Consider the following 114,513-nt stretch of genomic DNA (forward strand, 5'->3'; position numbering starts at 1 on the left):
ACGGCTCGCCGCGACCCACGGCTATCACGGCGTCGAACTGCGCGCCCATCCCGAGGAGCCGGTGCATCCGGGCATCGGGGCCGACGAACGGGCCGAGGTGGCGGCCGAGTTCAAGGCGGCGGGCGTGGAGATCCTCGGTCTCGCCGGGTACGCGCGGGTCGCCGCGCCGGGCGAGGACGGTCCCGTGCTGGACGAGATCCGCGCCCTGCTCGACCTGGCCCGGGACCTGGGCGCCCCCTTCGTCCGGGTCTTCCCGGGCGCCGACCCGGCCGGCGGCCAGAGCGCGGAGGAGGCCGACGTGATCGCCGCCCGGCGCCTCGGCACGGCGGCGGAGGACGCGGCCGACCGGGGCGTGCGCGTCCTGCTGGAGACGCACGACTCGCACCGCACCGGCGCCGACGCGATCCGGGTGCTCGGTCCTGTCGGCCACGGCAGCGTCGGCTCGCTCTGGGACGTGATGCACACCTGGCTCGGGGGCGAGCAGCCCGCCGAGTCCTACGCCGCCCTCTCCCCCTTCCTCGGCTACGTCCAGGTCAAGGACATCGCCTCCGCCGAGGACACCACCCCGGTGGCGCTCGGCGCGGGGGTCCTCCCGCTCGGCGAGTGCGTCGAGCTCCTCTCCCGCAAGGACTGGGACGGGTGGCTGTGCTGGGAGTACGAGAAGCGGTGGTACGAGGGTGCCGCGCCGCTGCCGGAGCTGCTGGCGGCGGGTCGGGAGCACCTCGGACGGCTCCTCAACGACGCGGCGTGACGCCGGCGGCTTCGCACACGTCTTCGGCACCCCCGTAAAAACTGCCCGTAATGCACTGGCCTGAGCTTGAAAACTCAAGCTCAGGCCCTGTGTGCCACGGATTTTGACCACGAATCAGTATCGAGTCACCCAAAGCCGATCACCCGTCGAACAGATACCGACAGTAACTCTCGGAAAACGGAGCGCTGCGGTACGCGCTTGCACCAGACTTGCCTCCCTCGCCAGCCCATGCGCAACTGGCCATGTATCGGGGGGATTTGGCATATGCAAGGCACGGTCGACGGTTTCAGCTACGGTGCGGTCACTCCGGTGGCCGCCTATGTCATGGCCTGCCTGGGCGCCGCGCTCGGACTGCGCTGTGTGGTCAGGTCGGTCTACAACGAGCGCTCCTGGAAGCCCGGTTGGCTGGCCCTGGGGGCCGCGAGCATCGGCTGCGGCATCTGGACGATGCACTTCATCGCGATGGTCGGCTTCCGGGTGGAGGAGAGCCCCATCCACTACGACGTCGGGCTGACGGTGCTCAGCCTCGTCGTCGCCGTCACCGTCGTCGGCATCGGGGTCTTCGCCGTGGGCTACCGCGGTGTCAGCACGGCCACCCTCTGCGCGGCGGGATCCGTGACGGGCCTCGGGGTGGCCGCCATGCACTATCTGGGCATGGCCGCCATCCAGTTGAACGGCTACATCCAGTACGACATCGCCGTCGTCGCCCTCTCCGTCGTCATCGCCATCGTCGCCGCGACCGCCGCGCTCTGGGCGGCCGTGTCGATCCGGGGGTTCGTCACCAGTCTCGGGGCCAGCCTGGTGATGGGGGTCGCCGTGTCCGGCATGCACTACACCGGCATGGCCGCCGTGGGGGTGCATCTGCACGGCACGACCGGCGGGACGTTCACCGGCGAGTCACCCACGACGATCCTGCTGCCCATGCTCATCGGCCCGGTCATCTTCCTGCTCCTCGCGGGCGTGGTCGTGATGTTCGACCCGATGCTCGTGCTGGGCGAGGGCGACTGGGACCGCACGGCCGGCCGGAAGCCGGAGGGGCAGCGGCCGGAACCCCGGCGGCCCTGGCAGGCCGACCGCCCCGACGTCCCGCTCCAGCACCCCGACGGCTCCTCCCCGGGATCCCTCTTCGAACCCCAGCCCCGCACCCCCGGCCGACAGCAGGGCGCGGGGCGGCGCGTCCAGGAATGGTGAGGTGACCGTCGGCCGGAAGGGTCCTAACTCCCGGGCGCGGTACGGGTGGTGCCGGTGCGGGTGGTAGCGGTACGGGTGGTGGCGGCACGGGTGGTGGCGGTACGGGTGGTGAGGTCCTCGTCCGTGATGGCGCGGACCACCCGGCACGGGGTGCCGAGCGCGACGGACATCGGGGGGATGTCGCGGCTGACGACGCTGCCGGCGCCGATGACCGAGCCGTAGCCGATCCGGACACCGGGCAGGACGACCGCGTTGCTGCCGATCCACACCTTGTCCTCGATCACGATCGGCTCGGAGAACCGCCCGAAGTCCGCGCGGCGCGAGGGGTGCACGGGATGGCCCGTCGTCGTCAGCGTCACACTGGGAGCGATCATGACGCCGTCTCCTATGCGGATGTCCACGTCGTCGACGAACGTCAGGTTCACGTTGCCGAAGAAGTCGTCACCGATGTGGACGTTGCTGCCGAAGCCCGCGTGGAACGGCGGCAGCAGCACCGTGCGTTCACCGATCGACCCGAAGATCTCGACGAGCAGCGCGCGACGCCGCTCCGCCTGGCCCGGTGGGGTCATGTTGTACTCGAAGATCTGATCCGTGCGCCGCCGGGGCGCCTGGAAGGCCGCCTCGGACTCGGTGTAGACGAGCCCCTCGGCGATCCGGGCCAGCACCTCTTCCTCACGAGAACCCGACACCACGGGACACCCCTTCCTCGTACAACTCGTAGGACCGCCACCGGTGTGGCGCCGCTACCGGCGCGGCTCGGGCAGGAGGCGAGGGGATATCCGTTCCTCCACCGCCGTGGCGCCCTCGCGCCGGACCAAGTACGCCCCCTTGTCCGGGACTTCGGCGACCGCCTCCACCAGGCGCGTGCCCCGGTAGACGAGCCCGACCCCGTCGTCGGTGCAGTGGGTCTCCGGGAGCGTGCCGTCGGCGACGAGGCGGTGGACGAGGGGGCGGCGGCCCTCGTCGCTGTCGTAGTGGACGCCGTTGCCGTACGGGAGGTACGCCAGCGCGTCCGTCACCGGGCGGAGCGCCGGGCCGAAGGAGTCCGTCGTCCCGCCCCGGAACCAGCAGATGGAGCCCGCGCTGACGCCGCTCAGCACGACACCGGCCCGCCAGGCGCGGCGCAGTACGCGGTCGAGGCCGTGGACGCGCCAGACGGCGAGCAGGTTGGCGACCGAGCCGCCCATGACCCACACGACGTCCTGGGCGAGGACGGCCGACTCGATGTCCTCGATGTTGGGCATCGGGAAGAGCGCGAGAGGGGTCAGATCGAAGCCCGCGACGCGCGCGGCCTCGCTCATGCGCGCCGTCATGTGCTCGGAGTCGCCGACGGCCGTACCGATGTACATGACCTTCGGCCGCCGCCCGTGCACCCCCGACAGGTCCACGGCGTGGTGCACGAGCGAATGGAAGGTCACCCGGGTGCGGTCACCGATGCGGTGGCCTCCCGAGGTCGCGACGATGGTGGGCTCCGGAGCGGTCATGCACCGGAGGGTAGCGGGAGCGCCTCGAACGCCTCGTGGAAGGCCGGGAACGTCTTGCGCACGCATTCCGGGTCGTCGAAGGTGATGCCGGGGGTGCGCAGCCCGGTCACGGCGAAGGACATGACGATGCGGTGGTCGCCGTGGGTCCTGATCTCCGCGGCTCGCGGGGTGCCGGGGTGGATCTCGATCCAGTCGGCGCCGGTCGTCACGTCCACGCCCAGGCGGCGGAGGTTCTCCGCGCAGGCCTCCAGGCGGTCGCACTCCTTCACCCGGGTGTTGGCGACGTCCTCGATCCGCACCGGCCCCGAGGCGAAGGGGGCGATCGCGGCGAGGGTCGGCATGGTGTCGGAGATGTCCCGCATGTTGACGGTGACACCGTCGAGCCGGCCGGTGCCGGTCACCGTCGTGCGGTCGTCGCCCACCTCCACCCGCGCGCCCATCCGCCGCAGCACCTCCACGAAGCCGAGGTCGCCCTGGAGCGCGCCCGCGCCGAGGCCCGGCACGGTCACCTCGCCGCCGGTGAGGGCGGCGGCCGCGAAGAAGTAGCTCGCGGTGGAGGCGTCGGGTTCGATCGGGTAGGTGGTGGCCCGGTAGCCGCCGGGCGGGACGACGTACGTGTCACCCTCGCGGCCGACCTCCACGCCGAACGCGCGCATCATCGCGATCGTGATCTCCACGTACGGCACGGAGACCAGGTCGGTGACGGTGACGCGCAGGCCGGTGCGGGTGAGCGGGCCGAGCAGGAGCAGGGCGGTCAGGTACTGGGAGGACTGGCCGGCGTCCAGCACGACCTCGCCGCCGTCGACGCCGGCGGCGGTGACCGTGAGGGGGTGGTGGCCCTCCGCCTCCTCGTGCCGCAGGTCCACGCCGAGGTCGCGCAGGGCGCGGGTGAGGGGCAGGAGGGGGCGGCGGCGCATCTGGGGGGAGGCGTCGAAGCGGTAGGTGCCGTGGCCGGCGGCGGCGAGGGTCGGCAGGAAGCGGGCGGTGGTGGCGCCGTCCCGGCAGTACACGTCGGCCTCCGGGACGGCGGGGCCCTGGGGGCGGCCGTCGACCTGCCAGGTGTCCGGGGTGCGGCCGACGCGGTAACCGAGGCGGGCGAGGCCCTCCGCGAAGCCTTCCGTGTCGTCGGACCTGAGGGGGCGCACGAGGGTGGTGACTCCGTCGGCGGCCGCGGCGAGGAAGAGGGCGCGGGCGGTGAGGGACTTGGAACCGGGGATGTCGACGGTCGGCATGCGGGTCATGGTGAACCGTGGGGTGGGGTGGGTGCGGATGTGTCCGGGGAGTGGACGGCGCCCAGTGGCTCGGGGCCGCGTGCTTCGTGGGCGGGTGGGGGACGCCTACTAGCTCGGGGGGCTCGGGTTCCTCGGCGGGTGCGGGCCCGGTGGGGCTTCTCGCGCAGTTCCCCGCGCCCCTAAAAGCATCAGGCCCCTGCGCGCCTGAAAGGCCGACGGAGTGCGGTGGGGGGCGCCTACTAGCTCGGGGGGCTCGGGTTCCTCGGCGGGCACGGGTCCGGTGGGGCTTCTCGCGCAGTTCCCCGCGCCCCTGAAAAGCAGGGGCTGCGCCCCGTGCTTTTCAGGCCCGCAGCCCCGCTGCTTTCCAGGCCCGCCGGCTCGTGGTCTCCAGGCACGCAGGGCCTGGTCCGTTAGGCCCGCAGGGGCCTGGGCTTTTAGGGGCGCGGGGAACTGCGCGAGCAACCCCCCACTCACCCGCACCCCGGACGAAACCGGCACCCCCCGTGCTCCCAGGCGCCACGCCCATCTCACCCGTACCGGATTTCAGAAACCCGTCCCTTCCCGGGAACCCGAATCCACCCCACCCCGTCCAACCCCCATGCCGCCGGATGAGTCTCCGCAGTGCGGTGTCGGCCTCGCTGCTGGCTGCGAACGCTGACCAACCCTCTCCGCCGCCTGCGGCCGGCCGCACGCCGTCACCGGCGCGCCCCCCTCCACAGCGCCGGTGACGGCCCCTCAGCACCCGTCAGCACGCGCCGCGTTCCCTTGACCGGAAGAAACTTCCCGGATAATCGTGACACCTTGGAAGTTTCCTTCAGTCCTCCGGAAGGAGCGACGCACGTGCCCACCAGACGTACCGTTCTCGCCGCCACCGCAGGCGTCACCTCGGCCCTGGCCCTCGGCACCGACGCCCAGGCCGGCCCCCACCCCCACGACGACGAGAGGCTCCGCGCCCTCGTCACGCGCATGAGCCTCGAGGAGAAGGTCGGCCAGCTCTTCGTGATGCGGGTCTACGGGCACTCGGCGACCGCCCCGGACCAGGCCGACATCGACGCCAACCTCCAGGAGCTGGGCGTGCGCACGGCCGCCGAGCTGCTGGAGAAGTACCGCGTCGGCGGGATCATCTACTTCTCCTGGGCGCACAACACCCGCGACCCGCACCAGATCGCCGCCCTGTCCAACGGCATCCAGCGCGCCTCCCTCGCTCTCCCCCGGGGCCTGCCCGTCCTCGTCTCCACCGACCAGGAACACGGCATCGTGGCCCGCGTCGGCAAGCCCGCCACGCTGCTGCCGGGCGCGATGGCCCTCGGCGCCGGCGGCTCCCGCGCGGACGCCCGCGAGGCCGGACGCGTCGGCGGGGCCGAGCTGCGGGCGATGGGCATCCGGCAGGACTACGCCCCCGTCGCCGACGTGAACGTCAACCCGGCCAACCCGGTCATCGGCGTACGCTCCTTCGGCGCCGACCCGGACGCGGTCGCCGGGCTGGTCGCCGCGCAGGTGAAGGGCTATCAGCAAGCGGGGGTCGCGGCGACCGCCAAGCACTTCCCGGGCCACGGGGACACGGCCGTCGACAGCCACTACGGCTTCCCGGTCATCGAGCACACCCGGGAGCAGTGGACGGCCCTGGACGCCCCGCCGTTCCGCGCCGCGATCCGGGCCGGCATCGACTCGATCATGACCGCGCACCTCATGGTCCCGGCCCTGGACCCCTCCGGCGACCCGGCCACCCTCTCCCGCCCGATCCTCACCGGGATCCTGCGCGAACAGCTCGGCTACGACGGGGTCGTGGTCACCGACTCGCTCGGCATGCAGGGCGTACGGGAGAAGTACGGGGACGACCAGGTGCCGGTGCTGGCGCTGAAGGCGGGCGTGGACCAGCTCCTCAACCCGCCGTCGATCGACGTGGCGTGGCGCGCGGTCCTCGCCGCCGTACGCGCCGGCGACCTGACCGAGGCGCGGCTCGACGAGTCGGTCCTGCGGATCCTGCGGCTCAAGGCGAAGCTCGGGCTGTTCGAGCGCCCGTACGTGAGCGACGCCGGTGTCGACCGGGTCGTGGGGATCCGGCGGCACTTGGCGACCGCCGACCGGATCGCCGAACGGACCACCACCCTCCTGGTCAACGAGGGTGCGCTGCTGCCGCTGTCCCGGCGTACGCACCGCAACGTGCTGGTGGTCGGCGCCGACCCGGCCTCCCCGTCGGGCACCACGGGACCCCCGACGGCCGTCCTCGCCGCCGAACTCACCGCCCTGGGCTTCACGGCGACCAGCCTGTCGACCGGTACGGCCCCCACCGAGGCCCTCGTCGACCGGGCCGTGGCGGCGGCCGGGGGCAAGGACGCCGTGGTGGTGGCGACGTACAACGTGACGGCGGACAGCACCCAGCGGACCCTGGTCGCGCGGCTGCTGGCCACCGGGGTGCCGGTGGTGGCCGTCGCCATCCGCAACCCGTACGACGTGGCCCGGCTGCCGGGGGTGAAGGGCTGCCTGGCGACGTACTCCTGGACGGACGTCGAGGTGCGGGCGGCGGCGCGGGTGCTGGCCGGGCGGGTGGCGCCGCGCGGGACGCTGCCGGTGCCGGTGCAGCGGGCCGACGACCCGGCGAAGGTGCTGTTCCCCGTCGGGCACGGCCTGACGTACGGGCCCTGACGCACGCCACCCGTGTACGGCACTGGTGTACGGCCCTGACCTGCGGACCTCGGTGTAAGGCCGCTGGCGTACGGGGTCTACGCCGCACTCCTCGCCCACCACCCCCAACAGGCGCAAAGCACACGGTATGTCTGGCGTGGCCCCCGGCGCGGGGTCACGCTGGACGGGGGTTCGTCGGGGGGTTGCCATGCGAGGGGTGTGTCTCGTTCGACAGATGTGCACAGGGGTGCTCGCGGCCGCCGTCCTGCTCGCCCTCGCGGCGCTCTGCGGATGTCAGGTCTGGCCGGGCGGGGTCGGCGAGGAGCCGGAGGAGCGGGCGGCCGCGACCACGACCGGCACCCCGACCCGGCCGGCCGGGTACGGGACCGTGTTCCTCGGGGTCGACGAGTGCAGTTCGTTCGGGACGACGAGTTTCACCGAGGTGCCCTGTGCGAGCGAGCGGGCCGCCGCCCGGGTCGTGGCGCGGCACGACGGCCGGGCCGGCCAGGGTCCGCTGTGTCCGCCGACCACCGACTTCGTCCTCCACATCAGCGAGTCCCGGCCCGCCACCGGCGGTTCCGGCGCCTCCGACGGGCTCGCCGAGGACGAGGACGGCGACGGTTCCGTGCCGCAGGGCTACGCCTGTATGCGGGGGCTCCAGCCGCCGCACCCGGGCGACCCCGGTGGCGGTGGCGGCCCCCGCACCATCGTCGGCGACTGCGTCTACGGCGCGGGCCGGGGCGAGGTCCGAGAGACCGCCTGCGACGGCGGCGGCAGGCACGCCCCGGAGTACGAGGTGACGACGGCCGTCGCCAGCGAGGCGCAGTGCCCGGCCACGACCGACCTGTATGTGCGGCTGGGCGGCAGCCGGCCGGTGGGGTGCGCGGTACCGGTTTGACGGACGCCGAGCCCCGGTGCCGTCGTCGACGGCACCGGGGCTCGGCTCTGTGACGCCCGGCTGTTCTACGGCCGCAGCGCGGGCTCCCGCTCGACGTCACGCTTGTCGAGCTTGGAGTCGAACTTCGCCAGCGGCTTGGCCTTGCTCGGGTCCTGCTGGACGGCGGCCGGGGCGACCCCCGCCCACTTCAGGATCCGGGCGGTGGCCAGGTCCTTCTGCGCCTCGACGAGACCGGCGACGTTGGCACCGTGGTTGGCGCCGGGGGCCGTGAACACGTACGAGTCGCGGGCCTTCTTGCCCAGGTGGAACGGCTCGGCGCCCCACGGGTCGTTCTGCCCGTAGACGAAGAGCATCTGCTGGGCGTTGTTCCGCACCCAGGTGTCGACGTCGCGCATGGCGTACGGCTGGAACTTCATCTTGATGTCCCGGGGCACGAAGTTCCGGGGCGGCTGGTAGCCGTAGCGGATGTACTTCTTCTCGATGTGCGGGAACTTGATCGTGGGCGCGCCCAGCTGCGTACCGGCCTGGTAGAAGTACGGCGTGTACGGCGCGAGGCCCTGGTCGGTGTAGAAGGAGAAGCCGGAGATCGTGTCGATGGACGTCCAGATCTCGTCGTCCGTGGCCTTCTTGGCGTCCTTCGGGATGACGTCGCTGTCGCAGTCGGCGAGCAGGCTGTACTGCCAGAAGCCCCACACGTAGTCGAGGACGACGGCCTCGTACGCCTTGTCGAGGCTGCCGATCGTGTCGAACGTGAAGCCCTCGGCGGCGGCGACCTCCGCGTACTTCTTCTCCAGCGGCGCACGGCGGACGAGCGCCTCGCGCTGCACCGCGTTCAGCCGGTCGCGGCACTCCTTGGTGCCGACCTTGGCGAAGAACCGGTCGTACGCCGAGTCCTCCTTGTTGACGACGTCGTTGGGGGCGACGTACGCGACGACGCCGTCCATGTCCTTCGGGTAGAAGCGCTCGTAGTAGGTGGCCGTCATGCCGCCCTTGGAGCCGCCGGTGGAGATCCACTTCTTGCCGTAGATCTTCTTCAGCGCCTTGAAGATCCGGTGCTGGTCGCTGGCCGCCTGCCAGATGTCGAGCTTGGACCAGTCGGCCGGGTCGGGCCGGGACGGGCTGAAGAAGCGGTACTCCATGGAGACCTGGTTGCCGTCCACGATCTGCGTGGGCTCACGGCGGCCGGGGTTGGTGGAGACGTTGTAGCCGCCGGTGTAGAAGACCGTCGGACGGGCCGTGTCCTTGTGCAGCACGGTGATCCGCTGCTGGAACGTGCCCTTCTTCGGGTTCCTGTGGTCCACCGGCTGGGTGAAGTTGAGGACGAAGAAGCGGTACCCCGGGTACGGCTTCTCCTCGATCAGGCTCACCCCCGGGATCGCGAGCAGTCGGTCCTTGATGTCACCGGCGTCCGACCCCGCGGCGTGGGCCGTCCCCGCCGTGCTCAACGTGCCTATGAGCACCACGAGCGACAGCACCCATCCGAGTGCTTTGCGCATGCGTTCTCTCCCCTGTGCTGCAACGACTGTGCGCCGGAAGCTATCGGAGCGGCCGCCGGGGCACCAGGGAAGAAAGGGGCCAACTGGACTGCTTTCGGCCGCAGATGGGAGCGATAGGGAAAACCCTGTGCGGCGCGGGGAGGTTCAGCGCAGGATCCAGCCCGAGTCGAAGGTCTCGCCGCCGGCGCGGGCCTTGATCCGTACGGCGCGGCGGCCGGCGTGGACCGTCACCGGACCGGTGGGGCTCGCCTCGTTGCGGACCCAACGCCCGCCCCTGGCCCGGATGCGGATCGCGCCCTTGCGGGCCTGCTTGCCGGGTACGAGGACGACGCACACGTAGCGGCCGCCCTTGCGGTAGACCCGTACGGTCCCGGTGTCGAAGGTCAGTGTGCGCACCTTGCGGCCGGGACAGGACGTGGCGGCTGCCTCCGCGCTCGCCACCGGCCCCGCCAGGGTCAGCAGACCGGCGACCGCCAGTACGGCCAGTACGAGCGCCGTCGGCCGACGCGTTCCCCGCCTGATCACCCGCTGCCCCTCCCGTCCCACGACCGTACTGATGTACGGACGCACGACCCCCGCCGGAAGGTTGCACGCGCGGGGCGGAACGCGTCGAAGGTCCCTTATGGGCGCAGCGCCGGCTCGCCCACGAAGGTGCGCCAGAGGGCGGCGTACCGGCCGTCGAGGGCGAGGAGTTCGTCGTGGGTGCCGTCCTCGGCGACCCGGCCGTGGTCCATCACGACGACACGGTCCGCGCGGGCGGCCGTGGTGAGGCGGTGGGCCACCACCAGGGTGGTGCGGCGGCCGGCGAGCCGGTCGGTGGCGTGGTTGACCTGGGCCTCGGTGGCCAGGTCCAGGGCCGCCGTCGCCTCGTCGAGGAGCAGGATGTCCGGGTCGACCAGCTCCGCGCGGGCCAGCGCGATCAGCTGGCGCTGTCCGGCGGAGAGGTTGCGGCCGCGTTCGGCGACCTCGTGGAGGTAGCCGCCGTCGAGCGTGGCGATCATGTCGTGGGCGCCGACGGCCCGGGCGGCGGCCTCCACCTCGGCGTCGGTGGCCTCGGGGCGGCCGTAGGCGATGGCGTCCCGGATCGTGCCCTGGAACAGGTACGCCTCCTGCGGGACGACACCGAGCCGGTGCCGGTACGAGGTGAGGTCGAGGTCGCGCAGGTCGGTGCCGTCGACGGTGACCCGGCCGCCCGTGGGGTCGTAGAACCGGGCGACCAGCTTGACCAGTGTCGACTTGCCGGCGCCGGTCTCACCGACGAAGGCGACGGTCTGCCCGGCGGGGATGGTCAGCGCGATGCCGCTGAGGGCCTCCTCGGCCTCCTTGTCCCCGTCGGCGGAGGAGTAGGCGAAGGCCACGTCCTCGAAGGCGATGTCGCCGCGCAGGGAGCCCACCTCCCGCGGCTCGGCGGCGGACTTCGTCGACGTCGGCTCCTGGAGGAGTTCCTGGATGCGGCCGAGGGAGACGGTGGCCTGCTGGTAGCCGTCGAAGACCTGGGAGAGCTGCTGGACGGGGGCGAAGAAGAGGTCGATGTAGAGGAGGTAGGCGACCAGGGCGCCGGTGGTGAGGGTGCCCGCGTCGACGCGCTGGGCGCCGACGATCAGGACGGCCGCCGCCGCGGCCGAGGACAGGAACTGCACGAACGGGAAGTAGATCGAGATCAGCCACTGGCCGTGCACACGGGCCCGGCGGTAGCTGTCGCTGCCGGCCGCGAAGCGCTCGCCGCCCGTGCGCTCGCCCCGGAAGGCCTGCACGATCCGCAGCCCGGCCACCGACTCCTGGAGGTCGGCGTTGACCACGGACACCCGCTCACGGGCCAGCTCGTACGCCTTCACGCTCGCCCGGCGGAAGAAGACCGTACAGACGATCAGCGGCGGGAGCGTGGCGAAGACGACGAGGGCGAGCTCCACGTCGAGCACCAGCAGGGCGACCATGATGCCGAAGAAGGTGACGACGGAGACGAACGCGGTGACCAGTCCGGTCTGCAGGAAGGTCGAGAGCGCGTCGACGTCGGTCGTCATCCGCGTCATGATCCGTCCGGTCAACTCCCGCTCGTAGTAGTCGAGTCCGAGGCGCTGGAGCTGGGCGAAGATCTTCAGGCGCAGGGAGTAGAGGACGCGTTCGCCGGTACGGCCGGTCATCCGCATCTCGCCGATCTGCGCCGCCCACTGCGCGAGGACCACGAGCAGCCCGAGCAGGGACGCGGCCCAGACCGCGCCGAGGGCCGCCTGGGAGACCCCCTCGTCGATGCCGTGCCGGATCAGCACCGGCAGCAGCAGGCCCATGCCCGCGTCGACGGCGACCAGGGCCAGGCTGATCAGCAGGGGCGGGCCGAAGCCGCGCAGCAACCGCTTCAGACCGTACGACTCCTCCGGCGCGACCGCGCGGGCCTCGTCGACGCCGGGGGTGTCGGTCGCCGGGGGCAGCGCCTCGACCTGGGCGAGGAGTTCGGGGGTGGCGGGGGTGCCGTCGAAGGCGGTGTCGCGGGGCTCCCGGTCGCCGGTCCACAGCCGGGGCGTGATGCCGCGCTCGGCGTCGAACTCGGCGTCCAGCTCGTCCCGTATCGAGTCGCGGGCGGAGGTGTCCTCGGCCTTGGCGAGCGAGGTCGGCGGGAGGTGGCCGGGCGAGACACCGCCCAGCTCGTCCGGGTCGGTGAGCAGCCGGCGGTAGAGGGCGGAGCGGCGCTCCAGCTCCTCGTGGGTGCCGAGGTCGGCGAGGCGGCCCTCGTCGAGGACGGCGATGCGGTCGGCGAGGCCCAGGGTGGAGCGGCGGTGGGCGATGAGGAGGGTGGTGCGGCCCTCCATGACATGGGACAGCGCCTCGTGGATCTCGTGCTCCACGCGGGCGTCCACCGCCGAGGTCGCGTCGTCGAGGACGAGCAGGCGGGGGTCGGTGAGGAGGGCGCGGGCGAGGGCGATCCGCTGGCGCTGGCCGCCGGAGAGGGTGAGACCGTGCTCGCCGACCTTGGTGGCGTAGCCGTCGGGCAGCTCGGCGATGAAACGGTCCGCCTGGGCGGCGCGGGCGGCGGTCTCGATCTGTTCGTCGGTCGCGTCCGGGCGGCCGTAGGCGATGTTGGCGCGGACCGTGTCGGAGAAGAGGAAGGAGTCCTCGGGGACCAGGCCGATCGCGGCGCGCAGCGAGTCGAGGGTGAGTTCGCGGACGTCGTGGCCGCCGATGAGGACGGCGCCGCGCGTCACGTCGTAGAAGCGGGGCAGCAGCAGCGAGACGGTCGACTTGCCGGAGCCGGAGGAGCCGACGACGGCGAGGGTCTCGCCGGGCCGGATCTCGAAGCTGAGGCCGTCGAGGACGGGGCGCCCCGCCTCGTACCCGAAGGACACGTCGTCGAACTCGACGGTCGCGGGCGCGTCGGCGGGGAGGGTCTTCGTGCCGTCGGCGAGCGTGGGCTCGGTGTCGATCAGTTCCAGGACGCGTTCGGTGCCGGCGCGGGCCTGCTGCCCGACGGTGAGCACCATCGCGAGCATGCGGACCGGGCCGACCAGCTGGGCGAGGTAGGTGGAGAACGCGACGAACGTGCCGAGCGTGATGTGGCCCCGGACGGCCAGCCAGCCGCCGAGCGCCAGCATGGCGACCTGGCCGAGGGCGGGGACGGCCTGGAGGGCGGGGGTGTAGCGGGAGTTGAACCGGATGGTCCGCAGCCGCCCCGCGAAGAGCCGCCGCCCGACCTCCCGGAGCTTGCCGGTCTCCTGCTCCTCCTGCCCGAACCCCTTCACCACGCGTACGCCGCTGACGGCGCCGTCGACCACGCCCGCGACGGCGGCGGCCTGGGCCTGGGCGTACCAGGTGGCGGGGTGCAGCTTGGTCCGGCTGCGCTGGGCGATCCACCACAGGGCGGGGGCGACGGCGATCGCGACCAGGGTGAGCGGGAGGGACAGCCACGCCATGATCACGAGGGAGATCAGGAACAGCAGGACGTTGCCGATGGTCATCGGCAACATGAAGAGCAGGCCCTGGATCAGCTGGAGGTCGCTGGTGGCGCGGCCGACGACCTGGCCGGTGGACAGCTCGTCCTGGCGGCGGCCGTCGAGGCGGGTGATCGTGCCGTACATCTCCGTCCGCAGGTCGTGCTGGACGTCGAGGGCGAGGCGGCCGCCGTAGTAGCGGCGGACGTAGGTGGACACGTACACGAGGAGGGCGGCGCCGATCAGGGCCGCCGCCCAGGGGGCCATGTCCCGGGTGTTGTCCCCGATCACGTCATCGATGATCACCTTGGTGATCAGGGGGACCAGCGCCATCACGGCCATGCCGGCCAGGGACGCGCCGAGGGCGAGGATCACGTCCTTGGGGTACCGCCAGGCGTATCCGGCCAGTCTGCGCGCCCACCCTCGGTCGCCCCCCTGCTGCGCTACCACGCCGGTGCCCTCCGTTCGTCCTGGTCTCCGCAGGGACCAACACGGCGGGAGAGGGATTTCATCCCGCCGCAACAATTGGGGGCGCCTGACAGCTCGGGGGTGCCTGTTTCGTCGGCGGGTGCGGGTGGTTCGTGGTTGCTCGCGCAGTTCCCCGCGCCCCTGAAAAGCAGGGGCTGCGCCCCGTGCTTTTCAGGCCCGCGGCCCCGTCGCTTTCCAGGCCCGCGGCCCCGTGGTCTTCCAGGCCCGCAGGGGCCTGGGCCTTCAGGGGCGCGGGGAAGTGCGCGAGAAGCCCCACGCACCCGCACCCGCCGACGAAACAGGCACCCCCCGAGCTATGAGGCGGCCCCTACGCCGGTGCCTCCGCCCGCTCCTCCTCCGCCGTCTCCGGGGCGGCGGCCGCCGCCCCGTCGTCCCCGCTGAACAGGCACACCGCGGCGCACCCGGCGGCGATCAGCGCGGCGATGTACCAGTTCGCGCCGGGGACGTCCCAGCTCAGGGCCAGGTCGAAGAGGAGGCCGGCCAGCAGGGAGCCGATCATGTTGCCGGCGCTGCGGAAGAAGTGCATCGCCCCCATCGCCTTGGCGAGGCGGTCCGCCGGGACCTTGCGAGCGACCCAGATGTCGAAGGACGGGACGAAGAGGATCTCGCCCAGCACCACGGTGAGGCAGCCCACGACCACCCAGGGCGCGGTGCGGCCCGCGCCGAACGCCGTGAACGCCACCGTCATACCCGTGAGCCCCAGCGCCATCACCGCCCCGGGACGCAGGTGCTTGATCAGGAACTTGAACAGGGGGTACTGGAGGACGAGCACCGTCAGACCGGTGATCCAGAAGGGGGCCGACGGGGCCCATCCGGACGCGTACTCCTCCATGTGCAGCGGGATGCCGACCATGAAGCCGATGGAGAGGAACCAGAAGACGGCAGAGAGCAGGAAGTAGCGGGTGGCCCCGCGGACCTCGATGCCCTTGAAGACCGCCGTGCTCACCAGGGGCACCCGGTCCACCGGCTTGTCCACGGTCCCGAAGCCGTCCCTCGGGATGAACGCCGAGGACGCCAGGCAGAAGCCGATGAAGATGGCGAAGACGACGGAGAACAGGGTGCGCAGGTCGACGTCCGCGAGCAGTCCGCCGGCCAGCGCGCCGCCGAAGAGGCCCACCTGCGCCGACATCTGGAAGGTCGAGAAGGCCTTCGGGCGCTCGTCGTCGGGGTACGAGACCAGGATGTTCTTCAGGCCGGGGAAGGCCGTGCCGGAGCCGAGGCCGATGAAGAAGGCCAGGACGGAGTAGACGAGGACGCCGTCGCCGAAGCCCATCAGGAACAGGGCCACCGCCTCCGTCGCGGTGCCCGCGAACACCGCGCCCCGGATGCCGATCCGGGCCGCGACCCCCTCGTAGAAGAAGGTCGCGCCGAGGCGGCCCACGTAGGTCATGCACATCACGACCCCGGCCCAGAAGCCGCTGTCGGTGCCGCCGAGGGAGGCGACGAGTACGGGGAACCAGATGAAGTTCCCGATGTGGGCGAGGAAGATGCCGGCGTTCACGCCGATCAGCGCCCGCCTGCGTTCGATGGTCACGCGGCCGTTCCCTTCAGGTCGGTGGTGGCGATGCGGGCGCGGAGATCCGCGATCTCGCGGGCCAGCGCCGGGCGGTCGATCTCCGTGCCCCGGACGACCGTGCGGACGGGCAGGGCCGACAGCGGGCGGTCGGGGGCGGTGGGGTGGAGGAGGTTGTACGTGGCGGGGGCGCCGGCCCGCAGGGGGTGCGCGCCCGACGGGTCGCCGCTGAGTTCCTCGAAGTAGCGGCGGCCGCCGACCGTGGCCTGGTGGCGCAGCATCCCGTCCAGCGCGGTGTCGTCGCCGCGCAGCAGGTCCAGCTCGCTGAGCAGGGAGTAGCCGTGGTACGCGCCGGTGTTGCCGGAGTCGGTGCCGACCAGCAGGTCGCCCCGGCCGAGCGCCGCGAGGGCGTTGCGGCGCATGTCGGCGAGGGCGGCGGTGCGGGTCTCCTGGACGCCGTACTCGATGCCGTACGGCTTCTCGATGCCCTTGACGAAGTCGAGGTTGCGGATGTCCTGGGTCTCGGCGAAGCCCTCGCGGGAGTACTCGGCCAGGAACTCCTCACCGGTCATGATCATGGGGCGGAGGCCGGCGAGGGTGGAGACGAAGCGCGCCCCCTCGAACTCCTTGAAGTCGGCCGCGTCGAGGGTGCGGTCGCGCACGGTGTGGGCGAAGAGGCGGAAGCCGCACTCGTACGCCCAGCGGGTCTCCTGGAGGGTGTTGCAGTCGATGACCGCGGTGACACCGCGCTCCCGCGCCATGCGGGCGGTGAAACGCAGGACCCGCTCGGACAGGCGGGAGAAGCGGACCGGGCTGCCGGGCTGTTCGGTGCCGTCGGTGAACATCACCTTCAGGAAGGTGCCGCCGCGCTCGGCGTTGGCGCGCAGGGCGTGGTCGAGGTCGGACTCGACGGCCAGCATGTGGACCGGGGCCGGGAACTCGACGCCGTGGCCGGTGCGGCCCGCCGCGTCGGTCGTCGCCGTCACCGCGTAGCCGCAGTGGACGATCTCCGGGTAGGGCCACGGGGAGGCCTCGCGGCCGGCCGCCCAGGCGTCGGCGACCAGCGGGAAGCCGAACATGTCCACGACGTGGGTGACCCCGTGGTACAGGTACTGGAGGGCCACGATCCGGGGGTCCTCGACCGTGTCGTCCCAGTTCGCGGGGAGCGAGACATGGGCGTGGGTCTCGGTGTAGCCGGGCCACAGCTCGGGCTCGTCGCCCCGGCGGGGGCCGGTGGGGGTGAAGGCGGTGAAGAGGCCGTCCCTCGTCGTGACGTCGTAGCGCGCCTCGGGGTCGAGGGCCGGGACGGCCACCCCGTGCAGGGTGGCCACCCCCGTGCGGCCGTCCGCGGCCTCGCTCATCGGGCCACCTCGACCTTGAGGCGCAGTTCGATGGCGTCCAGGGCCTCCTCGTTGCGCTTGTTGACCTCGTCGCGGTCGGCGCCGGTGAAGATGATGTGGCCGATCCAGTCGAAGTTGCTCTTGGAGAGGCGGCTGACCTCGACGCCGGGCTTCTTGTAGGCGAGGGCACTGTGGAAGCCGGGCAGGTCCGTCAGGCCGTCGAAGCCGATGGACTCGACCGTGCCGGCGACCGGGGAGCCGAACCAGTGGCCGCCCGCGACGGTCTCGCCGGGGAAGGGCAGTTCGGGGCGCTCGCCGAGGGCCTGGCGGATGACCTCCAGATAGGCGTCGACGCCGGAGCTGATCTGCATCAGGCTCGGCACGATGCCGCCGATGAGCCGGCCGTTGACCTCGCAGAGCACCGGGCCGTCGGGGCCGAGCAGGAACTCGGTGTGGATGAAGCCGAAGTCGACGCCCAGTTCGTTCAGGACCTTGGTGGTCATCTCGAACAGCTCGTCCTGGAGCGGGTGTCCGGTGAAGTAGGTGGCGCCCATCTCGATGAAGTGCGGGAAGCCGCTCAGCGGGCGGTCGGTCAGGCCGAGGTTGACGATCTCGCCCTTGCCGAGCACGCACGACTCCACCGAGATCAGCTCACCGGTGACGAACTCCTCGATCAGGATGTCCGGGATGCGGACGACGCCGCGCCCGTAGTCGACGACCTCGGCCAGTTCGGCCAGATAGGCGGTCAGGTCGTCCTCGTCCTTCAGGTGCAGGACGTGCAGGCTGGCGGTGCCGTCGGACGGCTTCACCACGCAGGGGAAGCCGATCTCGCGGACGGCCGCCTCGACCTTCGCCGGGTCCGAGACGTGCGCGAAGCGCGGCTGCCGGATGCCCGTGCCGTCGAGGGTGAGGCGGGTGAGGTGCTTGTGGCGGGCGTTGCGGGCGCCGTCGACGCTCATGCCGGGCAGGCCGAGCGCCTCGGCGACGGCGGCGGTGTGGACGGTGTGGTACTCGCTGTACGTGGTGACGCCGTGCACCGGGCGCTCGGCGTGGACCTCGCGCGCCAGGGCGGTCAGCTCCTCGATGGAGAAGGCCTTCTCGCTCTTGACGACGTGGCAGTTGGGGTGCGCGTAGGCGGCCTCGGTGAGCGGGGAGACGGCGAGGTAGAAGTCGGGGTCGACCGAGACGAGGGTGACGTCGTGGCCGAGGTCGAGAGCGTTGGCGATACCGGCCATGCCGTTCGGGTTGCACTCGATCATGAGAATGTGCATGTCAGGACTCCTTGAAGAGGCTTGTGGGGGCGATCAGTTCGGGGGCGCGGTCAGCGGGCGGCGCGGTCCAGTGCGTCCAGTACGGCGGGCAGGTCCAGGCCCAGCGCGGCCATGACCTCCTCGTGGTCGCCGCCCTGGGAGGGCCAGCTCCGGTCCGCGCTCACGGACGTGACCTGGCAGGTCGGCAGCAGCAGCGCGAGCGCCTCCGCGACGCCGCCCTGGCCCCGGTGCTCCTCGACGACCACGAACCGGGAGTGGTGGCGGGCGAGTTCGACGGCGGCGGACGTCAGGTGCTCGTGGTCCAGATAGGTGAGGTGCGCGTGCGAGGTGCCGGGCGCGGCCCGCCGGGCGGCGAGGGCGAGGCGGGTGCCCTCCTCACCGACCGAGACGAGGCAGCCGGCACCGGGGTCCCCCGCGCTGAACTCCCAGTTCACGAGCGGGAGTTCGGCGCCGCTCACCGGAAGGGACGCGTACTTCGCGTTGCGTCCCGTACGGATGTAGTGCGGGCGTCCGGAGCGGACCGCCTCCCGGACCACCGCGCGCATCTCGGCGTCGCCGTACGGCGCCGCGATGGTCACGCCCGGCACGCTGCGCAGGATCGCCAGGTCCTCCAGGCAGTGGTGGGTGGTCCCGAACCAGGCGCCGGAGACACCGGCGTAGGGCGCGACGACCGTGACACCTGCGGCCAGATAGCCGAGCGTCAGCTTCAGGCTCTCGGCGGCGCGCAGGGCGGCGAACGGGGCGAAGGTGCTGACGAACGGCTTGTGGCCGCCGGCCGCGAGCCCCGCCGCCATGTCGACCATCGCGCCCTCGGCGATCCCGAGGTTGAAGAAGCGCTCCGGGTGGGCGGCCTGGAAGGGGTGTCCCTTGCCGCCCAGGTCCGCCTCCAGGCAGACGATCGTGTCGTCGGAGGCGGCGAGCCGGGTCAGCTCGTCCCGGTAGGCGTCGCGGCCGGAGAGGGTCACCGGGCGCGGGTCGGTGTCGGGCGTCGGCCGCTCGGGCGCGGCGGTTGCCGTCGGGCTCATCGGATCGCTCGCTTCCACTTGGCGGCGCGCGCCTGGTCGATGGTCACGTAGTGGCAGGCGGCCTTGCCCTCGACGGCCCGGACGCCCTTGCCCTTGACGGTGTCGGCGACGACGGCGAGGGGGCGGCGGGCGGCCGTGCGGTCCTCGGCCAGCAGGGCGGTGAGGGCGCCCAGGTCGTGGCCGTCCACCTCGGTGACGTCGAACCCGAAGGCGGTGAACCGGTCGGCGAGCCGGGGCAGCGGGGAGATGTCGGTGACCATGCCGTCGTTCTGGCCGCCGTTGCGGTCGACGACGAGGACGAAGTTGCCGAGTTCCTGGGCCGCGGCGACCTGGCAGGTCTCCCAGACCAGGCCCTCCTGCAGCTCGCCGTCGCCGGCGACCGCGATGCCGAGCCCGTGCCGCCCCCGCAGCCGCTCCGAGAGCGCCCAGCCGGCGGCGTACGGGACGCCGTGGCCGAGGCTGCCGGTGGGGAAGCGGACGCCGGGCACCTTGGGGCCGGGGTGGCCGGTGTAGGGGTGGCCGGCGAGACCGTACAGCGGGGCCGGGTTCTCCGGCAGGGCCCCGCTGACGTGCAGGGCCGCGTAGAGCCCGGCGGCCGCGTGGCCCTTGCTGAGGACGACCTCGGTGCCGTCGCCGGCGGAGGCCCGGTGCAGGGCGGCGATCAGGATGTCGAGGACGGAGAGGCTGCCGCCGAGGTGGCAGCCACGCGGGCTCGCCGCCATGTCGACCACCAGCCGCCGGGCCTGGACGGCCCGTTCGGCGAGGGTGGCCACGAGGTCGGCCGGGTCCGTCTCGTCCGTCGGGGCGGCCGGGGCCGTCTCGTCCGTCGGGGCGGCCGGAGCCGTCTCGTCCGTCGGGGCGGCCGGGGCCGGACGGGTCACCGGCTCGGCCGGGTCGTCGTCCCCGGCCCGGAGCGCGTCGAGTACGGCCGTGGTCATCGCGGGCTCCCCTCGGGCAGGTCGGGCCGGGCGGGTGGGGCGGACAGGGCGAACCACCGCTGGACGGCGTCGGCCAGCAGGCTGCGGGCCGTGCGGTACTCCATGGGGTCGATGCGTTCCTCGTCGGTGTGGTCCAGGGAGGAGTCGCCGGGCCCGTACGCCACCATCGGGACGTCGTGCCAGGTGGTGGCCAGCGTGTTCATGTCGGACGTGCCCTTCTTCACCACGAAGCGGGGCCTGATCCCGGCCTGCGCGAAGGCCCGGGTGAAGACCTTCACCAGTGCGCCGGCGCGGCCCTGGGCGTGCCCCGGCGTGGCCCGCAGCACGTCGACCCGCACGTCGTCGGCGGCGTGGCCCAGCGCGGCGGCCGTGAGCGCCGCCACGTCCACCTTGGGCGGCACCCGGAAGTTGAGGATCCCGATGGCGGTGGAGCGCTCGCGCCCGCTCTCCACGCGGACGTCGATGACCGCGCTGAGCGCGTCCGGCGCCTCCGCGAGCACCGACTCCCGGATCCGGCCGAGGACGCCGATCAGGTGGTCCGGCGCGGACACGGCGTCCATCCCGGCGGAGTGGCCGCTGGCCACGGACGCCGTGATCCGGAGCTTGAACAGCCCGAAGTAGCCGAGGGTCAGGGTCCCCGAGCCGCTGGGTTCGCCGATGACGACGGCGTCGGCCGGGTACCGGTCGCGGACGTGGAAGGCGCCCTTGGAGGAGGAGATCTCCTCCTCGACCGCGCCGACCACGCGCAGCTGCGCGTCCTCGGGGATGTCCGCGTGGGCGAGCACCTCCAGGAAGTTCGCCAGGCTGCCCTTGGCGTCGACGCTGCCGCGCGCCCACAGTTCGCCGTCGCGCCACTCGGCCGGCCAGTGGTGCGGGACCGTGTCGAGGTGGCCGAGGAGCAGCAGCCGCCGGGGGCCGTCGCCGCGGGTGGCGACGAGGTTGCCGACCTCGTCCACGTGCGCGTCGATACCGCGCTCCCGGCACCACTCGGCCAGGTAGGCGGCGAGTTCGGCCTCGTCCCGCGACACCGACGGCACACAGGCGACCCGGGTGAGCAGCGCGAGGTCGGCCGCCGGTTCCTTGGTACGCCAGAACCGGGTCCAGCCGGACGGCACGGCCATCGTGTGCGGGCCGGTGATGGCGATGTCGGCGCCGCTGTCCCGCATGGCGATCTCGGCGGCCCGCACCTTCTGCCGCATCCTGCCGCCCGCGTACTTCGCTCCCTCGCCCGGATAGGCGTCGTACAGCGTGGAGTCGGGGACGGCCGGGTCGGTCAGCAGTCCGGCGGTGCCGGTGACCAGCCGCAGATGGTCGGCGCCGAGCGCGCCGGTCAGCACGGCGGCGAGCACGTCGGCGTCCACGTTCAGCGGGGCGCCGCCCGCCGGGTCGGCGACCGGCGGCGACAGACAGACGACGTCGTACGCCTCCAGCAGCGCGGTCAGGCCGTCGACGTCGACGTCCGTCGGCACACCGGCCCGGTGGTCGCGCACGACCAGGGTCCGGCCCTCGCCGGAGACCGCCTTCAGCGGCCGGTTGGCCCTGCCGCTCACCAGCCCGCCGCGCGCGGCGACGGAGGTGAACACGGTGAGCCCGAGCGCGCGCAGCTCCCGCTCCACAGCGGGCAGTGTCACCCGCTCGTAGGCGTCGACCAGGTGCGTCATCTCCTCCGGCGGGCAGTACCGCACCAGGTCCCCGTTGGCCAGCCGCAGGTGCGGCATCGGCCGGCCGATCGCCGCGTAGTGCCGCTCGATCCCGGTGGCCCCGCCGGCCACGAGCAGCACCCGGGCGCCCCGGGCCACCAGGTCGGCCAGCTCCTTGTGGAGGGTGCCGCGATCGAGGGTGGCGCTGCCGGCCTTGACGACATGGAGGGGGCGGGTGGACCGGAGGGCGGCGGGGGACGCGGCCCGCGCGTCGGGGGCGGTGGTCGGGACCGGGGCGGTTCGTGCTGTCGTCGTCACCGGTCGTTCCAGCTGGGTCGTCATGGGGACACCGCCGTGGTCGGCAGACCGGAGGTCTCGTCGAAACCGTGGATCAGGTTCATCGCCTGGACGGCCTGGCCCGCCGCGCCCTTGATCAGGTTGTCCAGGGCGGCGACGGCGACGACCTGGCCCCCCTGGACGGCGATGGCGACCTCGGCGACGTTGGAGCCGACGACCGCCTTCAGCATCGGGAAGTCCTGCGGGGCCTTCGGCGCGGGGCGGACCCGCACGAACGGCTTGCCGACGTACGCCTTGGCGTAGGCCCGCTTGACGTCCAACGAGGTGACGCCGTCGCGGAGTTCGGCGTACGCGGTGACGAGGATGCCCCGGGCCACGTCCAGGCTGTGGGTGGAGAACCGCAGGTCCACGGCCGCGCCGGTGAAGTCGGCGATGGCCTGCCGGACCTCGGGCGCGTGCCGGTGCCCGTACAGCTTGTGCACCCGGAAGTTGCCGGTGCGCTCGGCGGGGGGCTCGTTGCCGCCCCGGCCGCCGCCGGTCGAGCCGGTCTTGGCGTCGACGACGACCCGGTCGGTGGCGAGCGGCTCGGCGCCGGCGAAGAGCGGGTACAGCGCGTAGATCGTGGTGACGGCCATGCAGCCGGGCAGGTTCACGAACCGCCCCTCCGGCACGTCGCCGCTCAACTCCGGTACGTAGTAGGCGAAGTCCTCCAGCGGCGGGTGCTCGGCCGTCTTCGGGTAGTGCGCCCGCACCTCGTCCTCGGCCCGCAGCCGGAAGTCGCCGCCCAGGTTCAGCACCCGCTTGGCGTGCGCCGCGATCAGCGGCAGCCGCTCGGGCAGCGCCCCGGTGGGCAGACAGCCGAAGGCCACGTCGACGGGGTCGGTGTCCGCCAGCTCGGCCAGCGGCCGGAACTTCAGTCCGCCCGCCTTCGGATGGTTGCGCAGCCACGGGTGCACGCTGCCGATGGCGGCTCCGGCGGCCCGCTCGGCGGACAGGAAGGCCAGCTCGACGTGCGGGTGTTCGAGGAGCAGCCGGATGACCTCGCCCCCGGTGTAGCCGCTGGCCCCGACGACGGCGACACGGATCTTCTGGTTCGGGTTCCCGATGTCAGCCAAGGCGGGCCGCCTTCTCGTACGGCCGCACGTAGTCGCGCTCCTGGACCAGCTTGCGGATGGCGTCGGGGCGGCGGGCGACCTTGCGGAAGGCGTCGGCGTAGCGCAGGATCCGCTCGTACTCGACCGGGGAGCGCAGCTCCCGGCACAGGACGAGGGTGGAGTCGAGCATGCCGAGGGTGACGGGGAAGTCCTCGGGGCGGTGGTCGCGCACGGCGCCCGGGTTGAGGCTGAAGGGGTAGCCGTTGCCGAACCCGTCCCGGTGCTGGAAGGGCAGGTGGCACGGGATCGGCGTGTTCTGCCACTCCCGCGCCGGCACCCCCTCGGCGACCAGCAGCTCGTGCACGGCCTCCTTGACGGCGTGCACCGGCAGGTCGTCGAGGCCGACGGCCTCGGGGTGCAGGGTGAGCCGGTACATGTTGTACGCGTGGACGTGCCCGTCCGGCACGTGCGGCGGCGTGAACAGTCCCGTCTCGCGCAGGGCGTCCCCGAGCAGCGCCGCGTTGCGGGCGCGGATCTCGTCGTAGTACGGCAGCCGCTTGAGCTGGCTGCTGCCGAAGGCGGCGGCGACCCAGGACATGCCGTAGTCGATGCCGTGCTCGGCGAGATAGGAGACGGCCCGCTCGTACGCCTCCTCGGTCGCGAAGAAGGCGATACCGCCCTCCCCGCCCAGCGGGAAGTTCTTGTCGGCCATCAGGCTCTGCCCGGCCGCGTCCCCGAGCGATCCCGCGACCCGGTCGCCGATCTTCGCGGAGTGGGCATGGGAGGCGTCCTCGACGAGGGCGATGCCGTGCCGGTCGGCGAGGGCGCGCAGCGCGGGCACGTCGGCGGGCAGGCCGTGGACGTGTACGGGCATCAGGGCCCGGGTCCGCTCGGTGATCGCGGCAGCGGCGGCGGCCGGGTCCATGCAGTAGGTGACCGGGTCGATGTCGACGAAGACGGGGACGGCGTGGGCCGCGACGACCGCCTGCGCGGTGGCGATGAAGGTGAACGCCGGGACGATGACCTCGTCACCGGGCCGCACCCCGGCGCCGACCAGCGCCATGTGCAGGCTGGAGGTGCCACTGGCGGTGGGCAGCGCGAACCCGGCGCCCACGTACGCCCGGTAGGCCTCCGCGAAGTCGGCGACGACCTTCTCGGGCGCCTGCCGCTGGGCGAGCATCAGGTTGAACACGTCCTCCTTGGTGATGACCGGGAAGAGCGTGCGGCGGAGCGCCTTGGGGATGATCTCGGCGCCGCCCAGGGCGGCGAGTTCGGCGTCGAGGTCCGCGGGGTTCGGCAGCGGCAGCGGAGAGTTGGGAAAATCGGTGATCATGACTGGTTCGCTCCGGAGGTCGCGACGGGGCGGGTCTGGGCGCTCTGGGTCTGCGCGCTCTGGGTCTGGGCCGCTTGGGTCAGGGCCATCCGCACACAGGCGGCGACCAGCGGACTGAGCCGGTAGTTGAACTGCACGCCGGGGACGAGGTCGGCGTCGGCCTCCTCCTGCGTCCACATCGTGCGCAGGTCGTAGGCGCCGAAGATCTTCAGCCGCTCAGCGCGGGCCCAGAGCTTCGGGTCGTCCGTGAGCACGGCGGCGGCCGGGCCGAAGCCGAGGCCGGTCAGGTCGACGACCAGGGCCGGCGCGGTGGCCCCCGCGGCCAGCTCGCCGAGCCGGTCGGCGCCTGCCGGGTCCAGCGCGAGGTAGTCGTACGCGGCGGGCTCGTCGTACGAGGTCACGCGTACGCCGAGCCAGGCCAGGAACGCGGCGGTCTCGGCGTCCGGCTCCGCGAGGGCGACGCTGTCCCCGTGACCGATCCCCTGACCGGCCAGCGCGGCGTGTATCGCCCCCGTCCGGCTGTTGAGCAGCACGGCTTTGCTCCGCCGCGTCTTCTTCGTCAACAGCCGTTCCAGACCGGGCAGTTCCCGGTCGCTCTTCTCGATACTCATCACCACGCCCGAGGTCAGAACCCGGGTGAGCACGGTGGCGGTGTCGAACAGCTCCATAAGAGATGAACCTCTCTGATCCGATTGCGCGAAGTGCGCCTGGTGGCTCGGGGGGTGCGGTGCGTAGGCGAGTGCGGGTGGTTCGTGGTTGCTCGCGCAGTTCCCCGCGCCCCTGAAAAGCCGGGGCTGCGCCCCTGGCTTCTCAGGCCCGCAGGGGCCTGATGCTTTTAGGGGCGCGGGGAACTGCGCGAGAACTCCCACCGGACCCGCGGCCGACCACCGACCGCGGGGGTCGAAGGGGCGCAGCCCCTGGGATGGGACGGGTAGGGGCGGAGGGGGCGAGAAAAGGCGCCCTAGACGGCCGCGACGGCCCCGGCCGGCTCAGCCACCCGCTCAGCCACGTACGCCGCGTACAACCCCGCCACGTCCACCCCATGCTCCACGGACGACTTGGCGAACTCCGGATTCGCGTTGACCTCCAGAACCAGCAACTCCCCCGCCGCCCGGTCCTCCACCAGATCCACCCCGTAGAACCCGGGCCCCAGCACATCCACCACCTGCCGGCACAACGCGTCGATCTCGGCGGTCACCTCGACCCGCCGCACCCGCGCCCCCAGATGCGTGTTCGTCCGCCAGTCGTCCGACACCCGCTGGATCGCCACCACGGGCGTCCGCCCCACCACCACGACCCGCAGATCGTGGCCCGGCTTGTCGACGTACTCCTGGACGACCACGGGAAACAGCTTCCCGCCCGCGTCCGCGGACTCCCGCCCCCCGGCCCACGCCTCGACACACTCGGCATTGGCCATCCGGGTGACGCCCCGCCCCCACGAGCCGCTCACCGGCTTCACGACGGCCGGCATCCCCAACTCGTCGACGGCGGCCCGCACCTGGTCGTAGCTGAAGGCATGCCGGGTGACCGGATGCGGAATGCCGTGGCGGGCGAACAGCAGCGACTGCAGCCCCTTGTCGTTGCAGGCCTCGATGACGGAGGACCGGTTGAGGGTGGTCACCCCGGCGTACTCCAGCCGCCGGGAGACGCTGATCGCGTCCCGGTGGGACAGGTTGCGGATCACGGCGAGAGCGGGCGGGCCGCCGGTGCGGCCCGCCACCACCTCCGCCAGATCCTCCATCAGCAACGGCCGGGCCGTCAGTCCCTCGGCCCGCAACGCCCCGAGAAGCAGCTTCTCCTCGGGCCGCAGCATCGTCACCGAGAGCAGGACCTGATCGGCGGTGGTCGTCACTCGCCCCAGTCCTCTTCCACCTCGGGGGCGAGGTCGAGCCGTACGCCTGCGGCGGCGGACTTCTCGACCACCTCGTGCTCCTGGCCGCAGGCCGTGCACTCGGTGATCTCCCCCTTTTCCCAGTCCTCCTGGACCTCGAAATCGGTGTCGCACACCAAGCACTTCGGTGCGGCAATGGCGGTGGTCATTTCCTTGATACTCCCTCGTTCGTTCAATGTGAAACCGCATGCCGGAACCCGTGAACCGGCAGCCGGAATTCACCGGACATCGAATGGACCGCGAAGGGGACCTCGACCCGGTCGGACGGTTCTCCCGCCAACCGCTTTCTTTGCTGACTCACACAGCCACCGGCGCGCTTGACGATCCGTCAACAGCGCACCGGGGCCCCGACGCCGCGCGAACGCTGCGTGAGCGAAGGATGAGCACTGTGCGATCGCCACGCACGCTTTACGCGCGATTTGCGTGCGCTTTACGCGCGTTGACCGGGGCCGGTGACGTCGGCTCAGGGCCAGCCGGGGTCGCCGGGCGAGTTGGACGCCTGGGCGCTCGCGACCGTGGTGCGTTCAGCCGTGTCGGCGGCGACGGAAAGGGTCAGTACCGCGGCGGCGACAAACGCGAGCGCCCCGGCCATTCTGCGCATGTACTTCATTTCTCGTACCCCCCTGAAGAATTTCCGGACTCTCGGCTGTTCGCCGGTGTCCACACGAAGAGCATGCCGTGGCCGGCCGGTTGCCGGAAGCGATTGAAGGGGTCATGATCGTGCACTGCAGGATTCTGAAGGGGGATGGCATGTGCGGTGAGTCGGACATACCCGGGGGCGACGGCTCCCCCGCGGAGGTCTGCGGTGCGGGCATCGAGTTCTATCGCACGGCGCTGCTGGCGGGAAGGGCCCCGCGCGCGGACGCGCCGGGCTGTGTGAGCACGTTCGGGCTCGTGGCCCCGGCGGTGGACGACCCGGAGGCTCTGGTGCCGATACCGCCCTCGGTGGCGACGGCGGCGCTGACGCACCCGATGGAGCGGCTGATCCTGGAACAGCAGCAGGCCCTGGCCGCCGTACGGGCGTCGATGTCGCAGGCGCAGAGCGTCTACCGCACCGCCCGCCGCAAGGAGAGCGAGTCCTCCCAGCGTCTCACGCCCGCGCCGGCGATCACCGCCGCGCTGGACGAGGCGATCCGGGGCACACGCATCGAGTTGCTGACCGCGCACCCGGGCGGCAGGCGCCCCGAGGAGGTCCTGGTCAAGGCCCTGCCGCGGACCCTGGAGGCACACCGCAAGGGCGTCAAGCAGCGCACGCTCTACCAGCACACCGTCCGCGCCCACGGCCCCACCCTCGACTACATCAAGCAGGTCACCGACCTGGGCGTCGAAGTGCGCACGGTGGACGAGGTGTTCGACCGGATGATCATCTGCGACCGGTCCGTCGCGTTCATCCCCGACATGGGCAAGGACCACGGCACCCACGCCCTCAAGGTGACCGACCCGGGCGTCGTGCACTTCCTGGTCTCCGCCTTCGAGTACGCCTGGGAGCGGGCGAGGCCGGTCGTCTACGAGCACGACCAGCAACGCCCCCCGCTGCTGACCGACGAGACCCGGCTGCATGTGCTGCGCCTCATGGTCGACGGCTACACCGACGCCGCCATCGCCAGCCGGCTGGGCATCAGCCCCCGTACCGTCGCCAGCCACCTCAAGAAGGTCGGCGACCTGCTCGGCAGCAACAGCCGTGCGCAGCTCGCCTATCTCACGGCCAAGAGCGGACTGCTGGCGGACGGGGCGACGGCCGACTGCGGCTGCGACAGGCAGAGTTGACGGGCGGCGCCGGCCGGGTGTGGTTCAGGCGACCCGGACCCGCAGGGAGTAGAGGGCTTGGGGGCCGCAGGCCCCCGAAGGGCCCGCGGCCCTTTCGAGGCGAAAAGCACGGGGCGCAGCCCCTGCTTTTTCAGGGGCGCGGGGAACCGCGCGAGAAGCCCCACGCACCCGCACGCGCCGACGAACCCGACGCACCCGCACCCGCCGACGAACCCGCACCCCCGAGCTACTGGGCGCCCCCCGCCTCCGGAACCGGCACGGTCGCCTCCTGCGGCCGGTCGGTGGGCTCGTACCGCTGCACGCCCGCCGTGCCCGAGGAGGCCTTCGGGACGGGCACGAGGTCCTTGTGGATGGCCTTGGCGACGGCCTGGATGGTGTTCACGCCGTACTGCATGTCGGGGTTGCCGTGGGTGAGGACGGTGATCGTGTAGTCCCGTCCGCCGCCGTTGAACGTGCCGACGCTGTGCACCCGCCAGCCGTGCGTGGCACGCGACAGCCACCCGTTCTTGACGTGCACCTTCACGGTGGAGGGCGCTCCGGCCGGGGTGCCCCAGCGCTGCCCGGAGACGACCTTGTTCATCAGCTTCAGGACGTACGCGCGCGCGTTGTCGCTCAGGACGGTGTTCTTCGCGGTGAGCAGCGCGAGCAACCGCTGCTCGTCCCGGACGGTGATCTGGGTGAGGCCCCAGTAGTTGTTCGCGCCCGGCTTGGTCTGCGTCATCTTGGCGGCCGTGAGGAACGCCTGGATCTTCTTGACGCCGAGCTGCTTCCAGAGGGTGCTGGTGGAGGCGTTGTCCGACTTGGTGATCATGGCGGTGGCGAGCTTGGTCTCACGGTCCGTGAGATACCGGTTCGTCTTCTTGGCGTCGAACAGCAGCGCGGCGAGCACGGTCACCTTCACGACGCTGGCCGAGTCGAAGGCGGTGTCCCCGCGCAGCGTGCAGGTGGTGCCGGTGGCGCGCTCGTACAGGCCGACCGCCACCGTCCCCTTCCGCTTCGCCAACGCCGTCGTGATGTCCTTCTGCAGCTTCTCGGCCAGTCCGGCCTGCTTCGACGTACAGCTGACCTGCGGTGCGGCGACCGCGGCCGGCGCGAAGGCCGCGGCCGCCGACGTGAGGACCATCCCGGCCCCGATCCCCGCAGCGACCACACGCGTCCGTCTGGACGCCGGCGACACCCGGGATACCCCCGATATCCGGTGAGTCATCAAACCTGTCCCATCCCTCGAACGACTGGAACCCGCCTCTGACGGATTCACCACAGTCGACTCGTAGAGACGATCGATAGTTGTACATGAGTTCCCTTCGGCCGGCCCCCTTCGCCAGTTCCCTGCGCCAGTTCCCTTCGTCCCGGGAGGGGGTAGGGAGGACGCAGAAGCCCTCCGGGCCGACGGAGAAGGAGTCCGGGACTTGACCAACACACGGCCTTCCCCCGCGCATCTGTGCGGTCAGCTCTACGCGACGCTGCACACCCTGCGGGCCATCGGAAAACGCGACCGGCAGCTGGCGAACGACAGCTTCCTGGACCGAGCCAAGCGGCATCCCGGCCCGCAGTTGCGTGAGCACCTCAAGAAGGCGGGCGAGCACCTGCTCGCCGCGCGCACCCGGGGCCCCAAGCACGGGCAGGCAGCCGGCGAAGTGTTCCGCGCGATAGCGGACTTCGTCCCGCCGAGCGGCAGGTTCCCCGACTATCTGGACACGAAGTCACAAGCCGATTTCGCCTCCGGCTTCCACTCCCAGTTCGCCAAGTACGCGCTCACCCACGACGCCCTGTTCAGGTGACCGGCGGTCGGTAACCTCGCTCCATGACCACCACCCTGCAGACGATCCATGACGTGCCCGTGCTGGTGTGTGACGCCGACGGTGGGGTGATCGGGGGTGAGCGCGACGCCCTGGACCTCATCGGGGACGCCGGGTACCAGGGCGCCGCGTGGGTCGCCGTTCCCGTCGAGCGGTTCGACGAGCGGTTCTTCCAGCTGAGCACCCGCATCGCGGGCGACATCATCCAGAAGTTCGTGCAGTACCGCGTCGGCCTCGCCGTCGTCGGTGACATCTCCCGGCACACGGCGTCCAGTTCGTCGCTGCGCGACTTCGTCCGGGAGTGCAACCGCAACCGGCAGACGTGGTTCCTGAACGATGCCGACGAGCTGCGGGAGCGGCTCAGGGGCTGAGCCGACGCACTGCGGGAGCGGCCCAAGGACTGAGCCGCTCCCGCACCCGCCTCACACCAGCTCGGGGTGGCGTTCCGCCCGTCGCTCCGGCTGCGGCGGCGACGCGGCCCCCGGTGTCCAGCGTCGGTCGACGCGGACGTAGCCGTACACGACCGAGCCCATCATCAGCAGGAGAAGCGGCCCGTACACCCAGGGGTGCCGGGCCATTTCCATCGGAAGAAAGCGGTAGGTCAGCAGCAGCCCGGCGAACACCGTCGCGCCATGGAGGACCAGCGCGATCCCCGCCCGGTCCCAGCCCCGGTCGAACGTCCGCAACGCCGCCTCGATCGTGACCGTGAAGACGACACCGGCGATGAGATCCACGCCGTAGTGATAGCCGAATCCCAGCGTCGCGGTGAGTGTGGCGATCAGCCAGAACGTTCCCGCGAACCGCAGAGCGCGCGGGCCGCGACGGGAATGGATGAATATCGCCGTCGCCCATGCCGTGTGGAGGCTCGGCATGCAATTGCGGGGAGTGATCGCGTCGTACACCATCGGGTGCGGAGTGGTGAGCGACGGTGGCGTGTCGGGCCAGATATTGGCCAGCGCCCAGTGCTCGCCGCCCGTGCCGAACGCGCCCGTGCCGTAGGCGAAGACCGGACCGACGACGGGGAAGATCATGTAGATGCTCGGCCCGAGGAGGCCGATCATCAGGAACGTGCGCACCAGGTGGTGGCGCGGGAAGCGGCGTTCGGCCGCCACGTGCCGCAGTTGGTAGAGCGTCACGACGACCGCCGCCACCGCGAGCTGGATGTAGACCCAGTCGAGCAGATGCGTGCCGACGGGCCCGGTGGCCCTGACCATCCGGCCCACCAGCCACGAGGGGTTGCCCAGGGCGTGGTCGGCGGTCGCGAGGTAGGGGTCGAGCACCGTGGGCCGGGTCTTGGAGGTGATCAGCAGCCAGGCGTCGCCCGTCTTGCGGCCGGCCACCAGCAGCAGGCCGAGCCCGACGCCCTTCAGCAGGAGCACCCGTTCACGGCCGGTGCGCCGGGTGACGGCGATGACCGCGCAGCCCAGGATGACCCACAGCGCGCCGTTGCCGAACATCATTCTGGCGTCGACGAGCCATCGGACGAGAAAGAAGACGAGGTCGATCCCGACGGCGACGGCGGCCGCGACGGCCCGTTCCCGCCAGGTGAGCACCACCATCGTCAAGGCCATGCTGGCATAGAGCAAAGGCCCTGATTTGGGGGCGAATATCACCTCGCTCGCCTGGTTGGTGATCGGCCCCGGCAGCCCGTATCCGCGTGAGACGATCTCCAGCGCGAGAATGAATCCGACGGCCGCGACACTCACGCCGGCCCACAGAATCACCCTCGGTCGGCGCCACGTGGCGGACGCGAACGCGCTTCGTATTCGCGGGAGCGCCCGCGAGAGTATGGATATCAATTATCCGGCCGTCGTCTTCTTCGATCGGCCGGATCTCTTCTTGGTGAGCAACATGGCTTTCCGGTGTGGGTACGGACGGGCGGCCCAGCGGGCGCGGACGGACAGGCGGACGGACGGACGGCAGGGCGGACAGACGGACGGACGGGCCGCCGGTCCGGATCGCGCCGGGCGCGATCGCTGTAAGGAAGACGGCTCATCCCCCGTCGAGGTTGCTCTGCACCCGACAACTACGCAAGACCACCCACCGCCCCAGCACGCCCGAATCCCCACGTCAATGAGGGTCTCCCCTTGAATCGCGGCAGGCGAAGGGGAGTTGAAGCGCGAGGGTTGCGCCGTTGCCCGAATCGTCATCAGATCGCCTCCCAGCCGTAACACCTGGACTGACCCGTCCATGCCAATCTCTCGGTTACCCACACAGTCAACCCGCGTAGAACGAGACTCCCCGAAGCAACTCCTCGTCCTGCGCGGCCCTCTGGGAAGGGACACCCCTCATGCCCGCTGCGCGGATACGCAGTTGGAAGTCGGTCGCTCTCGCGACGTCGGCCGTGCTCGTCGGTATCGTCCTCCCGGCGGCCACCGCCACCCCCGCCTCGGCGACGACCACCGCCTACGACGCGACGTACTACAAGAACGCGGTCGGCAAGACCGGTACGGCCCTGAAGTCCTCCCTGCACACGATCATCAGCGCCAACGTCTCGAAGATCTCGTACTCCGCGGTCTGGGACGCGCTCAAGGTCACCGACCAGGACCCGAACAACAGCAGCAACGTGCTCCTGCTGTACAGCGGTGCCTCCCGCAGCAAGTCCCTCAACGGCGGTGACGTCGGCGACTGGAACCGGGAGCACACCTGGGCCAAGTCGCACGGCGACTTCGGCGAGGCGATCGGCCCCGGCACCGACCTGCACCACCTGCGTGCCTGCGACGTGACGATCAACAGCACCCGGGGCAACCTGGACTTCGACAACGGCGGCAGCACCGTCGCCAACGGCGGCGGCAGCACCGTCGACTCCGACTCCTTCGCGCCGCGCGCCGCGGACCGGGGTGACGTGGCCCGCATCATCCTCTACATGGCCGTGCGCTACGAGGGCGACGACGGCTGGCCCAACCTGGAGCCCAACGAGAAGGTCGGCAACGGCTCCAACCCCTACATGGGCAAGCTCTCCGTCCTGAAGGCCTGGAACGAGGCGGACCCGCCGAGCGCCTTCGAGGAGCGCCGCAACCAGGTCATCTACGACACCTACCAGCACAACCGCAACCCGTTCATCGACCACCCGGAGTGGGTCGAGGCGATCTGGTAGCCGCCCGCCGAGCACGGTGAACCCCCGGCCCCGTACAACCCCCACGTACGGGCCGGGGGTTCACCATTTGTCCCGCCGCAGCCGCCCGCCCTGACAGAGATCACCCAGTTACCGACCCATGACATTCGCACGTACAACCGATGAAGGCCCCGTCGAGTCGGACTACACGGACGCGGCTCCTCCGCCACGCCGGACCACACCGACCCGAAAGGCACGTGCATGTCACGAGCACGACACAGCATCCGCGCGACACGGCTGAGCGCCCCCCTGGCCGCGGTGGTCCTGCTGACCGGAGGGCTGACCGCCCTCTCGCTCGGCCCGGCCGCGGCCGCCCCCGCGAAGGTGGGCGTGGCGGACGACTTCAACGGCGACGGGTACGCCGACCTGGTCGTGGGCGCCCCGAACGCCACGATCTCGGGGAAGGCCAAGGCGGGCTACGTGACCGTCCTGTACGGCTCGAAGAGCGGCGTCTCGCCCACGAAGAAGAAGCTGATCAGCCGCTCGACGACCGGGGTCCCCGGCTCCGCCACCGCGAACCAGCGCTTCGGCTCGACGTTCACCAAGGGCGACCTGGACCGCGACGGCTACGGTGACCTGGTGATCGCGGGCGGTACGGCGGGCTCGGTGATCGTCTGGGGCTCGGCGTCCGGGCTGACCGGCGGCACGAGCATCGCCCCGTACGGGGCGGCCCCGCAGGCGGGCGACTTCGACGGCGACGGCAAGACCGACCTCGCGCTGTTCTCCGCGCAGTCTGTCAGCGGCGACGACCCCGAGGGCGCGCCGGCGGCCCTGTGGAAGGGCCCGATCTCCCGCGCGGGCAAGCCCGCCGCCGTCCTCCCCCTCCTCGACAAGTCGCTGTGGTGGGGCTGGTACGAGGACGACGCGTCCTGCGCGACCGGCGGCGGCTGCGAGAACGGTCCGTCCTCCATCACCGGCCCGGTGGTCTCCGGCCAGGTCGGCGACGTCAACGGCGACGGCCGGGACGACCTCGTCCAGTGGCACTACACGGGCGACGGCACCTGGGGCAACCGCCTTCTCCTGGGCGGCGCTTCGGGCTTCACCCGCGGCTTCGCACCCGGGGACGACACGAGCCGCGACCCGGCCGGCACCGGCATCGGCGACGTGAACGGTGACGGCTACGACGACGTGGTCGTGGGCGCGGAGGGCTGGTCCGACCAGGTCCGCGTGGCCTACGGCTCGCCCACCGGCACGTCCGAGGAGAACGTCCAGACCTTCGACCAGAACCTGCCCGGCTTCCCCGGCGCGCAGGAGGAGGGCGACCTCGTCGGCTCGGCGGTCTCGGTCGCCGACGTCACCGGCGACGGTTACGCCGACATCGCCCTCGGCATCGCCTACGAGGACGTCGACGGCATCGTGAACACCGGCTCGGTCGCCCTCGTCCCCGGCACCGCATCCGGTGTCACGGGCGCCGGCACCAAGGTCTTCCACCAGAACACCGCCGGGGTCCCCGGCGTCGCCGAGGCGGAGGACAAGTTCGGCACCACCACGGCCCTGCTGGACCTCGACGGCAACGGTCACGCCGACCTCGCCGTGGGCGCGCCCGCCGAGAACAGCGACAACGGCGCCGTCTGGGTCCTGCCCGGCACCGCCACCGGCCCGACCACCACCTCGGCCCTGGCCTTCGGCCCCGGGGACGTGGCGGGACCGGCCACGGACGCGATGTTCGGCGCGGCCCTGCGCTGACACCGGTCGCGGCGCGCGTGCCCGGCGGTACGGGGACGCGCGCCGCATCACCGCTGCGTCGGCGAGCGGCCGGTCAGGCCGTGTGCCGAAGGATCTCCTCCGCCAGGCGGGCGTCCAGCGCGGACGGCAGGGTGTGTCCCAGCCCCTCGATCATGACCAGTTCGGCCCCCGGAACGGCGGCGGCGGTCGCCTCCGCGTGGGCCGGGGGGAACATCGGGTCCTCGGTGCCGTGCAGGACGAGCGTCGGCGCGGTGACGGAGGCCAGGGCCGCCGTGTCGTCCCCGCCGGCCGCCCCGGCGAGGGTGTGGTGGAACCCGGCCGCCAGATCACGCGCCCGCTCGAACACCCGGCGCTCCATGGCCCGGTACTCCTCCTCGTCGAACGGCAGCACCTGGCCGTGCAGCACCCGCCACAGCGGCAGCCGCAGGGCGAGGTGCGCTTCGGGGCCCGCCTCCGGATCGGGAAGGGAGGCAGCGAGCGCGGCCAGCAACTCGGGTCTGGGCGGCGGCAGTTCACCGGGCGCCGGAGGTTCCCCCGCCATGGCCCGGGTCACCGCCGCCGCCATGTCCGTACCGAGCGGCTGGGACGACAGGCTCGTCAGGGTCAGCACCCGTTCCGGATCGGTGACGGCGATCCGCTGGGCGATGATCCCGCCCAGCGAGGCCCCCACGAGATGCGCCTTCCGCACGCCGAACGCGTCCAGCACGGCGAGCGCGTCCGAGGCCAGGTCGGCGACGGTGTACGGCCGCACGGCGAAGTCGACGACGGAGGACCGGCCGGTGTCGCGGTGGTCGTACCGGATCACCCGCCGCCCTCCGTCCACGAGCCGCCGCACGATCCCGTCGTTCCACTGCACGCCCTGCGCCTGCGCGCCCATGACCAGCAGCACGACCGGATGCTCCGGCTCCCCGAACTCCTCGGCCCACAGCTCGATGCCGTCCACGGGGACGATCCGCTCGCGGCCGACCAGGACGTCGTGCGTCTCTTTATTTTCCTGCATGGTCGTTCAAGATAATGACAAGGGACGGATCGCGCACGCTCTTTTCGAAGTGGACGCCCCGCCCCCGGGCCCGGCACCCTGATCACATGGCCGGAGTCAAGGGGCAGGTGCAGAAGCGGGGCGTGGAACGCCGTCGCGCGATGGTGGACGCGGCGATCACGCTCTTCTCCCGGCAGGGCGTACGGGGCACGGGCGTCGCCGCGATCGCCGAACAGGCCGGCGTCACCCCGTCCGCGCTCATCCACCACTTCGGCAGCAAGGACGGCCTGGTCCAGGCGGTCCTGGAGGAGGCCGACCGCCGCGCCCTGGCCCGCCTGTCGGCCACCCCGGCCGCGGAGCCGACCCTCGCCGAGGCCTTCGACTGGTTCGTCCGGGACGCCGAGCACACGGCCGCCGCCGAACGCGAACTGACCGCCCTGCACACGACCTTGACGGCCGAGAACCTGATGCCCGGCACCGCCCTGCACACCTGGTTCCGCGACCGGGGCCGCGCCCTCCGCGCCCACCTGACGGCCCTCTTCACCCGCGCGACCTCGGACGGCTCGGCCCACCCGGACGTACCCCCGGAGACACTGGCCACCGAGGTGGCCGCCTTCCTGGAAGGGGCCCACCTCCTCTGGCTCCTGGACCCCGACGAGGTGGACCTATCGGCCGTACACCGCGGCTACTTCGAGGGGTTGACGGCCCGCCTGCGCCCCTGACCCGATCCCCGAAACCGCCGCTCGCGCGATGTGCGTCAGACGTGCGTCGGCGCGAACATCCGTAGCACCGCCGGGAGGACGACCACCGAAGGGCCGGGTGCGGCAAGGGACTTGGTGAGGTCGACCGTGAGGGTCTCGGGGGTCGTGCGGGTGGCCGGGACGCCGAAGGACTCGGCCAGGGCCACGTAGTCCGGTCGGGTCAGTTCCGTGCCGGTCGTCTCGCCGAACGCGTCCGTCATGTACTCGCGCAGGACGCCGTACCCGCCGTCGTCGACGATCAGCCAGGTGACGTTCAGGTCGTACTGCCGGGCCGTGGCCAGTTCCGCGATCGAGTACAGCGCGCCGCCGTCGCCGGAGACGGCCACCACCGGCTGGGTCGGGTCGGCCGCCGCCGCGCCGAGGGCCGCCGGGAACGCGTAGCCGAGGCCGCCGGAACCCTGCGCGGAGTGCATGGTGTTGGGGCCCTTGGGGTCGAACGCCGACCAGGCCCAGTAGGACAGGATCGTCATGTCCCAGAAGGAGGGGGCGCGGGACGGCAGGGCCTGCCGGATGGACGTCAACAGGCCCTGTTCCAGGGTGAGTTCCTGGGAGTCGATGCGCGTGCGGACACGGTCGAGCACCTCACGGACCCGGTCGGGGGCTGACACGTCCTCCCGTGCGCCCTCGACCGTCTCCAGCAGGGCCTGGAGCGCGAGGCGCGCGTCCGCGTGGATGCCCAGCGCGGGGTGGTTGGACTCCAGCTTCCCGAGGTCCGCCTCGATCTGGATCACCCGGCCCCGGGGCCTGAACGTGTGGTAGTTCGAGGACAGTTCACCGAGGCCCGAGCCGACGACCAGCAGGACGTCCGCGTCCTCCAGGAAGTCCGTCGTGTGCCGGTCCTCCAGCCAGGACCGCAGCGACAGCGGATGCGTCCACGGGAAGGCCCCCTTCCCCCCGTACGTCGTCACGACCGGCGCCGACAGCCGCTCCGCCAGCGTCCGCAGCTTGCCGGAGGCGTCCGCCCGTACCACCCCGCCGCCCGCGATGATCGCCGGACGGGACGCCGTCGACAGCAGATGGGCGGCCAGCGCGGTCAGTTCGGGGCGCGGCGGCAGCTCCTCGGGGAAGGCGTCGCCGCCCGTCACCACCGGGATCTGTGTCCCGGCGAGCAGCACATCCTGCGGGATCTCCACCCACACCGGGCCGTGCGGGGCGGTCAGCGCCGACTTCCAGGCCGCCTCGATCGCGGACGGGATCTGGGACTGGGTGCGGACGGTATGCACGGACTTCACCACACCCCGGAACGAGGCCGCCTGGTCCGGCAGTTCGTGGAGGTAGCCGTGGCGCCCGCCGCCCAGGCCCGCGGTCGGGATCTGACTGCTGATGGCGAGGACCGGGGCCGAGGCCGCCGCCGCCTCCTGGAGCGCGGCCAGTGACGTCAGCGCGCCGGGCCCGGTGGAGAGCAGCAGCGGCGCCGCCTCCCCCGTGATCCGGCCGTACGCGTCCGCCGCGAACCCCGCGTTGTTCTCCACCCGCAGGCCGATGTACCGCAGGTCGGAGCGGCGCAGCGCGTCGAACACGCCGAGCGCGTGCTGGCCGGGCAGTCCGAAGACCGTCGTCGCGCCGAGCCCCGCCAGCGTCTCCACGACCAGGTCCCCGCCGATGCGGCCGGGGGGAGGGTTCAACGCGGCCTCCGTCTGGGCGGCCGTCGGGCGGAGCACCAGGTCGTGGTCGTGGGTCACTGGCCCTCGTTCTCCTTACGCGCCTCGGCGATCTGGCGGGACATGATCGTGGTGAGTTCGTACGCCGTGTGCGAGGCGGCCACCGCGGTGATCTCGGCGTGATCGTACGCGGGCGCCACCTCGACGACGTCGGCGGAGACCAGGTTGCAGGAGGCGAGGCCGCGCAGGATCTCCAGCAGCTCACGGGAGGTCATGCCGCCGGCCTCGGGCGTCCCGGTGCCGGGCGCGTGGGCCGGGTCGAGGCAGTCGATGTCGATGGAGATGTACAGGGGGCGGCCCCCTATCCGCTGGCGCAGCTGGTCGGCGATCTCGTCGACGCCGCGCCGCATCACGTCCGCCGACGTGACGATCCCGAAGCCCATCTTCTCGTCGTCGGTGAGGTCCTGCTTGCCGTACAGCGGCCCGCGCGTGCCCACGTGGGAGAGGGCGGACGTGTCCAGGATCCCCTCCTCGACCGCCCGCCGGAACGGGGTGCCGTGCGTGTACTCGGCGCCGAAGTACGTGTCCCAGGTATCGAGGTGCGCGTCGAAGTGGAGCAGCGCGACCGGGCCGTGCTTCTTGGCGACCGACCGCAGCAGCGGGAGCGCGATGGTGTGGTCGCCGCCGAGGGTCATCAGCCGGGCCCCGGTGCCGAGCAGCTCGTCCGCCGCCGCCTCGACCGTCTCCACCGCCTCGTTGATGTCGAACGGGTTGGCGGCGATGTCACCGGCGTCCGCGACCTGGGCGAGGGCGAACGGGGAGGCGTCCTGGGCCGGGTTGTAGGGGCGCAGCAGCCGGGACGCCTCGCGGATCGCGTTGCCGCCGAAGCGTGCGCCCGGCCGGTAGGAGACGCCCGAGTCGAACGGCACCCCCACGACCGCGACGTCCGCCCGGCCCACCTCGTCCAGGCGCGGCAGCCGGGCGTAGGTCGCGGGCCCGGCGTAGCGCGGGATCCGGGAGGAGTCGACGGGGCCGCGGGGCTGGTCGACGGGGCCGCGGGGCGTCTCGTTGCCGCTCATGATGCTGTGCCTTCTTTCCTGCGGGGTGCCGGGTGACCGGAGACCGACCGGAGACGGTGACGGGCATCGACCCTAGGTCGCCGCCCAGCGACTGCGAAGTGTACGTTTCCTCCATTCAAGCGGGACGGAATGGAGGAAGTGCACATGGCGTCGGACCCGACCGCACCCCCCGCCCCGGCCGTCCCGCCCACCCCGCCCGTGCCCCTGTCGGCGCTGCTGGCCCACGGCGACCTGGGTCTGCGGCAGATCACCGGTCCGGTGGACGCGGGGACGGAGATCCACTCGGCGCACGCCTCGGAGATGCCGGACCCGTACCCGTACCTGCTCGGCGGCGAGCTGCTGCTGACGGCCGGCGTCCACGTCCCGGCAGCGGCCGACGCGGGCACCTCCGTCGACGACCACTTCGACGCGTACGTCGCGCGCATCGTCGCGGCGGGCGGCGCGGCCCTCGGTTTCGGCGTCGCCCCCGTCCACGACAGCGTCCCCAGGGCCCTGGTCGCCGCCTGCGACGCCCACGGCCTGCCCCTGATCGAGGTCCCGCCCGGCACCACCTTCTCCGGCGTCGCCCGCGCGGTCTGGCAGCTGATGGCCCGGGCCAGGCACGCGGAACTCCGCCGGGTCACCGAGGCCCAGCAGAGCCTGGCGGCGGCCGCGTCCCGCCCGGACCCGGTCCGCGCGGTCCTGCGGCAGCTGGCCCGGCGCGTCTCCGGCCGGGCGGTGCTGTACGGCCCGGACGGCACGGAACTGGCAGCGACGGGGCGCGAGTACGGCGACCCGGTCGCCCAAGGCCTGGCAGCACTCACCACCGTGGTCCGCCCCCACCCCACCAGGGGCGCGGGGAACGGCGCGACCAGCCACAACGCACCCCAACCCCCCGCCCCCTCCGCGCGCACCTCTCCCCCCACCTCCGCCACCGATACGGTCGACGGCACCCACCTCGCCGCCTACGCCCTGGGCGCCTCCCACGGCTTCACCCTCGGCGTGGCCATCCCCCACCGCACCCCCGGCGACCACACCATCGCCTCGGTCGCCGCCGTCCTGCTCTCCCTCCTCACCGGTGAACGCCAGAGCGGCACCGGCGCGGCCCGCACCTCGGCGCTGGTCCGGCTCCTGCTCGGCGCCGAGCCGGAGGAGGTCGCTCCCCTGCTGGACCCGGGCACCCACTGGCTCGTCGTCCACGCCCGCCCCGCCGAGGGCGCCCCCCGGCCGGAGGCCCTCGCCGCGGCGGCCCTCGGCGCGGCCCTGGGCTCCGCGCTGGCCGACGTCCACGGCGACGTCGTCCGCGTCCTCGTCCCCGCCGGCCGGGAGATCCGCGAGCAGCCGGGCTGGACGTGCGGGGTGAGCGCCCCCGCCGAGCCGCACGCGTGGCCCACCGCCGACGTACAGGCCGCCCGTGCGCTGGCCCGCGCCCGGGCCACCCGGACGGCACTGGTCCGGCACGGGCTCCCGACGACGCTGGCCCAGCTCGTGCCGACGGAGGACGCGACCGCCCACGCCGAGGCCCTGCTGGCCCCGCTCACCGCCGCGCCCGGCGCCGCCGCCCTCGTCGAGACGCTGCGCACCTGGCTCTCCCTGCACGGCAGTTGGGACCGCACGGCCGTCGCCCTGGCCGTCCACCGCAACACGGTCCGCCAACGCGTCGCCCGCTGCGCCACCTTGCTGGACACCGACCTCGACGACCCGGACGTCCGCATGGAGCTGTGGTTCGCGCTACGACAAGGCTGACCGGCGAACCTCTTGGGGCGCCCTCCCAGCCCCTCCCGCGGGACCTAGCCTTGGCGGCATGCGCAGATACGTGCTCACCGGCACCCCCGGGGCCGGCAAGACGACCATCCTGCGGGGCCTCGCCGCGCTCGGGCACACGGTGATCGAGGAGGCGGCCACCGAGGTCATCGCCCGGGCGCAGGCGCGTGGCGAGGACGAGCCGTGGACCCGGGAGTGGTTCGTCGACGAGATCGTGGAGCTGCAGAAACAGCGGCAGTTGGCGGCCTCGACCGCCGACGGCGTCCAGGTGTACGACCGTTCGCCGCTGTGCACGCTCGCGCTCGCCACCTACCAGGGGCGCCCGCCGACCCCGGCACTGACCGCCGAGGTCGAACGGGTCACCAGCCGGGCCGTGTACGAGCGGCAGGTGTTCTTCGTCCGCAACCTGGGTTTCTGCGAGCCCACCGCCGCACGCCGCATCAGTTTCCGGCAGTCGCTGGAGTTCGAGCGGATCCACGCGGACACCTATCGCGCGTTCGGCCACGAACTCGTCGAGGTGCCCGCCGGTGACCTCGCCGGGCGGATCGCCGCGATCGACGCGGTCGTCTCCGCGCGCCGGGCGGAGTGACGCAGGTCGCAGCGGGCGGGACGCTCGCGACTCGGGCAGTTGTCTGCCTCACAATGGACGCATGCCGATACCCGGGACCCCCAGCCGCGCCGAGCTCGTCGAGCACCTCGTACGGACGCGTATCGCGGGCGATGTCGCCACGCCGCGCGAGAACAACCTCTCCCACTACCGCGAACTGGCCAACGGCAACCGCCACTACTGGCTCGGCCTGGAGCTCGGGGACCGCTGGAGCGACGAGCAGGACGTGCTGGCGGTGATGGCGGAGCGCGTCGGGGTGAACGACGACCCGGGTCACCGCTACGGCCAGGACACCATCGACCCGGACCTGACGGTCGACGCACTGGAGCGCATGGCGGCCCGGCTGCGCAAGGCGGCGGAGGGCGGCCAGCGCGTCCTGTTCGCCACCGGCCACCCCGGCGGCCTGCTCCAGGTGCACCACGAGACCGCGCGGGCGCTGCGCGCGGCCGGCTGCGAGATCGTCGTCATCCCCGACGGCCTGCAGACGGAGGAGGGGTACGTCATGCAGTTCGCGGACGTCGCGGTCCTCGAACACGGCGCCACCCTGTGGCACACCCACTCCCCCGAGCCGATGCGCGCCATCCTGCGGGGCCTGGAGGGCGCCGGCCGCCCGCTGCCCGACCTGGTCGTCGCCGACCACGGCTGGGCGGGCTGCGCCGGCCAGCTCGGTATCGACTCCGTCGGGTACGCCGACTCCAACGACCCGGCGCTCTTCCTCGGCGAGTCCGAGGGCACCCTCCAGGTCGTGGTGCCCCTGGACGACCACGTGGTCAGCCCGCGCCACTACGACCCGATGTCGGCGTACCTGCTGGAGCAGGCGGGGCTCAGCGGGGCGTAGCCCCCGGCTCCGCCGGATCCGCCGGATCTTTCGGCCGCTCCCTCGGGACGCGCACCACGCCCTCCTGGATCACGGAGATCGCGAGGCGGCCGTCCCGGGTGTAGATCCGGCCCTGGCCGAGGCCCCGGCCGGCCGCCGCCGACGGTGACTCCTGGTCGTACAGGAGCCATTCGTCGGCGCGGAAGGGCCGGTGGAACCACATGGCGTGGTCGAGGGAGGCCCCGACGACGTCGCCGACGGCCCAGCCGCCGCGTCCGTGCGCGAGCAGGATGGAGTCGAGGAGCGTCATGTCGGAGACGTAGGTGGCGAGGACGACGTGCAGCAGCGGGTCGTCGGCGGCACCGTCGAGCTTGCCGTCGGCGCGGAACCAGACCTGGGAGTGGGGTTCGCGGGGCTCGCCGTAGCGGCCGTAGGGCGGATCCTCGACGTAGCGCAGGTCGACGGCGGCCCGGGACTCCAGCATCTTCTCCACCACGGCCGGGTCGAGGTCGTACGCCGGGAGGCGTTCCTCGGCGGTGGGGAGGGTCTCCGGGTCGGGCGCGGCGGGCATCGGGGCCTGGTGGTCGAGGCCGTCCTCGTACCGCTGGAAGGACGCGGAGAGGGCGAAGATCGGCTGGCCGTGCTGGACGGCGACGACGCGGCGCGCGGTGAAGGAGCGGCCGTCGTTCATGCGCTCCACGGTGTAGACGATGGGCGCGCCGGCGTCGCCGATGCGCAGGAAGTACGCGTGGAGGGAGTGCGGGAGCCGGTCGGCGGGGACCGTTCGCCCGGCGGCGACGAGCGCCTGGGCCGCGACCTGCCCGCCGAAGACCCGGGGGACGATGGCGGGCCGGGACTGGCCGCGGAAGATGTTCTCCTCGATCTGCTCCAGGTCGAGCAGATCGAGGAGAGACTGCAGTGCGGGCTGACTCATGGGGTCAGTTGTACTGTGCAGCGGTTTCCGGTGCCTTACAGACCCATGTCCTTGGCGATGATCGTCTTCATGATCTCGCTGGTGCCGCCGTAGATGCGGTTGACGCGGTTGTCCGCGTACAGGCGGGCGATCGGGTACTCGTTCATGAAGCCGTAGCCGCCGTGCAGCTGGAGGCAGCGGTCGATGACGCGGTGGGCGACCTCGGTGGTGAACAGCTTGGCGGAGGCGGCCTCGGCGGCGGTCAGCTCGCCCGCGTCCAGCCCCTCGGTGGCGCGGTCCACGACGGCCTCGGCGGCGTCGACCTCGGCCTGGCAGGCGGCCAGCTCGAACTTGGTGTTCTGGAAGGCGGCGACGGGCTGGCCGAAGACGACGCGCTCCTGCACGTACTGCTTGGCGAACCGGATGGCGGCCTTGGCCTGCGCGTAGGCGCCGTAGGCGATGCCCCAGCGCTCGGAGGCGAGGTTGTGGCCGAGGTAGTAGAAGCCCTTGTTCTCCTCGCCGAGGAGGTCCTCGACGGGCACCTTGACGTCGACGAACGCCAGCTCGGCGGTGTCGGAGGTCTTCAGGCCGAGCTTGTCGAGCTTGCGGCCGACCGAGTAGCCCTCGGCCTTGGTGTCCACGACGAACAGGGAGATGCCGTGGCGGCGGTCCTCCTTGGTCGGGGCGGCGGTGCGGGCGCAGACGATCATGCGGTCGGCGTGGACGCCGCCGGTGATGAAGGTCTTGGCGCCGTTGAGGACGTAGTGCGTGCCGTCCTCGGAGAGCTTGGCGGTGGTGCGCATGCCCGCGAGGTCGGAGCCGGTGCCCGGCTCGGTCATCGCGATGGCCCACATCTCCTCGCCGGAGACGAACTTCGGCAGGAAGCGCTTCTTCTGCTCGTCGGTGGCGAGCAGCTTGATGTAGGGCAGGCCGAGCAGGACGTGCACGCCGGAGCCGCCGAAGGTGATGCCCGCGCGGGCGGTCTCCTCGTACAGGACGGCCTCGAACTTGTAGGAGTCGATGCCGGCGCCGCCGTACTCCTCGTCGACGCGGATGCCGAAGACACCCAGCTCGGCGAGCTTGTAGTAGAACTCGCGCGGCGCCTGGCCCGCGGCGAGCCACTCGTCGTACACCGGCACGACCTCGGCCTCGATGAAGGCACGGAGGGTCTCCCGGAACGCCTCGTGATCCTCGTTGAACACCGTACGGCGCACCGCCGGCCCCTCTCTGCGCCTAAACCGGCGCCGCTCTCGCGTACCTGGTTGCTCGCCGTCGGGGTTCCTCAAGGGATGGTTGCGATTCCATCGACCTGATGGTGCGGAAGCACCGACACGGCTAAGCGCTTGCTCAGACAACCGTACCGGCGGGTAGCGAAGCCCGTCCAGACCCCTCCCCCCGTAACGCTCGTCACTCCCGCGCAGCAGCGGCCCCGGCCTCGGCCGGACCGGCCGGTTCCGGGGTGCCGGGGTCGGTCGGTCGCCGCGGGGTCCGCCGAACTCCTCGATCAGCGACGGCCGGACCCGTCCGCCCCTCGAACGACGCCGATCCGGAGCCCGTCCCCGCCCGAGCGGTCCGCATGCCGCCCACGGCTCGCTCCCCGACCCGACGGGCGAGCCGATCGGCAACCCGATCGGCCGAGACGCGGCGGACGGCGCCGCCTCCGCTCCCCGCCCCCACGGACAGCCGCCTCACCCTGACAGAAGGCGCTCAGTCGGCGGAGGCCGCCGCCCCGAAGGCCCCCCGCGCCATCCGGTGCAGCAGGGCGGCGGTGGCCGTCCGGCCCGGGAGGGGGCCGGGGCGGCCGAGGTGCGGGGTGGAGTTCAGCAGGCCGAAGACCGAGTGGACGGCGGAGCGGGCGGCGGGCTCCGCGAGGTCCGGGTGGACCTCACGCAGCACCTGCACCCACAGCTCGACGTACTGGCGCTGGAGCTGGCGCACCAGCTTGCGGTCGCTGTCGCGGAGGCGGTCCAGCTCACGGTCGTGCAGGGTGATCAGGGGGCGGTCGTCCAGGGCGAAGTCGATGTGCCCCTCGATGAGCGAGTCGAGGACCGCCTCGGCCGGACCCCCGTCGGCCTCCGCCAGCCGCCGCTTGGCGCCCGTCAGGAGCTGCCCGCTGATGCCGACCAGCAGCTCGGCGAGCATCGCGTCCTTGCCGGCGAAGTGCCGGTAGAGACCGGGGCCGCTGATCCCCACGGCGGCGCCTATCTCGTCGACACCGACGCCGTGGAAGCCGCGCTCGGCGAAGAGCCGTGCGGCCTCCTTGAGGATCTGCTCGCGACGGGTGGGGGCGTCGGTTCTGGTGGTCATGAGAACAATTCTAGACAGGGAGGTTAGCGGTCGTTAACCTGGAGGAAATGCGTTAACGCTCATTAACAAGGTGAGGGGTTCGCAGGATGCACGAGGCACCGGAGCTTCACAGCGCGGCCGACCCCGCGTCGGAAGCCTGGCGGGCCAACGAGGAGGCCCACCGCGCGCTGGTGGACGAGCTGCGCGGCAAGCTCGCCTCCGCCCGGCTCGGCGGCGGCGAGAAGGCGCGCGCCCGGCACACCGCCCGCGGCAAGCTGCTGCCGCGCGACCGGGTCGACACCCTCCTCGACCCCGGCTCCCCCTTCCTGGAGCTGGCCCCGCTGGCGGCCGACGGGATGTACGAGGGACAGGCACCGGCGGCGGGGGTGATCGCCGGGATCGGCCGGGTCGCCGGGCGCGAGTGCGTCGTCGTCGCCAACGACGCCACCGTCAAGGGCGGCACCTACTACCCGATGACGGTGAAGAAGCACCTGCGCGCCCAGGAGGTGGCCCTGGAGAACCGGCTGCCCTGTCTCTACCTCGTCGACTCCGGCGGCGCCTTCCTGCCGATGCAGGACGAGGTCTTCCCCGACCGAGAGCACTTCGGCCGGATCTTCTACAACCAGGCGCGGATGTCGGGGGCCGGCATCCCGCAGATCGCCGCCGTGCTCGGCTCGTGCACGGCGGGCGGCGCGTACGTCCCGGCGATGAGCGACGAGGCCGTGATCGTCCGCAACCAGGGGACGATCTTCCTCGGCGGCCCGCCGCTGGTGAAGGCCGCCACCGGTGAGGTCGTCACCGCCGAGGAACTGGGCGGCGGCGAGGTGCACTCCCGGATCTCGGGCGTCACCGACCACCTCGCCGAGAGCGACGCCCACGCCCTGCGCATCGTGCGGACCATCGTCTCCACCCTGCCCGCCCGGGGCCCGCTGCCCTGGTCGGTCGAGCCGGCCGTCGAGCCCAAGGTCGACCCGTACACGCTGTACGGCGCGGTGCCGGTCGACTCGCGCACCCCGTACGACGTGCGGGAGGTCATCGCGCGCGTGGTCGACGGTTCCCGCTTCGCCGAGTTCAAGGCGGAGTTCGGGCAGACCCTCGTCACCGGCTTCGCCCGGATCCACGGGCACCCGGTCGGGATCGTCGCCAACAACGGCATCCTGTTCTCCGAGTCCGCCCAGAAGGGCGCCCACTTCATCGAGCTGTGCGACCAGCGCGGCATCCCGCTGGTCTTCCTCCAGAACATCTCCGGCTTCATGGTCGGCCGGGACTACGAGGCCGGGGGCATCGCCAAGCACGGCGCCAAGATGGTGACGGCCGTGGCCTGCACCCGCGTCCCCAAGCTGACGGTGGTCGTCGGCGGCTCGTACGGCGCGGGCAACTACTCGATGTGCGGCCGGGCGTACTCGCCGCGCTTCCTGTGGATGTGGCCGAACGCCAAGATCTCGGTGATGGGCGGTGAGCAGGCCGCGTCCGTCCTCGCGACCGTGAAGCGGGACCAGTTGGAGGCACGCGGCGAGGAGTGGCCGGCGGCGGACGAGGAGTCCTTCAAGGACCCGATCCGCGCCCAGTACGAGCGCCAGGGCAACGCGTACTACGCCACCGCCCGGCTCTGGGACGACGGGGTCATCGACCCCCTCGACACCCGGCAGGTCCTCGGCCTGGCCCTGACCGCCTGTGCCAACGCGCCCCTGGGTGACCCCCAGTTCGGCGTCTTCCGGATGTGAGGGGGAGCTGACAGTGAGCATGTTCGACACGGTCCTCGTGGCCAACCGGGGCGAGATCGCCGTCCGCGTCATCCGCACCCTGCGATCGCTGGGCGTTCGCTCCGTCGCCGTGTACTCCGACGCGGACGCCGACGCCCGGCACGTCCGGGAGGCCGACACGGCCGTACGGATCGGCCCGGCACCGGCGGCGGAGAGCTATCTGTCGGTGGAGCGGCTGCTGGAGGCCGCCGCCCGCACCGGCGCCCAGGCGGTGCACCCGGGGTACGGCTTCCTCGCGGAGAACGCCGTCTTCGCGCGGGCGTGCGCCGACGCGGGCCTCGTCTTCATCGGCCCGCCCGCCGACGCCATCTCCCTGATGGGCGACAAGATCCGCGCCAAGGAGACGGTCCGGGCGGCCGGGGTGCCGGTGGTGCCCGGCTCCAGCGGCAGCGGTCTGACGGACGGCCAACTCGCCGACGCCGCGCGGGAGATCGGCATGCCGGTGCTGCTGAAGCCCAGCGCGGGCGGCGGCGGCAAGGGCATGCGGCTGGTCCGAGACGCGGCCGTGCTGGCCGACGAGATCGCCGCCGCCCGGCGCGAGGCCCGCGCCTCCTTCGGCGACGACACCCTCCTCGTGGAGCGGTGGATCGACCGCCCCCGGCACATCGAGATCCAGGTCCTCGCCGACGGCCACGGCAATGTGGTCCACCTCGGCGAGCGCGAGTGCTCCCTCCAGCGCCGCCACCAGAAGATCATCGAGGAGGCACCGAGCGTCCTGCTCGACGAGGCGACCCGGGCGGCGATGGGCGAGGCGGCCGTGCAGGCGGCCCGCTCCTGCGGCTACTCCGGCGCGGGCACGGTCGAGTTCATCGTCCCCGGCGGCGACCCGTCCTCGTACTACTTCATGGAGATGAACACCCGCCTCCAGGTCGAGCACCCGGTGACCGAGCTGGTCACCGGAGTCGACCTGGTGGAGTGGCAGCTGCGGGTCGCGGCGGGCGAGCGGCTGGCCTTCGGGCAGGAGGACGTGCGGCTGACGGGGCACGCGGTGGAGGCCCGCCTGTGCGCCGAGGACCCCGCGCGCGGCTTCCTCCCCTCCGGCGGCACGATCCTGCGGCTGCGCGAGCCCCAGGGCGACGGCGTCCGCACGGACTCGGGTCTCAGTGAGGGCACGGAGGTCGGCTCGCTGTACGACCCGATGCTCTCCAAGGTCATCGCGTACGGCCCCGACCGGGCCACCGCCCTGCGCCGGCTCAGGGCGGCCCTCGCGGAGACGGTCACCCTGGGCGTCCAGACGAACGCCGGGTTCCTGCGCCGGCTGCTGGCCCACCCGGCGGTGGTGGCGGGCGAGCTGGACACGGGGCTGGTGGAGCGCGAGGTGGACGGGCTGGTGCCGGACGAGGTGCCGGTGGAGGTCCTCGCGGCGGCGGCGCTGCTGCGTCAGGCCGCGCTGACCCCGGCCGACGCCGACGGCACGGGCTGGACCGATCCGTTCGACGCCGCGCCCGGCTGGCGGCTGGGCGGCGAGCGCGCGTGGACGGCGCACCATCTGCGGCTGCCGGGCCTGGAGCCGGTGACCGTGCGGGTGCGCCGCACGGCGGACGGCGCGACCGAGGTGCTGCCGGACGGCGCCGACACCCCCCTGCGGGGCGCGCTCCCGGGCCCCGGAGGCGAGGGCCGGCTCACGTTCCACCTCGACGGCGTCACCCACACCTTCGACCACGCCGCCGAATGGCTGGGCCGCGACGGCGACGCCTGGCACGTGCGCGACCACGACCCCGTGGCGGCGTCCCTGAGCCGCTCCGCGCACGCCGGCGCCGACTCGCTCACCGCCCCCATGCCGGGCACCGTCACCGTGGTGAAGGTGGCCGTCGGGGACGTGGTGACCGCCGGGCAGAGCCTGCTGGTGGTGGAGGCGATGAAGATGGAGCACGTGGTCTCCGCGCCGCACGCCGGGACGGTCGCCGAGCTGGACGTCACCCCGGGCACGACGGTCGCCATGGACCAGGTCCTCGCGGTCGTCGCACCCCACGAGGAGGTCGAGCGATGACCCTGCCCATGGCGGTCCCCGAGCCCGGTCTGCCGGCCCGCGTCCGGATCCACGAGGTCGGTGCCCGGGACGGCCTGCAGAACGAGAAGTCGACCGTGCCCACCGAGGTGAAGGCGGAGTTCGTCCGCCGCCTGGCCGACGCCGGGCTCACGACGATCGAGGCCACCAGCTTCGTCCACCCGAAGTGGGTGCCCCAACTGGCCGACGCGGAGGCCCTGTTCCCCCTGGTGAGCGAGCTGCCGGTGGCCCTCCCCGTCCTCGTCCCCAACGAGCGCGGCCTCGACCGCGCCCTCGCCCTCGGCGCCCGCCGGATCGCCGTCTTCGCCAGCGCCACCGAGTCCTTCGCCAGGGCCAACCTCAACCGCACGGTCGACGAGGCGCTGGCGATGTTCGCCCCGGTCGTCGGCCGGGCGAAGGCCGAGGGCGCGCACGTCCGCGGCTATCTGTCCATGTGCTTCGGCGACCCCTGGGAGGGCGCGGTCCCGATCCCCCAGGTCACCAAGGTCTGCCACGCCCTGCTCGACATGGGCTGCGACGAACTCAGCCTCGGCGACACCATCGGGGTGGCGACCCCGGGGCACGTCCGGGCGCTGCTGACCGCACTCACCGAGGACGTCCCCGTCGGGAAGCTCGGCGTGCACTTCCACGACACCTACGGCCAGGCCCTCGCCAACACCTACGCGGCGCTCCAGCACGGCGTCACCACCGTGGACGCCTCCGCGGGCGGCCTCGGCGGCTGCCCGTACGCGAAGTCCGCCACCGGGAACCTCGCCACCGAAGACCTCGTGTGGATGCTGCGCGGACTCGGCATCGACACCGGCGTCGACCTCGGCCGCCTCGTCGCCACCAGCGCGTGGATGGCCGACCACCTGGGCCGACCCAGCCCGTCCCGCACCGTACGAGCCCTGTCCCACGAGGACGACGAGGGCCACGAGGACCTGAAGGAGCAGTGACCTCCATGAACCACCGTCTCTCCCCCGAGCTGGAAGAACTCCGCCGTACGGTGGAGGAGTTCGCGCACGACGTCGTCGCGCCCAAGATCGGCGACTTCTACGAGCGGCACGAGTTCCCGTACGAGATCGTGCGCGAGATGGGCCGCATGGGGCTGTTCGGGCTGCCGTTCCCCGAGGAGTACGGCGGCATGGGCGGCGACTATCTGGCGCTGGGCATCGCGCTGGAGGAACTGGCCCGGGTGGACTCGTCCGTGGCCATCACGCTCGAAGCCGGGGTCTCCCTGGGCGCGATGCCGATCCATCTCTTCGGCACCGAGGCCCAGAAGGCGGAATGGCTGCCGCGTCTCTGCTCGGGCGAGATGCTCGGCGCGTTCGGCCTCACGGAGCCCGACGGCGGCTCGGACGCGGGCGCGACCAGGACGACGGCCCGCCTGGACGAGTCGACGAACGAATGGGTCATCAACGGCAGCAAGTGCTTCATCACCAACTCGGGCACCGACATCACGGGCCTGGTCACGGTGACGGCGGTGACCGGGCGCACCCCTGAGGGCAAGCCGCTGATCTCGTCGATCATCGTCCCGTCGGGCACCCCCGGCTTCACGGTCGCGGCGCCCTACTCCAAGGTCGGCTGGAACGCCTCCGACACCCGTGAGCTGTCGTTCTCCGACGTACGGGTCCCGGCGGAGAACCTCCTCGGCGAACTCGGCCGTGGCTACGCCCAGTTCCTGCGCATCCTCGACGAGGGCCGCATCGCCATCTCGGCCCTCGCCACCGGCCTCGCCCAGGGCTGCGTGGACGAGTCGGTGAAGTACGCGAAGGAACGTCACGCCTTCGGTCGGCCTATCGGCGCCAACCAGGCCATCCAGTTCAAGATCGCCGACATGGAGATGAAGGCGCACACGGCCCGCCTCGCCTGGCGCGACGCCGCCTACCGCCTGGTCTCCGGCGAACCCTTCAAGAAGGAGGCGGCGCTGGCGAAGCTGTACTCGTCGACGATCGCCGTGGACAACGCCCGCGACGCCACCCAGATCCACGGCGGCTACGGCTTCATGAACGAGTACCCCGTGGCCCGTATGTGGCGCGACTCGAAGATCCTGGAGATCGGCGAGGGCACGAGCGAGGTCCAGCGGATGCTGATCGCGCGGGAGTTGGGGCTCACGGGCTGAACCTTCGCGGTCCCGGTCACGGTACGAGGACCACGCGGCCCGACGCCCGGCGCTCTTCCAGGAGTTCGTGGGCGCGGGCGGCCTCGTCGAGGGGGACCCGGGCATGGATCACCGGGCGGAGGGTGCCCTCGGTGAGCCAGCGCAGCAGGTCGCTCACCGTGCGGCGGGCCAGGTCGGGGCGGCCCTTGACGAAGACGGGCATGCTGAAGCCGGTGATCTGACGCATGCCCAGCAGGTCCAGAACGGGGATGTCGGGCTGTTGGGTGTCGCCGCCGGAGCCGCCGAAGAACACCAGGCGGCCGAAGGGTGCCAGCAGAGCGGTGTCGGTGACGAGTTGCTTGCCACCGACCCCGTCCAGGATCACGTCCACGCCGTCGCCCCCGGCCGCCTCGGCGACCCGCTCCGGCCAGTCGGAGGCCGTGTAGTCGACGGCCGCGTCCGCGCCGAGCGAGCGGACGAAGTCCAGCCTGGGCGGGGAGCCCGCGGTGGCGAGTACCCGCCCGGCACCCAGCAGACGCGCCGCCTGGACGGCGAGGTGACCGATCGCACCGGCCCCGGCGTGCACGAGTACGGTCTCGCCGGGCGCGAGCCGGGCGGTGTGCAGCAGGTTCACGGCGACCCGGCCCGTGGCGCCGAGGACCGTCGCCTCCGCCGGGTCGATCCCGTCCGGGACCGGGACGACACGGGCCGCCGGAGCGGCCACGTACTCGGCGTAGGCGTTCGGCGCGTTCCACACCGTGACCCGGGTGCCGGGCGTGACCGTGTCCACGCCCGTGCCGACCGCGACGACGGTGCCGCACACATCGGCCGAGGGACAGTACGGCAGGGGCGGAGCGCCGAGCGGGAACGTGCCGCGCCGGCGCTGTACGTCGGCGTGGTCGACGCCGATGGCCTCGGACCGTACGAGCACGTCGCCCGGCCCGCAGACGGGCGGGGGCGCCTCCTCGCTCCGCAGGACGTCGGGCGGACCGTATGTGTGATGGCGGACGATGCGCATGCTGTTCCCCTTCGACTGGTCGTTGCACCCGCTGGTCGGTCGTCGATCTCGGCACCGGGATCCCGGCCGCTGTTCAGCCCGTGGCGTCCTTCCCCGCCGTCAGGTCCCGCAGGGTCGCGCACAGGTCCCACAGGTCGGTGTGCAGGACGTGCTGGGGGCACAGGGCGAGTTCGATGCCACCGATGGCCGGGTGGGTGAAGAGCAGATCGGTGTCCGTCTCCCTCAGCCGGACCCCGTGCGGCCGTAGCCACGCCGTGTGGAGTTCCCGGGCGACCTTCCGCAGCCGGGCGCGCTTGCCCGTGGCCGCGGCGCCCCGGTCGCCGGCCAGGCGGCGGGCCGCCTGGCAGTGCGGACCGCCGCACACCGCGGCCTCGGGGTCGGGCGCCAGCGGCGTCCACCGGTCGAGGATCGCCATGTCCTCACGGGTCAGCTCGCTGCGCGGGGTGCAGTCGATGACGACGGGGCGCCCCTCCCCGTCCGCTCGTGCCACGTCCGACCGACGCAGGGTCAGTGACCCATGCCGATGCCGCCGCTGACCGGCACCACGGCGCCGGTGACGAAGGACGCCGCGTCACCGGCCAGGAACCGTACGACGGCGGCGACCTCCTCGGCCGTGCCGGTGCGCCGGAGCGGGGTGTCGGCGATCAGGTCGGCGCGCCGTTTGTCGGTGACGTGCTCGATCATGTCTGTCTCGATCAGCCCGGGAGCGACGACGTTGGCGGTGATGTTACGGCCGCCGAACTCCCAGGCCAGCGAACGGGCGAGACCCACCAGAGCGCTCTTGGAGGCCGCGTAGTTGGTCTGGCCCGGCGAGCCGAGGGTGCCCATCACCGAGGACATGAAGACCAGTCGGCCCCACCGCTTGCGGAGCATGCCGCCGGTGGCGTGCCTGGCCAGTCGGAAGGCACCCATGACGTTGGTGTCGAGGACGTCGTGGAAGTCGGTCTCGCTCATGCGCGGCAGCAGTCCGTCCCGGGTGATGCCCGCGTTGGCCACCAGGATCTCGACGGGGCCGTACTGCGCCTCGGTCTCGGCCACGGCCCGCTGGACGGAGGCGTCGTCGGTGACGTCGCAGGCGACGCCGAAGAGACCGGCCGGGGGTTCGCCGGTGCGATAGGTGACCGCCACCTTGTCCCCGGCCTCGGCGAACGCGCGGGCGACGGCGAGGCCGATGCCGCGGTTGCCTCCGCTGATCAGTACGGTCCGGCTCATATCGCGTTCCTCTCGGGGATGGGCGTGGTGGGCCCGGACGGCGCGAGTCCGCAGGCCTGTCGCACCGTGTGGATGGCGTCCTCCGTGTCGGTGAAATGCAGTCCGCGCCAGCCGGCCCGCTCGGCGCCCGCGCAGTTCTCCGCGAGGTCGTCGGCGAGCAGGCTGGCTTCCGCGGGGACGCCGGAGCGGCGCACCGCGAGGTCGAAGATCTCCTGGTCCGGCTTGCGGCACCCGGCCTCGAAGGACATCACCAGGTCGTCGAAGTTCTCCGGCGGCACCATCAGCCGCCAGTACGGGTCCCAGCCCGGCGGCATGTTGGACAACAGTCCGACGAAGACCCCGGCCGCGCGCAGCCGACGCAGCTCGTCGATCCAGGGCCGGTTGACCCGGCGGTCCGCGAACCACCGCTCGGCGAAACCGGACAGGTCGGCCCGGACGCCGAACTCGTCGTGGAGGGCGGCCTCGACCAGCCGCCCCCACTCCTCCTCGGTCGCGAGGGGGGTGTCGAGGACCTCCATGGCCCCGGCGCCGTACACCCGGCCGACCGCACGCATCGCGGTGTGCAGCATCCGGGGTTCCAGGCCGACCGGCCGGCAGAAGGACTCGACGGCCCAGGACAGCGGCGGGGTGAGCACCCCCCGGAAGTCCGTCCAGACCGCACGTACGACGGCGCGCGTCACCGGTCGTCCCCCCGCGACGCCTCCGCTCGCCCGGGGGTGTCCGGCTCCTCGTACAGCCACACCGAGGCGGTGGCCACCGTGCGGCCCGACTGTTCGAAGGTGACGTCGACGGGGTCGTCGTCGCCGGTCGGCATCAGGGCACTCACCACGACGGGCGCGTCCAGCTCGGCGAAGCGCAGGAACGCGGCGGACACCCCGAGCACATGGGTGCGGCGCAGCTGCCGGCCGCGCCAGTAGGCGGAGAGCAGGCCGAGCTGGCGGGCCCCCTCCAGGAGGGTCATCGCCGGGTAGTGGTCGTACTCGTGGTCGAAGAGGCTGCGGTTGTCGAAGTCGGGTGCCAGCTGGGCGGTCAGCCGTCTGTCGGCGAAGGCGGGCGAGGCCAGCACGACGTTGCTCCGCGTGGTCCGGCCGACCTGTTCGGGGGCGAGCAGCGTGGTGCGGTCGGGGCGCGACACCTCGCGGGTCGAGGGGGCGACGCCACCGCGCTGGTACTCGCGCAGCGCCGCGTACTCGGCCTTCGTCATGGCGCTGACCTGCATGCCGGAGACGCCGACCGGGCGGCCGTTGAAGGTCAGTTCCTGGGCGACGCCGACCTTGCGGGCACGGTCCGCCTTCATCCGTACCGTGGGGTACTCGGTGAGCAGCCGGAGTTCGCCGGGGTCGTCGCCGGTGCGCAGTGCCTCGGCGTCGTCCAGGCGCACGTACACCTCGTTGACGAGGAACGCGGTGTCCATGGGTATGTCGAGGAAGGTGTGCGCGGCGCACACCGCGGCCTGGCGGCATGCCTCCAGGACCAGGAGGACATCGGTGACGGCGGGGCTCTGGACATGGTCGTTGTAGTAGCTGTGGGACAGCGGGGTCTGGGCACCGGCGAGGTAGACGGAGTCACCGACCTGTCGGGCGTCGGTGACGAACACCTCGGCGACCGCGGTGCGGTGGACCAGCCGCCGGTCGACCGTACGGGCGAAGGTGATGTGCAGGGCGGGTTCAGCGGACGAGGCCAGAGTGGTCTCGGACATGTAGGGGTTCTCTCTCCGTGCTCCGTGGGAAGGGCACCGTGACGTTCACCGCCGTACGCGCAGGGCGAGCGTCGCCGCGAGGGCGCCGGCCGCCAGGAGCGCGCCGGTGACCGTGAGGGTGAGGGCGTCCGGGTGGATGAGTGACTGGCCGCGCAGGGCCTGCCAGGTGACGATGGCGAGCAGGCCCGCCCAGCCCGCGCCGACGACGAGGACGAGGCGAGCGGCGGTGTGTTCGTCGGCGAGGCGGGAGCCGGGGCGACGGCGGCCGAGGTGGGCGACGGCCAGGGCGGCCAACGGCACCACCTGGAGCGCGTGGATGCCGACGAAGTGCGGGATGCGCAGATCGCCGCCCTCGGTGCTCCAGTTGGTCAGCGGCATGCCGGGACCGCCGTCCGCGACACCGACGTTGTGGGCGCCGACGAGGGTGGGCAGTCCCTCCTCCACGGCCCGGGCCTGCTCCGGCGTCGGGTTGTTCATCAGCATGCCGAGTGCCATGCCGATCACGGCGAGGACGAGGCCCAGCCGTATCCCGTAGCGCAGCGGCAGGGAGTGGGCACGGTCGCGCAGGACCAGGATCGCGGCGACGAGGTTGGACGTCCACAGCACGATCACGGCGACCGTCATGCTGTTCATGAAGGTCGTGTCGACGTCGGTCGTCATGTTGAAGTGGCTGTACGTGCCGCGCCATGCCTGTACGCCGATGATCACCATCTCGGCGAGGGAGCTGAGCGCGATCAGGGTACCGGCCCACCACGCGGTGCGCGGGAACCGCCGGATGCGTGGGATCAGCCAGGCGAGGGTGGCGCCGTACACGGCGAGGGAGAAGGCGAAGTGCAGGGGCTTGAGCCAGATCGGCGCTCCGGCCAGCATCCGGTCGTCGACGGCCAGACCGACCAGCGTGGCGAGACTGAGGACGCCCATCGCGAGCGAGAAGACCGCGAGCGGCCGGTGCACCCCGGCCCACCCGGCGGTACCGACGGCAGGCCTCTTCCCCTCGCCTTTCCCGGTGTTGCTCTCCCGGTCCGCGCCGGGCGAGGTCTTCGGATCCGCGCCGTCCGTTCTCTCGGGTATCGCGGGATCCGCTCCAGTGCTTTCACTCATCGCTGAGGGCATGGAATTCCCTTTCCTTGCCATGCCGGACCGGGGCGTTTTCGGACTTCAGCTTGGGTGCATCCCGAAGTGCTCCTCAACGTCCGTACCACCAACGGGTACGTTCACTGCCTCGAAAGTGACATACGGGGGGCACCTCCGGTCACCCGGGCTTCCCCCATCGACACACACCCCCTGCCACCTGCGATTCGACAGGCCACGCCTTGGGGGCAAGGCGCTTCTCCAGGGCACGCGGTCCTGCCAGATTCGTCCTCATGGCCGGTCTCGGCCGCCGCTTCAGGAGGGGAATTCAGCATGTCGAACAACACTGTCGCGCTGTCGTCCGACCAGATTCTCGCTCGGATTCAGGTCATCGTCGCCGAGGAACTGGAACTCGAAGGGGAAGCCACGGAGATCGATCCCACGGCCCATTTCGTCGACGACTTCGACGCCGACTCCCTCGCGTTGATACAGATACTGGCCCGTATAGACAAGGAACTCGGCATATCCGTGCCCGTCGAGGGCGCCGAGAACCTCACCGACCTGGGAACGCTCGCCACCCATGTCAGCGAGCTGGCCTCGGGGGCGAAGGGTGCCTGAGTCCGCCACGCGTCGCGTGGTGGTGACCGGACTCGGCGCGGTGAGCAGCCTCGGCCAGAGCGCCGGGGCCCTCGCCGCCGCCGTCCGGGAAGGCCGCAGCGGCATCTCCCCCATCCGTTCCTTCGACACCACCGGCTTCCCGAACGTGATGGCCGGTGAGGTGCACGACTTCGAACCCCGTCGGACGCTGCGGGTCCTCGACACCGCGCACTGGGGCCGCTCCAGCCTGCTCGCGGCCGCCGCGGCGGTCCAGGCCGTCCAGGACGCCGGGCTCGACCGCGCGGAGCTGGCCCGGGCCCGTTCCGGCTCCGCCATGGGTACCACCAGCGGGGAGGCACCGGCCGTCGACCAGCTCACCCGGGAGTGGGTGGACGGCGGTCTGAAGAGTCTGTCGGCACAGCTGGTCACCCAGGTGCCGGCCGGGCGGATCGCGGCGGCCGTCAACACCGAACTCGGCCTGACGGGCGAGGCGCAGACCATCCCGACCGCCTGCTCGGCCAGCAACTACGCGATCGGCTACGCGGCGGACCTGGTACGCACCGGCGAGGCCGACTACATGCTCGCCGGCGGCGCCGACTCGGTGAACCGCTACACGCACGCGGGCTTCCTGCGGCTCGGCGCGCTCGCCGAGGAGGTCTGCCGACCCTTCGACCAGGATCGCACCGGCATCCTCACCGCCGAGGGCGGCGTGGCGCTGCTGCTCGAACCGCTGGAGCGGGCCCGGGCGCGCGGCGCGACCGTCTACGCCGAGGTGCTCGGCTATGGCCTGAGCTGCGACGCCAAGCACATGGTGCACCCGGACTCCGGGAGCATCGCGGACTGCATCCGCCGGGCGCACCACAACGCGGGCATCACCCCGGACCAGGTCGACTACATCTGCGCCCACGGCACGGGCACGCCCACCAACGACGTCACCGAGGTCGCGGCGATCCGCGAGGCGTTCGGCGACCGGCTGCCCCCCGTCAGCTCCGTGAAGTCGATGCTCGGTCACACCATGGGCGCGGCCAGCGGCTTCGGCGCGCTGCTGTGCTGCAAGGCCATCCAGGAGGGCTTCCTGCCGCCGACGGCGAACCTCCGCGAGACGGACGCCGCGCTCGGCCCCGGCCTGGACCCGGTGCCGAACCGGGCCCGCCCGGCCGAGGTGCGCATCGCCCAGAACCACGGCTTCGCCTTCGGCGGCAACAACGCCATCACCGTCCTCGGGAAGGTGTCATGACCGCCACCCTCACCACTCCGGCCGCGGAAGCGGCCGTCGAACTCCCCCGGGTGCGCCCGCTCGCGGTCACCGCGGTCGGTGTCGTCTCCCCGGCCGGCGTCGGCCTCGACGCGCTCGCCGAGGCGCTTCGCGGCGACCGTACGCCCTGCTCCGACGCGGCACAGCTGCCGCTCGGCGACGCCGACGCGGACGGGCTGCCCGAGGCGGTACGGATCGTGCCCGACTTCCGGATCGCCGACCACGTGGGCCGCAAGGGCACCCGTCACCTGGACCGGACGACCGCGCTCGGGCTCGCCGCCACCGCCGTCCTGCGTTCCGCCGCGGGTGTGGCCGACGGCGACCCCGAGTGGGCCGCGACCGGGGTGGTGCTCGGCAGCACCTCGGGCAGCGTCCGCAGCAGCAGCGAGTTCGCCCGGGACACCCATGTGCAGGAACGGCCGTATCTGGTCAACGCGGCCAGGTTCCCGAACACGGTGATGAACTCCGTGACCGGGCAGGCCGCGATCTGGCACGGGCTGCGCGGCATCAACGCCACACTGTCGGGCGGTACGACGGCCTCGCTGGCCGCCTTCCGGTACGCGCGCAACGCCCTCGCCCAGGGGCACGCGCGGCGGTTGCTGGTCGGCGGAGTCGAGGAGTTGTGCCCTCAGACCGCGTGGGCGTGGGTGGCGACCGGCGCGCTCGCCCCGGAGGTGCCGATCGGCGAGGGCTGCGCGCTGTTCGCCGTGGAGGACGCCGAGCGGGCTCGGGCGACGGGCACGCCCGTACTCGCCGAGGTGCTGGCCTGCGAGACCTCGTTCGCGCCGGTGGGGCAGCGGCCGGGGCTGTCCGGCGGGCTGGCCGAGTGTGCGACCCGGGCGCTGGCCCGCGGCGGGGTCGACGCCTCGGAGGTTTCTCTCGTCGCCCCCGGCGGCACCGGGCTGACCGTGCTGGAGGGCGCGGAGCGGCGGGCGCTCACACGGGTGCTGGCCGGCCGCGCGGTCGAGCAGGTCCGGGTCAAGGACGTCACCGGCGAGGCCTACAGCGCCGACGGCGCCCTGCAGTTGGCGGCGGTGCTGGCGCACTGGCGCGACACCCCGGCCGACAGCCGCCGGGTCGCCCTGGTCACGGGGCTGGGGCACGACGGCAACGTCGGCTGCCTCGTCGTCCGCGAGGGGGACGGGCTGTGACCGCCGCGAGGGGCGGCGTCGGCGTGCTCGTCGTCGGCGCCGGACCGGTGGGGCTGACCGTCGCGACCGGACTGTTACGGCAGGGGATCGCCGTACGGCTCGTGGATCAGGCCGAGCGGCCCAACCCGCATGCCAAGGCGATCACCCTGTGGCCGCGCGCGCTGGAGGCCCTGCACCGGCTCGGCGCGGCCGACGGGATCCTCGGCCGGGGGCATGTGCTGACCGCGCAGAACTACCACTCCGGTGGCCGACGCGTCGCCCGGCTCACCTTCCGCCGGGTCACCGACACCCGGTTCCCGTTCGCGGTGTCGCTGCCCCAGCAGGAGACCGAGGAGGTTCTGCGCGAGCGCTTCGAGGCGCTGGGCGGGAAGACCGAGTTCGGGGTCCGGCTGGCCGCGCTGCGGCAGGACGCCGACGGCGTCACGGCCGAATTGGCCGACGGGGACGGCACGTCGACCGTGCACGCGGACTGGCTGATCGGCGCGGACGGCGCCCACAGCACGGTACGGACCGCCATCGGCACCGGTTACGAGGGCGAGACGTATCCCCAGCAGTTCCTGCTCTCCGACGGGCCCTGCGACACCCCGCTCGCGCCGGACGAGGCCCACTACTTCATGACCGCCAAGGGTGTGCTCGTCGTGGTGGGGCTGCCCGGCGGGAAGTTCCGGGTGTTCACCAGCATGGCGCCCGGCGCCCCGGCCCCCGAGGACGTGCGGGCCGAGGTGCAGCGGGCGGCGTCCGAGCGCTGCCCGGTGCCCATCACGCTGACCGGGGAGCAGCGCACGGGTGTGTTCCGGGTGCACCGCAAGGTCGCCGACCGGTTCCGGGACCGCCGGGTACTGCTGGTCGGGGACGCCGCGCACATCCACAGCCCGGCCGGCGGCCAGGGCCTCAACACCGGCATCGAGGACGCGGCCACCCTGGCCTGGCGGCTCGGGTCGGTGGTGCGCGGCGAGGCGACGGAGGCGTTCCTGGACCGCTGGGAGACCGAACGGCGAGCGGTGGCCCGGGGTGTCCTCGACGACACCGACCTGCAGACCCGCCTGTGGATGCTGCGGGGCTGGAAACGCTCCGCCCGCGACACGGCCCTGCGGCTCGGTGAGCGCTCCGGTGTCCTGGACCGGGTCGTCACGCCCCGGCAGACCCAGCTGTCGCTCGTCCACGCCGGTCCCCGCCGCACGGTCGGCCGCCTGCGTGAGGGCGCCCGCCTGCCGGACGTACGGCTGTCGGCGGCGGGCCGCGGGGTGACCGCGGCGGACACACCGGTGGTCGACGCCGTGGGCGTGGCCGCCCTGCGGTTGCACGATCTGCTCGCTGCCGACCGCCCCCTGCTGCTCGTCCTCGCCGCCGACCACCGTGACGCCTCCCGTACGCCGTCGGCCGTGGAGACCGCTGCCGCCCTAACCGGCCTCGGTCACCGCACGGTGGTCGTCACGGCGGACCCGGCGGCCGTGACGCCCTCCCCGACGCCGGGCGGCGACGCCGGCTCCCCCGTCCCGGACCGACCCGGTGTCCTGGCCGACCCCTCCGGCGCCCTGCACGCCGCGCTCAGGTTGCGCGGCCCCGCCGTATGTCTCGTCCGGCCCGACGCGGTGGTGGCCGCGGTGGGCCGGCCGGGCGAACTGCGGCTGGTCCGTGCGCTGTCGGGCGCCCTCATCAAGCCCCCGCACCCCGTACCGCAACCGCTCGACTGAAGGAGCTCTGTCCCATGTCCACCCCCGACGCCCGGCCCACGGCCGGAAATCGTCCGGGGCTCACACTCCTCGTGGTGTGCCTCGGTGTACTGATCGTCCCCCTCGGAGTCAGCGGCACCCCCGTCGCGCTGCCCGACATCGGCCGGGAACTCGGCGGCGACCTGGCCTCCCTGCAATGGGTGGTCAACGCCTACAACGTGATGGCCGCCAGCCTGATGATGGTGGCGGGCTCGCTCGCCGACCTGCTGGGCCGGAAGAAGATGTTCGCCTTCGGTGCCGGTCTGTACGCCGCGTCCCTGGTCGCCACGGTGCTGGCGCCCAGCGTGCTCGTGGTCGACATCGCCCGTGGCGTCGCCGGTGTGGCCGCCGCCGCGCTGATGACGTCCGCGACGGCGATCGTGGCCACCACGTTCGACGGAGCCGCCCGGGCCAAGGCCTTCGCCGTGGCCGGTATGACTCTCGGCGCCGGGCTGGCGCTCGGCCCCACGACCAGCGGTCTGCTGGTGGGCGCCCTCGGCTGGGAATCGGTGTTCTACGCTCATCTCGCGCTGGTGGTGCTGTCGATGCTGGGGCTGCCGTTCCTCAGCGAATCCCGCAACCCGGACGCCGCCGGCATCGACTGGCCCGGCACGATCACCTTCTCCCTGGCGCTGGTGCTGTTCACCCTCGGCATCATCCAGGGCCCGCAGGACGGCTGGACCAGTGGCACCGTGCTCGGTCTGTTCGCGGGCTCGCTGGTGCTGGTGGCGCTGTTCGCCGTGGTGGAACGGCGGCACAAGGCCCCGATGTTCGACCTGTCGCTGTTCAAGGAACGCCGCTTCCTGGGCGTGAACCTGCTCAATGTGGCCTTCTCGTTCGGCTTCATCGGCCTGCTGCTGGTCCTGCCCGCGTTCCTGATCGGCGCGAACGGCGCGAGCAGCCAGGAGGCCGGCCTGATCATGCTGCTGCTGACCGGACCGGTGCTGTTCTGCCCGCTGATCGCGGGCAAGCTGGTCGCGGGCGGCGTCCAGATGCGGGTGGTGCTCGGCGCGGGTCTGCTGCTGATCGCCGCCGGGTGTGCGTGGCTGACCGTCGTCCACCCCGACATCGGCGTACTGGGGCTCGCGGGTCCGCTGGTCGTCGCCGGTGTCGGTGTCGGCCTGATCATGGGTGTTCTCGACGGGGCCGCGGTGAGCACCGTTCCGCCGGAGCGGGCGGGCATGGCGGCCGGCATGTTCAACACCATCCGGCTGGCCAGCGAGGCGATCGCGGCCGTGGTCATGGTCGCCGCCCTGGCCTCCATGGTCCGCTCCCGTATCGCCGACGGCCTCGACCGGTACGTCGACGGCGGCGTGTCGGCCGGTTCGGCCGCCGACCAGGTGGCCAGCGGTGACGCCCCGAGCCTGGCCGCCGACGCGCCCGCGGCGCTGCGCGACGAGTTCCTGGACTTCCTGTCCCAGGGCCACACCGACGCCCTCCGGATCGTCCTGTGGGCCTCCGCCGCCCTGTGCGCCCTGACCGCGGCCGTGATCCACTTCATGCTCGCCGAGGGCCCGGCCACCGCACCGGCGTCCGAGCCCGCGTCCGAGCCCCGCGAACGAACCCTCGTGGACGACTGACCGCCCCCTCCCCGCCGGTTCCCTGGTGCGCCCCCTTCGCATCAGGGAACCGACAGGCGTCGTACCCGGCTGCCCTCGGTCGCCCACCGGCCTCGTCCCGGCTCAGCACCGCTCCCGAGCCCCCGAAGACCCCAGGAGCTCACAGATGCTCGCCCCCTACTCGGTCGACGTATGGCTGATCCCGCTGGACGCCCTGGCCCCCGGCGCGCACGAACCCCGGGCGCGTGAACTGTCCCCGTACGAACAGGAACGCCTGCGCCGGCTGGGTGAGCGCAGCGCGACGGCCCGGCACCGCTACCTCGCCTCGCATCTGGCCGCCCGCGACATCGTGGCCGGCTACCTGGGCTGCGACCCCGGCGAACTCACACATGTCCGTAACGCCCAGCACGGCAGGCCGGGTTACATCCGCGGCTGGTGCCCGGCCCCGTCCGTGAGCCTCTCCCGCTCCGCGGGCGTGGCGCTGCTCGCCGTACGCCGTCCCGGTGCCACGGTCGGCGTGGACGTGGAGCGGATCAGACAGGGCGTCGACTGGTCCCGCGTACTGGGCCGCCCGCAGTTGGGCAACAGCGCGGGTTTCCAGGCCTGGACGAGGCTGGAGGCGTCGGTGAAGGCCTCGGGACTCGGCCTGTCGGCGGCCTCGGGCAAGGACCTCTCCTCCTGGCCGACGGTTCCGCTGAGACTGCCCCATCCCTTCCACGACTACGCCGCCGCGGTCGCCACGGATCTGACCTCCCACACCCGGGCGGTGATACGTCTGCGCCACTACACGGCGACGGCGCACGGCGCTCCGGCATCCCGGTAGCGCTGAAGTCGGACGCGCCGGCACCGAATGCTAATTGGCTGTTACGACTTGGAATTCCTTCGATCGCAAACTGGCCGGTTGGTTAAACTCCCTGAACACCCCAGGGGGAGGGATTCCGGACTGTGTTACAGCGCGAGCAGGACGAGTTCAGAAGGTTGGCGGCCCGGCATCTGGAGACGAGGCTGTCAGCGGGCAAGGACGAGATCATCTGCCGCTTCCAGGAGGCGCTGGACGGCGCTTGCAGCCCGCTGGTGTCCACCGACGCGCTGTGGCAGGAAGCCAAGAACCACGCCCGGCTGGTGTTGGAGGAGTGCTGCGCCTCCCTGCGCGGCGACGCGGACCAGGCGGCGCTCGGCGCCAACGTCGCGCTCAGTCTCTCGGTCGGACTGAGCACCCGGGGAATCCTGCAGACCGTGCACCCGGCCGACACACTGCGCTCCTCCGGTCTGTTGTTCCAGATCATCCTGCAGTACGTGGTGACGGCCGCCGCCGACCTGCCCGCCGAGCAGTCCTCGGAGTGCCTCGGCCGGGCCGTGTCGGCGCTCAACCACAGCCTGTCGACGTGTCTTCAGGTCTCGGCCGCCGGCTACGACGCGTACTTGCTGAACAAGGTGGAGGAGAACGGGAGCGCCCACCGCATGCGGCTGGGTCGTGACCTCCACGACCACTTGGGCAACAGCCTCGCCATGGCGCACCGTTATCTCGATCTGCACGAGCAGGCGGTGGAGAGGGAGCAGCCGGCCGAGCAGCGCGAGCGCTTCCTGAAGCACGTCCGGGGCGCCCTGGACGAGGCCGCCGGCTACACCCGCGGCCTCATCTCCGAGCTGCGTGCGGACACCGGCCGACAGCGCCTGGCCCGGACTCTGCGGGAGTACGGCGAACAGCATCAGGCGCCGGGGGTGGAACTGCACGTCGAGGTCAACGGCGACGAGTCCTGGCTGCCCGGACAACACGCCGAGGAACTGTTTCTGATCCTGCGTGAGTTCCTGCGCAACTCCCTCGAGCACGCACGGCCGCACAGTGTGGCCCTGAAGGTGGACGTGGCCCCGCACCGGGTGGACTGTTTCGCGCACGACGACGGGGACGGCTTCGTGCCGTGCGCGGTGACCGGCCGGGGCACCGGGCTGCAGGCGATGCGGGAGCGCGCGCTGGCCCTGGGCGGGAACTTCGCGCTGACGAGTACGCCCGGAGTGGGCACCGGTATGCGGATGTCGCTGCCACTGCCGACCGCGAAGCCGGGCACGAAGTGACCCTTCCGACAGCGCGGTGGCGGATCGTGATCGCCGACGACCACACCCTGCTGCGCGAGGCCCTCGCCGAACTCATCCAGGGCATGGGGGACTTCGACGTGGTCGCCACGGTCGGCGACGCCCCCGGCATGGTGGCGGCGGCCGGCGAACACCGGCCCGATGTGGTGCTGATGGACATCGAGATGCCGGGCAACGAGGATCCCGGGCGCACGGTCCGAGCGGTGCAGGCGGCGTCCCCGGAGTCCAAGATCATGGTGTTGACCATGCACGACGACAAGCGGCTGCTGCAGGCCCTGCTGCCGCTCGGCATCCGCGGCTATCTGCACAAGACGGCCTCGCATCGTTCGCTGACCGCCGCCCTGCGCGACGCCTGCACCCAGGACGGCCTGACCGTGTCGCTGCCGGCGCCGTCGCGTACCGCGCCCCCACCGGAGCGCACCGCCGTGCGCGAGCCCCTGAGCCCCCGCGAGCTGGAGGTGATCACACTCGTCGCCGCCGGGCTGAGCAACCGCCGTACGGCCACCCGACTCGGCCTGACGGAGGGGACGGTGAAGCGGCACATGCGCAACATTTTCGCCAAGCTCGGCGCGACCTCCCGGGTGGACGCGGCGAACAAGGCGGTCGCCGCCGGCCTCATCCCGGCCCCCACGACGCCTCCGCCGGCCGCCCGGGCCTGGGACAAGTCAGATCCCCATCGCCCTTGATATTCACGCCAGTTGGGCGACCAGCGGCAGAGATGACCACCTACCCAGGACACCCACCTTCGATTCACAGGCAACTCAAAGGTTAGGGCTGGGGGCTGCCAGGGCATTCCACCACCTGGAACCACCCGCTGGACAAGCGGTGAGGTTAGGCTAACCTACCTTCGAACTCACCCTCGGGCGGCGATCCGCCCCGTTCGAAAGTAGCCATACACATGTCCAACGCCAGAGCCGCTCATCTCACCCGCCGTGGCATCCTCGCCGCCGGTGGCGCACTCGGTCTCGGTGCCGTGGTCGCCGCCTGTGGGGACGAGAGCTCGACGGGCGGCAGCACTGGCTCCGACAAGGAGACGGCTGCCGCCAAGTCCGGCCCCTGGTCGTTCAAGGACGACCGCGGCGAGACCGCCAAGACCGACAAGGTCCCCTCGAACATCGTCGCCTTCGTGGGTGTCGCCGCCGCGCTCCACGACTACGGCGTCGGCGTCAAGGGGGTCTTCGGCCCCACCAAGACGGCCGACGGCAAGGCGGACGTCCAGGCCGGCGACCTCGACGTCAGCAAGGTCACCGTCCTCGGCAACGTCTGGGACGAGTTCAACGTCGAGAAGTACGCCGCCCTCGCCCCCGACGTCCTCATCACCACGATGTTCGACGACGCCGGCACCCTCTGGTACGTGCCCGAGGCGTCCAAGGACAAGATCGCCAAGCTCGCGCCGAGCGTCGGTATCTCCGTCTACGACCGTCAGCTGACCGAGCCGTTGCAGCGCGTGCTGGAGCTGGCCAAGTCCCTCGGCGCGGACACGGAGTCCGAGAAGGTCACCGCCGCCAAGAAGCGGTTCGAGGACGCGGCCGCCCGGCTGCGCGCGGCCACCAAGGCCAAGCCCGACATCAAGGTGCTCGCCGGCTCCGCCAGCCAGGACATCTTCTACGTGTCCGGCTCGAACCTCTCCATCGACCTGGAGTACTTCAAGGCCCTCGGCGTGAACTTCGTCGAGCCGAGCGCCGCCGCGCTGAAGGCCAGCGGCGGCTGGTTCGAGAACCTCAGCTGGGAGAACGTCGACAAGTACGACGCGGACGTCATCATCATGGACAACCGCACGTCGGCGATCCAGCCGGACGCGATCGAGGAGGCGACGTGGAAGAAGCTTCCCGCGGTGAAGGCCGGTCAGGTCATCGGGCGTAACCCCGAGCCGATCCTGTCCTACGACAAGTGCGCGCCGCTCCTGGAGGAGCTGGCCGAGGCGATCGAGAAGGCGAAGAAGGTCGGTTAGGGCTGAGGCCGTGGGTGAGCTGCGGGAGCGTCGTGGTTGCTCGCGCAGTTCCCCGCGCCCCTCAAGGGCCTACGGCCCTTTCGGGCCGAAAAAGCACGGGGCGCAGCCCCTGCTTCTTCAGGGGCGTGGGGAACTGCGCGACCAGCCCCCACCGGAGCCGCACCCGCCGACGAACCAGCAACCCCACCCGCTCCCGCTCCCGCCCCCTATCCAGGAGCCCTCCCATGACGACGGCCGTAGCCGCGCCCTTCCGTTTCTACTCTCTTCAGGTCGTACGGACGCAGCGGCTGGGGCCGTCCTACGTGCGCGTCACGTTCGCGGGGGACGACCTCAGGCACTTCCTCTCCGACGGCCGGGACCAGTCGCTGTCGCTGTTCCTGCCGCACCCCGGGCAGGAAGTCCCGGCCGTGCCCTACGAGTTGGGGGACGGCTGGTGGCAGGCGTGGCGGGAACTGCCGGACGACGTGCGGGCGGTGATGCGCTCGTACACCCTGCGAGGGCTGCGCCGCGACCCGCACGGCGACACCGTCGAGATCGACATCGACTTCGTGCTGCACGGGGTGGAGCCGGAGGCCGCCGTGCCCGCCGGGCCCGCCTCGCGGTGGGCGTCCCAGGCCGCCCCCGGCGACCGGGTGGTGCTGCTCGGCCCCGCGATCGCCGACAACCGCGCGATCCGGTTCCGGCCGCCGACGGACACCGGTCCGGTGCTGATCTGGGCCGACGACACGGCGCTGCCGGCCGCCTCCGCGATCCTTCAGTCGCTGCCGGCCGGCACCCCGGCCCGGGTCTGGCTGGAGGTCCACCACGCGGGGGACATCCAGGACCTGGTGACGGAGGCCGATGCCGAGATCACCTGGCTGGTGCGGAGCGAGGGGGCACCGACCGCCCTCGACACCATCCGCGCCGCCCAACTCCCGCCCGGTGAGCCGACGTACGCCTGGATCGCCGGCGAGTCCGGCCGGGTGAAGGAGCTGCGCCGTCATCTCGTGCGGGAGCGCGGGATCGACAAGCGGCGCGTCACCTTCGTCGGGTACTGGCGCGAGGGTCTGACGGAGGAGCAGTTGCGGGAGCGCGGCGAGTAGTCGGGCGCCACTGGCACCGGAACCGGAGTCACCGAAGTGACCACGGTCACGGACGAGCCAGGATTTCGCTCAAGTTAATTAGGTTAGGCTTACCTAAGTTGGGCGACGTGATGTCACCCCCCACTCACCTCTCCGTCCCACCCGGACCGCCCCGCTCGGAGGACCTCCCCATGCGCTCGCACCTGCTCAATGACACGACCGCGGAGCGGTACCGCCGCACCGTGACCGAAGGCGTGGAGCGGGTGGCGGCCAAACTCGCCACCACCGAACGACCGTTCACCGGTGTCACCGTCGACGCCCTCGCCCCGCGCATCGAGGAGATCGACCTCGACCGGCCGCTGCACGACACGGCCGCCGTCCTCGACGAGCTGGAGGACGTCTATCTGCGTGACGCGGTCTACTTCCACCACCCGCGCTACCTCGCCCACCTCAACTGCCCGGTCGTCATCCCGGCCGTGCTCGGCGAGGCCGTCCTCTCCGCCGTCAACTCCTCCCTGGACACCTGGGACCAGTCGGCCGGCGGCACCCTGATCGAGCGCAAACTGATCGACTGGACCAACGAGCGCATCGGGTTCGGCCCCGCCGCCGACGGCGTGTTCACCTCCGGCGGCTCGCAGTCCAACCTCCAGGCGCTGCTCCTCGCCCGGGAGGAGGCCAAGACCGACAGCACCGCCAAGCTGCGGATCTTCGCGTCCGAGGTCAGCCACTTCAGTGTGAAGAAGTCGGCGAAACTGCTGGGCCTGGACCAGGACGCCGTCGTCTCCATCCCGGTCGACGGCGACAAGCGCATGCAGACCATGGCGCTCGCCCGTGAGCTGGAGCGCTGCAAGAGCGACGGTCTGGTCCCCATGGCCGTCGTCGCCACCTCCGGCACCACCGACTTCGGTTCCATAGACCCGCTGCCCGAGATAGCCGAGCTGTGCGCCCAGTACGACACCTGGATGCACGTCGACGCCGCCTACGGCTGCGGTCTGCTCGTCTCCCGCAAGCGCCGCGACCTGCTGAACGGCATCGAGCGCGCCGACTCCGTCACGGTGGACTACCACAAGTCCTTCTTCCAGCCGGTGAGTTCGTCCGCCGTGCTCGTCCGGGACGCGGCCACGCTGCGCCACGCGACCTACCACGCGGAGTACCTCAACCCGCGCCGTATGGTCACCGAGCGCATCCCCAACCAGGTCGACAAGTCCCTTCAGACCACCCGCCGCTTCGACGCCCTCAAACTGTGGATGACCCTGCGCACGATGGGCGCCGACGGCATCGGCCAGCTCTTCGACGAGGTCTGCGACCTCGCGGAGGAGGGCTGGAAACTGCTCGCCGCCGACCCGCGCTACGACGTCGTCGTGGAGCCCCAGCTCTCCACGCTGGTCTACCGCTACATCCCCGAGGCCGTCACCGACCCGGCGGAGATCGACCGCGCCAACCTCTACGCCCGCAAGGCCCTGTTCGCCTCCGGCGACGCCGTGGTCGCCGGCACCAAGGTCGGCGATCGCCACTACCTGAAGTTCACCCTGCTCAACCCCGAGACCACGGCCGAGGACATCGCCACCGTGCTCGATCTGATCGCCGGCCATGCCGAGCAGTACCTGGGAGAATCCCTTGACCGCGTCGCTTCCTGAATCCGCCGTGAAGACCCACGACTTCATCGGCATCGGACTGGGACCCTTCAACCTCGGCCTCGCCTGCCTCACCGAGCCCATCGCCGAACTCGACGGGATCTTCCTGGACTCCAAGCCGCACTTCGAGTGGCACTCGGGGATGTTCCTCGACGGCGCCCACCTCCAGACCCCGTTCATGTCGGACCTGGTCACCCTCGCCGACCCGACCTCCCCGTACTCCTTCCTGAACTACCTGAAGGACTCGGGACGGCTGTACTCCTTCTACATCCGCGAGAACTTCTACCCGCTGCGGGTCGAGTACGACGACTACTGCCGCTGGGCCGCGAACCGGCTCAGCAACGTCCGCTTCAGCACCACGGTGACCGAGGTGACGTACGAGGACGACGTCTACGTCGTGCGCACGGCCGACGGCGACGTCCTGCGCGCCCGGCGCCTCGTCCTCGGCACCGGCACCGTCCCGTACATCCCCGAGGCCTGCCAGGACCTGGGCGGCGACTTCTTCCACAACGCGCAGTACATGCACCGCAAGGCGGAGCTGCGGTCGAAGAAGTCGATCACGATCGTCGGCAGCGGCCAGAGCGCCGCGGAGATCTACTACGAGCTCCTCTCCGAGATCGACGTCCACGGCTACCAGCTCAACTGGGTCACCCGCTCCCCGCGGTTCTTCCCCCTCGAATACACCAAGCTGACGCTGGAGATGACGTCCCCGGACTACATCGACTACTTCCGCGCGCTGCCCGAGGAGACCCGCTACCGCCTGGAGAAGCAGCAGAAGGGCCTCTTCAAGGGCATCAACGGGGATCTGATCGACTCGATCTTCGACCTGCTCTACCAGAAGGACGTCACCGCCGCCGGCCGTCCGGTCCCGACCCGCCTGCTCACCAACTCCTCGCTCAACAGCGCCACGTACGAGGACGGGCGGTACACGCTCGGACTGCGCCAGGACGAGCAGGGCAAGGACTTCGAGATCGAGACCGAGGGCCTGATCCTGGCCACCGGCTACCACTACCGGCCGCCGGCCTTCCTCTCCTCGATCAGCGACCGGCTGGTCTTCGACGGCCAGGGCCGCTTCGACGTGGCCCGCAACTACTCCATCGACACCACCGGCCGCGGCGTCTTCCTGCAGAACGCGGGCGTCCACACCCACAGCATCACCTCGCCCGACCTGGGCATGGGCGCGTACCGCAACGCGTACATCATCCGCGAGCTGCTCGGCACCGAGTACTACCCGGTGGAGAAGACGATCGCCTTCCAGGAGTTCGCGGTATGAGCGGCCCGAACGGTACGGACTTCACCTTCCGCCCCCTGGACCCGCTGACCGACGCCGAACTGCTGCACGGCTGGGTCACACACCCCAAGGCGGCGTACTGGATGATGCAGGACGCCCGGCTGGAGGACGTCGAGCGGGCGTACATGGAGATCGCGGCCGACCCGCACCACCACGCCCTGCTGGGGCTGCGCGAGGGCGAACCCGTGTTCCTCATGGAGAAGTACGACCCGGCCCACCGCGAGCTCGTCGGCCTGTACGAGCCCGAGCCGGGTGACGTCGGCATGCACTTCCTCGTGCCGCCGACCGACACCCCCGTGCACGGCTTCACCCGGTCCGTGATCACCGCCGTGATGGCCCACCTCTTCGAGGACCCCGCCACCCGCCGGGTCGTCGTCGAGCCGGACGTGTCCAACAAGGCCGTCCACGCCCTCAACGAAGTCGTCGGTTTCGTCCCCCACGGCGAGATCGACAAGCCGGAGAAGCGCGCGCTGCTGAGCTTCTGCACCCGAGAGCAGTTCATGCGCAGCCAGAGCCTGGCTGCCCGAGGAGTAGCCGTATGACCCTGTCCGACGCCGTAGCGCATCTGTCCCCCCACCGCTGGGCACGGGCCAACCGCCTGCTCATCCGCAAGGCCCTCGCCGAGTTCGCCCACGAGCGGCTCCTCACGCCGGAGGCCACCGCCGACGGCCGCTTCGAGGTCCGCAGCGACGACGGTGCGACCCGCTACGGGTTCACCGCCGTCCGGCGCGCCCTCGACCACTGGCAGGTCGACGCCGACTCGATCACCCGTCAACGAGACGGCGTCGACCTCCCTCTGGCCGCCCTGGACTTCTTCGTCGAGCTGAAGGGGTCCCTCGGCCTGAGCGACGAGATCCTCCCGGTCTACCTGGAGGAGATCTCCTCCACCCTGTCCGGCACCTGCTACAAGCTCACCAAGGAGCAGACCCCGGTCGCCGAACTCGTCGACGCCGGCTTCCAGGCCATCGAGACCGGGATGACCGAGGGCCACCCCTGCTTCGTCGCCAACAACGGCCGCCTCGGCTTCGGCGTCCACGAGTACCGGGCGTACGCCCCCGAGACGGCGAGCCCCGTCCGCCTGGTCTGGCTGGCCGCGCACCGCTCCCGGGCCGCGTTCACGGCGGGCGTCGGCATCGAGTACGAGGCCTTCCTGCGGGACGAACTGGGCGCGGAGACGGTCGCCCGCTTCCGCTCCGTCCTCACCGACCTCGCACTGGACCCCGCCGACTATCTCTTCATCCCGGTCCACCCCTGGCAGTGGTGGAACAAGCTCTCCGTCACCTTCGCCGCCGAGGTCGCCCAGCGGCACCTGGTCTGCCTCGGCGAGGGCGACGACGAGTACCTGGCCCAGCAGTCGATCCGGACGTTCTTCAACAGCTCCGCCCCCGAGAAGCACTACGTCAAGACGGCCCTGTCCGTCCTCAACATGGGCTTCATGCGCGGTCTGTCGGCGGCGTACATGGAGGCGACCCCGGCCATCAACGACTGGCTGGCCGGACTCATCGACAACGACCCGGTGCTGAAGTCCACGGGCCTGTCGATCATCCGCGAGCGCGCGGCCGTCGGCTACCGGCACCTGGAGTACGAGGCGGCCACGGACAAGTTCTCCCCGTACCGCAAGATGCTGGCGGCGCTGTGGCGCGAGAGCCCGGTGCCGTCCCTCCAGGAGGGCGAGTCCCTGGCGACGATGGCCTCCCTGGTCCACGTCGACCACGAGGGCAACGGCTTCGCGGCGGCCCTGATCGAGCGCTCGGGCCTGACCCCGACCGAGTGGCTGCGCCGCTACCTGAAGGCGTACTTCACCCCGCTCCTGCACAGCTTCTACGCCTACGACCTGGTCTTCATGCCGCACGGCGAGAACGTGATCCTGGTGCTGAAGGACGGCGTGGTCGAGCGGGCGATCTACAAGGACATCGCCGAGGAGATCGCGGTCATGGACCCGGACGCGGTCCTCCCCCCGACGGTCGAACGCCTTCGCGTCGACGTCCCCGAGGACAAGAAGCTCCTCTCCCTCTTCACGGACGTCTTCGACTGCTTCTTCCGCTTCCTGGCCGCGAACCTCGCCGAGGAGGGCGTCCTGGACGAGGAGGACTTCTGGCGCACGGTCGCCGAGTCCGTCCGTGACTACCAGCACGCGATGCCCGAACTCGCCGACAAGTTCGCCCAGTACGACATGTTCGCCCCCGAGTTCGCGCTGTCCTGCCTCAACCGTCTGCAACTGCGCAACAACAAGCAGATGGTCGACCTGGCGGACCCGGCGGGCGCGCTCCAGCTGGTCGGCAACCTGAAGAACCCCATCACGGGCCTGTGACCCGCCCCCGAACAGACGGGCACCTCGGAGTACGGTCCTCCGAGGTGCCCGTCGTGTTCCGTCACTCGTCGTACGGGCCCGGCTCTCGCCGTCAGTACGGGTGGGGGTTCCTGCTGGGGTCGAACTGCTGGACCCTCTTGGCGAGATTGGACCCGTCGGCGGTGACGCCGTAGCGGCTGCGGACGTACCGCATCGCGGCGGCGATGCACGCCACCGGGTCGTAGATGTTCACCGAGGTACCGGGGGCGTGACGCTGGGCGAAGGTCTGCGGGATGCACTGCACGATGCCACGGGAGCACTGGAAGTGCGTGAGCGCGCCGTTCAGCCGCACGATCCGCCCATCGCCGTGGTAGCCGTCCCCGTAGTCCTTGACCTTGCTGAAGCCGGCAGGTGTTATCGCGTTGGAGTCCCACAGATTGCAGGCGTTGGCGTTGCCCGACGACTCACGCGCGATGGCCGTCAGGAAGCCCTTCACCCAGTAGCGGCTCGGCTGGACTCCCGCCGCCGTGGCGGCCTGCTCGATCCACTCCTCGGGCGTGCCCTCGCCCGTGAACCGGTGGAACGTCACCTGTTTCGGGTCGATCTGTCCCATCCCCTCGACGCCGCCCCCACTCGCCGGCCCGCCCGCCGGGAACCCGTCACGGACCCGGAACAGCCCGGCGCGCTGCCCGAGTTCCGTCAGCGACTGCATGCCCGGGGTCCCGGTGGCGTCGCCCCCGGAGTAGTGCAGCACCGTCCGGCGGAACTCGTCGTAGAGGGCCTGTGTGGCGTCCTCGAAGATCCCCCGTTCGTCGATCGCCTGCGTGTGCATGACCTTCTCCAGCCCGTCCTGCACCAGAGCCACATCGGCCTTCGGGCTGGCCGCCCCGCCCGGTTGCGCCCGTTCCTCCTCGGCGCTGTGTGTCGAGGCCCAGACCACCTGGTTCAGGCTGACCCAGGGCTGTTCCGCGGCCGGGGAGGAGCCCGCCCGGACGTTGAACAGGTCCGACCGCCTGCCCAGTTCGACCAGTTCCGCGGGCCGGGGAGCGCCGTGGCCGTCCGTCCCGGCGTGCCCCAGCTTCTCCGCGCGGAACCGCTCGAAGAGTTCCTGGGTCTCCGCCTCGAACACGGCGTGCGGGTCGTCCGGGGCGACGCCCATGACCTTCTCCAGCGCGTCCTGGACGAGAGCGACGTCGTCCGCCGTCGTGCCGTGGCCGTTGCCCGTGATCTGCTCCTCGCCCGTGGGGTGCGTGGCCGCCCAGGTGATCTGGTTCGCGGACACCCAGGGCAGCGCCTCCTCGGCCTCCGCCGCGAGCAGGCCGTCGGACTCACGGGAGACGGCGGTGGCCATGTACGTGAATCCGGGCTTGTTCTTCAGCCCCGGATCGGCCGTGACCACTCCCTCCTCGAACTGCGGCAGCCCGTATCCATAGAGATAGGCGTCCCGGCGGGCGCGCTTTTTCAAATACACCCCGTTGCCCTCGGCCGAACCGTTGGCGTTCGTGTTCCCCTCGATGGTGTACGTGTAGTCCGCGTCGTACTTGTGGACGAGTCCGACGTGCGACCCTCCCGAAGGGCCGAAGAACACCATCGCCCCGATCGCGGGATAGTACGAGAATCTGCCGCGGCTCTTGTACCAGTTGACCGCCGCGAGGCACGAGGCGGTCATCGGAGCCAGGCTCTTCACACCTGCCTGCTGGAAGGCCCAGGACTGGAAGGTCTGGCACCAGGCCATGTTCTGCGACCATTCCAGGCCGGGAACCGCGGGGGAAAACTTCTGACGGTTGTTGTAGTGCCCGTTCGAGAAACCTTCGCGGTATCCCACTTCGGTCTTCTCGACGGCGATGAGGGTGTCCGTCTGACCCATCGTGCCCCATCTCCTCTTCCGGGGTGCGCGGGCCCAGGGAACGGTGCGGCACGAAGATGTGCGAAGAAGACGAGGAACGCGAGGAACGCGAGGAAACGTCGCGGCAATTCCGCGTTCGGCCACCGGTCACTGGGCTCGCGCGGCCATTTCGTTCATGCTAGCTCCGGGGCCATCACGCCGCATCTCACCCGTTCGGCGCCCGGGACACACCCGCCCCGGGCCCTACCGCGCGGGCCACGGCACCTGGGGCGCCCGGAAGTACCCGATGCCGAGCGCCTCCCACCTCGGCCCCTGTGCGGCGAGCCGCCCCCGGTACCCCTCCCAGTCGAGCGCGGACGCGGGCGCCCACCCCAACTCGGCGACCCCCGGCAGCCTGGGGAACACCATGAGGTCCATGTCGGCCGGCGTCACGATCGTCTCGGTCCACAGCGGCGCCTCGACCCCTCGGATCGCGGCATCGGGCACGCCCGCCAGATACGCTCCCGGATCCCAGTCGTACGCCCGGCGCACATCCACGTATCCCGCCCAGTCGAGCCCCAGCGGCGTGTCCTTGTCGTACTTCATGTCGAGGTAGATCCGGTCGGCGGGCGAGAGAACCACCCCCGTCCCGTTGCGCGCGGCGGCGGCCACCCGCTCCCGCTCCTCCGCGTCCGTGCTGTCCAGCCCCCAGTACTGCGCGAGGGCGCCCCGCGCCGGCGTCGCCCCGGTCAGCTGGTGCCAGCCGACCACGGTCTTGCCGTACCGCTCGACGACCGGCTGCACCCGGTCCATGAACTTCACGTAGTCCTCGTGGCTGGTGGAGTGCGCCTCGTCGCCGCCGATGTGCAGATACCGCCCGGGCGTGAGCGCGGCCACCTCCCGTACGACGTCGTCCACGAAGTCGTACGTGACGTCCTTGTCGACGCACAGGGAGCTGAAGCCGACCTCGGTGCCGGTGTAGAGCGGCGGCGCGACCCCGTCGCAGTTCAGCTCGGCGTAGGAGGCGAGGGCCGCGTTGGTGTGGCCCGGCATGTCGATCTCGGGGACGACCTCCAGGTGGCGTGCGGCCGCGTACCGGACGATCTCCCGGTAGTCGGCCTTGCTGTAGTGGCCGCCGGGGCCGCCGCCGACCTGGGTGGACCCGCCGTGGGAGGCCAGGCGCGGCCAGGAGTCGACCGCGATGCGCCAGCCCTGGTCGTCGGAGAGGTGCAGATGCAGCGTGTTGAACTTGTAGAGCGCCAACTGGTCGACGTAGCGCTTGACCTGGTCGACGGTGAAGAAGTGGCGGGAGACGTCCAGCATCGCGCCGCGCCAGCCGTAGCGCGGGGTGTCCCTGATCGTGCCGCCCGCGATCAGCCAGGGGCCCGGCTGCGCGGAGTCCTTCTCGACGGCGGCGGGCAGCAGTTGGCGCAGGGTCTGGACGGCGTGGAAGAGTCCGGCGGGCGCGCGGGCGGTGAGGGTGACACCGGAGCGGCCGCTCTCCAGCCGGTAGCCCTCCTGGCCGAGATCCGTCTCCCCGGGGGCCAACCGCAGTCGGATTCCGGCCTCCTGACGTTCCGTCACGGGCAGCGGGAACCCTGTCGAGGGCCGCAGGATCCCGGCGAGGTACTCCCCCACCCGTCGGGCCTCGGGCCCGCCGGCCACGACGACGCGTGTGCCGCTCGTCAGCCGGTACGACGCTCCGCCGGCCCGGACCGAGGCGGGGGCCGGGATCACCTGCCCGAGCGGGACGGTGGCGGCGTGGGCGGGGGCAGGGGCGTTGTCGGACACGGGTGCGGCTCCCACGGCGAAGATCCCGGCCGCCACCACCAGCAGCAGCGAACCGAGAAGGCGGGTCGATCCGTGGTGCGGTCTCACGAAGAGCTCCCTCCACTCGTCGAACGGTGCGCTCCCCACCATCACCCCTTCACCCCCTCCAGGTCTAGACCATCTCTCCCCTCGACCGGTGGAACAATCCCCCTCATGGCGGAAATCCTCCAGCGGGACGGCACGTGGACCTTCGACGGCGACACACTGCGGCTGACCCCCGGCCGCGACAAGAGCGTGAGCCTGCTCCGCAAGACCCTGGGTGAACTCTCCCTCCCGCTGGGCGCGTTGGCGGGCATCTCCTTCGAGCAGGGCAGGAGGTCGGGACGGCTGCGACTGCGGCTGCGCGACGGCTGCGACCCGCTCCTCCAGGCGACCGGCGGCCGGCTCACCGACGCCGACGACCCGTACCAGCTCAGCGTCGACGCCGACCGGTTCGGCGTCGCCGAGTACCTCGTGGACGAGATCCGGGACGCGCTGCTGCTGGACGAGGTACCGACCGACGCGGTCGACGCCTATCTCCTCGCCGGCCCGGCCGTCCCGCTCTCCGCCTCCGCCGGGGACGGCACCGTGAGTTTCGACGGCGACCGCGTACGGCTGGAGTGGAACTGGAAGACGGAGGACGCGAAGGCCGCGGCCGGGGCGCGGACGCTGGCCCTGACGGACATAGCGGGCGTCGAGTGGCAGCCCTCGGTCGGCCTGGAGAACGGCTACCTCCGCTTCACCGTGCGCAACGCGCCGACGAAGGCACCGCCCAAGTACGACCCCCACTCCGTGGAGCTGTGGGGCTTCAGGAAGGACCCACTGATGGCCCTGGTCGTGGCGGCCGTCCAGGCACGGCTCCCGCACCCCGCGGCCCCGGCACCGAAACAGCTCACACCGTCCGCGTCACCCCAGGACCGGCCCGCCCCCGGGGAGGACCACGACGCCCTGCTGCGCCGCCTGCGCGAACTGGGCGAGCTCCACCGGTCCGGGGTCCTCACGGACGAGGAGTTCACCCTGGCCAAGCAGGCGGTCCTCAAGCGCCTGTGACAGGCGTTCGAGGACCGCCACGAGGACACCCGGGACAAGTGACGGCGGTCGGCGGTCACTTGGCCCGGCGCGCCACCGTGAAGTGGTCGATCCGCGCGCCCGTCTCGGCGATGCCGCTCACGGTGAGCGTGGTGTGGTGCCCCTTCGGCGCGGGCTTCACGTCCACCCGGAGGAAGGAGTAGTCGAGGTAGCGCACCCGCGACCAGGCGACCGTCTCGTTCTGCTTGCCGTCCTTCACGTTGACGAAGGAGGCCACCGACTCGACCTCGTCCTCGTGCCCCTCGTACGACTGCGCGGCACTGAACGCGTACAGACCGCGGCCGGCCGCGCCCGCCGTGACGTACACCACACCCTCGGTCTCCGGGTAGGCCGTGCCGCCGATCGGCAGCTTCTTGACGACCGCGCCGTTCTTGATGACATCGGTGCGCTCGTACTGGTGGTTGTGCCCGTTGATGACCAGGTCCACCGAGTACTTCTCGAACAGCGGCACCCACTCCTGTCGCACGCCGCCTTCCGAGGCGTGCGCCGTGGAGGTGCAGTACGCGCAGTGGTGGAAGAAGACGACGACGAAGTCGATGTCGCGGGAGGCCCGGAACTTCTTCAGCTGCGCCTGGAGCCACGTGGTCTGGGTGCCGCCGGAGATGCCGAGGTTGGCCGGGATCTCGAAGGAGATGTCGTTGGCGTCGAGGGAGATGACGGCCGTGTTGCCGTAGACGAAGGAGTAGACGCCCGGCAGGTTCTTCCGGTCGGGGCCGTTGTCGGGGAGGTTCCAGCGGGCCTCCTCGCCGCCGTAGCCGTTCGGCGAGTACCAGGCCTCCATGTCGTGGTTGCCGTACGCGGGCATCCACGGCACGGACTTGGCGACGGACTCGGTCTGGGCCAGGAACTGGTCCCACACCCGGGAGTCGAAGCCGGTGTCGGCGGTCTTGCCCTGTCCCGCCGGGTCGGCGTAGGCGATGTCGCCGGCGTGCAGATGGAAGGCCGGGTTCTGGCCGAGCAGCAGGCTGTTGTTGCCGAGGCCGTGGTAGCCGACGCCCTCGTCGCCGAAGGCGGTGAAGGTGAAGGGCTCCTTGTGGGCGGGGGCGGTGGTGAAGGTGCCGAGGGTGCCCAGCAGGTGCGGTTCGGCCGGGTCGAAGCCGGTGTGGCCGACGCCGTAGTAGTAGGTGCGGCCGGGCTTGAGGTGGGTGAGCTTCGCGTGCACGTAGTACTGCGTGTGATCGCCGCTCGCGCCGACGCCGGCCGGGGTGAAGAGGGTGCGGACCTCGGCGTCGATGCGCCGGGAGAGGTCTTGCGGGTGGGCGCCGATCCGGATGAACGGCTTCCGGACGGCGACCGGGACCTGCCACGAGACGGTGACCTCGGTGCGGGGGTCGTTGCCGAAGGCGAGATGGCGGCCGAAGGGGGCGACGAGGGAGCCGTCGACGCGCTCGGTGCCCGTGCCGGCCAGGGTCGGGACGGAGGTGGTCCGGAGGGCGGCCGGACCGGCCGGGGTGGCGGCCCGGGCCGTGGCCGGGACGAACACGCCACCGGTGACGGCGCCGAGGGTGACCGCGCCGCCTCTGATCATCGAGCGTCGGGAGAACGTGGAGCGCAGGTACTCGTGCTGCTCGGCCATGCTCATGCGCTCGGCCAGCCGCTCGGGTACGCCCATGCGAGGAGTGTCCATGGCGTCCGAAAGTCGTCGCCTCAGGCGACGGGCTGCCGGACGCCGGGTGGCCAGCGCACGAACAGGTCCTCATGACAGATCCAATGTTCTCCCAAAGAGATTCAACACACCCCTGCCCGATTTCGGGCAGATTTCTTGCACATCACTCTGTGGTGCCCCAGGATCTACCGAGTGCACGACGAACTCGTTGATCACCTGACGCGATCCTCGCCCCTCAACCGGGGCGAGGCGCTGCGTGTGATCCAGGACGTGCTCGCCTACTTCGACGAGACGACCGAGGAATTCGTCCGTCGCCGCCACCGCGAGCTCCAGGCCCAGGGCCTGGTCAACGCGACGATCTTCGAACAGATCGAGGCGGACCTGAAATACCGGGCGGTCGCACCACCGGAGCTCACGCTCAGGCAGCTGCGCCGCATCGTCTACGGCTGAAACGGGATACGTATATATGTGCGGGATTGTCGGTTACATCGGCAAGCGCGACGTGGCGCCGCTGCTCCTGGAGGGCCTGCAGCGCCTGGAGTACCGGGGCTACGACTCGGCGGGCATCGTCGTCACCTCGCCCAAGACGGCCGGCCTGAAGATGGTCAAGGCCAAGGGCCGGGTCCGTGACCTGGAGGCCAAGGTCCCCGCCCGCTTCAAGGGCACCACCGGCATCGCCCACACCCGCTGGGCCACCCACGGCGCCCCGTCCGACGTGAACGCCCACCCGCACATGTCGGGCGACAACAAGGTCGCCGTCGTCCACAACGGCATCATCGACAACGCCTCCGACCTGCGCAGGAAGCTGGAGGCGGACGGCGTCGAGTTCCTCTCCGAGACCGACACCGAGGTCCTCACCCACCTCATCGCGCGCTCCCAGGCCACCACCCTGGAGGAGAAGGTCCGCCAGGCGCTGCGGATCGTCGAGGGCACCTACGGCATCGCCGTCATGCACGCCGACTTCAACGACCGTATCGTCGTCGCCCGCAACGGCTCCCCCGTCGTGCTCGGCATCGGCGAGAAGGAGATGTTCGTCGCCTCGGACATAGCCGCTCTGGTCGCCCACACCCGCCAGATCGTCACCCTCGACGACGGCGAGATGGCCACCCTCAAGGCCGACGACTTCCGCACCTACACCACGGAGGGCACCCGCACCACGGCCGAGCCCACCACCGTGGAGTGGGAGGCCGCCTCGTACGACATGGGCGGCCACGACACCTACATGCACAAGGAGATCCACGAGCAGGCCGACGCCGTGGACCGGGTGCTGCGCGGCCGGATCGACGACCGCTTCTCCACCGTCCACCTCGGCGGCCTCAACCTGGACGCCCGCGAGGCGCGCCAGATCCGCCGCGTGAAGATCCTCGGCTGCGGCACCTCGTACCACGCGGGCATGATCGGCGCCCAGATGATCGAGGAGCTGGCCCGCATCCCCGCGGACGCCGAGCCGGCGTCGGAGTTCCGCTACCGCAACGCGGTCGTCGACCCCGACACCCTCTACATCGCCGTCTCCCAGTCCGGCGAGACCTACGACGTGCTGGCGGCCGTCCAGGAGCTGAAGCGCAAGGGCGCCCGGGTCCTGGGTGTGGTGAACGTGGTCGGTTCGGCGATCGCCCGCGAGGCGGACGGCGGCATCTACGTGCACGCGGGCCCCGAGGTCTGCGTCGTCTCCACGAAGTGCTTCACCAACACCACGGTCGCCTTCGCCCTGTTGGCGCTGCACCTGGGCCGCACCCGTGACCTCTCCGTCCGCGACGGCAAGCGGATCATCGAGGGCCTGCGCAAGCTCCCCGGCCAGATCTCCGAGATGCTGGAGCAGGAGGAGGAGATCAAGAAGCTGGCCGAGCAGTACGCCGAGGCCCGCTCGATGCTCTTCATCGGCCGCGTCCGGGGTTACCCGGTGGCCCGCGAGGCCTCCCTGAAGCTCAAGGAGGTCTCCTACATCCACGCCGAGGCCTACCCGGCCTCCGAGCTGAAGCACGGTCCGCTGGCCCTCATCGAGCCCGCCCTGCCCACGGTCGCGATCGTCCCGAACGACGACCTGCTGGAGAAGAACCGCGCCGCCCTGGAGGAGATCAAGGCCCGCAGCGGCAAGATCCTCGCCGTCGCCCACCAGGAGCAGGAGAAGGCCGACCAGACGATCGTCGTCCCGAAGAACGAGGACGAGCTGGACCCGATCCTCATGGGCATCCCCCTCCAACTCCTCGCGTACCACACGGCGTTGGCCCTGGGCCGGGACATCGACAAGCCGAGGAACCTCGCCAAGTCGGTGACGGTGGAGTAGCAGTCCCCTCCAAGAACGGGACGCGCCCAGGCTTTTGAGGGGCGCGGGGAGCTGCGCGAGCAACCCCCACCCACCCGCAGAGGCTCCACAACGAAGACGGACCCCCACGTGATGCCACCCATCACAAGGGGGTCCGTTCCATGACGCCGGGGTCGCCCAAACATCCCGGCGCCGCTGCCAACTACCGTGGCCGTCACACCACTCGGTCCGGCATCACGCGGGTTATGCCCTTCACAAGGACACAAACACCCCTACGCGCCAGTAGACTTAGGCGCTTTCCGAACGTCGTTCCGAAGGTCAGGGAATGACGATGACCGGACGCTGCGCCCGCTTGGCGAGACGGCCCGCGACGGACCCGAAGATGCGCCCGACGATCCCGTGCGTCGACCCGACGACGATCGCGTCGGCCTCGTACTCCCGCCCCACCTCTTCGAGTTCGTGGCAGATGTCGCCACCGCGCTCGACGAGGATCCAGGGCACCTCGACGAGATAGTCGGCGCAGGCCAGCTCCAGCCCGAGCACCTCGGTGCGGTGATCGGGGACGTCGACGAAGACGGGCGGCTCGCAGCCGGCCCACACGGTCGTGGGCAGCCGGTTGGCGACGTGCACGATGATCAGGCCCGAACCCGAGCGGCGGGCCATGCCGATGGCGTACGCGAGGGCACGCTCACTGGACGTCGAACCGTCGAAGCCGACGACGACGCCGTGCTTGAAGGCGGGATCGCAGGAAGGGCGCGCCTCTTCCGCCGCGAGGGGCTCTGCCGCCGCGTGATCGGCGACGGGCCGCCGCTCGCGGTCCGCGGAGTCGAAGAATTCGTGACCGGCCATGGGTGTCTCGGCGTTCGGATCCTCGTGGATGGGACGACGTGGATGGGACGTCGGTGCGCGGCGGAGCCGTGTCCGGGAAACATCTTCCCAACCCCATACCCCCAAGGGTACGTCCGCACGCCTCCTCCGCCCAGATCCCGCACCGGCTGCGCGGGGTTCCAGGGAGCATGCACGAGCACGACCCCGTAACGCAATGGTTGCTGCCACGTACAGCCGGTTTACGCGGGAAGGTGAACGCCGGACTCCGCGCCCGCGGCAACCCGGTCGGGCTGCACCAGTGACCGACGGGTCGAACACGCGTTGAACCCCCGTAAGCCGATCCCGAGGGAGCCAGGAGGGAGCCCGCAGTGCCCGCCCACCGCACAGCGCACCGGACCGCGTCGCGCCCCGCGCCCCAGCCCGCCCCCGTCCCCGCGGCGGCCCCCGCCCCCGAAGCCGGGTCAGCCGCCCCGCCCCCGGCCACCACCCCGGCGCCGGCCCCGGCCCCGCCCCCCTCGCCCGCCGACACCGCCACCGACGTGGTGCGCTGGGCGGCGTTCAGCTGCGTCCTCGTCCCGGTCGTCCTCGTCTGGTACGGCACCTCGCTCGCCGGCGCGACGGGCGCGGCCCTCGGCCTCGCGGCGGTCACCGGCGTCTGCCGCGTCCTGCTGCGCCAGTCCGAGCGCGGTGCGGCCCGCGCGGCCCGCGCCGGCACCACCCGTTCGATGGCCGAAGATCGCGCCTCCGCACGCGGCCGACGCGGACGCCCGACCTCCGGGGCGCACGGGGGCGGACGGAACTCCGGCACGAGTACGCCGGTCGACTGACCGGTTTCCGCGCACACCCCCGTATCTTTTCAGCCAACTTCGGCCACCTGCGCATCCCTTGGTCGAACACCCCTCCACCCCCCGTTCGACCTGCACTGAAAGGGGTCCAGGGCCCGCGCGCACCCTACGTGGACCGGCCACGGGGACGAGGCGCACTTCCCTGCACGGCCCACGAGTGCAACGCTTCGTGATCGAATGCTTTACGCCAAGTTGCCATGTCGACAATGTGCCGGTTGGCGATCTGGTCACGCCGGCACCACGGGACACAGTAGATTCGATCATGACTGTCTTACGGCGGGGGACTCGTGCAGGACCAAGGGGAAACGTGCAGGAGCGACACAACCGAGGAGCCGCGACCACCGAGGGGGGCTTAGCAGTATGAGCCACGACTCCACCGCCGCGCCGGAAGCCGCGGCCCGGAAACTGTCCGGGCGACGCCGCAAGGAGATCGTCGCGGTGCTGCTGTTCAGCGGCGGCCCCATCTTCGAGAGTTCCATACCACTGTCGGTGTTCGGGATCGACCGCCAGGACGCCGGCGTACCGCGCTACCGCCTACTGGTGTGCGCGGGCGAGGAAGGCCCGCTGCGGACCACGGGGGGCCTGGAACTCACCGCACCGAACGGCCTGGAGGCGATCTCGCGGGCGGGCACGGTGGTCGTGCCCGCATGGCGTTCGATCACCTCACCGCCACCGGAGGAAGCGCTCGACGCACTGCGCCGAGCGCACGAAGAGGGTGCCCGCATCGTCGGCCTGTGCACCGGCGCATTCGTGCTGGCCGCCGCCGGCCTGCTGGACGGCAGGCCCGCGACGACGCACTGGATGTACGCGCCGACGCTGGCCAAGCGCTATCCGTCCGTCCACGTCGATCCACGCGAGCTGTTCGTGGACGACGGGGACGTACTCACCTCGGCCGGTACCGCGGCCGGAATCGATCTCTGTCTGCACATCGTGCGGACGGACCACGGGAACGAGGCGGCAGGGGCTCTGGCCCGCCGTCTGGTGGTCCCACCACGCCGATCGGGCGGCCAGGAGCGCTACCTCGATCGGTCTTTACCCGAGGAGATCGGCGCCGACCCGCTGGCCGAGGTCGTCGCCTGGGCACTGGAGCACCTCCACGAGCAGTTCGACGTGGAGACGCTCGCGGCGCGCGCGTACATGAGCCGTCGTACGTTCGACCGCCGGTTCCGCTCGCTCACCGGGAGCGCTCCCCTGCAGTGGCTGATCACTCAGCGTGTGCTGCAGGCGCAGCGGCTGCTGGAGACGTCGGACTACTCGGTGGACGAGGTCGCGGGACGGTGCGGCTTCCGTTCGCCGGTGGCGCTGCGCGGGCACTTCCGGCGACAGCTGGGTTCGTCGCCGGCGGCGTACCGGGCGGCGTACCGGGCCCGGCGGCCGCAGGGCGAGAAGCCCGGCGACCACCACGACGGCCCGCACGGCGTCCCGGGGCCGCCCCCGGTGGCACCGGAGCACGCGCCGGTGCCGCTCCAGGCCCGGCGCACGGCCGCGGCGAGCGCCCTGGCGCCGTCGGCGTCCCTCTCCACGGAGGGCGGCAAGCCGGAGCTGTACGCGACGGGCCGCCTGCCGGGCCAGCGCAGCGCACCGTAGCCCGCACGGCTGTATGACGTACGGCCCGGTCCCGCACCGATCACCCTGTGATCACCCTGGTGCAGGACCGGGCCGTACGGCTGTCACGGGCCGTAAGGTGAGACACATGAACGATCGCATGGTGTGGATCGACTGCGAGATGACCGGCCTCTCGCTGTCGGACGACGCGCTCATCGAGGTGGCCGCCCTCGTCACCGACTCCGAGCTGAACGTGCTCGGCGACGGAGTCGACATCGTCGTCCGCCCGCCGGACTCGGCGCTGGAGACGATGCCGGAGGTGGTGCGCGAGATGCACACCGCGTCCGGCCTGCTGGACGCCCTGGCCGGCGGCACGACGCTCGCCGACGCCGAGGAGCAGGTCCTCGCGTACGTACGGGAGCACGTGAAGGAACCGCGCAAGGCCCCGCTGTGCGGCAACTCGGTGGGCACGGACCGGGGATTCCTCCTGCGGGACATGCCGACGCTGGAGGAGTACCTCCACTACCGGATCGTGGACGTCTCCTCGATCAAGGAGCTGGCCCGCCGCTGGTATCCGAGGGCGTACTTCAACAGCCCCGAGAAGAACGGCAACCACCGGGCCCTCGCGGACATCCGCGAGTCCATCGCCGAGCTCCGCTACTACCGCGAGGCGATCTTCGTCCCGCAGCCCGGCCCCGACTCGGACACGGCCCGCACGATCGCCGCGAAGCACGTCCTGCCCGCGGGGTAGCCCGCGGGCGGGGCCCGTCCGGCCCCGGAACCGCCCCCCGCCGAAACGTGTGCGCGGGCACCCCTCAGGACCCTGTACACTTTTTCTCGGCCGGTCGGTGAAACCTTCGGATGAACCGCCGGTCATGGTGGGTGTAGCTCAGCTGGTAGAGCACCTGGTTGTGGTCCAGGATGCCGCGGGTTCGAGTCCCGTCACTCACCCTTGAGGAACAAGCCCCGATCTGGGAACAGATCGGGGCTTGTTCGTGTGCGGTCGATCACCCGCCGCCGGGCTCAGCAGTCGTCGTAGCGCCAGACCCCCGCCTCACGGGTCCACGGCTCCTGTTTCTGGTCGAACTTGGGCAGGCCGACGCCGTACGAGACGCGGGCGGTGTCGGCGGAGATCTCGTCGATCTCGAACCGCTTCACGTCCTTCGGCTCGGAGTCACCGATGGCCCGCTCGGTCTGCTCGGCCCGTTCGGTCAGCACGGCCATGCCGGCGGGCGTGATCTGCTTCCGGCAGCGTGCGGACAGCATGCCGTGGGCGGTGTCGGGGTCGTTCGCGAAGTACGCGGCGTTGTAGGCACGGACCGCCGCTTCGAGGCCGGCGGTGTCGGCGGCCGAGATCGCGGACCGGCTGGGCGCGGCGCTCGGCTGCCTCGCCACGGCGGACGGCTTGCCGTCAGCGTCGCCGGGCTTGTCGGCGGGCTCGCCGTCGGACGTGCACGCGGTGAGCGCGACGACCGCCGCGACGAGTAAGGCGGTGACACGGGTGCGCATGGTTCCCCCTGAGAGCTGTGAGTCGAGAAAGCATCGTGGCACGCGCCCCTTCGCCGCACGCCTAGACCCCGGTCCTAGGTCGAAGGTCGCTGGGCGGGAACCGCGCGGTGTCGGAGGATGAGAGCCGTGGCCTCTCCCGACTTCGACGTGGACGACTTCCTGCGGCAGCCCCTCACCGCTCGCCTCGCGACCAACGGCCCCACGGTGCGCCCCGTCTGGTTCCTCTGGGAGGACGGGGCCTTCTGGGTGCTGACGGGGCCGTGGGCCCGCTTGTTCGACCGGGTGAAGGAGGACCCCCGCCTCGCCCTCGTGGTGGACGAGTGCGACATCGCGACGGGTCGGGTCCAGCAGGTGATCGCGCGGGGGCGCGCTGAACTGGTGCCCTTCGACGTGCCGAGGGGACGCCGCAAACTGACCCGCTATCTGGGAGCCGACGAGGCCACCTGGGACACCCGCTTCGTGCACTACCTGCACGACGACCCGGCCGAACGAGGCACGATGTGGCTCCGCCTGACCCCCACCTCCCTCACGGCGACGGACCTCAGCTACTCAGCCAGGCTGCCCTGAACTCCCTTACCCCGGCGAAGCGTTCACCGGGATGGGGGTGCGTGGCCCGCTCCAGCACGGCGAGTTGAGCGGCCGTACCACGCCAGGCACGCTCCTCGTCCCCCGCGTCGAGCAGCAGCCGTGCGGTGCGTCCCAGCGCGTGGACCGTGGTGCGGTTGTCGATCGTCGCGCCGCGCTCGGACTCTTCCGGGGCCATGAAACGAGTCGACCCCGGCAGCCGCTCGGCATCCAGCACGAAGGGGCCCGGCCGGTACTCGTCCAGGTCGATCAGCCGCATCTCCGCCGCCGCGAAGTCGTACAGCAGGGCGCCGTCGTAGAAATCCACGGCGACGTACCCGGCGTCCTCGACGGCGAGGTGAGCGTCGAGGACGCGGGCGAAGGCCGCCTCGACCCGGTCGACGGGGAGCGAACGGAAGCGGGCCATAGGACTGCCGGGGTTCGTACGGTCTCCCCGGCCACGCTCCGCCGGGTCGTACAGCACCTCGCCGTCCCGCCAGGGCATGACCACGGCCACCCCGTCCCGCGACGCGATCCGACGCAGTTGCGGGACGATCACCGGGTGCCGCACGGCCCGGTGAAAACCCCACGCCCGCTCCAGCGACCGTCGGCCCACGGCAGCGACCGTCGTCTACGGCACTTACCCGCTGGGCCGTGCCGTGCCCGGTGTCGACCGGCTGATGCAGGAGTTCGGCATCGCTCGTGGGACGGCGCGCAAGACACTGGTACTGCTGGCGGAGATGGGATACGTCCGGACGGTCGTGGGCAAGGGGTCGTTCGTGATCGCACGCGAGGGCGTCGAAGCAGCCAAGGACAACGAACCCACCGGCTGACGCCGCGCTGAGGAACGGCCGTCCAGACCCCCACTCGGGCACGTACACGTACATGACCTCAGCCAGGGGATGGCAGCGGTCCCTCGGTCGGCTTCAGCAATGGCTCTGCGCGCATCGCAGCCGAAGGCGGCCCGGCGTTACCCGCTTGGCTTCCTCGTTCACCGTGTCCGCAGCAGTCAAGGGGTCCATCGTCCACCTCCATGCCGGCCATGGGCATGGGCAACCGTGGCGTGCTTCACGACGAAGCCCGCGCCACCAGTTCCGTAGGCAGCACCACCTGGCGTCGTTCCAACCCCCTCGACACCGCCGGGCGGCGGTCCGCGATCTCGTCCAGGAGGAGGTCGATCATGGCTCGGCCCATTTCCACTATGGGCTGGCGGACGCTGGTGAGGGGCGGGTCCATGTGGCGGGCGATCGCCGAGTCGTCGTAGCCGACGAGGGCGACGTCGTCGGGTATGCGGCGGCCCGCCTCGCGCAGCACCTGGCGGGCGCCCGACGCCATGACGTCGGACTCGACGAAGACCGCGTCGAGGTCGGGGCAGCGGGCCAGCAGTTCCTTCATCGCCCGGCGGCCGCCCTCCTCCGTGAAGTCACCGGGGACGATCAGGCGCTCGTCGACCTCACGGCCGGCGTCGACGAGGGCCTCGCGGTAGCCGACGACCCGGCGCTGGGCACCGTAGACGTCGAGGCGACCGGTGATCGTGGCGATACGGGCGCGGCCCCGTTCGATCAGGTGCTCGACCGCTGAACGGCCGCCGCCGTAGTTGTCGGAGTCGACGGAGGGGAGCGTCTCGTGCTCCGAGCGGGGGCCGCTGATGACCGCCGGGATCTCCAGTTGTGACAGCAGATCCGGGAGCGGGTCGTCGGCGTGGACCGAGACCAGGAGGACCCCGTCGACACGGTGCGCGGCCAGGTACTGGGCCAGCCGGCGGCGCTCCCGGTCGCTGCCCGCGAAAATCAGCAGGAGCTGCATCTCCGTGTCGGACAGCTGGGCGCCCACGCCCTTGAGGATGTCGGAGAAGTACGGTTCCGCGAAGAAGCGGGTCTCGGGCTCCGGCACGACCATCGCGATCGCATCCGTGCGGTTCGCCGCGAGCGCGCGGGCCGCCGTGTTCGGGACGTAGCCGAGCTCCGCGACGGCCGCCTCGACCGCCGCGCGGGTCGCGTCACTGACCCGGGGCGAGCCGTTGATCACCCGGGACACCGTCCCCCGGCCCACACCGGCCCGTGCGGCGACCTCTTCCAACGTCGGCCGCCCACCGCTCCGGCCCCGTGCTCCGTGGCCTGCCACCATGGTCGCCTCCCGTTCACACCGCGCTGGCGTGGAATCTAACAGTCCTGATCCTCGTACGACGTCCGGGAAGTGCCCACCCGGGTTTCGGTGCCGTCGGTGGCACCGTCCCGGACGCTCCGGTGTCACCCCGTCCGGGACGACTGATTACACGAGTCAAACAGTGGGTCCGGCGGCGAGCACACGCCGCCCGAGCACCACCGGCCACCCGCCCGAGCACCACCGGCCACCCGCCCGTGCACCAGCGACATCCGACCTGAGCACCAACGACCACCTGTCCGCGCACCGCCGACGCCCGACCCGAGCACCACCCACGCCCAGGAGCGAGCACCGTCGGCGCCCGACACCGGCCCGTCGCCGCCCGTCACCGCCGACCTCCGCCGCCCCGCAGGGACCGCGCACCCGACCGTTTTCGGGCATGGCCGACCATCGACCCCTGGGATTAGTTAACAGCCCGATAACCGAAGACATCTCTCCGCGCTCGCTCCCTTGACACCCCCGCACGAACCGACGACTCTTCAACACATCACTCGTGGGAGCGCTCCCACAGTACCTGGCACTTACACAACCCGCACGTTCCCCACCCGAGCCGCAGCATCAACACACGGGCCCAGCAACGCCATTGGCCGGGGGTCGGCACGTCAGGGCATCAGGAGGACGCAATGCGAGCACGTACCCGAACCGCCCGCAAGACGGTGGTCCTGGCAGCCGTCGCCGCCCTGGGCGCGGGGCTGCTGGCCGGCTGTGCCGAGGACTCGGACGGCGGCTCGTCGAACGAGGGCGACGGCAACACCGAGGGCAAGACCACGCTGACGGTCGGCACCTTCGGCGTCTTCGGCTACAAGCAGGCCGGCCTGTACGACGAGTACATGAAGCAGAACCCGGACATCGTCATCAAGGAGAACGTCACCACCAAGACCTCGGTCTACTGGCCCAAGACGCTCACCCGGCTGCAGGCCGGCTCCGGCACCGACGACATCCAGGCGATCGAGATCGGCAACGTCACCGAGGCCGTGCAGACGCAGGGCGACAAGTTCGTCGACCTGGGCAAGGAGGTCGACAAGTCGCAGTGGCTGGACTGGAAGAACCAGCAGGCCACGACCAAGGACGGCAAGCTCATCGGGCTCGGCACCGACATCGGTCCGATGGCGATCTGCTACCGCAAGGACCTGTTCGAGAAGGCCGGCCTCGAGACCGACCGCACCAAGCTCGCCGAGCAGTGGAAGGGCGACTGGAGCAAGTACGTCGACCTCGGCAAGGAGTACATGAAGAAGGCGCCGAAGGGCACCAAGTACGTGGACTCGGCGTCCTCGGTCTACAACGCGGCCCTCGGTGGCGCGACCGAGCGCTACTACGACAAGGACGGCAACGCCATCTGGGACAAGTCCACGGGTGTGAAGGACGCCTGGGACGCGGCCATGTCCGTGGCGACCAGCGACATGTCGGCGAAGCTGAAGCAGTTCGAGACGCCCTGGGACCAGGGGTACGCCAACGGCACCTTCGCCACGGTGGCCTGCCCGGCGTGGATGATCGGCTACATCCAGGAGAAGTCCGGTGACGCCGGCAAGGGCAAGTGGGACGTGGCGGCGGCGCCGACCGCGGCCAACTGGGGCGGCGCGTTCATCGGTGTGCCGACGGCGGGCAAGCACCAGAAGGAGGCCATCGCGCTGGCGAAGTGGCTGACCGCTCCCGAGCAGCAGGCCAAGGTCTTCGCCAAGCAGGCCAGCTTCCCGTCGACCCCGTCGGCGTACCCGACCCTCAAGCCGAGCCCCGACACCACCTCGTACTTCTCCGACGCGCCGCTGACGCAGATCTTCTCCGACTCGGCGAAGACGATCCCGGTGCAGCAGTTCGGCATCAAGGACCAGCCCATCGGCACCGCGATCGCCGACATCGGCATCGTGCAGGTCGAGCAGAAGGGCAAGAGCCCTGAGGAGGGCTGGGAGGCCGCCAGCAAGGAGATCAAGGACGTGCTCGGCCAGTGACCAGCTCCAAAGAGGCACTCGCGCATTCCGCGGCGAGCGCCGAGACCGCGCCCGGCGATGAGCCGGGCGCGGTCCGGGGCGCTCAGGGTCGCGGTACGCCGCCGGCCGGCACCGACTCGTGGCGCAGCCGGCTGTACCGCTGGGACATGAAGGCGTCCCCGTACGTCTTCATCTCCCCCTTCTTCCTGATCTTCGGGGCGTTCTCGCTCGTCCCGCTGCTGTACACGGGCTGGTACTCGCTGCACAACGTGCAGCTGGCCGACCTGGACAACCAGACCTGGGTGGGCCTGGACAACTACCAGAACCTGCTGTCCTCGGACTTCTTCTGGAACTCCCTCTGGGTCACCTTCTCCATCGGCGTGATCGCGACCGTGCCGCAGCTGCTGGTGGCGATCGGCATCGCGCACCTGCTCAACTACCGGCTGCGCGGCTCGACGGTGTGGCGGGTCATCATGCTCACCCCGTACGCCACGTCGGTGGCGGCCGCCACGCTGGTGTTCGTGCTGCTGTTCTCCTGGGACGGCGGCATGGTGAACTGGCTGCTGGACTTCATCGGGATCGACCCCGTCAACTGGCGTGAGTCCAACTGGGGTTCGAAGTTCGCGGTCTCCACGATCGTGATCTGGCGGTGGACGGGCTACAACGCGCTGATCTACCTCGCGGCGATGCAGGCGATCCCCGGCGATCTGTACGAGTCGGCGTCCCTCGACGGCGCGAACCGCTGGCAGCAGTTCATCCATGTGACGATCCCGCAGCTGCGGCCGACGATCCTGTTCACGGCGGTCGTCTCCACGATCGGCGCGACCCAGCTGTTCGGTGAGCCCCTGCTGTTCGGCGGGGCCGACGGTTCCAAGGGCGGCTCCGAGCACCAGTACCAGACGCTCGGCCTGTACATGTACGACCAGGGCTTCATGATCGGCAACCTCGGCAAGGCGTCCGCCATCGCCTGGACGATGTTCCTGATCCTGCTGATCGTGGCCGCGATCAACCTGCTGCTCACCCGACGGCTGAGGAAGACCCCATGACCACGAGCGAACTGACCCGTCCCCGGGCGCCGCAGCGGGCGCCGGAGCCGAAGGCCTCCCGCCGCCGCCGGGTGATGGGCGCGGGCAAGCAGATGCACGCGGGGCCGCTCACCTACGTCGTCCTGACCGTCTTCGCCGTGGGCTCGCTGGCGCCCCTGCTGTGGACGGCGATCGCGGCCTCGCGCACCAGCCAGCGGCTCGCCGAGGCGCCGCCGCCGCTGTGGTTCGGCGGCAACCTGTTCAAGAACCTGGAGACCGCCTGGGAGCAGGCCGGGCTCGGCACCGCGATGCTCAACACGACGCTCGTGGCCGGGACGATCACCATCGGTACGGTGCTGTTCTCCACGCTCGCCGGGTTCGCCTTCGCCAAGCTGCGGTTCCGGTTCTCCAGTGTTCTGCTGCTGCTGACCATCGGCACGATGATGATCCCGCCGCAGCTGGCCGTCGTCCCGCTGTATCTGTGGATGAGCGACCTGAACTGGTCCAACCAGTTGCAGACGGTCATCCTGCCCACGCTGGTCAGCGCGTTCGGCACGTTCTTCATGCGGCAGTACCTGATCCAGGCGCTGCCCTCCGAGCTGATCGAGGCGGCCCGCGTCGACGGCGCGAGCAGTCTGCGGATCGTGTGGCACGTCGTCTTCCCGGCGGCGCGGCCGGCGATGGCGGTGCTCGGGCTGCTGACCTTCGTGATGGCCTGGAACGACTTCCTGTGGCCCATCCTCGCGCTGAACCAGCAGAACCCGACGGTCCAGGTGGCCCTCAACGCCCTCGGCACCGGCTACATCCCCGACCAGTCGGTGATCATGGCGGGTGCGCTGCTCGGCACGCTGCCGCTGCTGATCGCCTTCCTCCTGTTCGGCAAGCAGATCGTCGGCGGCATCATGCAGGGCGCGATCAAGGGGTGACCCGGCCCGCCGCCGGGCACACACCGCAGAACCCCCTCGGGGGCTGGGCCATCGCCGCCCCGGCCCCCCGTACGTCCGTCCCCCCACCCACCACTGTCGGTCTGTGACGACCACTATGGGAGCGCTTCCATGCCTGAACCCGTGAACCCGGCCACCCCGGTGACGTTTCCTTCCGCCTTCCTCTGGGGCGCGGCCACCTCCGCGTACCAGATCGAGGGAGCGGTGCGGGAGGACGGCCGTACGCCCTCCATCTGGGACACCTTCAGCCACACCCCCGGCAAGACCGCCGGTGGCGAGACCGGTGACATCGCTGTCGACCACTACCACCGCTACCGCGACGACGTGGCGATGATGGCCGACCTCGGCCTCAACTCGTACCGCTTCTCCATCTCCTGGTCGCGGGTGCAGCCGACCGGCCGCGGCCCCGCCGTCCAGAAGGGCCTGGACTTCTACCGCCGGCTGGTCGACGAGCTGCTGGACAAGGGCATCAAGCCGGCCGTCACCCTCTACCACTGGGACCTCCCGCAGGAGTTGGAGGACGCGGGCGGCTGGCCCGAGCGGGACATCGTGCACCGCTTCGCCGAGTACGCGCGGATCGTGGGCGAGGCGCTGGGCGACCGGGTCGAGCAGTGGATCACCCTCAACGAGCCGTGGTGCACCGCGTTCCTCGGCTACGGCTCCGGGGTGCACGCGCCGGGCCGTACGGACCCGGTGGCGTCGCTGCGCGCGGCCCACCATCTGAACGTGGCGCACGGGCTGGGCGTCGCGGCGCTCCGCTCGGTGATGCCCGCCCGCAACACGATCGCGGTGAGCCTGAACTCCTCGGTGGTACGGCCGATCACGAACTCCCCCGAGGACGTGGCGGCGGCGAAGAAGATCGACGACCTGGCCAACGGTGTCTTCCACGGCCCGATGCTGCACGGCGCGTACCCGGAGAGCCTGTTCGCGGCGACCTCGTCGCTGACGGACTGGTCGTTCGTGCAGGACGGTGACGTGGCGACGGCCAACCAGCCGCTGGACGCGCTGGGGTTGAACTACTACACCCCGACCCTGGTGGGCGCGGCGGACGTCGACCTGCGGGGCCCCCGGGCCGACGGTCACGGGGCGAGCGAGCACTCGCCGTGGCCGGGCGCGGACGACGTCCTCTTCCACCAGACGCCGGGCGAGCGCACGGAGATGGGCTGGACCATCGACCCGACGGGCCTGCACGAGCTGATCATGCGGTACGCGCGGGAGACCCCGGGGCTGCCGATGTACGTGACGGAGAACGGGGCCGCCTACGACGACAAGATGGACTCCGACGGCCGCGTCCACGACCCCGAGCGCATCGCCTACCTCCACGGCCACCTGCGCGCGGTCCGCCGCGCGATCGCCGAGGGGGCGGACGTCCGCGGCTACTACCTCTGGTCCCTCATGGACAACTTCGAGTGGGCCTACGGGTACGGCAAGCGGTTCGGTGCCGTGTACGTCGACTACGCGACCCTCACCCGTACGCCGAAGTCGAGCGCGTACTGGTACAGCCAGGCGGCCAAGACGGGCGCCCTGCCGCCGCTGGTGACGACCTCGGCGTAGCGGCCACAGGACCGGGGGCAGGGGAAGCCCCCCGGGGGAACGGGGGAGCGGGGGACCGGGGCGCGGCGCGCATAGGGGAGCGCCGCGCCCCGGACGTCGGTGGTCAGAGCCGGCGGTAGTAGTGCGCCGTGGGGAACGGGGCGCAGCCGAGGCTCTCGTAGAGGGCGCGGGCGGGGGCGGGGAAGGCGTCGCCGCCGGTGCCGATCTCGACGAGCTTCGTGCCGCGTCCGCGCAGGTCGGCGAAGGCGTGCTCGCACAGGGCGGTGGCCGTGCCCTCGCCGCGGTGCCGCTCGTCCACGGCGAGCAGGGTGATCTCGCCGTGGTGCCGGGCGAGGTCGGCCCGCCAGGCGACGTACCCGGCGATCACACCGTCGGTCTCGGCGACCGCGACGTACTTGTCCTGGACCGGGTCGTGCAGGGTGGGGACCAGGGCGCGGTAGTCGTCACGCCAGTCGGCGTGCAGCGTGGTGAGGACGAGCCCGTCGAGGACCGTACCGAGGGAGTCCTCGAAGAACGGGCGGAACGTGTCGATGGTGAGCTGGGTCAGTCGTGCCAGGTCGTCCCGGACGAACGCGCGCATGAGCATGGAGTGGACCTCTCGGATGCCGAGGGAGGAAAAGGACACCTCGGGCCCGCCGATCACCCGCAGGTGTCGGTGGACCGACCTCGGTGGCGCGTACGGCAGGACGCGAAGCACTCCATACGCGTCATGCTAGGGCCTGCCGACCAGGGAAGGGGGCGCGCCCGTGACGCTGTTGGTCGCCGCCGTCATCGTCCATGACCGGGCCGCGGGCCGGGTCCTGCTTCTTCAGCGGGGTGAGCATGCCAGGTTCGCCCGGGGGAGGTGGGATCTGCCCGTCGGGAAGAGCGAGCCCGGAGAACCCGTCACCGGGACCGCCGTGCGGGAGCTGTACGAGGAGACGGGGCTGACCGTGAAGCCGGAGGCGCTGGAGGTCGCGCACGTCATCCACGCGGCGCGGGGCGTCGACGCGCCGGACGGCTTTCTCACCGTCGTCTTCGTCGCCCACGAGTGGACGGGCGAGCCCGGGAACCGGGAGCCGCACAAGCACTCCCAGGTCCGCTGGTTCGCCACCGACGCCCTCCCCGAGGACTTCGTGGAGGGGAACGCCGACGCGTTGCGCGGCTATCTCGCCGACGGCCCCCGGATGTCCGTGTACGGCTGGGCGTGACCCGGCGCGCAGGCACCCTGAACGCCACAGGGCCGCGCCCCCGGAGGAGGCGCGGCCCTGTGGTGTCGTGATCGGGTCAGCGGGGTTCGCGGACGACCGCCACGTCACCGGCCGGGACCAGCACGGTCGCCGGGGCGCCGGTCGTGGTGACGGACTTGCCCGTCAGCAGGTCGACAGACCCGGCGGCGACCTCGACCTCGGCGTCGGCGTCGCCGTGGTTGATCAGGAAGAGGTAGTCCGCCTCCGTCCCCCGGCGCAGGGCCGCCTCCACACCCTCCGGGGTCGGGCGCACCGACGTCACTCCCGCTTCCTCGCGGACGCGGTCCAGGAGGGAGGCGAGGGTCGTCGGGTCCGGGCGGGTGGCGACGTACCAGGCGGTGCCCGAGCCGTGGGTGTGACGGGTGACCGCCGGGATCCCGGTCAGGGGGCCGGAGGTGTACGACGTCACCGCCTCCGCGCCGGCCAGGGCGACCCGCTCCGACCACAGGGACGCCGTGCCGCCGTCGCTGAGGCCCACCGACTCGCCCGGCAGGAGGGGGAAGACCTCGTCCGTGCGGACGCCCAGCGCCTCGCGGAACGCGCCCGGGTAGCCGCCGAGCCGGATGTGGCAGTGCTCGTCCACCGCGCCGCTGTGGAAGCCGACGGCGAGGGTGCCGCCGGTCCGCGCGTAACCGGTGAGGTTCGCCGCGCCCTCGTCGTCCACCAGGTACAGGCTGGGGGCCAGCACCAGCTTGTAGGCGGAGAGGTCGGCGTCGGGGCGGACGAAGTCCACCGCCACACCGGCCCGCCACAGCGGCTCGTACCAGGCGCGGATCAGGTCCTGGAAGCGGACCTGTTCGCTGGGCTGGGAGGGGAGTTCCAGCGCCCACCAGGCGTTCCAGTCCCAGACGATCGCCACCTCGGCGACGCCCGTGCTGCCGCGGACCTCGGCCAGTGAGCGCAGGTCGGCGCCCAGGCGGACGACGTCTCGCCAGATCTGGCTGTCGGTGCCGGCGTGCGGGAGCATCGCGGAGTGCCACTGCTCGGCGCCCGCCTTGGCGGCGCGCCACTGGAAGTAGGCGATGCCGTCGGCGCCGCGGGCCACGTGTGCGAGGGCGTTGCGGCGCATCTCTCCGGCGGTCTTGGCGCGGTTGACGGGCTGCCAGTTGACCGCGCCGGTGGAGTGTTCCATCAGCAGCCACGGGCTGCCGCCGGCCAGGGAGCGCACCAGGTCGCCGCTGAGGGCGATGTCGATCTGCGACTCGGGGTCCGTCGACTGGAGGTAGTGGTCGTTGGAGACGATGTCCAGCTCCGGCGCCCAGCGCCAGTAGTCCAGCCGGTCGAAGTTGAACATCACCATGAAGTTGGTGGTGGCCGGGGTGGACGGAGCCGCCTCCAGCAGCACCTCCCGCTCCGCCTTGCACAGCGACAGCAGCGCGTCGGAGCAGAAGCGGCGCCAGTCCAGCTGGTGCGTCGGGTTCGGCACCGCGCCCGTCGCACGCGGCGGGATGATCTCGTCCCAGTCGTAGTACCACTGGCTCCAGAACGTCGTGCCCCAGGCGTCGTTGAGCGCCGCCAGGTCGTCGTCGTACTTCTCCCGCAGCCAGACGCGGAACGCCGCCGCGCTGGTGTCGCAGTGGCACTCGCCGTTGTGGCAGCCGTACTCGTTGTGGACGTGCCACATCACGACGGCCGGGTGGTCGGCGTAGCGCTCGCCCAGCACCCGGGCGATCCGCAGCGCCGCCTCGCGGTAGGCGGGGCTGGAGGGGCAGAAGGTCTGGCGGCTGCCGTAGGACAGGGTGCGGCCGTCCCGGTCGACCGGCAGCGCCTGCGGGTGCTTGACGAAGAACCAGGCCGGCGGGGCCGCCGTCGGGGTCGCCAGGTCGGCGGCGATCCCGTTCTCGTGCAGCAGCGCGAGGATCTTGTCCAGGCGGGAGAAGTCGTACTCGCCCTCACGCGGCTCCAGCAGCGCCCAGGAGAAGATGTTGACGCTGACCATGTTCACGCCCGCCTCGCGCATGAGGCGTACGTCCTCGGCCCAGACCTCCTCGGGCCACTGCTCGGGGTTGTAGTCACCGCCGTAGGCGATACCGGGGACGTTCAGTTCGCGCTTCATTCGGAGGCCTCCGGGCCCTTCGTCAGCAGTCGGCGGGTCGTTTCCACGCCCCAGGGGTCCAGGGAGAGCAGGCGGTCGCTGGAGGCCATCAGGCCTCCGGTGGCCTCGACGTGCGCCGCCCAGCGTTCGCGGGTCTCCACGGCCGGGCGGGCCATCAGGCAGTCGGGGTCGTTCACCCAGAGGCGGCCGTGCTGCCACTGGCGGCCCACGCCGGTGAACTCGGCGGGGTCCTGGCCGGGCTGGCTGTAGTCGTCGGCCTCGGGGCGGCGGTGCGGGGCCGTGTCGGGGCTGACCCGCATCGCGTCGAACAGGCCGATGGACGGCAGGATCGGCGCGCCGCAGCCCAGGAGGTAGGCCTCGGGGCCGATGGCGGCGCGGATCAGTTCGATGCCCTGGCGGTACGCCGTGAGGGCGTCCACGGTGGCGTGGCGTACGCCGTCCAGCGCGCCCGCGTACAGGAAGTCGACCTTGAAGTAGTCGTAGCCCTCGGCGCGCAGGGTGGTGAAGACCTCGGTGAGGTACGCCGCCGCCTCGGGGTGGGTGGTGTCGAGGACGTACAGGTCGTGGCCCCAGTTGTGGCCGGCGTGGGTGAAGCCGCCGGTCTCGTCGCGCACCAGCCACTCGGGGTGCTCGGCGGCCAGGGCGCTCGACGGGTCGACGAGGAAGGGGGCCGTCCAGATACCGGCGCGGCGGCCCCTCGACCGGATCACCTCGGCGATGCCCGCGCGGGAGCGGAAGCGGCCGGAGAGGGTGAGCCAGTCGCCGAGGGCCTTCTGGTAGCCGTCGTCGATCTGCACGACGTCGATGGGGAGGTCGAGGGTGTCCATCGCACGGATGTTCTCGTGGATGTCGTCCTCGGTGACGGAGGTGAAGTACTCGTACCAGGAGCACCAGACGGTGGGGGCCGGGCGGGGGGCCGCGAGGCCGAGGCTCGCCGCCCACTCGCCCAGCACCGCCTGGATGTCCGTGCCGGTCCACTCCTTCACCGGGCCGTCCGAGGTGACCTCGGCGACCCCGTCCCTCACCACCAGGCGGATCGAGGGGACCTGGTGCACGGGGTCGGGGGCGGCCCACAGCCGGACCGGTGTGCCGTCGCCCGGGTCGAGGGCCAGCAGCCCCTCGCCCTGGAAGGCACCGGCCGGGACGGTGACACCCGGGCGGTAGCAGACCGTGGCCCAGTTGTCGCTGGTCGGACGGTACGGGGTCGCGTCGAGGGCGTAGGAGCCGCTGGGGCTCCAGGACTGCCAGCCCTCCTCGTGGACCCGTGCCGTACTGGTGTCCACGGGCACGGAGGCCACGTGGGTGAAGGGGTGGTGCACGAAGGGTTCTCTCTCAGAAGTGGCCGGTCAGCCCTTGTTGGCGCCGAGGGTCAGGCCGCTGACGAACTGCCGCTGGAGCGCGAAGTACACGATCAGCGTGGGGATCGCGGTGAGCAGGGCGCCGGCGGCGACGAGGTTGGGGTCGGTGAAGTACTGGCCGGAGAGGTTGTTCAGCGCCGAGGTGATCGGCATGTTCTCGCCGGTGGAGATCAGCACGAGGGCCCAGAAGAAGTCGTTGTAGATCCAGATCGACAGCAACGTCGCCAGGGCGGCCATCGCGGGCTTGCACAGCGGCAGCACGATCTGCCAGTACAGCCGCCACACCGACGCGCCGTCGACGAGGGCCGCCTCGGTCAGCTCGTGCGGCAGGGAGCGCATGTAGTTGCTGAGGACGAAGGCGCAGAAGCCGGACTGGAAGGCCACGTGGATGAGGACCAGGCCGAGCGCGGAGTCGTACAGCTTGCCGGACATGGTGATGCCGGGCAGGTCGATGAGCAGGTACATGCGGTACAGCGGGGTGATGATGACCTGCTGCGGGAGCAGGTTGCCGGCGGTGAAGACCAGCAGCAGGAAGAGGTTGACGCGGAAGTCGAAGCGGCTGACGTAGAAGGCCACCATCGAGGACAGGAACAGCGTCAGCAGCACCGCGGGGACGGCGATGATCAGGGTGTTCACGAAGTAGTGCGTCATGTCCGACTGGGTGAACGCGTTCGTGAAGTTGTCGAAGCTCAGGCTGTCGGGCCAGGAGACGTAGCCCTTCTCCGATGTCTCGCCGTAGGGGCGCAGGGCGGCGTACAGCGCCCACAGCAGGGGCGCGAGCCAGGCCAGGGCCATGCCGACGAGGAAGACGTGCAGGACGATCCGGGCCGGGCGGACGGGCGTGCGCTCCTTGGGAGCGGTGGTCGCGGCGGTGGTGCTCACGCTTGCCGCTCCTTCCGGAAGGTCGCGATCAGATACGGGATGATCACGGCGAGGGAGATGACCAGCAGGACGACGGCGATGGCCGATCCGTAGCCGATGCGGCTGGACTCTCCGATGATGTTGTTGGTGACCAGGATCGAGAGGAGTTCGGTGCCCTCGGCGCCCTTGTTGAAGACGAAGACGAGGTCGAAGGCGCGCAGGGCCTCGATGATGGTGACGACCAGGACGACGGTGTTGGTCGGGCGCAGGGTGGGGAAGATGACGTTCTTGAACGTCTGCCACTCGTTGGCGCCGTCCAGGGCGGAGGCCTCGCGCAGCGAGGGGTCGACGCCCTTCAGGCCGGCCAGGTAGAGGATCATCATGTAGCCGGTGTGGCGCCAGGACGCGGCGACGAGGATGGCCCACAGGTTGAGGTCCGGGTCGCCGATCCAGTCGATGTAGTGGCCGGGTTCGTTGGCGCCGATGATGCTGTTGATCAGGCCGGTGTCGGGGTTGTAGATCAGCTGCCAGACGAAGCCGATGACCGCCAGCGACATCACCACCGGCAGGAAGAACGCGGTCTGGTAGACGCGGCTGAAGCGGATGTTCTTGTCCAGTTGCACGGCCAGGAACAGGCCCAGCGGTGTGGGGATCAGGATCAGCGCCACGAACCAGACGATGTTGTGCTCGACGGCGGGCCAGAACTGCGGGTTGTTGGTGAACAGTTCCTCGAAGTTGTGCAGCCCGACCCACTTGATGGAGTCGAAGCCGATGCCGTCCCAGGTGGTGAAGGCCAGCAGGATCGAGGCGAGCGCGGTCACCCACACAAGGGCGACATGCAGGATCGTCGGCAGACCCGCCATCAGACCCAGCGTGAGCCGGTCACGGCGGGTCAGCAGCCGCCGATGCCCCTGGGGCACCTTGGTGGCTGTCTTCGCGGTCTTTGCGGCAGGGCCGGAGCCCGGAGGCGGCGTGGCCGCCTCCGGGCTCTCGGTGGGGGTGGTCGTCATGTCAGGAGGTCATCCAGTCGTGAGGACGGTCGATCGTCAGGACGGTCGGTCGTCAGGACGCGAAGATCGTCTTCTTCTGCCGCTCGATGGAGGTGAGCAGGCTGTCGACGCCCTTGGGGTCGCGGATGAACTTCTGCAGCGCCGGCTGCATCACCGTGGAGGTGAAGTCGGGGCGGCTGTCACGGTCCATGAACTGGGTGAGGCTCTTGGCGCCCGAGATCATGTCGTACGCCTTCTTCTGCAGCGGCGTGTACGAGGAGGTGTCGGCCTTGGTGGAGGCGGCCACCACGTTCGGGTCGGCCTTGAGGTAGATCTGCTCCGCCTCGGGGGTGCCGAGGAACTCCATGAGCTTGACGGCGCCGGCCTTGTTCTTCGGGGCCTTGCTCATCATGAAGCCGTCGGTGGGGGCCTCGACGGTGTCCTGGCCGTACGCCGGGTCGATCTCCGGGAAGGCGAAGAAGTCGAGGTCGTCCAGGTCCGCCTTGTTGGTGAACTGCTGGCCCACGAACGAGCCCAGCAGGTACATGCCCGCCTTCTTCGACACCAGGGTCTGCGCGGCGTCCTGCCAGGTGCGGCCGACCGCGCCCTCCTGGTGGTACGGCAGCAGCTCGGCCCACAGGTCGAACGTCTTGCGGACCTTGGCGTCCGTCCACGACGCCTTGCCCGCCATCAGCTCGACGTGGAAGTCGTAGCCGTTGGTACGGAAGTTGAGCTGGTCGAAGGTGCCCATCGCCGGCCAGGCGTCCTTGTCACCGAAGGCGATCGGGACGAGCTTGTCCTTCTGCATCTGCTTGCACAGGGCGATCAGCTGGTCCCACGTGGTGGGAACCTCGTAGCCCTTCTCCTGGAAGACGCTCTTGCGGTAGAAGAGCGCCCAGGGGTAGGTGTACAGCGGCACGAAGTAGGACTTGCCGTCCTCGCCCTGGCTGAGCTTCTTCATCGCGTCGGGGAAGTTGCCCCCGATCTTGTCCCACACGTCGTCGATCGAGGTGGCGAGGCCCTTGGCCGCGAAGAACTGCATGCGGTAGCCGGCGAACCAGTGGAACACGTCGTCCGGGGTGCCCTGGAGGTAGGAGTTGATCTGCTCCTGGAACGTGTTGTGGTCCTTGGTGTTCACGTCGACCGCGATCCCGGACTGCTTCTTGAAGGCCGCGTAGATCTCGGCGAACGCCTTCTTCGGCACCGCGTCCGACGCGTTGGAGCCGACGGTGACGGTCTTCGAGTCCGCGGCGCCACCGCCGCTGCCGCCACAGGCGCTGAGCAGGGGAACTCCAGCGCCGAGCGCGGCCGCCCCGCCTATGCCCCGCAGCAGGGTGCGACGGCTCGTGCCGGGGACGGCGAGACCGGAAGGTGTGAGATGCATGTACGGCTCCCTGGGGACAGGTGGTTCGGTCTCAATGGCCCTCTCGCCGGCCACTGATCGAAAACAATCAGAAACCAACTCGACCGAACACGGTGGCCGCCATAACAGCTCTATGTCATGTCATGAGTCAAGACTTCTTGTCCCCCTTTGTTGAAACGTAATCCCTGGTTGTCGAAACGTGACCGACACACACGTGAGCCACATCACTCACGGACATGCACCCCCATACGGGGACACAGTGAACGCACAAGCCCGATCACGACGAGACTCGTGACGGACCGAGGCCCGAGAAGGCCTTGCTCTGTTTGCGACGGCGTAGGGCGGCGCCCCGCTGTCCCTTCCGCCCCGCGGCCCTGCCGTCCGTCCCGCCGCCGCCGCTCAGCTGGATCCATATCCGCACCTCGGTCCCGCCCAGCACCGACGACCCGATACGCACATCACCGCCGGTCGACTCGGCGAGGCGGCGCACTATGTCGAGGCCCAGACCGGTCGAGCCGTCGCTGCCGGAGCCCCGGCCCCGGGCCATCGCGGCCTCGGGATCGGCGATGCCGGGACCGGCGTCGGAGACGAGAACGATCACCGCGTCCTCGCCGTTGTGAACGTCCACCGCGAACGCCGTGCCCTCCGCGGTGTGCCGGAAGACATTGCCGAGGAGGGCGTCCAGCGCGGCGGCCAGGTCGGCCCGGCCCACGGGTGCGCGAACCGGGCGCCCGACCCCGGCCACCCGCCACTTGCGGCCCTCGTCCTCCGCGAGCGCCGACCAGAACGCCATCCGCTCCCGGACCACTTCGGCCGCGTCGCACCCGGCACCCGGCCCGGCCACCGCCGTCCGCGGCTTGGCCTCCCGTGCCGTACGGATGATCGTGTCGACCTCCCGCTCCAACTGCTCCACCGCCGCCCGCGTCTGCTCGGCGGCCGGCCCGTCGCCGAGGGAGGCGGCGTTCAGCCGCAGCACGGTCAGCGGGGTACGCAGCCGGTGCGACAGGTCGGCCGCCAGCTCGCGCTCGTTCGCCAGCAGCTGCACCACCTGGTCCGCCATCGCGTTGAACGCCACCGCCGCCAGCCGCAGCTCCTTCGGCCCCTGCTCGGGCACCCGCGCGCCCAGCTGCCCCTCCCCCAGTTCACGCGCGCTCTCGACCAGCCGCCGCGCGGGCCGGACCATCCGCACCCCGAGCCGGTCGGCCACCGCGACCGAGCCGACGATCAGCAGCGCGCCCACCGCGGCGAGCACCGCCCACGCCGTGGCGACCCCGTTGCTCACCGCCGCCTCGGGCACGAACACCTCGACGACCGCTATCTCGCCGGAGCTGAGCGCGGTCGGCTGGAGCAGCGTGGACCCGCCCGGCACCTCGGTGGTGGAGGCACGGCCCAGCCTCCGCACGGTCGCGATGTCCTCGTCCGAGGCGCGCTGCCGGCCCAGGTCGAGCCCGGCGGACCCGGTGCCGTCCGCCGGCAGATGCACCGCCATCCCGTCGTCCGACCCGGCCGCTGCGACGACCCGCTCCAGCTGCTCCCGGTCGGTGGTGATGGAGAGCGCCGGGGCGATCGCGGCCGCCTCCCGCTCGGCGCCCGAGAACGCCCGGTCCCGCGCCATCTCCCTGACCACCAGCCCGAGCGGCACCGCGAAGGCCACCACGACCATCGCCGTCACCGCCAGGCACACCTTGACCAGCGCCCACCTCATGGCAGCACCGTCCCGCACGCCCGGCGCGATGCCCGCCTCATGGCCGCGCCCCCGCCCCCGGCGGCTCCAGCTTCACCCCGACGCCCCGCAGCGTGTGCAGATAGCGGGGCCGCGCCGCCGTCTCCCCCAACTTCCGGCGCAGCCACGACAGATGGACGTCGATGGTCTGGTCGTCGCCGTACGACTGCTGCCACACCTCCGCCAGCAGCTCCCTGCGCGCGACGACGACACCGGGTCGGCCCGCGAGGAAGGTGAGCAGGTCGAACTCGCGCCGGGTGAGGTCGAGTCGTACGCCGTCCAGCTCGGCCTGCCGCCGCAGCGGGTCGATCGCGAGGCCGCCGACCCGGATCACCGTGGACGGCGGCGCCTCGGCGCCCGACCCTCGGGAGCGGCGCAGCACGGCCGCGATCCGGGCGGACAGGTGCTCGACCGAGAACGGCTTGGTCAGGTAGTCGTCCGCGCCCGCGTTCAGCAGGCGGACGATCTCCGACTCGTCGTCCCGCGCGGTCGCGATGATCACCGGGACGTCCGTGATGCCGCGCAGCATCTTCAGCGCCTCCGAGCCGTCGAGGTCGGGCAGCCCGAGGTCGAGGACGACCACGTCGAAGCGGACATGCGCGACCTCGCGCAGCGCCTCCAGCGCCGTACCGACGCTGCGCACGGTGTGGGCGGCGTCGGTCAGATGCCTGATCAGCGCCGAGCGTACGAACTGGTCGTCCTCGACCACGAGCACACTTGCCATGCGCCGCACCGTACGCCAAACGGCAGGGGCCGGTCGGGGCCTGTGGACAACTCGTTTGCCCACGACACCACCGGGGCCGGTGGGGCAGTATGGCCGCGATGCGCAGAGGACTCCTACACGTACTGGCCTGGCTGCTCGCCACGGGCGCGGCGGCCACGGTGACGTGGTGGGGCGTCCACACGGTGCTGGCCGGCACCGCCTACGACCCGCCCCGCGCGCTGCCCATCACGGCCGCCGACGCCCGGGCCCAGGGCCCGCCCCCGCCGCACACGCCCACCGCGCTCCCGGAACCGTCGCGGAGCGCCGGTGAGCGGAAGGGCGGCGGCGCGGACGACGGCAGGGACGGCGACGGCAGGGACGGCGACGGCAGGGACGGCGACGGCAGGGACGGCGACGGCAGGAAGCCGTCCCCCACCCCGCCCGCACCGCCCGAGTCCGCGAAGCCCGGCTCCCGGCCGGGCACGGGCGCCCCGGCCGACCCGGGTGAGGTCAAGGCCTACGACACCGAGGGCGGCCGGGTGGTCCTCTCGCTCAACGAGAGTGACGCGACTCTCGTGTCGGCGACGCCCGGACCGGGTTGGTCGATGCAGGTGTGGAAGACCGAGACATGGGTCCGGGTCGACTTCGCCGCCGGTGCGGACCGGGTGTCGGTGTTCTGCACCTGGCACGACAGCGCGCCCCGGGTGGACGTCCAGAACTTCTGACGCGGAGCGGTGGGCTCAGCGCGACAGCGCGGTGGGCTCAGCGGAACACCGACGACGGCGGCGCCGGTGAGGCGGTCGCCGCCGCGTCCGTCACCGGCACCGCTCCGCCCGTGAAGTCGGTGAGCGCGCGGCCGTGTTCGACGCGGCCGGGGTGCGGGTCGGAGGCGGCGCGACGGGTCAGCTCGGCGATCGGGAGGGGTCGGTCGGAGGCGACGAGCACCGCGTTGCCGAATCGTCTGCCCCGCAGCACGGTCGGGTCGGCGACCAGCGCCAGTTCGGGGAAGACGACGGCCGCGGTGGCGATCTGGGCGCGCAGATGGGCCAGCGGCGGACCGTCGGCGAGGTTGGCGGCGTAGCAACCGCCGGGCTTCACGACCCGGCGTACGTCCGTGAGGAACTCCGTCGACGTCAGGTGCGCCGGGGTGCGCGCCGCGCTGAACACGTCCGCGATCACCAGGTCCGCCCACCCGTCGGGCACTTTCGCGAGCCCCTCGCGCGCGTCCGTCGACCGCACCCGTATGCGCGCGCCCGGGTCCAACGGCAGTTCCCGCCGGACGAGTTGGACAAGGGCCGCGTCACGCTCGACGACCTGCTGGGTGGAGCGGGGGCGGGTGGCGGCGACGTACCGGGCGAGGGTGAAGGCGCCGCCGCCGAGGTGCACGGCGTGCACGGGCCGTCCGGCCGGGGCGACCAGATCGATCACGTGCCCGAGCCGCCGCTGGTACTCGAAGGACAGATACGCCGGGTCGTCGAGATCCACGTGCGACTGCGGCGCCCCGTCGACCAGCAGCGTCCAGGCCCGGGCCCGCTCACGGTCCGGCACCAGCTCCGCGAGCCCCCCGTCGACCTCCTCGACCACGGCGTCGGAGTCACGCCCACGCCGCCCCTGCCCCTTCTTCGACCTGCCCATGAACCCATTATCGGGCGCGGGGCACCCTGTGCGCGCCGGGCACCGGAAGCGCCCCTTCAGGGGCGCGGGGCTGTGTCACTGTGCGGCTCCGCCGCGTGGGCGCGACGAGCCACGACGATCCCGCACCCGCCGACGAACGGAACCCCTACGGCGACCGGCGCTGGAATCAACGGCAGTTGTCCGCGGCCTCGATCAACCGCGCCGCCTCCCCCAGCGCGGCGCGCAGCACCGTCGGATCGGTCGCGAGGTCCGCCTCCCCCGGCGGCAGCAGCCAGCCCGCGCCCTCCGGAGGAGCCAGCACGGCCCCCCGCCCGTCGCTCTGTGTGCAGGTGCTCCCCGGCACGTCCCACGCGTCGGCCGTACCGGGCGGCACCAGGAATCCGAGCGTGTCGCACGTGTCGTCGTGCAGTACGGGTCCGACCGTCATGACGGGCCCCACCGCGTCGAGGGCGCCCCGCCGCAGGATGTCGACCGCCTCCAGCCCCTGCCGCGTGGGCACGGTCACCAGGTCGCACTCGGAACGGGGTTCGAGGTTCTTCATCCGGGCCTCCCACGCCTACCAGCGCCCTGCCCAACGCACCTCCCTGTCAACGGCTACGGCGAAACTGCGCCGCAAAGGATGGCAGTTCATGGCAGATCCAGGATGAGATATCCGGTTTGTAGCCAAACCTCGCGTGGGGGCCCCGATGGGGCGGGTACGTTCTTGCCCCGCCGGACACAGCGGAACCAACCGTGCACCACGCATACAAGTCCTACTGAATCCGGCATGGTTCGACGGTTCGCGAGAGAGGGCCCGGCCATGACGTCGTCATCGGTGACCTCGTCCCAGTCCCCCCGTCCACAACGGCCGAATTCCGCCTTCAGGCAGCTGCGCGGGCAGCGCTCGCCGGGCGAGTTCGCCGCCGCGGTGCGGCGGGCCGCGCGTGAGATCGGCGAGCGGGTGAGCTGTGACGCGCGGTACGTCGGGCGGGTCGAGGCGGGCGAGATCCGCTGCCCGAACTACGCGTACGAACGGGTGTTCCTGCACATGTTTCCCGGCCGAACGCTGACGGACCTGGGGTTCGCGCCCCGCGCGGAGGTACGCGGTCGGGGGGCGCGCCCCACCGACGAGGCGCCCTCCCCTCGCAACAAGAGCCGCTCGCACTCCTCATACGGAAGGGAGGGTGAGACGGAAGGGACGTACGAGCCGTATGACACGCAAGAGACGTACGACATGCAGGACCCGCGGGGCGACACGGGCTATGTGCGCGGCCGGCGGGGCACGCACCAGGCGTACCAGAACGACGAGGAGAGCGACGTGCAGCGTCGCGCGTTCATGACCGGAGGTACCGCCGCGATGGCGGCCGCCTCCTTCGGCCCCTTCGCCCTCGGCGGCGCGGCCTCGGCCGCGACCCGGCCCGTGCACCGGGCGGGCACGGGGGAGGCGGGGGCCCTCGAAGCCGCCGTGCGCAAGATCCGGCTGCTGGACGACCGGCACGGGGCGGACGGGCTGTACCGCAGGGCCTCGGCGCCGCTGCGGGCCGCGTACGCACTGCTCGACGCGGGCACCACCCGGCAGCGCACCGCCGACCGGCTGTACGCGGGGGCGGGCGAACTGGCCATCTCCGTGGGCTGGCTGGCCCATGACTCGGGGCGCTTCGACGACGCCCGCTCGCACTACGCGGAGGCGCTCGCCACGGCCCGGATGTCCGGGGACCCGGGCCTCGAGGCGCACGCGTTCTGCAACACGGCGTTCCTGGCGCGCGACGCGGGTCGGCCGCGTGAGGCGGTCCGGGCGGCGCAGGCCGCGCAGCGGGTCGCCCGGCCGCTGGGCTCACCCCGGCTGATGTCCCTGCTGGCGCTGCGGGAGGCGGGCGGCTGGGCGGGCCTCGCCGACCGCACCGGGTGCGAGCAGGCGCTGGCCCGGGCGCACGCCCTGTTCGGGCGCGGCGCCGCCGAGGCCGACCCGGAGTGGATGAGCTTCTACGGGGAGGCCGAGCTGGAGGGCCTGGAGGCGCAGTGCTGGTCGACGCTGGGCGACTGGCCCCGGGCGGCCCGGCACGCGCGCCGGGCGGCCCATCTGCAGAACCCGCACTTCACCCGGAACATCGCGCTCTACACCGCCGAGCTCGCGGACGACCTCGCGCGCGGGGGGCGTCCCGACGAGGCCGCGGCCGCCGGGATGCGGGTCCTCGACCTCCTCGACGAGGTCCAGTCCTCCCGTGTCCAGCAGATGCTGGCGGGCACGGCACGGGTCCTGCTGCCGCACCGGCGGGCGTCGGGGGTGTCGGCGTTCCTGGAACGCCACGCGGGGGTCGCGCGGACAGCCTGACCGCCGGTACCGGCCGGGGCGGGCCCGAGTGCCCGGGCCTCAGCCCGCCAGGTGCCCCGTGTCGTTCCAGGACTCGATCGCCGGGTCGCCGTAGGCCCAGCCGAGGACCGACAGGGACGTCGGGTTGAGGCGGACGCGTGCGGCGAAGCCGAGGTCCAGGCCCAGCCAGCGGGCGGCTATGGAGCGCAGCACATGTCCGTGGGCGAAGACGAGCACGTCGCGCTCGGCGGACCGCGCCCACGCGACCACCTCGTCCGCGCGCGCGGAGAGCTGCTCCAGGGTCTCGCCGCCGGGGACGCCGTCGCGCCACATCAGCCAGCCCGGCCGGAAGGCCTGGATCTCGGCGGGGGTCAGTCCCTCGTACGCCCCGTAGTCCACCTCCATCAGCGTGTCCCACTCGGCGGCGCGGTCGCCGAAGCCGGCCAGATCGCAGGTCTCACGCGCGCGGGAGAGGGGACTCGTACGGACGTCGACACCGGGCAGCCCGTCCAGGGGCGCCCGGTGCAGACGCTCCCCGAGAAGCTTGGCGCCGCGCCGGCCCTCTTCGAGGAGCGGGATGTCCGTCCTGCCGGTGTGCTTTCCGAGCAGGGACCATTCCGTCTGTCCGTGCCGGGCCAGCAGGATGCGCGGTGCCATGAGCGACCTTTCCGGGGGTCCTTCTCTCGAGAAGGGAGAAATCGGAGGCGGATGCCTCCATCATCGCTCACGCTGTCGTGGGGCAACCCGACAGGCGATCCCAGCGTCTTGGACATCGTCTTGCTCAAGAGCCACACCAGCACCACACACAGATGAACATCGACGCAGCGACACACACAGACGGGGGAGGACGTTCGGATGCCGCAGACCGAGGCGACCGAGGCACCGGTTTCCAGAAAGACCGGCGCACCGGTTACCGAGGCGGCGCCGGGCACGCGGCTCCGCTGGTGGACCGAGCTTCCGCTGATCCTGCTGGTGTACGGGGCGTACTCGGCAGGCCGCCTGCTCGCCCGCGGCGACACCTCCCACGCCGTCGAGCACGGTCTGGCGATCCTGCGGATCGAGAAGGCGTTCCGGCTCGACGCCGAGCATCCGCTGAACCGTCTGTTCACCCGTGAGCCCTGGATCGGGATACCCGCCGACTTCTGGTACGCGTCGCTGCACTACCTGGTCACCCCCGCGCTCCTCGTCTGGCTCTTCCGGTCCCGCACCGTGCGCTACCGCGCGGCCCGCACCTGGCTGCTGACCTCCACCTTCATCGGTCTCATCGGCTTCACCCTGCTGCCCACCTGCCCGCCCCGGCTGCTCGACCCCGCCCACGGCTTCGTCGACACCATGGCCCACTACAGCTCGTGGGGCTGGTGGGGCGGCGAGGCCAGCGCGCCCCGGGGCCTGGGCGGCATGACGAACCAGTACGCGGCGATGCCGAGCCTGCACGTCGGCTGGGCCCTGTGGTGCGGGGTGATCCTGTGGCGCTTCGCGGGCGGCTCACGGCTCGCGCGGACCGCGGCCGTCGCCTACCCGCTGATCACCACGATCGTCGTGATGGGCACCGCGAATCACTACTTCCTCGACGCGGTGGCGGGCGCCGCCGTGATGGGGGTGGGCCTGCTGCTGACGCCGCTGGTGCTACGGCTGGCGGACCAGTGGCGCGGCTCGCTCGGCCTCGGCGCGATGGCCGCGAGCCGGCTCGACGGCGACGACCGACCGCGCGCGCAGGAGCCCGCCACCGCCACCGCGGCCACGGCCGCCTCTCGGGCCTCGATCTCCCCCATTGTCAGTGGAGAGTGCCAGACTTCCCCGGGTGAGCGAATTCCACGGCAGCGGATCATCGAACCCGAGCCGGGTGCCGCCCCCTCGGAAGCAGGGGACGGCGCTGCGGCAGCGGCTCGCTGAGCTGCGCGGACCCGAGGTCCCACCCAAGGCGCTGGACGCCCGCGCCCTCGCCGCGCTCGCGGCCAACCCCGGCTGCGAGCGCCGCGCGCTGCTGGACGGCGCGGGGGTGAACAAGGCGGTCCTGGCGGACGCGCTCGGCTCGCCCTCCGCCTTCGGCCAGTCCCAGTTCGCCTTCATGCGGGGCAACGCCTTCGAGGCCCGCGTCAAGGCGGACGGCGGCGCGGAGCTGCTGCGGCTGGTGCACGAGAGACTGGACCCCGGCGCCGAGCCGCCGACCTCGGCCTCGGTCCCCGACCTCGCCGCCGTCGGCCCCGAGGGCCGCGCCGCCCGTACGGCACTGGCGCTGCGCGAGGCCACGGACACCGGCGGCTGGACGCTGCTCGACCACCCCATGCTCGCGCTCGACGTCGCGGGCTCCCCCGCGTTCCTGGAGCCGGACGCGGTGGTGGTCCACCCGGACGGCACCTGGTCGGTCGTCGAGATCAAGTCCTTCCCGATGCTGGACGGTTCGGCGGACCCGGCGAAGGTGGGCGCCGCCGCCCGCCAGTCCGCGGTGTATGTGCTGGCGCTGGAGGAGGTCGCCGCCCGGCTCGGTGGCGAGAGCCGCGGGGGCGCCCCCGCGCCGGAGGTCCGCCACCGGGTGCTGCTGGTCTGCCCCAAGGACTTCACCAACCTCCCGACGGCCGCTGCCGTGGACGTCCGCAAGCAGCGGGCGGTCACCCGGCGCCAGTTGACCCGGCTGACCCGCATCGAGGAGATCGCGGACGACCTCCCCGAGGGCACCTGTTTCGCCCCGGACCTGCCCCGGGAGCAGCTCACGACGGCCGTCGAGGCGCTGTCCGCGAGCTACGCCCCCGAGTGCCTCGCCGCCTGTGAGCTGGCCTTCCACTGCCGGGCCCGCTCCCGCACGGAGGGCGCGGTGACGTCCCTGGGCCGGGCCGCACGCGCGGAGCTGGGCGGCCTCACGACCGTCGACGACGTCCTGGCGGCGGCCCACGGTCTCGCCGGCGACCCGGACGACCCGGCCGTGGCCGCGCTGCGCAGAGCGGCGGAGCTGAGGGCCGAGGCGCTGGGGGCCGCCGGGCTCGGGACCGCCGGCGCGCTGCCCGGCTCGGCGCCGGAGGGGGTTCCGTGTCGCTGATCGCCACCCTCGCCCGGCTCGAAGCCGTCAGCACGGGCCGCGCCCAGCCCGCCGCCACCGTCCTGCACCGGCATCTCTCCGCCCACCCCCTCGTGCTCGTGCCGCTCATCACCGCCGGTGAGGCGGGCGCCCCGCTCGGCGCGCTCGTCGGCACCGACCGGGACGCGCCCCGCCTGCTGGTGGTGCCGCAGCCCCGCGACCGTGACCTGCGCTTCGCGTTCCTCGCCGAGCTGGCCGACATCGTCCTGCCGTACGTGGACGGCTACGCCGACGTGGTGGAGGCCGCCGAGCGGAGCGAGACCGACCCGGAGACCGGCAAACGCGTCAAGGTCGAGGTCGAACTGTGCGCGGACGCCCCGCAGTTGATCCTGCCCAGCCGCACCGGCATCGACCTCGTTCGGCTCCTCGGGCGCTCCATGCGGTTCCGGCGCACCGCCGAGCAGGACCCGGAGGCCCCCCATCCGGCGCCGCCGCGCGTGCCGTTGCTCGGGCGGTGGCTCACCCACTTCGGGGAGCGGGCGCGGGTGCCGGGCTCCTCGCTGCTGCTCGCGCTCACCGACCTGCTGTCGAAGCACTGGGCCACCGGCCAGTCCGGGGTGGAGGACCAGCACCTCGGGTCGCTGCTCGCCTGGATCGACCCGCCGGAGGGGGAGTCGGGCGAGGCGGCGGCGCGGCGGGCGGAGCTGGCGCGGGACGCCGACGGCCAGTTGCTGTGCCCGCCCGCCGGACCCGCCACCGATCCGGCGTTCGACAACAAGCTGCTGGCCCCGGCCATCGAGCGGTACGACCGGGCGCGGCTCGCGCTGGCCGCCGCCGAGGACGGTCTGGAGGCCGACGACCGGCTGGGCGCGCTGACCGCCGCCGAGCGGGAGATCCGCGCCCTGGTCGAGAGCCGCACCCGGCCCACCTGGGACGCCGTCTGGCACGGCCTGGACCTGCTGCGCGCCCTGCCGGAGGGGGCCCACGCGGCCGACCGGTGGACCCGGGACCGCTGGTCCTTCACCGGCCACCGGGACCGGATCGTCGCCGGGGAGCCCCCGCAGCCGCGCATCGACGACGCGGTCACCGCGGCGAACAAGCTGGCCGCGCGCGAGCGTGAGCAGGCCCGCCTCGACGCCCAGGAGGCGCTGGACGACCCGCTGGTGATGGCCGGACGGCGGCTGGCCGGTGAGGCGTTCGCCGGTGAGGTCGTGGACGTGGTGATGGCGTACAGCGAGAGCAGACGCCCGAGCCCGCGGCCGCTGGTCACCCTGCTGACGCGGGACCGGCCGCATCTCGGGGAGCGCGCGAAGGTGTACCGCTCGCTGGGCGGGAAGCCGCAGACGGCGGAGTTCGTGGGGCACGAGCCGGGCGAGGGGGCCGACGGACGCGAGAGCCTGCTGGTGCTGCGGATCATGGACAAGATGGGGCGGGGCAAGGAGCCGGAGGCGGGGTCGGTCCCGGAGAAGGGGGACCTGCTCTGCTTCACCCTCTTCGAACACGACCAGCGGGGCGGGGCGAAGCTGCCCGACCCGGAGGAGACACCGTGGACGCACGGCGGGCCGCCGGGTGAGCCCGACGCCGTGCCGCTGCCGGACCCGGTGACCGAGGAGGACGTGCTGTGACGAGTCCCGAGGCCGTGCTCGACCCCGGGGCGGCGGCCGGCCGCGCCACCGACGCGATCCTGCGCGACACGCTGCACGGCGACGCGCGCGGGGTCGTCGTCGACTCGCCGCCCGGCGCGGGCAAGTCGACGCTCGTCGTCCGCGCCGCGCTCGAACTCGCCTCGGCCGGGCGCCCGCTGATGGTGATCGCGCAGACGAACGCGCAGGTCGACGATCTGGTGGTCCGGCTCGCCGAGAAGGACCCGGAGCTGCCGGTCGGCCGGCTGCACAGCAGCGACAGCGACCCGTACGACAAGGCGCTGGACGCCCTGCCGAACGTACGGAAGTCGACGAAGGCGGCCGATCTGGCCGGGCTGGACGTGGTGATCTCCACGGCCGCGAAGTGGGCGCACGTCAAGGGCGTCGAGCCGTGGCGGCACGCGATCGTCGACGAGGCGTACCAGATGCGGTCGGACGCGCTGCTGGCGGTGGCCGGACTGTTCGAGCGGGCGCTGTTCGTGGGCGACCCGGGGCAGCTGGACCCGTTCGCGATCGTGGGCAGCGAGCAGTGGGCGGGGCTGTCGTACGACCCGTCGGCCTCGGCGGTGACGACACTGCTGGCCCACAACCCCGAGCTGCCGCAGCACCGGCTGCCGGTGTCGTGGCGGCTCCCGGCGTCGGCGGCGCCGCTGGTCTCCGACGCGTTCTACCCCTTCACACCCTTCCGCAGCGGCACGGACCACGGGGACCGGCGGCTCGGGTTCGCGGTGCCGTCGGACGGCTCCGGCCCGGACCGGGTCATCGACGAGGCCGCCGAGTCGGGGTGGGGCCTGCTGGAGCTGCCGGCCCGGCACACCCCCCGCACCGACCCCGAGGCGGTACGGGCGGTCGCGCGGGTCGTACGGCGGCTCCTCGACCGGGGCGGGGCGGCGACCTCGGAGCGGTCCGAGGAGCCCGTGCCGCTGACCGCCGACCGGATCGCCGTCGGCACGGCCCACCGCGACCAGGCGGCCGCCGTGCGCGCCGCGCTGGCCGAGCTGGGGGTCGCGGACGTGGTCGTGGACACGGCGAACCGGCTCCAGGGGCGGGAGTACGACGTCACGGTCGTCCTGCATCCGCTCTCCGGACGCCCCGACGCGACGGCGTTCCACCTGGAGACCGGGCGTCTGTG

General features: G+C 71.7%; 100 protein-coding genes and 1 tRNA gene (2 of these 101 running past the window's edge). 51 read left to right on the plus strand and 50 right to left on the minus strand.

Translation table 11 applies throughout. The features are described from left to right. Positions 1–751, plus strand: the 3' portion of a protein-coding gene (locus ACZ52C_RS23360) for a sugar phosphate isomerase/epimerase family protein (protein ID WP_469076553.1). The gene continues 56 nt to the left of window position 1, outside the view; the window shows 751 of its 807 coding nt (coding positions 57–807); its start codon lies beyond the left edge, outside the window; the stop codon is at positions 749–751. 264 nt (positions 752–1,015) lie between these two features. Then, positions 1,016–1,942, plus strand: a complete 927-nt coding sequence (locus tag ACZ52C_RS23365) for an MHYT domain-containing protein (RefSeq protein WP_469076554.1) — start codon at positions 1,016–1,018, stop codon at positions 1,940–1,942. A gap of 23 nt (positions 1,943–1,965) precedes the next feature. On the opposite strand, the gene ACZ52C_RS23370 is transcribed toward ACZ52C_RS23365, so the two are convergent. The 3 genes from ACZ52C_RS23370 to aroA are packed head-to-tail and all read right to left on the minus strand — an operon-like array spanning position 1,966 to position 4,658. Continuing rightward, positions 1,966–2,631 (minus strand): sugar O-acetyltransferase, encoded by a 666-nt coding sequence (locus ACZ52C_RS23370; RefSeq protein ID WP_469076555.1) that lies wholly within the window; start codon positions 2,629–2,631, stop codon positions 1,966–1,968. Positions 2,632–2,685: 54 nt separating this feature from the next. Then, complete coding sequence (locus tag ACZ52C_RS23375) at positions 2,686–3,426, minus strand: Type 1 glutamine amidotransferase-like domain-containing protein (RefSeq protein ID WP_469076556.1); 741 nt, start codon at positions 3,424–3,426, stop codon at positions 2,686–2,688. After that, positions 3,423–4,658, minus strand: a complete 1,236-nt coding sequence (aroA, locus tag ACZ52C_RS23380; protein ID WP_469076557.1) for a 3-phosphoshikimate 1-carboxyvinyltransferase — start codon at positions 4,656–4,658, stop codon at positions 3,423–3,425. Before aroA ends, ACZ52C_RS23375 begins: the two co-directional genes overlap by 4 nt. 840 nt (positions 4,659–5,498) lie before the next feature. Here aroA and ACZ52C_RS23385 point away from each other — a divergent pair. Next, on the plus strand, positions 5,499–7,304 hold the full coding sequence (locus ACZ52C_RS23385) for a glycoside hydrolase family 3 protein (protein ID WP_469076558.1): 1,806 nt from the start codon (positions 5,499–5,501) through the stop codon (positions 7,302–7,304). 214 nt (positions 7,305–7,518) lie between these two features. Continuing rightward, positions 7,519–8,181, plus strand: coding sequence for a hypothetical protein (locus tag ACZ52C_RS23390; RefSeq protein ID WP_469076559.1), 663 nt, complete (start codon positions 7,519–7,521; stop codon positions 8,179–8,181). A 65-nt stretch (positions 8,182–8,246) separates the two neighbouring features. Here ACZ52C_RS23390 and ACZ52C_RS23395 read toward each other — a convergent pair whose 3' ends face one another. The 15 genes from ACZ52C_RS23395 to ACZ52C_RS23465 form a co-directional block, all read right to left on the minus strand. Then, a complete protein-coding gene (locus ACZ52C_RS23395) occupies positions 8,247–9,677 on the minus strand; it encodes a S28 family serine protease (RefSeq protein ID WP_469076560.1) in 1,431 nt (476 codons plus the stop codon). Between the two features lie 144 nt (positions 9,678–9,821). After that, positions 9,822–10,202: a hypothetical protein gene (locus ACZ52C_RS23400; RefSeq protein WP_469076561.1), complete on the minus strand. Its 381-nt coding sequence runs from the start codon at positions 10,200–10,202 to the stop codon at positions 9,822–9,824. A gap of 95 nt (positions 10,203–10,297) precedes the next feature. After that, positions 10,298–14,047 carry an ABC transporter ATP-binding protein gene (locus ACZ52C_RS23405; RefSeq protein ID WP_469076562.1) on the minus strand — a complete coding sequence of 1,250 codons (3,750 nt, stop codon included), beginning with the start codon at positions 14,045–14,047 and terminating at the stop codon, positions 10,298–10,300. A gap of 346 nt (positions 14,048–14,393) precedes the next feature. Next, positions 14,394–15,620: an MFS transporter gene (locus ACZ52C_RS23410; RefSeq protein ID WP_469076563.1), complete on the minus strand. Its 1,227-nt coding sequence runs from the start codon at positions 15,618–15,620 to the stop codon at positions 14,394–14,396. Further along, entirely contained in the window at positions 15,617–16,960 is a 1,344-nt protein-coding gene (locus ACZ52C_RS23415) for an amidohydrolase family protein (protein ID WP_469076564.1), read from the minus strand. The genes ACZ52C_RS23410 and ACZ52C_RS23415 overlap by 4 nt, the downstream gene beginning before the upstream one ends. Continuing rightward, complete coding sequence (locus tag ACZ52C_RS23420; RefSeq protein ID WP_469076565.1) at positions 16,957–18,210, minus strand: ATP-grasp domain-containing protein; 1,254 nt, start codon at positions 18,208–18,210, stop codon at positions 16,957–16,959. The genes ACZ52C_RS23415 and ACZ52C_RS23420 overlap by 4 nt, the downstream gene beginning before the upstream one ends. A gap of 50 nt (positions 18,211–18,260) precedes the next feature. After that, complete coding sequence (locus ACZ52C_RS23425; protein WP_469076566.1) at positions 18,261–19,235, minus strand: transketolase family protein; 975 nt, start codon at positions 19,233–19,235, stop codon at positions 18,261–18,263. Next, entirely contained in the window at positions 19,232–20,173 is a 942-nt protein-coding gene (locus ACZ52C_RS23430) for a 1-deoxy-D-xylulose-5-phosphate synthase N-terminal domain-containing protein (RefSeq protein WP_469076567.1), read from the minus strand. The genes ACZ52C_RS23425 and ACZ52C_RS23430 overlap by 4 nt, the downstream gene beginning before the upstream one ends. After that, on the minus strand, positions 20,170–22,155 hold the full coding sequence (locus ACZ52C_RS23435; protein ID WP_469076568.1) for a M20/M25/M40 family metallo-hydrolase: 1,986 nt from the start codon (positions 22,153–22,155) through the stop codon (positions 20,170–20,172). The genes ACZ52C_RS23430 and ACZ52C_RS23435 overlap by 4 nt, the downstream gene beginning before the upstream one ends. Further along, a complete protein-coding gene (argC, locus tag ACZ52C_RS23440) occupies positions 22,152–23,225 on the minus strand; it encodes an N-acetyl-gamma-glutamyl-phosphate reductase (RefSeq protein ID WP_469076569.1) in 1,074 nt (357 codons plus the stop codon). Before argC ends, ACZ52C_RS23435 begins: the two co-directional genes overlap by 4 nt. Beyond that, entirely contained in the window at positions 23,218–24,537 is a 1,320-nt protein-coding gene (locus ACZ52C_RS23445) for a DegT/DnrJ/EryC1/StrS family aminotransferase (protein ID WP_469076570.1), read from the minus strand. The genes argC and ACZ52C_RS23445 overlap by 8 nt, the downstream gene beginning before the upstream one ends. After that, positions 24,534–25,205 carry a DegT/DnrJ/EryC1/StrS family aminotransferase gene (locus ACZ52C_RS23450; protein ID WP_469076571.1) on the minus strand — a complete coding sequence of 224 codons (672 nt, stop codon included), beginning with the start codon at positions 25,203–25,205 and terminating at the stop codon, positions 24,534–24,536. The genes ACZ52C_RS23445 and ACZ52C_RS23450 overlap by 4 nt, the downstream gene beginning before the upstream one ends. Positions 25,206–25,498: 293 nt before the next feature. Then, entirely contained in the window at positions 25,499–26,389 is an 891-nt protein-coding gene (locus ACZ52C_RS23455) for a RimK family alpha-L-glutamate ligase (RefSeq protein WP_469076572.1), read from the minus strand. Continuing rightward, on the minus strand, positions 26,386–26,577 hold the full coding sequence (locus ACZ52C_RS23460; RefSeq protein WP_045557682.1) for a lysine biosynthesis protein LysW: 192 nt from the start codon (positions 26,575–26,577) through the stop codon (positions 26,386–26,388). The genes ACZ52C_RS23455 and ACZ52C_RS23460 overlap by 4 nt, the downstream gene beginning before the upstream one ends. A gap of 314 nt (positions 26,578–26,891) precedes the next feature. Further along, positions 26,892–27,092: a hypothetical protein gene (locus ACZ52C_RS23465; protein WP_469076573.1), complete on the minus strand. Its 201-nt coding sequence runs from the start codon at positions 27,090–27,092 to the stop codon at positions 26,892–26,894. An 86-nt stretch (positions 27,093–27,178) separates the two neighbouring features. On the opposite strand from ACZ52C_RS23465, the gene ACZ52C_RS23470 reads away from it, so the two are divergent. Continuing rightward, a complete protein-coding gene (locus tag ACZ52C_RS23470; protein ID WP_469076574.1) occupies positions 27,179–28,195 on the plus strand; it encodes a LuxR C-terminal-related transcriptional regulator in 1,017 nt (338 codons plus the stop codon). A gap of 226 nt (positions 28,196–28,421) precedes the next feature. Here the strand turns inward: ACZ52C_RS23470 and ACZ52C_RS23475 are convergent, their stop codons facing one another. Further along, positions 28,422–29,402 (minus strand): serine hydrolase, encoded by a 981-nt coding sequence (locus ACZ52C_RS23475; protein ID WP_469076575.1) that lies wholly within the window; start codon positions 29,400–29,402, stop codon positions 28,422–28,424. A 202-nt stretch (positions 29,403–29,604) separates the two neighbouring features. Between ACZ52C_RS23475 and ACZ52C_RS23480 the strand changes: the two genes are divergently transcribed. Continuing rightward, a complete protein-coding gene (locus tag ACZ52C_RS23480; RefSeq protein WP_469076576.1) occupies positions 29,605–29,976 on the plus strand; it encodes a type I-C CRISPR-associated protein Cas8c/Csd1 in 372 nt (123 codons plus the stop codon). A gap of 23 nt (positions 29,977–29,999) precedes the next feature. Further along, positions 30,000–30,365 (plus strand): DUF4180 domain-containing protein, encoded by a 366-nt coding sequence (locus tag ACZ52C_RS23485; protein WP_469076577.1) that lies wholly within the window; start codon positions 30,000–30,002, stop codon positions 30,363–30,365. A 51-nt stretch (positions 30,366–30,416) separates the two neighbouring features. Here ACZ52C_RS23485 and ACZ52C_RS23490 read toward each other — a convergent pair whose 3' ends face one another. Beyond that, entirely contained in the window at positions 30,417–31,718 is a 1,302-nt protein-coding gene (locus tag ACZ52C_RS23490) for a phosphatase PAP2 family protein (protein ID WP_469076578.1), read from the minus strand. Between the two features lie 566 nt (positions 31,719–32,284). Between ACZ52C_RS23490 and ACZ52C_RS23495 the strand changes: the two genes are divergently transcribed. Together ACZ52C_RS23495 and ACZ52C_RS23500 are read left to right on the plus strand one after the other, a co-directional pair. Next, positions 32,285–33,091: an endonuclease I family protein gene (locus ACZ52C_RS23495; protein ID WP_469076579.1), complete on the plus strand. Its 807-nt coding sequence runs from the start codon at positions 32,285–32,287 to the stop codon at positions 33,089–33,091. A 219-nt stretch (positions 33,092–33,310) separates the two neighbouring features. After that, positions 33,311–34,795 (plus strand): FG-GAP-like repeat-containing protein, encoded by a 1,485-nt coding sequence (locus ACZ52C_RS23500; RefSeq protein WP_469076580.1) that lies wholly within the window; start codon positions 33,311–33,313, stop codon positions 34,793–34,795. A 73-nt stretch (positions 34,796–34,868) separates the two neighbouring features. On the opposite strand, the gene ACZ52C_RS23505 is transcribed toward ACZ52C_RS23500, so the two are convergent. Beyond that, positions 34,869–35,795 (minus strand): alpha/beta fold hydrolase, encoded by a 927-nt coding sequence (locus ACZ52C_RS23505; protein WP_469076581.1) that lies wholly within the window; start codon positions 35,793–35,795, stop codon positions 34,869–34,871. A gap of 86 nt (positions 35,796–35,881) precedes the next feature. Here ACZ52C_RS23505 and ACZ52C_RS23510 point away from each other — a divergent pair, with 86 nt between their 5' ends. After that, positions 35,882–36,496 (plus strand): TetR/AcrR family transcriptional regulator, encoded by a 615-nt coding sequence (locus tag ACZ52C_RS23510; RefSeq protein ID WP_469076582.1) that lies wholly within the window; start codon positions 35,882–35,884, stop codon positions 36,494–36,496. A gap of 35 nt (positions 36,497–36,531) precedes the next feature. Here ACZ52C_RS23510 and ACZ52C_RS23515 read toward each other — a convergent pair whose 3' ends face one another. Both ACZ52C_RS23515 and speB read right to left on the minus strand, forming a co-directional pair. Next, entirely contained in the window at positions 36,532–38,217 is a 1,686-nt protein-coding gene (locus ACZ52C_RS23515) for a thiamine pyrophosphate-binding protein (RefSeq protein WP_469076583.1), read from the minus strand. Further along, the gene (gene speB, locus ACZ52C_RS23520) at positions 38,214–39,215 is read right to left on the minus strand and encodes an agmatinase (protein WP_469076584.1); all 1,002 of its coding nucleotides are present in this window, start codon (positions 39,213–39,215) and stop codon (positions 38,214–38,216) included. The genes ACZ52C_RS23515 and speB overlap by 4 nt, the downstream gene beginning before the upstream one ends. 144 nt (positions 39,216–39,359) lie before the next feature. Between speB and ACZ52C_RS23525 the strand changes: the two genes are divergently transcribed. The 3 genes from ACZ52C_RS23525 to ACZ52C_RS23535 all read left to right on the plus strand — a co-directional run bounded on the left by ACZ52C_RS23525 (position 39,360) and on the right by ACZ52C_RS23535 (position 42,403). After that, the gene (locus tag ACZ52C_RS23525) at positions 39,360–40,940 is read left to right on the plus strand and encodes a PucR family transcriptional regulator ligand-binding domain-containing protein (RefSeq protein WP_469076585.1); all 1,581 of its coding nucleotides are present in this window, start codon (positions 39,360–39,362) and stop codon (positions 40,938–40,940) included. Between the two features lie 58 nt (positions 40,941–40,998). Then, a complete protein-coding gene (locus ACZ52C_RS23530) occupies positions 40,999–41,547 on the plus strand; it encodes an ATP/GTP-binding protein (protein WP_469076586.1) in 549 nt (182 codons plus the stop codon). A gap of 61 nt (positions 41,548–41,608) precedes the next feature. Further along, the gene (locus tag ACZ52C_RS23535; RefSeq protein WP_086784533.1) at positions 41,609–42,403 is read left to right on the plus strand and encodes a phosphatase; all 795 of its coding nucleotides are present in this window, start codon (positions 41,609–41,611) and stop codon (positions 42,401–42,403) included. On the opposite strand, the gene ACZ52C_RS23540 is transcribed toward ACZ52C_RS23535, so the two are convergent. The 3 genes from ACZ52C_RS23540 to ACZ52C_RS23550 form a co-directional block, all read right to left on the minus strand. Next, positions 42,390–43,316, minus strand: coding sequence for an acyl-CoA thioesterase (locus ACZ52C_RS23540; protein ID WP_469076587.1), 927 nt, complete (start codon positions 43,314–43,316; stop codon positions 42,390–42,392). The two genes, ACZ52C_RS23535 and ACZ52C_RS23540, sit on opposite strands and share 14 nt — an antisense overlap. Positions 43,317–43,351: 35 nt before the next feature. Further along, complete coding sequence (locus tag ACZ52C_RS23545; RefSeq protein ID WP_469076588.1) at positions 43,352–44,509, minus strand: acyl-CoA dehydrogenase family protein; 1,158 nt, start codon at positions 44,507–44,509, stop codon at positions 43,352–43,354. A 493-nt stretch (positions 44,510–45,002) separates the two neighbouring features. After that, positions 45,003–45,602 carry an SACE_7040 family transcriptional regulator gene (locus tag ACZ52C_RS23550; protein WP_469076589.1) on the minus strand — a complete coding sequence of 200 codons (600 nt, stop codon included), beginning with the start codon at positions 45,600–45,602 and terminating at the stop codon, positions 45,003–45,005. Between the two features lie 86 nt (positions 45,603–45,688). Between ACZ52C_RS23550 and ACZ52C_RS23555 the strand changes: the two genes are divergently transcribed. From ACZ52C_RS23555 to ACZ52C_RS23570, 4 genes are read left to right on the plus strand one after another with little or no spacing between them, the layout of a single operon-like run. Further along, a complete protein-coding gene (locus ACZ52C_RS23555; RefSeq protein ID WP_469076590.1) occupies positions 45,689–47,305 on the plus strand; it encodes a carboxyl transferase domain-containing protein in 1,617 nt (538 codons plus the stop codon). Positions 47,306–47,324: 19 nt separating this feature from the next. Beyond that, positions 47,325–49,334: an acetyl/propionyl/methylcrotonyl-CoA carboxylase subunit alpha gene (locus tag ACZ52C_RS23560; RefSeq protein ID WP_469076832.1), complete on the plus strand. Its 2,010-nt coding sequence runs from the start codon at positions 47,325–47,327 to the stop codon at positions 49,332–49,334. Then, positions 49,331–50,287 carry a hydroxymethylglutaryl-CoA lyase gene (locus ACZ52C_RS23565; protein WP_469076591.1) on the plus strand — a complete coding sequence of 319 codons (957 nt, stop codon included), beginning with the start codon at positions 49,331–49,333 and terminating at the stop codon, positions 50,285–50,287. Before ACZ52C_RS23560 ends, ACZ52C_RS23565 begins: the two co-directional genes overlap by 4 nt. A 5-nt stretch (positions 50,288–50,292) precedes the next feature. Continuing rightward, complete coding sequence (locus ACZ52C_RS23570; protein ID WP_469076592.1) at positions 50,293–51,453, plus strand: acyl-CoA dehydrogenase family protein; 1,161 nt, start codon at positions 50,293–50,295, stop codon at positions 51,451–51,453. Between the two features lie 16 nt (positions 51,454–51,469). On the opposite strand, the gene ACZ52C_RS23575 is transcribed toward ACZ52C_RS23570, so the two are convergent. The 6 genes from ACZ52C_RS23575 to ACZ52C_RS23600 form a co-directional block, all read right to left on the minus strand. Continuing rightward, complete coding sequence (locus tag ACZ52C_RS23575) at positions 51,470–52,450, minus strand: quinone oxidoreductase family protein (RefSeq protein WP_469076593.1); 981 nt, start codon at positions 52,448–52,450, stop codon at positions 51,470–51,472. Positions 52,451–52,523: 73 nt separating this feature from the next. Next, a complete protein-coding gene (locus ACZ52C_RS23580) occupies positions 52,524–52,940 on the minus strand; it encodes a hypothetical protein (RefSeq protein WP_469076594.1) in 417 nt (138 codons plus the stop codon). A gap of 17 nt (positions 52,941–52,957) precedes the next feature. Beyond that, complete coding sequence (gene fabG / locus ACZ52C_RS23585) at positions 52,958–53,662, minus strand: 3-oxoacyl-ACP reductase FabG (protein WP_469076595.1); 705 nt, start codon at positions 53,660–53,662, stop codon at positions 52,958–52,960. Continuing rightward, entirely contained in the window at positions 53,659–54,342 is a 684-nt protein-coding gene (locus ACZ52C_RS23590) for an HAD-IA family hydrolase (RefSeq protein ID WP_469076596.1), read from the minus strand. The genes fabG and ACZ52C_RS23590 overlap by 4 nt, the downstream gene beginning before the upstream one ends. After that, positions 54,339–55,361, minus strand: a complete 1,023-nt coding sequence (locus ACZ52C_RS23595; RefSeq protein WP_469076597.1) for an AfsA-related hotdog domain-containing protein — start codon at positions 55,359–55,361, stop codon at positions 54,339–54,341. The genes ACZ52C_RS23590 and ACZ52C_RS23595 overlap by 4 nt, the downstream gene beginning before the upstream one ends. A 45-nt stretch (positions 55,362–55,406) precedes the next feature. Beyond that, positions 55,407–56,462 (minus strand): hypothetical protein, encoded by a 1,056-nt coding sequence (locus tag ACZ52C_RS23600; RefSeq protein ID WP_469076598.1) that lies wholly within the window; start codon positions 56,460–56,462, stop codon positions 55,407–55,409. 303 nt (positions 56,463–56,765) lie between these two features. On the opposite strand from ACZ52C_RS23600, the gene ACZ52C_RS23605 reads away from it, so the two are divergent. The 14 genes from ACZ52C_RS23605 (at position 56,766) to ACZ52C_RS23670 (ending at position 73,045) form a co-directional block, all read left to right on the plus strand. After that, a complete protein-coding gene (locus tag ACZ52C_RS23605; protein ID WP_469076599.1) occupies positions 56,766–57,050 on the plus strand; it encodes an acyl carrier protein in 285 nt (94 codons plus the stop codon). After that, positions 57,043–58,266: a beta-ketoacyl-[acyl-carrier-protein] synthase family protein gene (locus ACZ52C_RS23610; protein ID WP_469076600.1), complete on the plus strand. Its 1,224-nt coding sequence runs from the start codon at positions 57,043–57,045 to the stop codon at positions 58,264–58,266. Before ACZ52C_RS23605 ends, ACZ52C_RS23610 begins: the two co-directional genes overlap by 8 nt. Next, the gene (locus ACZ52C_RS23615) at positions 58,263–59,435 is read left to right on the plus strand and encodes a beta-ketoacyl synthase N-terminal-like domain-containing protein (protein ID WP_469076601.1); all 1,173 of its coding nucleotides are present in this window, start codon (positions 58,263–58,265) and stop codon (positions 59,433–59,435) included. Before ACZ52C_RS23610 ends, ACZ52C_RS23615 begins: the two co-directional genes overlap by 4 nt. Further along, complete coding sequence (locus tag ACZ52C_RS23620) at positions 59,432–61,129, plus strand: FAD-dependent monooxygenase (RefSeq protein ID WP_469076602.1); 1,698 nt, start codon at positions 59,432–59,434, stop codon at positions 61,127–61,129. Before ACZ52C_RS23615 ends, ACZ52C_RS23620 begins: the two co-directional genes overlap by 4 nt. Before the next feature lie 14 nt (positions 61,130–61,143). Beyond that, the gene (locus tag ACZ52C_RS23625; protein WP_468470362.1) at positions 61,144–62,727 is read left to right on the plus strand and encodes an MFS transporter; all 1,584 of its coding nucleotides are present in this window, start codon (positions 61,144–61,146) and stop codon (positions 62,725–62,727) included. 145 nt (positions 62,728–62,872) lie between these two features. Further along, the gene (locus ACZ52C_RS23630; RefSeq protein WP_469076603.1) at positions 62,873–63,529 is read left to right on the plus strand and encodes a 4'-phosphopantetheinyl transferase family protein; all 657 of its coding nucleotides are present in this window, start codon (positions 62,873–62,875) and stop codon (positions 63,527–63,529) included. 122 nt (positions 63,530–63,651) lie between these two features. Then, complete coding sequence (locus ACZ52C_RS23635; protein ID WP_469076604.1) at positions 63,652–64,779, plus strand: sensor histidine kinase; 1,128 nt, start codon at positions 63,652–63,654, stop codon at positions 64,777–64,779. Continuing rightward, positions 64,776–65,483 carry a response regulator gene (locus ACZ52C_RS23640; RefSeq protein WP_469076605.1) on the plus strand — a complete coding sequence of 236 codons (708 nt, stop codon included), beginning with the start codon at positions 64,776–64,778 and terminating at the stop codon, positions 65,481–65,483. The genes ACZ52C_RS23635 and ACZ52C_RS23640 overlap by 4 nt, the downstream gene beginning before the upstream one ends. A 212-nt stretch (positions 65,484–65,695) precedes the next feature. Continuing rightward, positions 65,696–66,748, plus strand: coding sequence for an ABC transporter substrate-binding protein (locus tag ACZ52C_RS23645; protein WP_469076606.1), 1,053 nt, complete (start codon positions 65,696–65,698; stop codon positions 66,746–66,748). 224 nt (positions 66,749–66,972) lie between these two features. Further along, positions 66,973–67,830 carry a siderophore-interacting protein gene (locus ACZ52C_RS23650; protein WP_469076607.1) on the plus strand — a complete coding sequence of 286 codons (858 nt, stop codon included), beginning with the start codon at positions 66,973–66,975 and terminating at the stop codon, positions 67,828–67,830. A 170-nt stretch (positions 67,831–68,000) separates the two neighbouring features. Further along, positions 68,001–69,446, plus strand: a complete 1,446-nt coding sequence (gene desA / locus ACZ52C_RS23655) for a lysine decarboxylase DesA (protein WP_469076608.1) — start codon at positions 68,001–68,003, stop codon at positions 69,444–69,446. Further along, entirely contained in the window at positions 69,400–70,716 is a 1,317-nt protein-coding gene (locus ACZ52C_RS23660; protein ID WP_469076609.1) for a lysine N(6)-hydroxylase/L-ornithine N(5)-oxygenase family protein, read from the plus strand. Before desA ends, ACZ52C_RS23660 begins: the two co-directional genes overlap by 47 nt. Then, the gene (locus tag ACZ52C_RS23665; RefSeq protein WP_469076610.1) at positions 70,713–71,276 is read left to right on the plus strand and encodes a GNAT family N-acetyltransferase; all 564 of its coding nucleotides are present in this window, start codon (positions 70,713–70,715) and stop codon (positions 71,274–71,276) included. The genes ACZ52C_RS23660 and ACZ52C_RS23665 overlap by 4 nt, the downstream gene beginning before the upstream one ends. Continuing rightward, on the plus strand, positions 71,273–73,045 hold the full coding sequence (locus ACZ52C_RS23670; RefSeq protein WP_469076611.1) for an IucA/IucC family protein: 1,773 nt from the start codon (positions 71,273–71,275) through the stop codon (positions 73,043–73,045). Before ACZ52C_RS23665 ends, ACZ52C_RS23670 begins: the two co-directional genes overlap by 4 nt. A gap of 91 nt (positions 73,046–73,136) precedes the next feature. Here the strand turns inward: ACZ52C_RS23670 and ACZ52C_RS23675 are convergent, their stop codons facing one another. Further along, a complete protein-coding gene (locus ACZ52C_RS23675; protein ID WP_469076612.1) occupies positions 73,137–74,891 on the minus strand; it encodes a CHAP domain-containing protein in 1,755 nt (584 codons plus the stop codon). 222 nt (positions 74,892–75,113) lie between these two features. After that, positions 75,114–76,727: a beta-N-acetylhexosaminidase gene (locus ACZ52C_RS23680; RefSeq protein ID WP_469076613.1), complete on the minus strand. Its 1,614-nt coding sequence runs from the start codon at positions 76,725–76,727 to the stop codon at positions 75,114–75,116. A 105-nt stretch (positions 76,728–76,832) separates the two neighbouring features. On the opposite strand from ACZ52C_RS23680, the gene ACZ52C_RS23685 reads away from it, so the two are divergent. Then, positions 76,833–77,708 carry a DUF4429 domain-containing protein gene (locus ACZ52C_RS23685; RefSeq protein ID WP_469076614.1) on the plus strand — a complete coding sequence of 292 codons (876 nt, stop codon included), beginning with the start codon at positions 76,833–76,835 and terminating at the stop codon, positions 77,706–77,708. A 55-nt stretch (positions 77,709–77,763) separates the two neighbouring features. Here the strand turns inward: ACZ52C_RS23685 and ACZ52C_RS23690 are convergent, their stop codons facing one another. Continuing rightward, positions 77,764–79,359 carry a purple acid phosphatase family protein gene (locus ACZ52C_RS23690; RefSeq protein WP_469076615.1) on the minus strand — a complete coding sequence of 532 codons (1,596 nt, stop codon included), beginning with the start codon at positions 79,357–79,359 and terminating at the stop codon, positions 77,764–77,766. A 186-nt stretch (positions 79,360–79,545) separates the two neighbouring features. Between ACZ52C_RS23690 and ACZ52C_RS23695 the strand changes: the two genes are divergently transcribed. Together ACZ52C_RS23695 and glmS are read left to right on the plus strand one after the other, a co-directional pair. Further along, positions 79,546–79,803 carry a hypothetical protein gene (locus ACZ52C_RS23695; protein WP_086802204.1) on the plus strand — a complete coding sequence of 86 codons (258 nt, stop codon included), beginning with the start codon at positions 79,546–79,548 and terminating at the stop codon, positions 79,801–79,803. Between the two features lie 16 nt (positions 79,804–79,819). Beyond that, positions 79,820–81,637: a glutamine--fructose-6-phosphate transaminase (isomerizing) gene (glmS, locus tag ACZ52C_RS23700; protein ID WP_469076616.1), complete on the plus strand. Its 1,818-nt coding sequence runs from the start codon at positions 79,820–79,822 to the stop codon at positions 81,635–81,637. Positions 81,638–81,934: 297 nt separating this feature from the next. Here glmS and ACZ52C_RS23705 read toward each other — a convergent pair whose 3' ends face one another. Further along, positions 81,935–82,465 carry a universal stress protein gene (locus tag ACZ52C_RS23705; RefSeq protein WP_045557712.1) on the minus strand — a complete coding sequence of 177 codons (531 nt, stop codon included), beginning with the start codon at positions 82,463–82,465 and terminating at the stop codon, positions 81,935–81,937. Between the two features lie 347 nt (positions 82,466–82,812). Between ACZ52C_RS23705 and ACZ52C_RS23710 the strand changes: the two genes are divergently transcribed. The 4 genes from ACZ52C_RS23710 to ACZ52C_RS23725 all read left to right on the plus strand — a co-directional run bounded on the left by ACZ52C_RS23710 (position 82,813) and on the right by ACZ52C_RS23725 (position 85,785). After that, a complete protein-coding gene (locus tag ACZ52C_RS23710) occupies positions 82,813–83,271 on the plus strand; it encodes a hypothetical protein (RefSeq protein ID WP_469076617.1) in 459 nt (152 codons plus the stop codon). A gap of 378 nt (positions 83,272–83,649) precedes the next feature. Then, positions 83,650–84,876 carry a helix-turn-helix domain-containing protein gene (locus tag ACZ52C_RS23715; RefSeq protein ID WP_469076618.1) on the plus strand — a complete coding sequence of 409 codons (1,227 nt, stop codon included), beginning with the start codon at positions 83,650–83,652 and terminating at the stop codon, positions 84,874–84,876. 106 nt (positions 84,877–84,982) lie between these two features. Beyond that, positions 84,983–85,585 carry an oligoribonuclease gene (gene orn / locus ACZ52C_RS23720; RefSeq protein WP_469076619.1) on the plus strand — a complete coding sequence of 201 codons (603 nt, stop codon included), beginning with the start codon at positions 84,983–84,985 and terminating at the stop codon, positions 85,583–85,585. 127 nt (positions 85,586–85,712) lie between these two features. Further along, positions 85,713–85,785 (plus strand) — tRNA-His (locus tag ACZ52C_RS23725). A 72-nt stretch (positions 85,786–85,857) separates the two neighbouring features. On the opposite strand, the gene ACZ52C_RS23730 is transcribed toward ACZ52C_RS23725, so the two are convergent. Further along, positions 85,858–86,343, minus strand: coding sequence for a hypothetical protein (locus tag ACZ52C_RS23730; RefSeq protein WP_469076620.1), 486 nt, complete (start codon positions 86,341–86,343; stop codon positions 85,858–85,860). Between the two features lie 126 nt (positions 86,344–86,469). On the opposite strand from ACZ52C_RS23730, the gene ACZ52C_RS23735 reads away from it, so the two are divergent. Next, entirely contained in the window at positions 86,470–86,910 is a 441-nt protein-coding gene (locus ACZ52C_RS23735; protein ID WP_469076621.1) for a pyridoxamine 5'-phosphate oxidase family protein, read from the plus strand. On the opposite strand, the gene ACZ52C_RS23740 is transcribed toward ACZ52C_RS23735, so the two are convergent. Next, the gene (locus ACZ52C_RS23740; protein ID WP_469076622.1) at positions 86,885–87,523 is read right to left on the minus strand and encodes a serine/threonine protein kinase; all 639 of its coding nucleotides are present in this window, start codon (positions 87,521–87,523) and stop codon (positions 86,885–86,887) included. The genes ACZ52C_RS23735 and ACZ52C_RS23740 overlap by 26 nt on opposite strands. 43 nt (positions 87,524–87,566) lie before the next feature. Here ACZ52C_RS23740 and ACZ52C_RS23745 point away from each other — a divergent pair, with 43 nt between their 5' ends. Continuing rightward, positions 87,567–87,740 (plus strand): hypothetical protein, encoded by a 174-nt coding sequence (locus ACZ52C_RS23745; RefSeq protein ID WP_469076623.1) that lies wholly within the window; start codon positions 87,567–87,569, stop codon positions 87,738–87,740. Positions 87,741–87,975: 235 nt separating this feature from the next. On the opposite strand, the gene ACZ52C_RS23750 is transcribed toward ACZ52C_RS23745, so the two are convergent. Continuing rightward, positions 87,976–89,031 carry a LacI family DNA-binding transcriptional regulator gene (locus ACZ52C_RS23750; protein ID WP_086802807.1) on the minus strand — a complete coding sequence of 352 codons (1,056 nt, stop codon included), beginning with the start codon at positions 89,029–89,031 and terminating at the stop codon, positions 87,976–87,978. Between the two features lie 662 nt (positions 89,032–89,693). Between ACZ52C_RS23750 and ACZ52C_RS23755 the strand changes: the two genes are divergently transcribed. From ACZ52C_RS23755 to ACZ52C_RS23770, 4 genes are all read left to right on the plus strand, one after another. Continuing rightward, complete coding sequence (locus ACZ52C_RS23755; protein ID WP_469076624.1) at positions 89,694–91,016, plus strand: ABC transporter substrate-binding protein; 1,323 nt, start codon at positions 89,694–89,696, stop codon at positions 91,014–91,016. Then, positions 91,013–92,041 (plus strand): carbohydrate ABC transporter permease, encoded by a 1,029-nt coding sequence (locus ACZ52C_RS23760; protein WP_469076625.1) that lies wholly within the window; start codon positions 91,013–91,015, stop codon positions 92,039–92,041. The genes ACZ52C_RS23755 and ACZ52C_RS23760 overlap by 4 nt, the downstream gene beginning before the upstream one ends. Continuing rightward, positions 92,038–92,946 carry a carbohydrate ABC transporter permease gene (locus ACZ52C_RS23765; protein WP_469076626.1) on the plus strand — a complete coding sequence of 303 codons (909 nt, stop codon included), beginning with the start codon at positions 92,038–92,040 and terminating at the stop codon, positions 92,944–92,946. The genes ACZ52C_RS23760 and ACZ52C_RS23765 overlap by 4 nt, the downstream gene beginning before the upstream one ends. 129 nt (positions 92,947–93,075) lie before the next feature. Next, complete coding sequence (locus tag ACZ52C_RS23770; protein WP_469076627.1) at positions 93,076–94,518, plus strand: GH1 family beta-glucosidase; 1,443 nt, start codon at positions 93,076–93,078, stop codon at positions 94,516–94,518. A gap of 103 nt (positions 94,519–94,621) precedes the next feature. Here ACZ52C_RS23770 and ACZ52C_RS23775 read toward each other — a convergent pair whose 3' ends face one another. Then, on the minus strand, positions 94,622–95,104 hold the full coding sequence (locus ACZ52C_RS23775) for a GNAT family N-acetyltransferase (protein WP_469076628.1): 483 nt from the start codon (positions 95,102–95,104) through the stop codon (positions 94,622–94,624). Between the two features lie 160 nt (positions 95,105–95,264). Between ACZ52C_RS23775 and ACZ52C_RS23780 the strand changes: the two genes are divergently transcribed. Continuing rightward, a complete protein-coding gene (locus tag ACZ52C_RS23780; protein ID WP_469076629.1) occupies positions 95,265–95,708 on the plus strand; it encodes an NUDIX domain-containing protein in 444 nt (147 codons plus the stop codon). A gap of 76 nt (positions 95,709–95,784) precedes the next feature. Here ACZ52C_RS23780 and ACZ52C_RS23785 read toward each other — a convergent pair whose 3' ends face one another. The 7 genes from ACZ52C_RS23785 to ACZ52C_RS23815 all read right to left on the minus strand — a co-directional run bounded on the left by ACZ52C_RS23785 (position 95,785) and on the right by ACZ52C_RS23815 (position 104,821). Beyond that, entirely contained in the window at positions 95,785–97,803 is a 2,019-nt protein-coding gene (locus ACZ52C_RS23785) for a beta-galactosidase (protein ID WP_469076630.1), read from the minus strand. After that, positions 97,800–99,122 (minus strand): glycoside hydrolase family 36 protein, encoded by a 1,323-nt coding sequence (locus ACZ52C_RS23790; protein WP_469076631.1) that lies wholly within the window; start codon positions 99,120–99,122, stop codon positions 97,800–97,802. The genes ACZ52C_RS23785 and ACZ52C_RS23790 overlap by 4 nt, the downstream gene beginning before the upstream one ends. A 27-nt stretch (positions 99,123–99,149) precedes the next feature. Further along, entirely contained in the window at positions 99,150–100,043 is an 894-nt protein-coding gene (locus ACZ52C_RS23795) for a carbohydrate ABC transporter permease (protein ID WP_469076632.1), read from the minus strand. Further along, positions 100,040–101,032, minus strand: coding sequence for a carbohydrate ABC transporter permease (locus ACZ52C_RS23800; protein WP_060884577.1), 993 nt, complete (start codon positions 101,030–101,032; stop codon positions 100,040–100,042). Before ACZ52C_RS23800 ends, ACZ52C_RS23795 begins: the two co-directional genes overlap by 4 nt. A 52-nt stretch (positions 101,033–101,084) precedes the next feature. Then, positions 101,085–102,395, minus strand: coding sequence for an ABC transporter substrate-binding protein (locus ACZ52C_RS23805; protein ID WP_469076633.1), 1,311 nt, complete (start codon positions 102,393–102,395; stop codon positions 101,085–101,087). A gap of 256 nt (positions 102,396–102,651) precedes the next feature. Next, positions 102,652–104,079, minus strand: coding sequence for a sensor histidine kinase (locus tag ACZ52C_RS23810; protein ID WP_469076634.1), 1,428 nt, complete (start codon positions 104,077–104,079; stop codon positions 102,652–102,654). Between the two features lie 37 nt (positions 104,080–104,116). Continuing rightward, positions 104,117–104,821, minus strand: coding sequence for a response regulator transcription factor (locus ACZ52C_RS23815; protein ID WP_469076635.1), 705 nt, complete (start codon positions 104,819–104,821; stop codon positions 104,117–104,119). A gap of 89 nt (positions 104,822–104,910) precedes the next feature. On the opposite strand from ACZ52C_RS23815, the gene ACZ52C_RS23820 reads away from it, so the two are divergent. Continuing rightward, positions 104,911–105,525: a hypothetical protein gene (locus ACZ52C_RS23820; protein ID WP_469076636.1), complete on the plus strand. Its 615-nt coding sequence runs from the start codon at positions 104,911–104,913 to the stop codon at positions 105,523–105,525. A 37-nt stretch (positions 105,526–105,562) separates the two neighbouring features. Here the strand turns inward: ACZ52C_RS23820 and ACZ52C_RS23825 are convergent, their stop codons facing one another. Together ACZ52C_RS23825 and ACZ52C_RS23830 are read right to left on the minus strand one after the other, a co-directional pair. After that, positions 105,563–106,435 (minus strand): spermidine synthase, encoded by an 873-nt coding sequence (locus ACZ52C_RS23825; RefSeq protein ID WP_469076637.1) that lies wholly within the window; start codon positions 106,433–106,435, stop codon positions 105,563–105,565. A gap of 166 nt (positions 106,436–106,601) precedes the next feature. Next, positions 106,602–106,976 (minus strand): hypothetical protein, encoded by a 375-nt coding sequence (locus ACZ52C_RS23830; RefSeq protein WP_469076638.1) that lies wholly within the window; start codon positions 106,974–106,976, stop codon positions 106,602–106,604. A 258-nt stretch (positions 106,977–107,234) separates the two neighbouring features. Between ACZ52C_RS23830 and ACZ52C_RS23835 the strand changes: the two genes are divergently transcribed. Then, positions 107,235–108,746 (plus strand): hypothetical protein, encoded by a 1,512-nt coding sequence (locus ACZ52C_RS23835; RefSeq protein ID WP_469076639.1) that lies wholly within the window; start codon positions 107,235–107,237, stop codon positions 108,744–108,746. Positions 108,747–108,785: 39 nt separating this feature from the next. Here ACZ52C_RS23835 and ACZ52C_RS23840 read toward each other — a convergent pair whose 3' ends face one another. Next, positions 108,786–109,382: a histidine phosphatase family protein gene (locus ACZ52C_RS23840; protein WP_469076640.1), complete on the minus strand. Its 597-nt coding sequence runs from the start codon at positions 109,380–109,382 to the stop codon at positions 108,786–108,788. A gap of 198 nt (positions 109,383–109,580) precedes the next feature. Here ACZ52C_RS23840 and ACZ52C_RS23845 point away from each other — a divergent pair, with 198 nt between their 5' ends. The 4 genes in view from ACZ52C_RS23845 to ACZ52C_RS23860 are tightly spaced (each overlapping or abutting the next) and all read left to right on the plus strand, a layout consistent with a single transcriptional unit that may run on beyond the window. Then, positions 109,581–110,618 carry a phosphatase PAP2 family protein gene (locus tag ACZ52C_RS23845; RefSeq protein WP_469076641.1) on the plus strand — a complete coding sequence of 346 codons (1,038 nt, stop codon included), beginning with the start codon at positions 109,581–109,583 and terminating at the stop codon, positions 110,616–110,618. Continuing rightward, the gene (locus tag ACZ52C_RS23850) at positions 110,569–111,759 is read left to right on the plus strand and encodes a hypothetical protein (protein ID WP_469076833.1); all 1,191 of its coding nucleotides are present in this window, start codon (positions 110,569–110,571) and stop codon (positions 111,757–111,759) included. The genes ACZ52C_RS23845 and ACZ52C_RS23850 overlap by 50 nt, the downstream gene beginning before the upstream one ends. After that, positions 111,750–113,363, plus strand: a complete 1,614-nt coding sequence (locus ACZ52C_RS23855; RefSeq protein WP_469076642.1) for a hypothetical protein — start codon at positions 111,750–111,752, stop codon at positions 113,361–113,363. The genes ACZ52C_RS23850 and ACZ52C_RS23855 overlap by 10 nt, the downstream gene beginning before the upstream one ends. Continuing rightward, positions 113,360–114,513: the 5' portion of an AAA domain-containing protein gene (locus tag ACZ52C_RS23860; RefSeq protein ID WP_469076643.1), read on the plus strand. The gene runs 190 nt beyond the window's last position; the window shows 1,154 of its 1,344 coding nt (coding positions 1–1,154); the start codon lies at positions 113,360–113,362; its stop codon lies off the right edge, out of view. The genes ACZ52C_RS23855 and ACZ52C_RS23860 overlap by 4 nt, the downstream gene beginning before the upstream one ends.

It is taken from the genome of Streptomyces sp. NPDC034049, assembly GCF_055575575.1.

Coding starts and splice junctions, on each gene's coding strand:
- ACZ52C_RS23365 (WP_469076554.1), top strand. CDS start 1,016: ATGCAAGGCACGGTCGACGGTTTCAGCTACGGTGCGGTCACTCCGGTG.
- ACZ52C_RS23375 (WP_469076556.1), bottom strand. CDS start 3,426: ATGACCGCTCCGGAGCCCACCATCGTCGCGACCTCGGGAGGCCACCGC.
- aroA (WP_469076557.1), bottom strand. CDS start 4,658: ATGCCGACCGTCGACATCCCCGGTTCCAAGTCCCTCACCGCCCGCGCC.
- ACZ52C_RS23390 (WP_469076559.1), top strand. CDS start 7,519: ATGTGCACAGGGGTGCTCGCGGCCGCCGTCCTGCTCGCCCTCGCGGCG.
- ACZ52C_RS23395 (WP_469076560.1), bottom strand. CDS start 9,677: ATGCGCAAAGCACTCGGATGGGTGCTGTCGCTCGTGGTGCTCATAGGC.
- ACZ52C_RS23415 (WP_469076564.1), bottom strand. CDS start 16,960: ATGAGCGAGGCCGCGGACGGCCGCACGGGGGTGGCCACCCTGCACGGG.
- ACZ52C_RS23420 (WP_469076565.1), bottom strand. CDS start 18,210: ATGCACATTCTCATGATCGAGTGCAACCCGAACGGCATGGCCGGTATC.
- ACZ52C_RS23425 (WP_469076566.1), bottom strand. CDS start 19,235: ATGAGCCCGACGGCAACCGCCGCGCCCGAGCGGCCGACGCCCGACACC.
- ACZ52C_RS23430 (WP_469076567.1), bottom strand. CDS start 20,173: ATGACCACGGCCGTACTCGACGCGCTCCGGGCCGGGGACGACGACCCG.
- ACZ52C_RS23435 (WP_469076568.1), bottom strand. CDS start 22,155: ATGACGACCCAGCTGGAACGACCGGTGACGACGACAGCACGAACCGCC.
- ACZ52C_RS23445 (WP_469076570.1), bottom strand. CDS start 24,537: ATGATCACCGATTTTCCCAACTCTCCGCTGCCGCTGCCGAACCCCGCG.
- ACZ52C_RS23450 (WP_469076571.1), bottom strand. CDS start 25,205: ATGGAGCTGTTCGACACCGCCACCGTGCTCACCCGGGTTCTGACCTCG.
- ACZ52C_RS23460 (WP_045557682.1), bottom strand. CDS start 26,577: ATGACCACCGCCATTGCCGCACCGAAGTGCTTGGTGTGCGACACCGAT.
- ACZ52C_RS23470 (WP_469076574.1), top strand. CDS start 27,179: ATGTGCGGTGAGTCGGACATACCCGGGGGCGACGGCTCCCCCGCGGAG.
- ACZ52C_RS23475 (WP_469076575.1), bottom strand. CDS start 29,402: ATGACTCACCGGATATCGGGGGTATCCCGGGTGTCGCCGGCGTCCAGA.
- ACZ52C_RS23485 (WP_469076577.1), top strand. CDS start 30,000: ATGACCACCACCCTGCAGACGATCCATGACGTGCCCGTGCTGGTGTGT.
- ACZ52C_RS23495 (WP_469076579.1), top strand. CDS start 32,285: ATGCCCGCTGCGCGGATACGCAGTTGGAAGTCGGTCGCTCTCGCGACG.
- ACZ52C_RS23500 (WP_469076580.1), top strand. CDS start 33,311: ATGTCACGAGCACGACACAGCATCCGCGCGACACGGCTGAGCGCCCCC.
- ACZ52C_RS23505 (WP_469076581.1), bottom strand. CDS start 35,795: ATGCAGGAAAATAAAGAGACGCACGACGTCCTGGTCGGCCGCGAGCGG.
- ACZ52C_RS23510 (WP_469076582.1), top strand. CDS start 35,882: ATGGCCGGAGTCAAGGGGCAGGTGCAGAAGCGGGGCGTGGAACGCCGT.
- speB (WP_469076584.1), bottom strand. CDS start 39,215: ATGAGCGGCAACGAGACGCCCCGCGGCCCCGTCGACCAGCCCCGCGGC.
- ACZ52C_RS23525 (WP_469076585.1), top strand. CDS start 39,360: ATGGCGTCGGACCCGACCGCACCCCCCGCCCCGGCCGTCCCGCCCACC.
- ACZ52C_RS23530 (WP_469076586.1), top strand. CDS start 40,999: ATGCGCAGATACGTGCTCACCGGCACCCCCGGGGCCGGCAAGACGACC.
- ACZ52C_RS23535 (WP_086784533.1), top strand. CDS start 41,609: ATGCCGATACCCGGGACCCCCAGCCGCGCCGAGCTCGTCGAGCACCTC.
- ACZ52C_RS23540 (WP_469076587.1), bottom strand. CDS start 43,316: ATGAGTCAGCCCGCACTGCAGTCTCTCCTCGATCTGCTCGACCTGGAG.
- ACZ52C_RS23550 (WP_469076589.1), bottom strand. CDS start 45,602: ATGACCACCAGAACCGACGCCCCCACCCGTCGCGAGCAGATCCTCAAG.
- ACZ52C_RS23555 (WP_469076590.1), top strand. CDS start 45,689: ATGCACGAGGCACCGGAGCTTCACAGCGCGGCCGACCCCGCGTCGGAA.
- ACZ52C_RS23560 (WP_469076832.1), top strand. CDS start 47,325: ATGTTCGACACGGTCCTCGTGGCCAACCGGGGCGAGATCGCCGTCCGC.
- ACZ52C_RS23565 (WP_469076591.1), top strand. CDS start 49,331: ATGACCCTGCCCATGGCGGTCCCCGAGCCCGGTCTGCCGGCCCGCGTC.
- ACZ52C_RS23570 (WP_469076592.1), top strand. CDS start 50,293: ATGAACCACCGTCTCTCCCCCGAGCTGGAAGAACTCCGCCGTACGGTG.
- ACZ52C_RS23575 (WP_469076593.1), bottom strand. CDS start 52,450: ATGCGCATCGTCCGCCATCACACATACGGTCCGCCCGACGTCCTGCGG.
- fabG (WP_469076595.1), bottom strand. CDS start 53,662: ATGAGCCGGACCGTACTGATCAGCGGAGGCAACCGCGGCATCGGCCTC.
- ACZ52C_RS23595 (WP_469076597.1), bottom strand. CDS start 55,361: ATGTCCGAGACCACTCTGGCCTCGTCCGCTGAACCCGCCCTGCACATC.
- ACZ52C_RS23600 (WP_469076598.1), bottom strand. CDS start 56,462: ATGAGTGAAAGCACTGGAGCGGATCCCGCGATACCCGAGAGAACGGAC.
- ACZ52C_RS23605 (WP_469076599.1), top strand. CDS start 56,766: ATGTCGAACAACACTGTCGCGCTGTCGTCCGACCAGATTCTCGCTCGG.
- ACZ52C_RS23615 (WP_469076601.1), top strand. CDS start 58,263: ATGACCGCCACCCTCACCACTCCGGCCGCGGAAGCGGCCGTCGAACTC.
- ACZ52C_RS23625 (WP_468470362.1), top strand. CDS start 61,144: ATGTCCACCCCCGACGCCCGGCCCACGGCCGGAAATCGTCCGGGGCTC.
- ACZ52C_RS23630 (WP_469076603.1), top strand. CDS start 62,873: ATGCTCGCCCCCTACTCGGTCGACGTATGGCTGATCCCGCTGGACGCC.
- ACZ52C_RS23645 (WP_469076606.1), top strand. CDS start 65,696: ATGTCCAACGCCAGAGCCGCTCATCTCACCCGCCGTGGCATCCTCGCC.
- ACZ52C_RS23650 (WP_469076607.1), top strand. CDS start 66,973: ATGACGACGGCCGTAGCCGCGCCCTTCCGTTTCTACTCTCTTCAGGTC.
- desA (WP_469076608.1), top strand. CDS start 68,001: ATGCGCTCGCACCTGCTCAATGACACGACCGCGGAGCGGTACCGCCGC.
- ACZ52C_RS23660 (WP_469076609.1), top strand. CDS start 69,400: ATGCCGAGCAGTACCTGGGAGAATCCCTTGACCGCGTCGCTTCCTGAA.
- ACZ52C_RS23665 (WP_469076610.1), top strand. CDS start 70,713: ATGAGCGGCCCGAACGGTACGGACTTCACCTTCCGCCCCCTGGACCCG.
- ACZ52C_RS23670 (WP_469076611.1), top strand. CDS start 71,273: ATGACCCTGTCCGACGCCGTAGCGCATCTGTCCCCCCACCGCTGGGCA.
- ACZ52C_RS23675 (WP_469076612.1), bottom strand. CDS start 74,891: ATGGGTCAGACGGACACCCTCATCGCCGTCGAGAAGACCGAAGTGGGA.
- ACZ52C_RS23685 (WP_469076614.1), top strand. CDS start 76,833: ATGGCGGAAATCCTCCAGCGGGACGGCACGTGGACCTTCGACGGCGAC.
- ACZ52C_RS23690 (WP_469076615.1), bottom strand. CDS start 79,359: ATGGGCGTACCCGAGCGGCTGGCCGAGCGCATGAGCATGGCCGAGCAG.
- glmS (WP_469076616.1), top strand. CDS start 79,820: ATGTGCGGGATTGTCGGTTACATCGGCAAGCGCGACGTGGCGCCGCTG.
- ACZ52C_RS23705 (WP_045557712.1), bottom strand. CDS start 82,465: ATGGCCGGTCACGAATTCTTCGACTCCGCGGACCGCGAGCGGCGGCCC.
- ACZ52C_RS23715 (WP_469076618.1), top strand. CDS start 83,650: ATGAGCCACGACTCCACCGCCGCGCCGGAAGCCGCGGCCCGGAAACTG.
- orn (WP_469076619.1), top strand. CDS start 84,983: ATGAACGATCGCATGGTGTGGATCGACTGCGAGATGACCGGCCTCTCG.
- ACZ52C_RS23730 (WP_469076620.1), bottom strand. CDS start 86,343: ATGCGCACCCGTGTCACCGCCTTACTCGTCGCGGCGGTCGTCGCGCTC.
- ACZ52C_RS23755 (WP_469076624.1), top strand. CDS start 89,694: ATGCGAGCACGTACCCGAACCGCCCGCAAGACGGTGGTCCTGGCAGCC.
- ACZ52C_RS23765 (WP_469076626.1), top strand. CDS start 92,038: ATGACCACGAGCGAACTGACCCGTCCCCGGGCGCCGCAGCGGGCGCCG.
- ACZ52C_RS23770 (WP_469076627.1), top strand. CDS start 93,076: ATGCCTGAACCCGTGAACCCGGCCACCCCGGTGACGTTTCCTTCCGCC.
- ACZ52C_RS23775 (WP_469076628.1), bottom strand. CDS start 95,104: ATGCTCATGCGCGCGTTCGTCCGGGACGACCTGGCACGACTGACCCAG.
- ACZ52C_RS23785 (WP_469076630.1), bottom strand. CDS start 97,803: ATGAAGCGCGAACTGAACGTCCCCGGTATCGCCTACGGCGGTGACTAC.
- ACZ52C_RS23800 (WP_060884577.1), bottom strand. CDS start 101,032: ATGACGACCACCCCCACCGAGAGCCCGGAGGCGGCCACGCCGCCTCCG.
- ACZ52C_RS23805 (WP_469076633.1), bottom strand. CDS start 102,395: ATGCATCTCACACCTTCCGGTCTCGCCGTCCCCGGCACGAGCCGTCGC.
- ACZ52C_RS23810 (WP_469076634.1), bottom strand. CDS start 104,079: ATGAGGTGGGCGCTGGTCAAGGTGTGCCTGGCGGTGACGGCGATGGTC.
- ACZ52C_RS23815 (WP_469076635.1), bottom strand. CDS start 104,821: ATGGCAAGTGTGCTCGTGGTCGAGGACGACCAGTTCGTACGCTCGGCG.
- ACZ52C_RS23820 (WP_469076636.1), top strand. CDS start 104,911: ATGGCCGCGATGCGCAGAGGACTCCTACACGTACTGGCCTGGCTGCTC.
- ACZ52C_RS23825 (WP_469076637.1), bottom strand. CDS start 106,435: ATGGGCAGGTCGAAGAAGGGGCAGGGGCGGCGTGGGCGTGACTCCGAC.
- ACZ52C_RS23830 (WP_469076638.1), bottom strand. CDS start 106,976: ATGAAGAACCTCGAACCCCGTTCCGAGTGCGACCTGGTGACCGTGCCC.
- ACZ52C_RS23835 (WP_469076639.1), top strand. CDS start 107,235: ATGACGTCGTCATCGGTGACCTCGTCCCAGTCCCCCCGTCCACAACGG.
- ACZ52C_RS23840 (WP_469076640.1), bottom strand. CDS start 109,382: ATGGCACCGCGCATCCTGCTGGCCCGGCACGGACAGACGGAATGGTCC.
- ACZ52C_RS23845 (WP_469076641.1), top strand. CDS start 109,581: ATGCCGCAGACCGAGGCGACCGAGGCACCGGTTTCCAGAAAGACCGGC.